This is a genomic window from Acinetobacter sp. WU_MDCI_Abxc222, assembly GCF_025514755.1.
Taxonomy (GTDB): Bacteria; Pseudomonadota; Gammaproteobacteria; order Pseudomonadales; family Moraxellaceae; genus Acinetobacter; species Acinetobacter geminorum.
On sequence record NZ_JAHPVG010000002.1, the window covers coordinates 1 to 115,343 of the forward strand.

Below are 115,343 nucleotides of genomic sequence, written 5' to 3' on the forward strand. Positions count from 1 at the left end.
TACCAATATAAAGCAATAGTAACCGACGTTGCAGGCAATACATCAGAAACCGCTATACAAAAAGTCGTTGTGGATACAACAGCGCCGCAAGCAGGTGAACTGACTATATCTGATTTAAGTGATACGGGTGTTTCGGTAACCGATCAGATTACGCAAGATAAAACTTTTGATTTAAAGATTAGCGGACAAGAAGTAAATAGCCAAATCACTTACTGGATATCGAAAGATGATGGAAAGACATGGCAGGAAACGACAGTAAATCAAAAAGATTCGGCTGATGGTGTTTACCAATATAAAGCAATAGTAACCGACGTTGCAGGCAATACATCAGAAACCGCTATACAAAAAGTCGTTGTGGATACTACCGCACCACAAGCAGGTGAACTGATTTTATCTGATTTGACTGATACAGGTGTTTCAGCAACAGATCAAATTACGCAAGATAATAATTTTACTTTGAAGCTAGCTCAACCGATTGTGATCGGAGAGGAAGCTGCTTTATTAGACCACTATGAACTCTCTACCGATGAAGGAAAAACTTGGCAGGAGACAGCAGTTGATCAAAAAGATTTAGCTGATGGAAGTTACCTTTATAAAGCTATAGTGACAGATCTTGCAGGCAACACATCAGAAACTGGTGTGGAAAAGGTAATTATAGATAACTCTTTAAATATTGAATCAACCACAGTAACTATAAAGTCGATTACTGAAGACAATACAATAAGCCTAGTTGAAAAAGATCAGGTTATTTCTATAAGACTGGACGTAGATAATCTACCAACAGATTTAAATAGCTCACTGACATCAGTAAATACGACATTAAACAATGTTGTTTATAACTTTCATTTTGATGAAGTCACCCAAGAATGGGTTAGTAAAATTCCAGCAGAGTTTCTGTGGTCAGATGAATCGCAAACTAATATATCAATTGATATTAGTCTTACTGATCAAGCTGGCAATACAGCCATTATTAAACAGACCCAAAATTATAATGTAGATCATATACCGAATTCGCCAACTCTAGATTCGCTAACTTTCAACAATATAGATGGAGCTATCATTTCAGGTAGTGCATATAAAGGAAGTAAAGTTGATATCTACAATAAAAATGGTGATTGGCTTGCAAGTACCATAACTAATGACGAAGGTAAATTTACTTTACAAGACCTTTCTATTAGTACTAATCAAGAAGTTTATGCTGTCGCTAATTATAATGGCTACAGCAGTGAAAATTCGTCAATTGGTCTAGTTACTGAAGTTCCTGCTATTCGTATTACAAGAATTAGTCCAGAAGGTGTGATCACTGGTTATGCGACCGAAGGCAGTCATTTTATTGTAAAAGATCAGAATGGAAATATTCTACAAGAGTTTAACTCCATTGCATTTGAGGGTTCAGGTATTACGCCTTTTAGTGTAATGGCATTAGGTGAAGTCAGACCATTTACTTTGTCTCTCGACCAACCTTTGGAGGAAGGCACTCAAATTATTATTTCTACAGATAAAGATAATATTTCAGGACATCCACAATATATTACCGCAGACTATACTTCTGCAGTATTTTTAGAAACTCCACAGTTTGATATCAGTGGTGAAACTTTATCAGTACATGTTAATGAACCTAAGAGCTTTATTCGTGCATTTTCTGGAGAAGGTAATTTAATTGCTACAGGTTTTACCGATGAGCAAGGCTTTGCAAGTTTACAAGTGTTCCAATTTTTAAAAGAAGGTGAGTCGGTTACCGTACAAGTAGTAGATAAAAATCAAAATACAAGTGAAACTCTAATTGAAGTTCCAAACTTTGCTTATATTCCACATGTTGAACGTATTACACAAGAAGGCTTAATTTCTGGGTTTGCTGAAGATAATAGTACAGTAATCGTGCGTGATGCTGACGGTAATGAATTAGGAAAGGTTACAATAGGTGATGACAATAGTTGGAATGAATTTAGTCATTTTAGCTTGAGTGTAAACCGCCCTTTAATTGATGGAGAGAAAATTTCCATTCAAATTATTGATAATAAAGGGTTAATGAGTCCTGAGCAAAATATCATTGTAGATCTGACTCCTCCACCTGTTCCAACAGATTTAAATTTCAATGACGCTGGTGATTTAGTTTATGGCCATGCAGAACCTTTCTCTGAAATTTTAGTTAAAGATGGGCAAGGAAACATTCTTAATAAATGGTTCTGGAATAACTGGACTGATGAGAGTGGAAGTTTTTCGATAGAACTTGGTATGTTTTTAACTAATGCTGAGACGGTTTATGTCACGGCTACCGATGTAAATGGAAATGTAAGTTTAGCAGCGCAGATACAGGCGCCTAACTATGCTTTTGCTCCCTATGTAGATAGCTTTACTTCGGACGGAGTGATAAGTGGGCAAGCTGAAAATAATAGTACTCTCATTGTTAAAGATGCCAAAGGTGAAGTCGTAGCTGAAATTAAAGTCGGTGAAGATAATGGCTGGAATGGATCAAGTTATTTTAAACTCCAGCTTGACTGTCCTCTTGTTGATGGTGAGCAGTTTTTCTTATCAATTAAGGATGCTCGTGGGCAAGTAAGCCCCGATACTGTAATTACTGCTGATACAGTTCCTCCTACACCAGCCAGCAATTTGGTTTTCTCAGAAGATGGTTCATATCTTACGGGTGTAGCAGAACTGAATACTACGATTCAGGTTTTTGATCATAATGGTCAGCTAGTGAATATATGGAATAACACCATTAACTCTGACGGTACATTTACTATTTACTTAGGTAGCAACAATTTACATGGAGAAGCATTCACGGTCACAGTTAAAGACCAAGCCGGAAATGTGAGTGAAGCTGTTTCAATAAATGCTCCACTTGATGATATTGCACCAGATCCAATTAAAAATATTTTACTTGATGCAAACGGTCAAAACTTTACAGCGCAAGCAGAAGCAAATAGTCAGATCGAAGTTTTTGATTCATTAGGTAATCAGACGGGTTGGGGCTCTACAGATAGTGCTGGTAATGCTTCTGGTTCTTTCAATCAAACTTATTTACACGGTGAGGAACTCACTTTTGTTGTTATAGATCGAGCAGGTAACCGCAGTATCGAATTTAAGCAAAATGCTTTAATTGATACCATTGCACCAAATCCGATTGAAAATATCATCTTCAACGAAGATGGCCAAAGTTTTACAGCTCAGGCAGAAGCTGGAAGCTCTATTGATGTATTCGATCAGGATGGAAATAAGATTGGTTTTGGTTACACCGATAGCTCAGGTAATGTATCTGGTTATTTTCAACAAGTTTACTTACACGGTGAGGAACTTACTTTTGTCGTAATCGATCGAGCAGGTAACCGTAGTGCAGAGGTCACGCAGAGTGCTTTGAATGATGATGTCGCACCAAATCCGATTGAAAATATTGTATTAGATCTCAATGGTCAGAACTTTACAGCTCAGGCAGAAGCAAATAGCCAAATTGAAATCAAAAATAATAACGGTGACGTCGTAGGTTATGGATCAGCAGATAGCGCAGGTAATGTTTCAGGATATTTGTATCAAGTGCATTTACATGGCGAAGAGCTTACTTTTGTTGTCGTTGACCGAGCGGGTAACCGCAGTACAGAGGTCAAGCAGAATGCCTTGATTGATGATACTGCGCCAAATCCGATTGAAAATATTATATTAGATATCAATGGTCGAAACTTTACAGCGCAAGCAGAAGCAAATACTCAAATTGAAGTTAAAAATGCTGTTGGTGAGATTGTTGGTTCAGGTTATGTGGATGGCGCTGGTAACGTGTCAGGTTATTTTAATCAAGTCTATTTACATGGAGAAGAACTCACTTTTGTTGTCGTTGACCGAGCGGGTAACCGTAGTGCAGAGATCAAGCAAAACGCTTTAACTGATGATATTGCACCAAATCCGATTGAAAATATTGTATTAGATATCAATGGACAGAACTTTACAGCTCAGGCAGAAGCAAACACTCAAATTGAAGTCAAAAATGCTACTGGTGAAGTCATAGGATCTGGTTCAACCGATAGCATGGGTAATGTTTCTGGTTACTTCTATCAGGTCTATTTACATGGTGAAGAACTCACTTTTGTTGTAGTTGATCGAGCTGGTAACCGCAGTACAGAGGTCAAGCAGAATGCGTTGATTGATGACATTGCTCCGAATGTGATTGAAAACATTATCTTTAATGAAAATGGTCAAAACTTTACAGCGCAAGCAGAAGCAAATAGCAAAGTTGAAGTTAAAAATGCTGCGGGTGAGGTTGTAGGTTTTGGTTATGTGGATAGTGCTGGTAATGTCTCGGGTTACTTGAATCAAGTTTATTTAAAAGGTGAGGAGCTCACTTTTGTTGTGATTGATCAAGCTGGTAATCGTAGCATTGAAGTAAAACAAACAACCTTTCTTGATAATACAGCACCGGAAAATGCGACTAATTTAGTATTTAGTGAAGATGGCTCATATCTAAGTGGTATCGCTGAGCCAAATGCGACGATTCAAATATTTGATCAGTATGGTCAATTATTAAATCAGTGGAATAATAATGTTAATTGGGACGGAACATTTAACATCTATTTAAACAGTAACTACATGCATGGAGAAGTATTTAAAGTAGTTGTAGTTGATCAGGCTGGTAATTTGAGTGGTGAGGTTACTGTAAAAGCACCGCTTGATGATATTGCTCCTGTAGCTGCAAGTGATCTGGTCTTTAGTGAAGATGGTTCATCCCTTTCTGGTGTAGCTGAGCCAAATACCTTCATCCAGATTTTTGATCAAAATGGTCAGCAGATGAATACGTGGAGTCAGAGTGTAAATGCTGATGGTACATTTACTATTTTTTTCGGTATTTACAATTTACATGGTGAAGAGTTTACAGTCATTGTTAAAGACCTTGCTGGAAATGTCAGTGAAGCTGTTTCAGTTAAGGCGCCGCTTGATGATATTGCGCCTAATCCGATTAAAAATATTGTACTTGATGCGAACGGTCAAAACTTTACAGCACAAGCGGAAGCAAACAGTCAGATCGAAGTTTTTGACTCATTTGGTAACCAGATAGGTTGGGGCTCTACCGATAGCACTGGTAATGTGACGGGTTACTTCTACCAAGTTTATTTACATGGAGAGGAATTAACTTTCGTTGTCATAGATCGAATGGGTAACCGCAGTGTCGAACTTAAGTTAAATGCTTTGGTGGATACCATTGCGCCAGATCCAATTGAAAACATCATCTTTGACGAAAATGGGCAAAATTTTACGGCACAAGCAGAAGCCAATAGTTTTATTGGTGTCAAAAATGCTGCGGGTGAGTTTGTCGGTTATGGTTATGTCGATAGCACTGGTAATGTGTCCGGTCACTTCAATCAGGTTTATTTAAAAGGTGAGGAACTCACTTTTATCGTTATAGATAAAGCAGGTAATCAAAGTATTGAATTTAAGCAAAATGCTTTGATTGATGATATTGCACCAAATCCGATTGAAAACATTGTCTTAAATGAAAATGGTCAAAACTTCACAGCGCAAGCGGAAGCAGATAGTCGAATCGAAGTTAAAAATGCTGTTGGTGAGGTGGTAGGATCTGGTTCAACCGATAACATGGGTAATGTTTCTGGTTACTTCTATCAAGTGTATTTACATGGAGAGGAGATTACTTTTGTTGTAGTTGATCGAGCTGGTAACCGCAGTACAGAGGTCAAACAGAATGCCTTAATTGATGATATCTCGCCAAATCCGATTGAAAATATTGTGCTCGACTCAAACGGTCAAAACTTTACTGCGCAAGCAGAAGTAAATACTCGGATTGAAGTCAAAAATGCTACGGGTGAGGTTGTAGGCTATGGTTATGTAGATAGTACTGGTAACGTGTCAGGTTATTTTAATCAAGTCTATTTACATGGAGAAGAGCTTATATTTGTTGTAATTGATCAAGCAAGTAACCGAAGTATTGAGGTTAAACATAATGCTTTAATTGATGATGTTGCACCATCAGCTGCTTCAAATATTACATTAACCTCAGACGGATTGCTTTTTGGTGAGGCTGAGCCAAATGCAACGATTGAAATTATTGATCAATATGGTGCAGTTATCGCAACAACTTATGTTTGGTACGATGGCACATTTAATCAATGGATTAATCTGAGTCAATACCAGACACAAAATTTGAGTATTGTTGTCAAAGATATTGCTGGCAACCGAAGCGAAGTTGCTCATGAATTAGTACCAGTATTTACCAACTCACCAATTACTGCAACAGAGCTAAAACTGGATGTAGATGGTCATATTCTAACAGGAAAGGCAACAGCAGGAATGTCGATTGTTGTTACATCTACTGATAGTCAGATCATTAATGGAGGGTGGAATAATGTTGTGAATGAAGATGGTAGTTTTGCTATTCAGTTAATTGATTACTATCTACAGGGACAGACATTACAAGTTCGAGTTTATGACCAGAATACGAATCAATACAGCCTAATCTCTGAAATTATTGCGCCTTTAGACAATATTGCTCCAGTAATTAATGATGTGGTGATTAGTAATGACGGTTATGGTATTACCGGACAAACTGATTCAAAAGCAATCATTCAGGTAATGGATGCGGATGGAGATTTACGAGCAGAATTTCAAACGGATGAGACTGGATATTTTAACGCTAGTATTTATCCACCTATATTACGTGGAGAGCAGTTATTCATCACTGCGATAGATTTAGCCAAAAATATAAGTAAGCCATTTAATATTACTTTTAATGCAGATACTAATGCACCGCCATCAGCAGAGCATATTGTGGTATCTGAAAATGGTTTTTTTATTGAGGGAACTGCTTCGCTCAATAGTGAGGTGCGTATTTATGATGTGTATAGTAATTATATTGGTGGTGGTTCTGTAGATGAAACAGGGCATTTTAATATCCAGTTATACTCACCTCAGGCGAATGGACAAACTTTACGTGTTGTTGTGGAACATAATGGGTATCAAAGCGCTTACACCGAAATTACCGCACCCATAGACATCGTCGCGCCAAATGCAGCAACTCAGCTTGTTTTAGCAGATGGAAATGTACTTTCAGGACAAGCGGAAGCATATTCAACAGTTAATATTTTTGATGCTAATAATAATTTAGTTGGTCAGACTACTGTCGGAAGTGAAGGTAGTTTCTTAACACAATTATGGTCACAATATTGGCATGGCGAAACATTGACGGTAAAAATAGTTGATGCCAATCAAAATGTGAGTATAGGTACAACGGTTGTTGCTATAAATGATACAACAGCACCGAAAGTGGTCACCCAGCTTGCCATAAATGAATGGGGTAATTGGCTGGTAGGGCATGCCGAAAGTAATGCTACTGTTGAAGTCACTTATTATTTTGCTGATCAAGAACCTTCTGTAACGAGTACTACGGTCATGGCAGATGGAACTTTCTCTACTTATGTGTATGGGACTGCAACGTCATTTGACCTTACCGTTATTGATCGTGCTGGAAATCGTAGTGAAACTATCAGTAAAGCAATTAATGATTTAACTACAATCACTGTTGATCAGTTTAAAGGTGATGCTACGGATAATACGTATGTAGTTGATCATATAAGTGATTTTGTTCAAGAGTATGGCGTTGCTACTGTTAATGTATTTCAAGATGTCTGGATAGATACAAGTCATTATGAGGAGCAATGGGTAGCTTCTGGTTATACTGATAACATATGGGTAGATACAAGCCATTTTGAGAATGTTTGGATTGACACAAGCTATTCCCAAGATATTTGGATTGATACAAGCTATTATCAAGATACATGGGTCGTTGATGGCGTAATAGATGTTTACATGGACTCAAATGGCATAAATTACTATTCAGATGATGGTTCGTATAATCAATATGTGAATACCTACTATGATTATAATTTAAATCAGTGGCAGGCAGGATATGAACTATCGGGTCCTAATACTGTAGAGGTTGGGCATCTTGAACAACAACTCGTTCAAGATGGGCACTATGAATCTCAATGGATTGAACAGGGTTATTATGAGCAACAATATGTGTTTGATGGTCATAATGAAGAGACTTGGGTAGATACGAGCCATTACGAAAACGTGTGGATTCAAAGTGGTTATTCAGAAACACAAATAGTTGGGTCTGAACTTAAAGATACGGATTTTGGTGGACACGATAAAATAGTTAGCTCTGTGAGTTATAGTCTGGTTGGATATTCTGATTGGTCGACAGGTCTAGAAAGCGGGCGTTATGTTGAAGATTTGGAGCTGGTTGGTTCTGCTCATTTAAATGCAACAGGCAATGCTTTAGATAATCTTTTAACAGGTAACTCTGGTAATAATGTTTTGAATGGGCGTGAAGGTAACGATACTTATATCACCAATGAAGGTACAGATACTATTCTGTTCCAATTGCTAAATAGCCAAGATGCGGCTGGCGGGAATGGACATGACACGGTGTTAGATTTTACTTTAGGTGATCTAAGAACTGATCTACAAGCTGACAAAATTGATTTAAGTGAATTATTAATTGACTATTCTAAAGACGTGAGCACATTAGCGAAATTTATTACTGTAGAGCAAGATGCTGGAAACACGACTATTAGTCTTGACCGAGATGGTGAAGGTACAATGTTTAGTAATGTTTCATTGATAACTTTAAATCAGGTAAATACAACATTAGATGAATTGTTGAATAATCAGCAACTCTTTGTTTAACATTAAAATTTATTTTTATAAAAGAGGCTATGAAAATAGCCTCTTTTATTTTGTGCTTTAAATTTAATAAAAACTTTTCACAACCTGTTAAAAAATGACCAAAAAAGATAAGTTTTTTTTCATTTTCCCCTTGAAGCCTTTTTTTTCATCCCCACAAAAGTGACATCTAAATATTTTGTTATTGCTCTGGATTAAAGCAATAACGATTAATCAAAAAGACTTAGTCTGATGGAGTTAATTATGAGCAACATTCGTCCATTACATGATCGCGTTGTAATTCGTCGCGTAGAAGAAGAAACCAAAACTGCTGGCGGTATTTTACTTCCAGGTTCTGCTGCTGAAAAACCATCTCAAGGTGAAGTAATTGCAGTAGGTAATGGTCAAATCACTGAGAATGGCGTACGTGCTTTGGATGTTAAAGTTGGTGACAAAGTATTGTTTGGTACTTATGCAGGTACAACAGTGAAAGTAAGTGGTGAAGAACTCTTAATCATGAAAGAGTCAGACATTTTAGCTGTGTTGGAAGGCTAATCAATCCATAACTCAATTCATTATCAGATTCAGTATTTAAAAAGATTCGGAGTTTAATATGTCAGCTAAAGACGTAAAATTTGGTGATTCAGCTCGTTCAAAAATGATTGCAGGCGTAAACGTACTTGCAGATGCGGTTAAAGTAACTTTAGGCCCTAAAGGTCGTAACGTAGTGATTGACCGTTCTTTCGGTGCTCCGCACATTACTAAAGACGGTGTAACTGTTGCTAAAGAAATTTCTTTAAAAGACAAGTTTGAAAATATGGGTGCTCAACTTGTTCGTGAAGTTTCTAGCAAAACTAACGATATCGCTGGTGACGGTACTACAACTGCAACTGTACTTGCTCAAGCAATTTTAAATGAAGGGATCAAATCTGTAACTGCAGGCATGAACCCAATGGATTTAAAACGTGGTATTGATATCGCAGTAAAAACTGTAGTTGAAAATATCCGTTCAAATGCAAAACCTGCTGATGATTTTAAAGCGATCGAGCAAGTAGGTTCTATCTCTGCTAACTCTGATACTACTGTTGGTAAACTTATCGCTCAAGCGATGGAAAAAGTAGGTAAAGAAGGTGTAATTACTGTAGAAGAAGGTTCTGGCTTCGAAGACGCGTTAGACGTTGTAGAAGGTATGCAGTTTGACCGTGGTTATATCTCTCCATACTTCGCAAACAAACAAGATACTTTAACTGCTGAACTTGAAAACCCGTTCATTCTTCTCGTTGACAAAAAAATCAGCAACATCCGTGAATTGATTTCTGTTTTAGAAGCAGTTGCAAAAACTGGTAAACCACTTCTTATCATCGCTGAAGATGTTGAAGGTGAAGCGCTTGCTACACTTGTTGTAAACAACATGCGCGGTATTATCAAAGTATGTGCGGTTAAAGCTCCTGGTTTTGGTGATCGCCGTAAAGCAATGCTTCAAGACATCGCAATCTTGACTGGTGCAACTGTTATTTCTGAAGAAGTTGGTATGTCTTTAGAGCAAGCAACTCTTCAAGATTTAGGTACTGCGCACAAGATCACTGTTTCTAAAGAAAACACTGTTATTGTTGATGGTGCTGGTGATGCTGCTGGTATTGCTGAGCGTGTTCAACAAATCCGTGCTCAAATTGAAGAATCTACTTCAGAATATGACCGTGAAAAATTACAAGAACGCGTTGCTAAATTAGCAGGCGGTGTTGCTGTAATTAAAATCGGTGCAGCAACTGAAGTTGAAATGAAAGAGAAAAAAGACCGTGTAGACGACGCGCTTCATGCAACTCGTGCAGCAGTTGAAGAAGGTGTTGTTGCTGGTGGTGGTGTTGCTCTAGTACGTGCGGTTAATGCATTAGATGGCTTAAAAGGCGCTAATGAAGATCAAACAGCAGGTATTAACATTTTACGCCGTGCGATCGAAGCTCCACTTCGTCAAATCGTTGCAAACGCTGGTGATGAGCCATCTGTAGTGATCAATGCAGTTAAAGGTGGTGAAGGTAACTTTGGTTACAACGCTGCAACTGGTGAATATGGCGATATGTTAGAAATGGGTATCCTTGACCCAGCTAAAGTAACTCGTTCTGCACTTGAGCATGCAGCTTCTGTTGCTGGCTTAATGTTAACTACAGAATGTATGATTACAGACATTCCTGAAGATAAACCAGCTGTTCCAGATATGGGCGGTATGGGTGGTATGGGCGGCATGATGTAATAACGCATCAACGCTTTAACCAAAAAAATCCCTGCTTATGCAGGGATTTTTTATTTTTCACGTAATTTTAAGAAATAATTAAGTTCCATTATTTATATTAAAAACAGGAACAGCAGCTAGAAGTTCCTCTTTTGTTACAACCATGCTTATTTACTTGTAGGCATGGTTTTTTTTAGCCTAATAAAATAATTAACCAGGTAATAGCAATGATAGAGAGTGCAACAAACTGGGCGGCACTTCCCATATCTTTTGCATTTTTAGAAAGCTGATGTTTTTCAAGAGAGACTCGATCAACCACTGCCTCAATAGCCGAGTTGAATAGCTCAACGATCATTGCAAAAAGACATACAATAATCAGTAATACATGCTCGCTACGGCTCACATCAAGAAAAAAACTAACCGGAATCAAAATAATATTAATCAAAACAATTTGGCGAAAAGCTGCCTCATTTTTATAAGCTGCTTTAAATCCTGAAATAGAGTAGCCCGTTGCATTTAATATGCGCTTAAGACCACTTTTACCCTTATAGGGAGAATAGCTATTCATATACTTATATTTCTGACACTTTTCATGCATTATATAATTTGGGTCTTAAAAAATTATTAAATCTTTTTTAAAGATTTCGACTTTATAACTCAATAGAGAAGAAAAGATGAAAAAATTATATGTAGCGTTGGGCATTGCAATTGGAAGCATCCATGCAAGTTATGCTGAGCCAACAGCAACCTCGCAAGTACCAGGATATTATCACCATCAATTTGGAAACTACCGCGTAACCTCTTTGCTTGATGGTACGATTTATTTAAATCCTGATTTATTCAAAAATTTAAATCAGGCCCAGAAAACTAAAATCTTAACAAAATATGCTGCTGTTAATGAGAAAGGGATTCAAACCTCGGTAAATGCATTTTTAGTTGATGATGGAAAAAGTTTAACGCTTGTAGACAGTGGTGCAGCAAGTTGTTTTGGCCCGCAACTTGGTTCCATTGCAAAAAATATTGAATTGGCAGGTTATAAGCTTGCTGATGTAAAAACTGTCTTACTTACTCATCTACACCCAGACCATGTGTGCGGTATTGCTCAAAATGGAAAAGCCGTATTTCCAAATGCAACTGTATATGCACATGAGCGTGAAGCTAATTACTGGTTAAATCCAGCGTCTGAAAAAACAGTGCCAGTAGACAAAAAAGAAAGTTATTTGGATACTGTTAAAAACGTAAAAACTGCTCTTGCTCCATATCAAGCGAAAAAAGCATTCAAGACATTTAAAGATGGCGATGTTATTCAAGGTTTTGAAGTGATCGATACGCGTGGTCATACACCAGGCCATCATAGCTTCCGCTTAAAAAGTAATGATCAGCAAATCATTTTTGTTGGAGACATTGTCCACTCACATTCATTGCAATTTGATGCTCCAAAAACTGGAGTAGATTTTGATGTGAATTCTGAGCAGGCAATTAATACTCGTCTAAAAATGTTTGCAGAAATTTCAAATAAGCAACAATGGGTTGCAGCACCACATTTACCATTCCCAGGCATTGGTCATGTTTATAAAGTAAATACTGAGCAATATCAGTGGATCCCGCTTTATTTTGATAATGTTGTAGAGAAATAAAAAAAAACAGGGCATTTATTGCCCTGTTTTTTATTAGTAAGTTTATTTATTTTGCAGCTTTTTCAAAATTAATAACGGCTTCACGGCCAAGTGCTGGGTCATCTGTAAAGACTCCATCAACACCCGCTTTGAAATAGGCTTCAAACTCTTTTAAAGCACCAGATGGGCAGCGCTCCGCTGGTTTATCTTGACTGCACTTTAAAGGAGTTGGTAAATAATTATTTTCTGGGCGGAAAGTATAAGGATGTACTTTTAACCCAGCTGTATGTGCATCAGTGATAAACGAAGTTGTTTGAACTGAACCCTTGTCATTAAAGTTTAGAATATAACCTTTACTTGGTCCTACACCGTTTGCATATTTAGCTACGTCTTTTAAGCCTTCTGCTGTGGCTAAATCAGCATAAGTTTTAGTTTCACCAGATTCAACGAAGTCGGCTGGTTGCGAAGTTTTAGCGTCATATAATTGAATAATTTGTGCATGTTTAAGTGTCTTATGAAGATCAAGCTCCCTTTTTAAATCTTTTAAGTTTTGAACTTCAAACGACTGTAAATAGACAGGTGCAATCTCACGTGTATATTTATACTTGGCTAAGGTTTTAAGAAGGGTATCTTCCATTGCCAGTTTCTGGTTTTTAAAGTAAGTCGGATGTTTGGTTTCAATATATAACCCAATAATTTTTCCTGTTTTTTTATAATTTGCTTCAGCCAGCTCAATCACTTGTTCTAGCGTCGGGACAGGGTAAAGATCGTTATAGGCTGTGTTTGCTGGGCGGAACTCTGGAATACGTTCACGTGCTTTAAGCTGCTGTAATTCACTTAAAGTGAAGTCTTCTGTAAACCAGCCAGTTAAGTCTTTACCATCAATATTTTTTGTTGTTTTACGATCTGCAAACTGGCTTAAAGTGCTTACATTGGTTGTTCCACCAATCTCATTTTCATGGCGAGTAACCAATACGCCATCTTTTGTAGAAACTAGATCAGGTTCAATGAAATCTGCACCATCATCAATCGCTTTCTGATATGAAGCTAATGTATGTTCTGGACGTAAAGCGCTTGCGCCACGGTGTCCTACTACTAAAATTTTAGGAAGTTGATATTCTGGTGTGGTTGGTGAGTTTTCAGTTTTATCATCGTCATTACATCCAGCCAAGCTAATTAAACTTAAGCATAAAAGTGCTTTTTTAAACATAATTCTACTCATATTGTTTTAGTCGAAACGCAATTAGTCTGATGCTTGAAATTGACGTGATCATGAAGAATTCATGAATTTTCAGTGACACTTGTTAAAACCTTGTTTATGGGTTTGTAGGAAATGCGAGTTCTTGCTTTGTTTTTGTTCTAATTGCATTTATTGTGTTAATTCTACTTGTCTTTTTTATATTGCTCGTCGATGATCAAGAGGGCAAATTTGGTATTGCCATCTGTTAATTGACGACCTAATTCTGAGCAGCCATGCTATCTAAATTTTTTATTCAGCGTCCCATTTTTGCCAGTGTACTAGCAATTATTGTTATGGCATTTGGTATTTTCTCGGTGCTGAATTTACCCGTAGAGCGCTATCCTGATATTGCCCCTCCTAAAATTACAGTATCGGCAAGTTATAGTGGTGCGGATGCACAAACGGTTGAGCAAAGTGTTACTCAGATTTTAGAACAACAAATACAAGGTATTGATAATTTACTTTATTTCAGCTCTACCAGTGATTCATCAGGACGTAGCCGAATTACTATTAGTTTTGATAATGGTACAAATCCAGATACAGCACAGGTCCAAGTACAAAATAGTATTAGTGGCGTCATAAGACGTTTACCCGATGAAGTACAACGCCAAGGGGTGACCGTGAGTAAGTCACTTGGCGATACTTTTATGGTGGTAGGCTTATATGACTCAACTGGTAAATCGGGCAATATTGAGCTATCGGACTATTTAACGACACATGTGGTAGATGACCTGAACCGTATTGAAGGGGTGGGTGAGTCTGATGTTTTCGGTTCGCAATATGCGATGCGAATCTGGCTAAATCCAGAGAAATTAAAACAATATAATTTAATGCCAAGTGATGTTGCGAATGCAATCACTGCTCAAAATACACAAGTTGCCGCAGGTGCAATCGGTGATTTACCTGTCATTGATGGACAATATTTAAATACTAAAGTCACCGCAGGGTCTCGATTAAAAACAGTCGAAGATTTTAAAAATATTGTAGTGAAAGCAAATCAAACAGCGAGCTATGTCTACTTAAAAGATATTGCTAGAGTCGAGTTAGGTGCAGAAAATTATCAGTCTTTTAATACTATTAATGGTTATCCGGCTGCTGGTTTAGGTATTTCGCTGTCTTCGGGGGCGAATGCGATTCAGACCTCAAAACTCATCCATCAAACTCTAGATCAGCTTACAACTAAGCTACCTGCTGGTTATAAAATTGTTTATCCACGAGATAATACGCCGTTTGTTCAAGAGTCTATTAAGGAAGTTGTAAAGACGCTTATTGAAGCCATTATTTTAGTTATTTTGGTGATGTTCCTGTTCTTGCAAAGCTGGCGCGCTACACTCATTCCAAGTATTACCGTTCCTGTGGTTATTTTGGGAACTTTTGCTGTTTTATATGTGCTCGGTTTTAGTATTAACACCTTGACGCTGTTTGCATTGGTGCTCGCCATTGGTTTGCTAGTAGATGATGCGATTGTGGTGGTTGAGAATGTTGAACGGCTCATGCATGAACAGCATTTAACGCCGAAAGAAGCAGCCATTGAGTCGATGGGAGAAATTAGTGGTGCCTTAGTCGGAATTACATTGGTTTTAACTGCTGTTTTTATTCCAATGTCGTTTTTAGGTGGCTCAATTGGCGTGATTTACCGTCAGTTTTCTATTACTTTAGTCGCCGCTATGGCGTTATCACTCGTCGTGGCATTAGTGTTAACACCTGCTTTATGTGCCTTAATTTTAAAGCCTAATCCAGAGCCTATGCGCTGGGCAGTTTGGTTTAACAAAAAAATTGATCAACTGAAAAATCAATATATCAAGATCGTCCAAACAAGCATCCGTTACAGTAAATCGGTTATCGTGATTTTTGTGGCTTTGATTGCTGTTTTTGCATTGTTCTATAGCGGTTTAAAAAGTGGATTTATTCCTAAAGAAGATCAAGGCATTTTAAGTGTTCAAATTAAACTTGTTGATAGTGCGCCAATCTCGCAAAGTCAGAAAATTGGAGAACAAGTCCGCCAATATTTCTTAACTCAAGAAGATAAGAATGTAGATCTGGTTTTAATCCGCTATGGCCGAAATTATTCTGGTACAGGGCAGAACTTGGCGCAAGGATTTATTGCCTTAAAACCTTGGGATGTACGTACAGGTAAGGAAAATTCGGCTGACGCTATACAAAAGCGTGCGATGAAATATTTTAGTCAATTTAGGAATGCACAAATTAATGTGACATTACCCGCTTCAGTCAATGGCTTGGGTCAAACCGATGGTCTGGATTTATGGATTCAAGATTTGAATGGGCAAGGGCAAGATTTTCTAGATAACACCTTCCGCCAGTTACAAACACAGAGCAAAAACTATTCAAGTTTTGAAAACTTTGATAAGCAATCTACTAATAGTAAAGCAAACCTCAATATCAAAATTGATCAGAAACAAGCATTAGCAAATGGATTAGAGCTACCCGCGATTAACAATACTTTGTCGAGTGCATGGGGGGGAACGTATGTAAATGACTTTATTGATCGTGGTCGTATCAAGCGTGTCATGATCCAAGGTGATGCCCAGTTCAGATCAAAACCAGAAGATTTATATAATTGGTCTGTACGTAATAACCAAAATGAAATGGTGCCTTTTAGTTCATTTGCTAACTTTAGCTGGGGCGGTGCTCCTGAAATTGTAAAACGCTATATGGGTTATAGTGCCTTACAGTTACAAGCCGATGTTGCAAGCGGAAGCAGTTCAGGTCAGGCAATGAAAGATGTTGAACAACTTGTAAATCAGCAAAAGGATGTTGGCTTGGCGTGGACAGGTCTATCTTTTGAAGAGCAGAAGTCGACAAATCAGGCCGTCTGGTTATATTTAATCTCGGCAGGCTTTATCTTCTTATGTTTAGCCGCACTCTATGAAAGCTTAAGCATTCCCGCTGCGGTAATGACTTCTATTCCGCTTGGTGTGGGAGGAAGTGTCATTTTCTCTTATATTTTTGGTCTACCAAATGATGTGTATTTCCAGATTGCACTGTTAACCACAATTGGATTGTCTTGTAAAAATGCAATTTTAATTGTTGAGTTTGCTGCCTTGGCGCAAGAAAAAGGTAAGAGTGCAATTGAAGCAGCTTTAGAAGGCGCGAGCTTACGTTTAAGACCGATTTTAATGACTTCTTTGGCTTTTGGTGCAGGTGTGATTCCTCTTGTGTTTGCACAAGGCGCTGGAGCTGTAAGCCGTCAAGAAATCGGTATTAGTATTTTAGGTGGCGTAATGTTCGGTACAGTACTGGTTCTGTTCTTTATTCCAGTCATGTACGTGTTATTGCGTTCATTGTTTAGATCGAAAGCTACTAGTTAAAAGTAAACAATTTAAAAACAGGTATTAAATCAAGTATATTAAGATTAACTTTCTCTTTATATATTTGATTTAAATGCCTCAAGAAAAAAAATTAACAGAGCAACAGGTCATCGCACTAGAACGAGATCTGGCCAAGTTTGCAACCATGATGGATAGTGCAGTTCGCATACCTTTTACAAAGCAGGGCATTGGTGCCGATGCTGCGCTGAGTACGATTCCAATTGCAGGTGATGTCGCTGGTTTCGCATTGACCTGTTATGCCATCTATAAAGCCAAACAAATTGGTGTGCCTCAACATAAGCTAACGCCAGTCATCAAACTCGCTGTTGTAGATGCTGTAGTAGGCTTTGTTCCAGTTGCAGGGACTATTTTCGATATTTTTATAAGACCAAGTCGAAAAGCACTAGATGTAGTTCACACGCATATACGCGAAGAATATGCGATTCAGAGCGATATCCATGTTGTTCATCCCTATTTGCATGAAAAGCTTGAGAAGAAGCAACAGCATTCAGCTTTCTGGCGCAATCATGTTGTCAGTTGGTTATGGTTGCATATTCCTGATTTAGTAGGCGCATTAGTACTGCTTTTAATTGGTTTAGCTGTTTGGTGGGGAGCAAGCTATCTTTGGAATCTCTATCAAACCATGTAATAAAAATAAAGCCTCCATTTGGAGGCTTTATTTTTACATTAAACGTTTTATGGGCAATCTAATTGATGTAAAGCTGCCACACGTTGTTCAATTGTTGGGTGGGTTTGGAACAAAGCAGCTAAGCTGAAACCTTGTTCTTTACCTTCTGCAATTGCGAAGGCTTTCATTTCTTTTGGCATTTGATCTGGCATTTCTGTCTCAGCTTGGAGACGTAATAATGCAGAAATCATTGCTTGTTTACCTGCTAAACGTGCACCTGCTTCATCAGCACGGTATTCACGATAACGAGAGAACCACATCACAATGGCAGAAGCGAGAATACCAAAGACGATATCCAATACCATGGTAATAATGAAGTAACCCATACCAGGGGCTTCATCGTCTTGGCGACCAAAGACATTACGGTCGATAAAGTCACCAACTACACGAGCAAAGAACATAACAAAGGCGTTCACAACACCTTGGATGAGCGCTAGGGTAACCATGTCACCATTCGCAACGTGACCAATCTCGTGCGCAAGCACAGCACGTAGCTCATCTTTGTTCATACGTTCAAGTAGACCAGATGAAACGGCAACTAAGGCATCATTTTTGTTCCAGCCTGTTGCAAAGGCATTGGATTGATATGATGGAAAAATACCAACTTCTGGCATGTTGATACCAGCACGTTGAGAAAGTTCAGCGACTGTTTGCAATAACCAGCTTTCAGCTTGGTTACGAGGAGCATTCGGGTCGATCAGTTCTGTACCGGTCGTTTTCTTAGCCATCCATTTTGACATGAATAACGAGATTAAAGATCCCACCATACCAAACACAAAACAGATCACTAAAAGGTTGCCTAGATTCAAGCCACCCGCGCCATGGTAACTACCGACACCGAAGAGTGACAAAATAATGCCAGCTACAACCAGTACCGCGAGGTTGGTAAGCAAAAACAAACCAATCCGCATCATTGAGAAAATCCTCTTATAAATAAAATGTTATCTGATTTATAAACTCTAAATCATGCAGCTAATATGCGGGGCTTGGGCAAAAAATTCAAGAAAAAAATAAGGAATTGATACATTCTTTCACGTAGCAGAATGTGCCTAAAATTAAAGAATTATTGGCTAAAATCGTCAAAATGGTAAAGATCAGGTAATAGATCATTACAATTTAAAACATAGAGAATCGTTGGAATAGAACTGTGAGTAACAGTTCTTCTTCATTATTTATTCAATTCGTATATGGGCAATTGCAGTGGCATTGTTTGTAACATAAGTGCCTGTCGGTGCATCTGTATAGGTGCCGTCAGGTAAAGTCACAATTTGACGAGAAGATGAATATTTAGGTGCTGGTGCTGAGATTTGTGCTGTTGTATTTTCTGCAAAATTAGAAGAATGGGAAACAGTTTGTGCTGAAGCATTCGTAAAAGATGAAAAGCCTGTTCCAGATGCATATAAGTTTTGATATCGGCTTGTCACACGGCGTACATAATCTTGTGTTTCACGGAAAGGGGGAATACCACCATATTTATCAACGTTACCTTCACCTGCATTGTAAGCCGCAAGTGCCATTTGTGTGTTTCCATTAAAACGCTTGAGCAACCAGCTTAAATATTTAGCACCAGCAAAAATATTTTGTTGCGGGTCATACGCGTTAGAGACATTAAAACGACGGGCAGTCGCAGGCATTAGCTGCATTAAGCCTTGAGCACCTACTGGCGAACGAGCTCTTACGTTAAATCCTGACTCGGTGTGCATAACGGCTTTAATTAGACCTTCCGAAACACCATGTTGTTGTGCAGCTTGTTTAATGATGTGGTCAAAAGCATTTTTATTCTTATTATAGCTTGGCAGAACAGAAGCTTCTGATGCTCCCCAGTTTGTATAACTGTGAATATTGCTATCCGGATAATAGGTTACTTTTACTTTTTTTAGAGATTGGTCATAGCTTTTTCGGTTGGTGAGCAATGTACTACCGTTTTTATCTTGGTAAATATACATTTGACCTGCTGAACTCGAAGTTATGCCGACCGTAAAAGTGGTCATCCCCAGCAAACAAGAAATAAGAAATTGAACCGAATTTTTCATTTTATGTTATTCACAATTTTAAGGTATTTAAAACTTGCCAAAGAGTTTATCAAAAAATATTACTTAAAGAAGTTTTGTGTAATTTTTTTTATTTCGACTCTTTCAAAAAATCAAGCTGATTTGTTCGAATGCTCATCAAAAAAAATTAAAAATTTTTTTTAAAATGATTCTATTGACATGATTAACTTATTGATAATTAATGGGAAAAAACATTGGTTAAAAAATGATCAATTTAAATAGAACCCTTAACAGAAGGTCAAAACAGTTTGTCAAGTACGAAGAAATCCACAATTTTATCCACAGGTTTTGTGGAAAACTGTGGAAAAGTCCAAAAAGTAAGCATTTTGCACAAAATTTGAACGCTATAGTCAAAATTAGAGCGTGTCTTTTGCATCATGCACGAGCAATGTGACGACTTCAAGAATTGAAACTATTCTTTTGATGCGATTCTCTTCTGAATCATATAAAATTGCGCGGTATTTTTATTTATGGGTATATCTCGTCTATGTACGCGCCAGTTGAGTCCAATCAGGGATTTAATTTTAAGCCTGAACTTCCAACAAGCTCGGCCTATTACCGTTTGCTCAAGAAGCTTCGCCGTCAAGTTGGGCATGCTATTCGTGACTTCAATATGATTGAAGATGGCGATAAGGTCATGGTGTGTGTGTCTGGTGGTAAAGACAGTTATACCTTGCTTGATATCTTGTTGCAGTTTAAGCGTATTGCGCCGATCAATTTTGATGTGGTTGCGGTTAACCTTGACCAAAAACAACCTGGCTTCCCTGAAGATGTTTTGCCTCGTTATATGGAAGAGAACAACATTCCATATTACATTTTAGAAAAAGACACCTATACCATTACTAAACGTCTAACACCGGAAGGTAAAACTTACTGTGCAGTGTGTTCACGTTTACGCCGTGGTTCTTTATATGGCTTTGCACAAGAGATTGGTGCGACTAAAGTTGCTTTAGGTCACCACCGTGATGACATCATTGCAACATTCTTCTTGAATTTGTTCCATGGCGGTAGCTTAAAGGCGATGCCTCCAAAGCTTTTATCGTCAGATAAAAAGAACATTTTGATTCGTCCTTTGGCATATGTTGAAGAAAAAGACATTATCAAATATGCCGAGATACGTCAGTTCCCAATCATTCCATGTAACCTTTGTGGTTCGCAGGAAAACCTACAGCGTGCCATGCTTAACGAAATGCTACGTGAATGGGATAAACAATATCCAAAACGCTTACACAGCATTTTCGGGGCGTTACAAAACGTATCTCCGTCTCAGTTAGCGGACCGTGAATTGTTTGATTTTGAAGCTCTAGATTCTCAGCGCGAGCTAGATATTAAAGATCCGGAAGAGCTGAAGAACCGTTTAGATGTCGTGAACTTAAGCTTTGCTGCTGAATAAAAGCTAGTGTAGACAATGTTAAAGGCACTTTATAAACAAGTGCCTTTAATGTATCAAAATACTAAAAAATGAATGTTCCGTACAAAAAGTCATAGCCCAAAATTTAAATTACATGCTATAACAACGCACAAGCAGAATTGCTTCACATGATGTTGTCTGGATAGACAACCAGAGAAATTGAACAAATAAATTTGAGGAAGAATCATGCCTGCATTTTTAACTGAAGATTGGTTTGCGACTGTCGAAAAATTAACTGCTGAAGCAGGTGATCTTAATTTGCCACCCGCTCTTGCGAATTTGGCAATTAATTTAGTAGTTACAGATGCTTCTGGAAATACCGAATTAGCGTTAGATGGGGGTAAAATCCAAAAAGGTTTGTCTTCAAATGCCAAAACAACTTTAAATATGGATGCTGAAACTTTACGTAAAGTATTCTTAGAGTTTGATATGGCTGCTGCTATGCAGGCATTCATGACTGGTAAAATTAAAGTTCAGGGCGATATGTCTCAATTAATGGCTTTACAAACAGCTAAGCCAAGCCAAGAACAAAAAGATTTGTTTAAGAAAGTATTAGAGCATACTGCTTAATCCTAAAAGAATTAATATAAAAAGCTTACCCGAAGAGGTAAGCTTTTTATTGATACAAACCATGAATTTATCAACTTTTGAAAATAAAAATTAGATATTGATTCGTGTTTGCGCCGTTTTGATATGTTCAAGATAAGCACGGATACGAGTGACATATTGAACTGCTTGCTTATATCGACCATTTCGCGCTTTATTGCTTTGCAAATAGTCATAGAGATTAACCCATTTGTTCGGATCTTTCCCTTGAGATTGCAAGCGCTTCTGAATCTGACTTACCGCACCCGGTCCCATGTTATAGGCCACAAGCGCATACCAGTTCCGATCAGGGAACGGAATATTATCAAATTCAGTTAGCATCAAATCGTAATACTTCGCGCCGCCCTGAATACTCTGAGCAGGATCGCTACGATTGCTTACACCCATTGCCCGAGCAGTGCTATTAGTTAACATCATTAAGCCGCGAACACCTGTGGGAGAAACAGATTCTGGCTTTAAATATGACTCTTGATAACCAATTGCGGCAAGTAAATGCCAATCTAGATCATACTTCGCGGCACTTTGCTTAAAGCTTGCTTTGTAGATCGGTAAACGTGTACTTAAGTCACGTTGAATGGTTGACCATGCTTCTGGTTTCACCACATTGCGGTTATAAAAAGAGGCAAGCTGTTGTGTCACACCATTTTGCTTACTTTGGCATACAAAGCCACTGGCGGTCTGGGTGAGTGGGTCATCAGCCTGTTTAAATACCCAACTTAACTCAGGATTTAAGCCATTTTTTTGCAAATTCGCTGTGTCACCACAAGTTGCAGAAAAAGACATCAAACCTTTGTTTTCGATTGTGCTTAAACCAGCTGTAGTCATCGCAAAGTTTGCTTTACCTTGCTGAACCCATTTAAGTGCAGTGGCATTGTCTGCCACGATTTTAAAGTCCAGCTTTACATTTAGGTTTTGCGCATAATTACGTGCTAAGTCGTAACCAAAACCATGTAGAAACTGATCTTCTTTGAAAACGGTTGTCGGGCTTTCTACCGCAACAACAGTTAAAGTGTTTGTATTAACTACAGTATTGTACTGTAGGGTTTTCCCTGCATTAAGACTATGAAATGGAAAAAGCATAGTACTGAGTGCAAGTGCTTTTAACGGGAGAGAAGAAAATAAAGAGTTAAGGCAAAGCCTCGACCCAGAACTTGAATTACTGTGCATGTTGTCTCCGCTACAGATAATTTATGCCCTAAAAGTCAGACAAAAAGCTGCCATAACTTCTAAAAGTTGATAAATTCAATAAGGGGTGGGCAGTCATGACGTCATTCAAAATGACATGAAATGAAAAAAACAAACTGTGTAGAAAATCTACATAGTTTTCGAATGGGTTAAAAAATGCTCAACATTTAAACTGCGCGCATCATAATATTGAAAAAAAGTAATGTCAAATTTTGTACAATTAAAACTTCGATATATCATCATAAACACATGAATTTCTTAAGGAAGAAAATTTATACACTTCTGATGTGAGAAAATAGGGTATAAAATGCTACATCTTGTAAGCGATATGTTGTTGAACAGTGGTTTTTTATCATGAAATCTAACTTAATCACTCGGTCAGGGCATGACAAATTAGTTGCTGAATTAAAACAACTTTGGCATGAAGAACGACCGGAAATTACCAAAAAAGTAAACTGGGCTGCAAGCTTAGGGGACCGCAGTGAAAATGCGGATTATCAATACAACAAGCAGCTCCTCAGAAAAATTGATCGACGCGTACGCTATTTAGGAAAACGCTTAGAAGAATTAAAAATCGTTGATTATTCACCTGAGCAAGACGGTAAGGTTTACTTTGGCGCTTGGGTTGAGATTGAAAATGAAGAAGGGGAGCAAAAAACTTTACGTATTGTGGGAATCGATGAAATTTATGATCATCATCCTCAACATATCTCGATTGAGTCACCTATGGCTCGTGCATTGCTCGGTAAAGAAGTTGATGATGAGATTGAAGTACACACGCCATCTGGAAAAAAGCTGTGGTATATCAATACAATTCGCTATGAAAAGACGGAAAGCTCAGAAATTTAAATGGATTTGTGTTTATTTTGAGCGGTTGAATTAAAAATTAAATAAAAGATTTGCCAACTTCAATTTTTATTTATATTATAGCGCTCGTTGGAAGCGTGGCAGAGCGGTTTAATGCACCGGTCTTGAAAACCGACGAGGGTGTGAGTCCTCCGTGAGTTCGAATCTCACCGCTTCCGCCAGATTCTTAAAAAGCCCTTGTTAATGACAAGGGCTTTTTTTTACCTGTAATTCTAAACTGCTCAAGTGAAGAAAAAATATAATATGGCGTGATTCAACATTACTATTAAATTGTAGGAATCGTTCCACCATCAATCACATATTCAGTACCTGTAATTGCAGACGCACGGGTTGACGCCAAAAATGCGATAAGATTTGCTATTTCATCTGGTTTAGCTGGTCGTCCAATAGGAATTCCTCCGATTGAATTCATGACTATCTGTTTACCACCTTCATAATCTGTGCCAGCTTGTAAAGCCAGCCGCTCTGCCAGAGCAATAGACGCCTCTGTTTCAATCCATCCTGGTGAGACCTGAACAACTCGAATACCTTTGGGGGATATTTCTTTTGACAGGCTTTTACTATAAGTCGCTAGTGCTGCTTTTGTAGCAGCATAAGCTGTCGTGGCTTCAGGTAGAGGAAGTGAGCGTTGTATAGACGTAATGTGGATTACCACACCTTGGCCTTGTTGAATCATATCGGGAATTAATTGACGATCAATACGTATTGCAGGCATCAGATTTAGGTGAAGTTCTTTGTACCACTCTTCATCGGTCAATGCTGTGAATCCACCTGCTGGTGCAGATGAGCCACCAAGCATGTGTACAATGATATCTACACCACCTAATAACTCTTGTACTGCTTGGACAACAGCCTCACAACCTTCTCGAGTTGTGAGATCAGTAGAAACAAAATGTACATTATTCGGTAAATAATCTGGTTGAGTTCTAGCAGTGGTTAGTACTGTCGCGCCAAGTTCATTGAATAATTTAACGGTGGCAGCACCAGTACCTTTTGTACCCGCCGTGATTAAGGCACGTTTTCCTTTTAAAGTAATAAAATCTTCCATTAATAAATCCTCAATTTAACAACTTTGTCATTTTCAAGTGTGAACTGAAAATTAAGTTTCACAGGACTATTTGGAAAGTTGCCACTCCCTTGTGTTAAAACCGTGCTGATATGATCCGTATTAGAAACATCAATAATTTCAAGTGAGTACTGGTATTTTTCTTTAATTGCCAGCAACCATGTACGAATTTCCACAATTCCTCTGTATAGACTGCCATCGTCTTCAACAATGGCAGAGTCAGAAAAAATATGGTTCAAAGCATCTACGTCGTTCGCTTGATCAGCATCAAAGTATGCACTAACCACTTCTGGTATATCTTTCATGAGTCGCTCTTTTTGAATGATCTAAATTGGTGTTTTAAATTTTATGATTTGACGATTGTTCTAACAATCCGTACAAAATGGGATGTTTAGTTGAATAAATCAGGATAATGGAACGAGCAAATTTAAATGATTTAAAAGCAGTAATAGCAATCGCTAAGAGAGGAACCTTTCGTGGCGCTGCGATTGAACTAGGGATGTCGACAACGGCTTTAAGTCATGCAATTGGTAAATTAGAGGAAAATTTGGGTGTACGTCTGTTTAATCGGACAACACGTAGTGTTTCCTTGACAGAGGCAGGCAGGCTTTTTGTAGAACAGGTCGGGCCTGCTCTTCAGGATATTCATAGCGCGTTGGATATTGTACGTTCGCAGAGAGAATCGCCGTCAGGTACATTAAGAATCAATGCGGCTGCATTTGCAGCGAGAGAAATTATTTCTCCTGTAATTATCGAATTTCTTCGACGTTACCCAGAAATGAATATTGATTTGGTCACTGAGGGCAAACTTGTTGACATTATTGCTGATGGTTTTGATTTAGGTATTCGTGTCGCTCATCTTGTTCCAAGTGATATGATTGCTGTGTCCCTTGGTAAACTTCAAAAATATGTGGTTGTTGGTTCACCTGAATATTTTGAGTGTTATGGGAAGCCACAAATACCAACAGATCTTTTTAGACATAAATGTATTCGAGTACGTCTACCTGATGGTGCACTATTCCGCTGGAAATTTGAAAAAAATAGAGAAATTATTCAAATTGATGTGCAAGGACCGATAACCCTTGATGAAGCAAGCTTATCAAGAGCTGCAGTATTAGAGAGCATTGGCCTAGGATACTTTATGGAACAGGATGTTCGCGCTGAAATTGAGTCAGGTCAACTTGTTTCCGTGTTAGAGGATTGGATGCCTTGTATGTCTGGACTTTGTTTATATTATTCAGGAAGACGTAATCAATCTGCAGGTTTGAAAGCCTTCCTTGCCCTAGTTCGTGAAGTAGCCCTGAATAATGAGTAATTTGTTGTATATGAATTTTGAGTATTAGAATTATAAAAAGCTAGATTGTGCAGGATGAAGTTGGATGATTTTTAATTTAATTTTTTGAAATATATGATTTTATTTTTAAGCCGTATCAGAGAAGAGTTATATAAAAAACTGCTTCCGCCAGATTCTTAAAAAGCCCTTGTTCATGACAAGGGCTTTTTTTATGCCTAGTCTCTACATTACTGTAAGATTTAGCTTAAATACTGCTAACAAATCCTAAAAATTTCATATAAATCAAGCGAGTATATATTTTAATCAAAATTGTTGTATTTATATAATATATTTTTTGTTTTCAGTATTTTACTTGTAACGCTTCTAGATATCAGAATCGAACAAGTTATTTGTAGATTATCCATTTATTGATATATGATGAGCCCATATTTAGAGACTGTTTCAAAACGTGATTCTATTGTTCAGCGAGCAAGATCAAGGAAGAAATAAGGCTGAATTCAGGTTTCTAAACCCTTATATATCTGGAAATTATTTCCAGCCAAATATTGCATTTTGACCCAATGGTTGGGAATGTTTCTCTTTTGTAGAGTAAGCATTTTCTATTTTAGGATGTATTTATGAAAAAATTATTTAGTGTCCTGTTCGGCGCATCTGTTCTCACACTGTCTGCATGTAGTAAACAACCTGCGCAAACTGAAAATACAGCTGAGAACAAAACTGAGTCAGTTCGAACAATTAAACTGGTTTCAACAGGTTCGGATACTGACGTGTGGAAATATGTTGCGACGCTTCCTGAAACTAAAGAAGCTGGTATTAAACTCGAAGTGACCAATTTGACTGACTATGTTGTGCTTAATACATCAGTCGCAAATGGTGAACAGGATGTAAATGCGTTCCAGTCCTTTAACTATTTGGCAGCTTATAATGCTTCAAATAAGGCAAAAGTTGCTGCTGTTGCGACAACTTACCTAGAGCCAATGGGTATTTATGCAAATAAAGTTAAATCTGTTGAAGAGTTCCCACAAGGTGCGACTATCGCGATTCCAAACGATACTGCTAATGAAGCACGTGCATTAACTTTATTGCAATCTGCAAATCTGATTAAACTTAAGCCGAACTTTGATCCTGTAAAAGGGACTACTAATGATATTGCTGAGAACCCTAAAAATTTGCAATTAAAACCAATTCAAATGACTACAGCAGTCCGTGTTAAAGACGATGTAGATGCAATTGTATTGGGTAATACATTGGCACTTGAGGGTGGCTTAAATGTAATGAAAGATTCTATCTTCCGTGAACCTATTGACCAGTCTACAAAGCTTTATGTGAATTTATTGGGTGTTGCTGAAGCGAAGAAGAATGATCCGATCTATACAAAACTTGGTGAACTTTATCACTTACCTAAAGTTCAAAAGTTTGTGAGCGAAAAATTTGCAGGTACGAAAGTTGAAGTGAACAAACCTGTTTCTGAATTTGCAGACATCAAATAAGTAATTTTTTTTAATTTAAAATTATTTTTAAAAGCTAAGCCTCGGTGATGGGGCTTGGCTTTTTTATTATTTATTTTTAAAGGAAACCCAAAGTTATCGGAACTAGATTTATATTAATTTTAGAAGACTAGCTATCAAATAATTCTTAGCATACTTAACCTATTATCTCTTTATCTGAAAAAATTCTAAACCTTAAATTTTTACCATAAAATCAAAAATCACAATAAAATTAAGGTGAAATAATGAAAAAAAATATATTGATTCTTAGCTTATTAATTATCAGTGTACAGAGTTGGGCCGAATGTAAAATTGGTGATTTAGAGATTGATCCAAGTGCTTCACAAACACTAGAAGGGACACCAAATCCAAGCAACTATATAACAATAACTGGACAGAAAGTGTTAACTAAGGCTTTGGCTAATATAAACATAGGAACACTGATAAAAACTAAATCTGATACCAATATTGCTCAGTCTAATGTTGTTGCTTTTGAATATATTTTCAAGAAACCAATAAATCTAAACTCAAGTGAACTAGCTTCAGGATTTATCACGGGAACAAGTAATTATGATGGTATTGTTTTTGCCGCGCCAAGTTTTGGAAGTGCGTATGGTTCACAGCAAAATTTGTTCATGAGTTCTATTTCTGGAAACATAACCCCAAATCAGACACAAAATGAAATTTTAGCAAATGAAACAGTGAGAGTTGGGATTTATTACAATCAAATCAGCAAGAAAATTGGTTATATTGTAAATGGCGTAGATAGGGGATACACATGGAGTTATACAACTCCGTTAAGCAAAATGAAGTTTGCTATTGCAATTGAAGAGGGATTTTATGCTTCCAACTCTAGTGCCCTTGGTAAAGAAATATCATATGAAATAGTATCTGATCATTCAAAACTACAATTTACTTATCCAACAGGTACCACAGATATTTGTGGAACACCTCTTTAAAATAGATCCTATATCCAAATGCTGCCTTCCTATCTAATGAGGCAGTATTTATTAGTCTATTGAGTATCTATTTTTAAATCTGGAATCAAATAAAATAATTTATACATTATTATTTGCTGCTAATTTGGTTTTTACTAAAAAATGTGTGTCAGAAAATATTAAGTATTCTTTTGGAAAACAAAAATGATAAAAATTATAAAATAGGTCGAGAAGTATCCTTTTATAAAAACATGTCTTAAGCTTTCTTCAAAATAAATAGGGTAACCTTTTCCTATGAGAATAGAGAAAAAGATTGAAAAAATCATAAACAAAAAAGTATAGAAGACTTTTGAAAACATTATATAATTTTCAGAAAATTCTTTTTTATTAAAAAATACATTTGTTATTTTTTCTGTAAGAAAAATTGAGACTATGGAAGTGAATACTCCCAATGTAATACTAAATAAAATTGTATTTAACATTTAAGAATCCCAATTTTAAAGAATAATCTGATTTTATCACTTTCTAAAAAAACATGAAGTATGGAAACTTTATTTAATTTTTTAGAGTAACTTTAATTCTGTCAGTATAAATATTAATCTTTTTTGTGTAAAGTAGTCTGCAATAGCTTGTCTCTCCTAATTTTATATTTTTTCTAATATTGAAAAGTTATACCTTTAAAATCATTTTTTAATTTGTTTATAAAATTAATACAAGCATTTATTATCTCTGGATACATTACATAAATATTATTTTTATCTTTATTAAACCAAACTGAGTTGATTCTCCATAAATTATCTTTTTCTTTTGCAAAAGTGAGAATATTTTTTTCCTCAAACTCCATAGAGGAATAAGAAAAATTTTGCTTCTCATCTCTATCAAGCCATTGTTTTAAGTAAATGGCAAATTCTAATAATAGTAGATCTTCTTCCTTGAAGATAATTTTATTTTTAACTTTAATTATCAAAGTACCTTCAATTTCTGATGAAACAATAGGATCTATGATAGAGCTTTGTGGACCATGCGTGATTACGTAGGAAATTTCCATATTGCCTTTCTTTAATTTTATATAGTAGATATCTTAATAAATACTTTATTCTAAAGTTATTTTGTTTAATTCAGTTTTGAGCCAATTAAAAAAATTAATAAAATCTGTTTTAGATTGAAAGTAAATATTTGCTTCATCTGTAAAGATCTTCCAATCTAATAAATCATCATTTATTAGCTTTGAAATTTCATCAATGCATATAGGAATTTCATCAGGATTTTTTTGAAAATAATTTAAAATATCTTGGTTGCTTTCAAAAATATCTAAATATCCCAGAAAAAATCCTATTAAATATGCATATCTATCAAAATATGAAGACATATATTTCCTTTTTATTAGACTTAGAAAAAATGAAAATTTCCTAAAATACATAATACAGCTTATGTTAAATTTACCAGTTTAATAAGTAAAAAACTCAGTATTTCTAATCGGCTGATTAACCAAGTTGTATCTAAACTGCTGCATCAATTCTTTTGAAAGTGGCTGAGGCTGCTGTAATTGCATCATCAAAAGCTGTAAAAACTGTCCGTGGCTAAACACAGCCAAATTCTTTTGGACATAATTTTCAGTTAGTGCTTTTAGTTTTTCATGAAAAGCTTGAACCCGAATATATAGATCTTCAAAAGACTCTGCATCATCGGCATCTCTATGCTGATAATCCATTTTCTCCCAGTACGTATTTACCCAAGCTTTACGGTCATCCATATTGGTATTGGCACACTTACGCTCAGACAAATAGCTAAACTCATGCACATGTTCATCTATTTCAAGAGTGAGATTATATTTTTCCAAAAGTGGGGTAGCTGTTTGATGTGTACGCAAATATCGAGACACAATTACATGATCAATTTTAGGTAGTTGTGAACAGAGTGCTTGAGCTTGTTTATGCCCATGTTCACTTAAAGTAATCAAAGCATGCGAAAGGGTTTTTCCATTAATATTGGCTTCACTCTCAGTATGTCGGATCAGAAAAATACTCATATTATTTTATTGTTCAATTGCACGTATAGCACCTAAAGCAGCTACTTTTCTTCCCGCTTTTACTTTTGATATGTCGCAATCTTGCCAAAGCTCAGGAAGGCAGTTTTCTTTAGCAGACTTTAAAGCCGCGTCTAAATAACCGGGTAATTCTATTGTTCCTCCTCCTACTACTAATTGCGATGGGTTTAAAAGATTAATAACAGTTGCTATTCCAAGACCTAAAGCTGTGCCTGCCTCTTTTATAACAGTTAAAGTTGGTTGATCTCCATTGTTAGCCATTAATGCTAGATTAGATGGGCTGAGTGCACATTGTTTGGTAATTGCTGAGCCACTTGCAACTTCATCTAGACGCTTAATTCCTTCATTACTTTTTACTGGTAAGTAACCTAGCTCACCAGCCCAACTACTAGCTCCCATTAAGGGTTTTCCATTTATTATGAATGCAGCCCCAATACCTGTACCAATCATAATAATGCCGCTTGAGAGATGAGACGAGGAATCATTTAGTTCCGCATGCATGGCAGCTTTTACATCATTTAAGATAATTGTTTTACTACATAATAATTTTAATGCTTCATTTCCTTGCCAACCTATAAATGCAGGGAGGACATCACAATTAACAATGTGCCCATATTCGTTAACTAGACCCGGCACTGCTAGGCTTATGCTTTCGGGTTTAATTCCATGTTTTAAAATAAAAGATTGTAGGTGTGATATTAATTCTTCTGGGGTGAATGAAACTCCTGTACTAAATATCTCCTCAATTTCATCACATAATATTAATAATTTAGTACCTCCAAGGTCTACACCAATTTTCTGTCTGTTCATCCGATGCCTTATGTAAAAATCATTTTTTTAAATTCTATCGCGTCTACAGAATAGTGTTTTTATAATTATCAGTGTTTGTGTAATAACTTTTAAATTTAATTCAAATGAAGATCTATCATTTTCCTTACCCTGAATATTCGTGTAAACATAACAAATAGTTGTTTACTAATTTTTCTGTTTTTATGCCTTTATAAACCCCACTTAAACAATAATCATCTCATTATTTATCCTTACTTTTTAATGATCTAAATTAAAAAAAATGTCATTTTGTGTGCTTGACTGTAAAAGGACAGGGCACTATTCTTTGCCTGCTGGCCACATTGCCAGCCGGTTTTAGCAGACCGTGCTCAAGAACATTGAAAAAATTCATTTTTTTGATGTAGACCCGTTCGTCTCCCTTTTTGTAGCGGTAGGACGGAAGGGGGACACCTTCGGGTGTGCTGGGTCTTGAGCCAGTCTGCTAACCCCCTTTCGTTCTGCCACCATAATTCTATAAATGTCTGGCAGAACTCCCAATAAAAAGGAGTTGGCTTTGCACATTCTTAATTTCTTGGCAGCCTTTGCCAAAGTCTATATCGACACGACTTAAATTTATAAGCAACTTGATAGCGATTAGCGCTTTCAGGCTTTAATTCGTCGCGACCAAAAACTTAATCAACAATAAAACTTGAGATGTGCAAAACACAGTCTTAACGGCTTTGCTATGCCTTTTTTTCTCCCAAAAAAGTATCTCGTTTACATACAACAAGAATTTTTATAACGGTAAAACTATGCCAAATTTAGTGATCTCCCCACGTGCCATCCAAGTTGTAAATAAATCAATTGATCTGTTTCACCATCACGGATTTCATACGGTTGGAATCGACAGAATCGTGAAAGAGTCTCAAATTCCAAAAGCGACTTTTTATCATTATTTTCACTCTAAAGAGCGATTTATTGAAATCTGCATGATCGTGCAAAAAGAACGTTTAAAAGAAAAAGTAGTTTCAATGGTTGAGTACACCAGTCAAACAAGTGTGGTGGATAAACTTAAGAAACTTTATGTCTTACACACCGATTTGGAGGGGCTTTACTATCTATTATTTAAAGCAATTTTTGAAACCAAACTGACCTATCCAAAAGCCTATATAACTGCAATAAGATATAGAACATGGTTGCTTAATGAAATCTATGGTCAGTTAATAAAACTAAAAAAAGATGTTTCCTTTCAGGACGCCAAATTATTTTTATATATGATTGAAGGAACCATTATTCAGCTTTTAAGCTCGGGTCAAGTAGGGGATAAAGAGATGATATTAGAATGTTTTTTGAAGCAGTTTAAATAGGATGAATGAAGCATGAAAATATCCATCCTAAATCTGCTTAAATGAGTTTGCTGGATGTTTCTTCAAGCCATTAATAATTGATACGACGTTTAAATGCATAATTTTAAAAGCCCTTTTTGTCATAAGGGCTTTTGTTGTGGGGCTATTCTTTATATTGCCATGCTTTTAAAAAGGTACGACACACTTCTTCATTTAACTGTTTTAGTTCTTCTGGAGTTGGAATATTTCCACTAATCAACGTAGCGGGATAGGTATAACCCATTACGGCACCGAGGAAAGCCTTTGTTGCTTCCTCTGGCTGATCAATTTTAACAATACCAGCATTGTGTGCAGTTACAAGAATATCGGTTAAAGATCTTTTAATATTCCCTTGAGTACGTTGCTGAATTTTAGGAAGAATTTCTTTCATTTCAACTAAGGCAATAATCAGCAATCTTTGCAGGCGAATGACGTCAATATGATAAAAATGATTTTGTACAGACTGTCCAATTTCTAGCAATAATTGATCTAGACGCTTATTTTTCAATTCATGCTGCTCAATGAAAGGTGCTTCCATTTCTGCTTTTAAATGATCAAAGACTTCAATGAGTAACGCTGTCTTGGTCGGGAAGTGGTTATATAAAGTTTGTCGATTTGTACCAGCTTTCGTGGCAACAGCCTCTAAGCGGACTTCTAATCCATGCTCAAGAAATAGTTCGCGTGCTGCAGCAATGATAGTAGGGCGAATTCGAGAGGGGCGACCTGGAGATTTTTTTAACATATCGGTTTTCTTGCACATCTTATTTATTTACTTTACAGTAAAGTAAATAAATTGTCTATAAGTCTGGGGTCCCAGATATGCTTGATCTAAGTTTTAATTACCGTAAGTTTATATATTTATTGCCTTTATTTGTTTTTTTAAATGGATGTGATTCTGATCAGCCTGCCCCTAAAAATATTCAGCAGGTGGGTACGATCACTATAAAACCAGAGACGATTGAATCTACCTATCAATTGGCTGGAAGAACGGTGGCGTCTGAAATTTCTCAGGTCCGTCCACAAGTCAATGGAGTAGTAATAGAGCAATTATTTAAGGAAGGCACGCAAGTAAGCAAAGGGCAGCCACTCTATAAAATTGATTCATCACTCTATCGGGATAGCGTGGATGAAGCCGCTGGTAATCTTGCATTAGCAAAAGCCACTGTAAATTCGACTCGCCTTCAAGCCGAGCGTTATAAAGAATTAATTAAAGTAAATGGGGTGAGTCAACAAGAGCTTGATAATGCTCAAAGTGCATATGAGCAAGCGAAAGCGACTGTTGCCGTAAATGAAGCTGTACTGAAAACAGCACGAACCAATTTACGTTACACACAAGTTAGTGCGCCAATTTCAGGACGAATAGGGCGTTCATCCATTACACGTGGGGCTTTAGTCACCTCTGCTCAAACAGATCCTTTAGCAACGATTCAAAAACTGGACCCCATGTATGTCGATTTGACTCAGTCGAGTGATGAATACATGGCACTGCGTAAACAACTTACTGAAAATGGAATAAAACCGACTGAACTTTCAGTACGTTTGAAGCTTGAGAATGGCACTGCCTATGCAGAACAGGGGACTTTTAAGTTTAGTGATGTTGCTGTAGATGAGGCGACAGGAAGTGTCACCTTACGTGCAGCATTTCCCAATCCCAATAATGCGTTATTGCCCGGCCTGTATGTGCGGGCAGAACTTGGAACGGGAACACGTCCTAACAGCGTCTTAATTCCTCAAGGTGCGCTGTTCCGAGACGCAGAAGGAAATCCACTTGTTTGGATTGTTGGAAAAGAGAATAAAGCCGAGCAACGAAAAATTACTCTAGGCGATGCAATTGATAATCGTTGGTTAGTGACCTCTGGCTTGAAAGCAGGAGATCAAGTCATTGTTGAGGGTCTGCAAGGCTTAAGTGCCGGCATGACGATTGAACCTACCCCAATGAGTTGAGGATTGCGTATGTTGTCGAGTTTTTTTATTGCACGACCTATTTTTGCTTGGGTCCTCTCTATTTGTATTATGGCATTGGGGACGATTTCGATTTTAACGTTACCCATTGAGCAATATCCTGACATTGCACCACCGGGTGTAAATGTTACTGCAAACTATCCGGGAGCATCTGCCAAAACTGTTGAAGACAGTGTTACCCAGATTTTGGAGCAACAAATTAAAGGGATTGATGGTCTACTTTATTTTTCATCGAGTAGTAGTTCGGCGGGGCAAGCAAGGATAAGTCTTAGTTTTGATCAGAATACCAATCCTGACACTGCTCAGGTGCAGGTGCAAAATGCTGTGAATCAGGCGCTGAGTCGATTGCCTCAAGAGGTTCAGCAGCAAGGGATCACTGTGACAAAGTCACAAGGCGATAGTTTACTGGTCTTTGCGCTTTACGATGAAAGTGGGACTAGATCTTCTGTCGACATATCTGACTATATGGTGAGTACACTGCAAGACCCATTAAGTCGGGTCGATGGAGTGGGTGAAATCACCGTATTTGGTGCTCAATATGCAATGCGCATCTGGCTTGATCCTCATAAATTAAACAGTTATGGATTAATGCCATCAGATGTTAGAACTGCAATTGAAGCACAAAACACTCAAATTACAGCGGGAGAGTTGGGCGCATTACCCACGCGTGATGGGCAGGCTCTAAATGCAACAGTAACAGCATTATCTCGGTTACAAACCGTGAGCCAATTTGAAAATATTATTTTGCGGACACAAACAAATGGTGCGGTTGTATTACTTAAAGATGTTGCCCGAGTCGAGCGTGGTGCAGAGAGTTATCAGACTTCTACACGTTTGAATGGAAAACCAGCTTCGGGTATGTCTATTCAACTTGCTTCTGGTGCCAATGCATTAGAAACGGCTGAACGAGTTAAAGCTGAAGTCACACGGTTAACTGCCTCTATGCCAGCGGGGTTAAAAGTTGCATACCCACGCGACAGTACGCCATTTGTAGAAGCCTCGGTAAATGGGGTGATTAAAACTTTAGCTGAAGCGATTGTTCTCGTCATTATTGTCATGTTCTTATTTTTGCAGAGCTGGCGTGCGACTTTAATTCCGGCAATTGCAGTTCCTGTTGTATTGTTAGGTACATTTGGTGTGTTGAGTGTACTTGGCTATAGCATTAATACACTGACTTTGTTTGCGATGGTACTCGCAATTGGTTTACTGGTAGATGACGCGATTGTCGTTGTAGAAAATGTCGAGCGGGTTATGCATGAGCAAAATCTTGATGCTCGGCAAGCCACCCTAATTTCAATGCAGGAGATATCGGGTGCGCTCGTGGGTATTGCCATGGTACTCGCAGCGGTATTTTTACCTATGGCATTTTTTGGTGGTTCCGTCGGGATTATCTATCGCCAGTTCTCGGTAACGCTCGTATCGGCTATGGTACTTTCTGCAATTGTTGCTTTAACACTTTCACCTGCGTTATGTGCAACATTACTCAAACCTGCAAATGAAAAACATAAGCAGAGAAAATTCTTTACTTGGTTCAATCGTAAAGTCGAACAAGGGCAGTCAGGCTACCGCACAAAGCTAGTTGCTGTTTTAGGTAAACCCAAAGTCTTTATGATCATATTCGTAGGTATTACAGCTTTGTTAGGTTGGCAATATACGCGTATGAATACGGGGTTTTTACCACAAGAAGACCAAGGCTCGGTTATGGTTCAATTTAGTACGCCTGTAGGCACGACACTAGCTGAAACAGAGCGGGTTGGTAATCAGATTGCAGATTACTTTTTGACGAAAGAAAAGAATAATCTCAATGTGATTTTCATGGTGATGGGTAGAAATAACGCAGGCAGTGGGCAAAATGTGGGAATGGCATTTGCCGGACTCAAACATTGGGATGACCGAGAAGGTAGTGAAAATACAGCCGAAGCTGTGATTGCTCGTGCAAATGCACATTTTAAGTCACTACGTAACGCACGTGTTCAGGTACTTTCACCCGCTGCTGTAAGAGGCCTTGGGCAATCTAGTGGCTTTGAATTTTGGTTGCAAGATGCTGAGAATAAAGGACGAGATGCTTTACTCGCAGCACAAAATAATGTGTTAAAAGCAGCAAATGCTGATTCTGGCCTAGCTGCAGTACGTTTAAATAGCTTAGAAGATAAAGCCCAGTTACAAGTCGATATCGATCAAAGAAAAGCCAGTGCTCTTGGATTAGCCCAAGCAGATATTAGTAATACGCTGTCATCGGCGTGGGGCGGATCTTATATTAACGATTTCATAGATCAGGGACGTGTTAAGCGAGTTTATTTGCAAGGAGAGGCAATCTATCGTTCCTTACCCCAAGATATTGGGCAATGGTATGTTCGCGGTGCTACTGGTGAGATGACGCCATTTTCTAGCTTCTCTTCTGTGAAATGGCAGATGGGCCCTCAAATGCTGCAACGCTTTAACGGTCTTTCAGCCGTTCAAATACAAGGCTCTGCGGCAGCTGGTGAGAGTTCTGGTGGGGCTATGGATAAGATGCAGCAGTTAGTAGACCAACAACAAGGTTTTAATCTTCAGTGGAGTGGGTTGTCTTATCAAGAGAAACTAGCGGGTGGCCAAACGATCTGGTTATATTTAGCCTCAATCATCTTTATCTTTTTATGTTTGGCAGCACTTTATGAAAGTTGGTCTATTCCTGTCTCTGTCATGTTGGTTATTCCTTTAGGTCTTATTGGGGCTGTAGTGGCTGCAAGTCTGGCAGGTTTTGTTAACGATATTTACTTTCAGGTCGCTATGCTCACCACCATTGGGCTTTCTGCCAAAAATGCCATTTTGATTGTTGAATTTGCGGCAGCCAAGTTAGAGGCTGGTCAGGCATTAATGGACGCCATTATTGAAGGTGCTGGTCAGCGATTACGGCCAATTATTATGACATCTCTGGCTTTTGTTGCAGGTGTTCTTCCATTAGCTGTATCTACAGGAGCAGGGGCTGTTAGCCGAAAAGAAATTGGTATCGCCGTAACTGGTGGGATGATTTCGGGAACTCTACTTTCTATTTTCTTTGTGCCTTTATTTTTTCTTTTAGTTCGTCGTTTAACCAATAAGTTAAACACCAAAAAGGCAAAATGATTTTACAAAACAGAATGTCATTAACAATTAGGCCCTCATGCTATAAATAGCATGAGGGCCTAAAATCTGACTAAAAACTTAGAATGTATTTTGAATAATGACATCGTCGTAAGGAAGTTTGCCCACGCGTGGGTAAGGCTCGGAAGCCGACTTACCAACAGCAATCATTAAACACACCACATGGTCTTCAGGTAAGTTAATGAGCTTTGCCATTGCGTCAAAGTCAAAACCATCCATTGGGCAACTGTCTAAACCATGCTCTTGAGCAAGAAGCATCAAGGTTTGAGCAAAAATACCTGCACTACGCATAACTTCGTCACGTTGGGTTTGTGGACGGTCACGGTAATATTGGTCAATTGCGCCAGCCATAATATTTTGTACTTCTGGAGTCGCGCCATCCCACACACGCTTAGCATCAACTTCCCATGTATTTACTTTTGCACACAACACAATTAGTAATGATGATTCTGTAACTTGTGGTTGATCCCAAGCAATGGTGCGAATTTTTTGTCTTAACTCAGTATCTTCAATGATGACTGGACGCCAATGTTGTAAGTTAAAAGCGCTTGGCGCATTTGCTAAAACTTCTTGCAACAACTGCTTTTTGTTATCTTCAGAAAGTTGAAAAGCAGGGTCGAAGCGTTTAACTGCGCGGCGATTACGGATGGCATCAATAACATTCATAAGATTTTCCTACTTAAGAGTTGGGTAGCGGTACTCGTTAGTTTTTATAACGTTGGGCTACATCAGCCGAAGAAAAGTTTGGTAGTAATGTGATACGTGATTTTTCAAAATTATTCCATTGATTTTCGTCTTTCAGCACAGGAATTGTAATCGTTTCTTTGCGGTCAAAACCAATCAGAGCCGCATCGACCAAATCATTGACATCCATTAATGGTGGGACTTGGCTTAAGTCGATGCCTGAACGTTCCCAAATTTCGGTTTTAGTTGCCGAAGGCAATACGGCTTGAACATGTACGCCATGATTTTTTAATTCTAAATATAAGCCTTGGCTAAAAAATTGGATGAAAGATTTACTTGCGCCATAAATGGTAGAACCTAATTCAGGCGCTAAGCCAAGCACAGAGCCTAAATTAATAATAGCACCGCTACCTTTGCGTACGAGTTTTTGAGAAATTGCATGAGACAAACGAACAACCGCAGTCATATTTAAAGTCAGAAGTTTTTCAATATCTTTAATATCTTGAGTTAAAAAGTTTCCGTTTAATGCAATCCCAGCGTTATTTACCAAAATTTCAATATCAGCATCGTTTTTGAGTACATCTTCAATTTTACTGATGTCTTGATCGTTTGATAGATCGGCTTGAATGAACTCGACTTGTACGCCGTATTTTTCTTGAAGATCTTTTGAGATTTTATCTAGGCGGTTGGTGTCTCGTGCCACCAGAATTAAGTTATGGCCACGTTGAGCAAATCGGTCTGCATAGACAGAACCAATTCCTGACGAAGCTCCTGTAATAAGTACTTTTGATTGAGCTGACATGTGATGTCTCCACGCTTTAATTTTTAGATTATGACTATAATCTAAAATATATATTTTTTGATGTCAACCATAATCAATGTATAATTGTGACGAATAGGGTGAGTAAAAGTGGGTAGGCCAACATGAAAGTCAGTAAAACTCAGGTAAAGGAAAACCGAGAAAAAATTGTCGAGAAGGCGACTCAACTGTTTCGTAGCAAAGGCTACGACGGAGTCGGCATTGCTGAATTAATGTCTAGCGCAGGCTTTACCCACGGTGGGTTTTATAAACATTTCAGCTCGAAAACAGACCTTGTCTCAATTACTGTTAAACATGGGCTTGAGCAAGTCTTAAAAAGAATAGAAGGCTTAAACTTAACTCAATTTATCCAGCTTTATGTGTCTCGCACTCATCGCGATAATCGAGATTTGGGATGTACCCTAACAGCATTATCTTGTGATGCTGCAAGACAACCAGACGAAGTAAAAGTCGAATTTGAAGAGGGCATTGAGCAACTTATTCAGTTCATTATGAATGAACGTGCAAAACAAGCTTCTTTGGAACCGCTAGAGTTGAGAAAGCAAGCTATTAATATTCTTGCTCAATCTGTGGGGGCAATTGCCTTGTCTCGTGCATGCCTAGACCAATCTAACCTTAGCGATGAAATATTGGAAAGTTGTAAAGAGAGTCTTTTAAAATTAGCTGATTAAACTTTTTTATCTTTCAAGCTAGTTTGGCTAAACTGAATTAACCTCGCAATATCGACTGTTCTTTCATAAATGAGTTCTGCCGCATGTTCGCAGGCTTGTTCTAATGTGATCGGGCCATTTGTTAGTGAAAAAGCAGCCGTAACGCCGTGCTCATAAAGTGCTTGGTAGCCTTCGCCTAATGTCCCTGCAATAACAATGACAGGAACATTATGGGCTTTGGCAATTTGACTTACCCCAAAAACGGTTTTACCGCTTAAAGTTTGCTGGTCAAATTTACCTTCGCCGGTAATGACCCAATCTGCGTTAGAAATTTTATGCTCAAGCTGATTCAGTTCAGCCACGACTTTAACGCCAGCTTTAAACTCCGCATTTAAATAACTTTTGGCGGCAAAACCCAAACCGCCAGCAGCGCCGGAACCTGCTTCATCTCGTTTGTTGAAACCTAAAAGCTCCGCCGAGACATCGGCAAAATGGGCAAGCGCTTGGTCAAGTAACTCTACTTGAGCAGGTGAAGCACCTTTTTGTGGACCAAAAATATGAGATGCGCCGTTTGGGCCACAAAGCGGATTGGTCACATCGGCTGCCAGTAAAAACCTCGTCTGCTGAATACGTGGGTCGAAATATGTTAAATCAATGTGTGATAGATTGCTTAGAGCGAGACCACCTGCGGGTAAAACCTTTTGGTTGGCATCGTGCAAAACAGCACCTAAAGCACTCAGTAATCCTGTGCCGCCATCGTTGGTCGCACTACCGCCCACAGTTAAAATAATGTCTTTTGCACCTGCGTCTAAAGCATCCAAAATGAGTTGGCCTGTTCCAAACGTTGTGCTGTGGCAGGCATCACGTTCTGACGGTGGGACTAACTGTATGCCGCTCGCTTGAGCCATTTCAATGATGGCGATTTTTTGTTTTTCTAACCATCCCCATTTGGCTTGAACAGACTCACCTAATGGCCCAACCACAGTTTTTTCACGCCATTGTCCTTTGCAGACTTCTAAAATAGCTTCAATAGTTCCTTCACCGCCATCTGCCATCGGGCATAAAATCGTTTCTGCATGAGGAAAAACTTCTTGCCATCCTTTGGCAATGGCCTGAGCTACGTTTAAAGCAGATAAACTGTCTTTAAATGAATCAGGGGCGATCACAACCTTCATAAGTGCTCTAATGTGGATAGATTTTTAATTGTTTTATACTGTTTAATGCGAAAAAAACATAGATAAAGACATGTAAACATCAATTTTAAAGAGTTTCTCTTCTGTTAAAAATAAAAGCCAATAATGTTTTGATCTGTAAAAGGCGGAGTTTATATCTTTTTAACTCATTGTTTTATAACTTTTTCTATAAATAGCGTAGTTGGCTTGAATGATTGTAATTGTAAAAAATATGGCACATATTATAAGAACAGTTGAGCCAGCTTTTTAAAATATGGTGAATAACATACCAAGCGGACTCTACCTACAAGCTAGACAGCAGCGATTCTTGATATAAGCATAATTAAATTGTGGTTCTATTAGATCTGTTGAATGCCTAAGAATAAATAAGAGGATGACAAAGTGGATAATTCAGAAGAACAAAAGCACATACAGGAAAATAACGGTTTTGCGCGAATTGAGCCATATACTCATCCTGCTGGCGGGTGGGGCGCACTGCTAAGTGTTGCTCGAAACTTAAAGCGACAAGATATTTTAGGTAAAGGTTCAATTACCTTACTCAACATTAACCAGCCTACAGGTTTTGACTGTCCCGGCTGTGCATGGCCAGAAAAGAAAGATGCTCATGCCTTTAACTTCTGTGAAAATGGTGCAAAAGCTGTTGCCTTTGAAGCAACCAGTAAAACAGTGACTCCCGAATATTTTGCAGGGCATACCGTTAGTTGGCTATCAGAACAAAGTGACTTTTTTTTAGAAGACCTAGGCCGCTTAACAGACCCAGTTCGCTATGATGCTGCAACCGATAAATATGTGCCTATTTCATGGGACGATGCATTTAAACTCATTGCTCAACATTTACATGCGCTAGACAACCCAGACCAAGCGGCATTTTATACCTCTGGCCGTGCCAGTAACGAAGCAGCATTTTTATATCAATTGTTTGTGAGAAGCTTTGGTACCAATAACTTTCCAGACTGCTCGAACATGTGCCATGAAACCACAAGTGTTGGTTTGCTTGACTCGATTGGTTTAGGAAAGGGCACAGTCACTCTAGAAGACTTTGACTTAGCCGATGCTATTTTTAGTTTTGGGCACAACCCTGGCACCAACCATCCACGTATGTTAGGTACTTTACGTGAAGTATCTAAACGCGGTGGCAACATTATTGCGATTAACCCAATTAAAGAGCGAGGCCTTGAGCGTTTCCAAGACCCGCAAGCACCGCTTGAAATGATGACTAACGGTAGTACGCCAATTAGTCGTTATTATTTCCAGCCGAAAATTGGCGGTGACTATGCACTCATGTTGGGGATGTTAAAGCACTTAAATGAGTGGGATAAAAAAGCACTTGCCTCAGGTAAACTAAGCGTTTTTGACCGAAACTTTATTGCGGTGAATACCGTTGGTTTCGATGAAATGATTGCTGAGGTTGAAAGAACTGAATGGGCAGATATTTATAAACACTCAGGCCTATCGCCTGAACATTTAGAAAAACTCGCCAAACTATTTTTAGAATCCGAGCGTTCAATTTTCTGTTGGGGAATGGGCATCACTCAACACCGCCACGGAACAGCTAATGTACACATGCTGGCAAATTTATTGTTGGCGCGTGGTCAAATTGGTAGGCCAGGTGCAGGGCTATGTCCGGTCCGTGGGCATAGTAATGTACAGGGCGACCGAACCATGGGTATTAATGAACTGCCTAGCCCTAAATTACTCGACAACATTGACCGTGTGTTTGGTATTAAATCACCGAGAAAAAATGGGCATGGTGTTGTTGAGACCATTAAAGCTATGGCTGAAGGTGAGGTCAAAGTCTTCATTGGTTTGGGTGGGAACTTTGCCGTTGCAACGCCTGATACGCTGTATACCCAAGAAGCACTTAGAAAGTGTAATTTAACTGTTCATGTTGCAACCAAGTTAAACCGTAGCCATTTGGTGTGTGGTAAAGATGCACTTATTTTGCCATGTTTAGGGCGTACCGAAATTGATGAGCAGCTTCATGGCCCACAGGCAATTTCAGTCGAAGATTCGATGAGTAATATTCATTTGTCAGCAGGACGTAACGCTCCAATTTCTGACAATATTTTGTCTGAACCAGATATTGTCGCCCGAATGGCCGAAGCAGTGCTTCCAGACAGTCAGATTAAATGGAAATGGTATATCGAAAGCTATGACCGTATTCGTGACTCTATTGCCGATGTCTTTGATGAGTTCCATGACTTTAATTTACGTGTCTATAAACCGGGTGGCTTCCATCTAGAGCATCCGGCCAATCAGCACATCTGGAATACAAAAAGTGGTAAAGCGCAGTTTATGATTACACCGCTGAGTGAAGTCTATGCCGATAAAGAAAATCAGTATGCTGCAGCATATACCGACAGTAAGGTTTATACCTTAATGACCACGCGTTCTCATGACCAATACAACACGACGCTATATGGTCTAGATGACCGCTATCGTGGGGTGTTTGGGCAACGCCGTGTGTTATTTATGAACCAAGCTGATATTGATGAAGCTGGTTTTGAAGCAAATCAGTGGGTGGATATTGAAAGTGTTTTCTCGGACGGTGTGAAACGTATTGTGCATAGTTTCCGTATTGTGCCGTACAACATTCCGCGAGGCAGCTTAGCCGCTTACTATCCGGAAACCAATCCTTTAGTGGCATTAAGCAGTCATGATAAATATGCCAAGATTCCTGCTTCAAAAAGCGTTCCTGTGATTTTGCATCCCGGAAATGCGCCAGAGCATTTTAACTTGGCAACGGCAGTAGCCCCTGAAGATGCCGATAAGAAAGTAAGCAACCTTTAATCAAAGGCAATATTAAAAAATGTCATCCAAACAAATGGCGCTCTAAACAAGCGCCATTTTAAAATAAAGGAAATAATTTTGACACCACATTCTTATGGGGTTGAAACATTACAAGTACAGCGGTTTAACAAAACCGAATCTGAAAATGTTTTAGATCATATTGTGCAAGAGTACCCAATCGCCTTGGTGTATAACGGTATTTCACATGCGGTGATGATGGCGACACCGACAGATGTCGAATTATTTGCCAAAGGTTTTAGTCTCTCGGAAGGAATTTTAACCAGCTTAAAAGAGCTATATGCGCTTGATGTACATCAAAATGAATTGGGCATTACGGTGGAAATGACTATTTCATCGAGAGCATTTGCTGCCTTAAAGGAACATCGCCGTATGATGGTAGGCCGTACAGGCTGTGGTTTATGTGGAATTGAAAGCTTAGAGCAGTTTCAGTTAGACGTGCCCAAAATTACAACGCATGCATCAAAAATATGGCTTGAGCAAATTCCGAGTGCCATTTCCCACTTAAAAGTCCAACAGGAAATTACCGCTTTAACGGGTGGCGCACATGCCGCAGCTTGGGTGGTTGATGGGCACATTGTCGCTTTATTTGAAGATGTTGGCCGCCATAATGCTTTAGATAAATTAATCGGTTATTTAGCACAAGAAAACTACGACACCAGTTTAGGTTTTGTGGTGATGACCAGTCGGGCAAGTTATGAACTGATACGAAAATGTGCCCAACTGAATATAAGTCTACTGGCGTCAATTTCAGCGCCTACCAGCATGGCTATTCAATTAGCCAAACAATCTGGCCTGACTTTGGCGAGTTTTTGTAGGGGAGACAGATTTGTTTTATATACAGAAATTTAAAATATATTGTTCAAGGTGATGGACTAAAATGAAGCTCATCTGACATTTCTTTGGCTTTTAAGCTAAGGATAGGTTTTATGGATTATTATAAAACTCTAAAGGTTCAGAGTCTGTCCAAATGTCTTGGTTACAATCACTAAAAGAATGGGCAAAACGTCTAAAAAAACAAATTATTATGCTTTGGTTTGCGTCAAAGCATCCTCAAATGCCATGGTTCCCAAAAGTTATTGCTGTGGTGGCTGTGGCTTATGCCTTTAGTCCAATCGATTTAATTCCAGATTTTATTCCTATTTTAGGCCTTTTAGATGAGGCCATCATTCTACCGATGCTGATTTGGTTAGCTGTTCGTTTTACACCTCAACAAGTCATTTTCGATGCAGAACAGCAAGCTAATGAATGGCTAGAAGAACATGAAAAAGGGCCACGAAATTATTTGGTTGCTGTACTTATTATTTTAATGTGGCTCACTCTTGCGGTGATGACTTATTTTTATTTCGGTGGTGGTTTGTAGGTGAACTACGCTTAGAAACCTTATTGTAATTTAACGCCCTGAACATTGTGCTTTGCTACAACTCAAAGGATAATAACGTTTTTATAAGCTTTGAGTTGCAGATAATGAAAATCGTCGCAGATGAAAACTTGGCATTTACCGATTACTTTTTTTCTGAGTTTGGCGATATTCAACACCATGCAGGACGCACCTTAACCCATGCAGATGTAAAAGATGCTGAAGCTTTATTGGTTCGCTCAGTCACCGCAGTAAACGAAAGTTTAATTCAAAACACCGCTTTAAAATATGTGGGTAGTGCCACAATCGGCACCGATCATTTAGATATTTCTGCTTTAGAAAAACAAGGAATTACATGGGCGAATGCAGCAGGTTGTAATGCGCAAGCGGTTGCTGAATATGTCATTACTGCTTTACTGCATTTAGATGCGGACCTTTTAGAACAACAAGAAAAATTTACCCTAGGCATTGTTGGCCTTGGCAACGTCGGTAAGCGTTTGGTCTATATGGCTCAGTTACTTGGCTGGAATGTAATTGGCTTTGACCCATATGTGAAACTAGACACAATTGAAAATGTAAGCTTAGAAATTCTGTTGCAACAAGCCAATGCCATTTCAATTCATGTCCCGCTTACAAAAAACGGTGAACATCCGACATATCATTTGTTTGATGAAAAAGCTTTTGCAGCGCTTCAACCTGACACGATTTTAATTAATAGTGCACGTGGTCCAGTCGTGAAAGAAACCGCTTTAATGGAAGATATTCAGCGTACCCAGCGTAAAGTGGTGCTTGATGTATTTGAGCATGAACCGGTCATATCAGAAGAACTTATAGACATGTTGGCTTTAGCAACACCGCATATTGCTGGTTATAGCCTTGAAGGAAAAGCCCGCGGTACCCAAATGATTTATGAAGCGTTTTGCCAAAAATTTGGATACGACATTAATAAGCGTTTTGAAACTCAACTACCTGCATGCGAAGACTATTTTTCAGGACATGATTTAAAAGCGGTGTTAAAGCAAAAACTATCTCAAATTTATGATATTGCTCAAGATGATGCCAACATCCGTGCCTGTATTAAAGATGGCAAAGTAGAGCAAAAAGCATTTGATTTATTACGTAAGAATTATCCGCTGCGCCGTGAATGGGCAGCACATGGGGGACCACAGGCATGAGTTTAAGCTATCAACCTACTTGTTCAATTGATGCCTTAAAAGCACGTGCCAAGCTCTATACCCAAATTCGTCAGTTTTTTGCTGAACGTGATGTCATGGAAGTCGAAACACCGATTGTTTCGCAGGCAGGTGTCACCGATGTACATTTAGCTTCGGTTCAGGCTTTGCGTCATATTAACGGCAAATTGCAAACTCAATATTTACAGACTTCACCAGAGTTTGCCATGAAGCGTTTATTGGCGAGCGGTAGTGGACCGATTTACCAGATTTGTAAGGTGTTCCGAGATGATGAACACGGGCGTAAACACAATAGTGAATTTACTATGCTTGAATGGTATCGCCCCGGTTTAGACTTAAAAGCGTTAATGCATGAAACAGCCGATTTATTGCAAACCTGTTTGCAGCATCGTTTTGGTGAAGTTCGTCCATTTATTTTAAGTTATAAACATGCTTTTCAGGACCGTTTAGATATTAACCCTTTGCAGGCAACTTTGAAACAACTCAAAGATACGGCAAATCGTGTGGGGTTAAATCTCGACTTGGGCGATGATCGCCTAGCTTATATGGATTTGTTGTTTTCTCATTTTGTTGAACCAAGTTTAGGATTTGATGCTCCAGTTTTTTTAACTGACTTTCCACCAGAAATGGCCTCTTTGGCAAAAGTGAAAGTAGATGAAGATGGGGAAGAGGTCGCGGCGCGTTTTGAGGTTTATATTGAAGGCTTAGAGCTAGCCAATGCCTACGATGAATTGCTTGATGCAGACGTGTTACGTTCACGCTTTGAAGCAGATAATGCAGAGCGGGCTAAGCAAGGGCTTCATGTTATGCCTTTAGATGAGCATCTGTTAGCAGCGTTGCCTCATATGCCGGAATGCTCAGGTATCGCTTTAGGTGTAGACCGTTTACTCATGGTTGCAATGGATCAGGTCAAAATTGAAAAAGTAGTGACCTTTCCAGCAGAAATTGCTTAAACGCTGATAAATAAAAAAGCCACAATATTGTGGCTTTTTTATTTAGGATTTATTTAGCTTAAGCTTGTTGAATACCTGCAACAACCCAGTCTTGCTGAGAGCCAGCAGGTTTAACAAAGTGCCAGATTTCAGTAAACGGTTGTGGCAAGCTATTTAGATCTTCACTTACTGTACCAGTGAAACGTACGCTTACAACGTATTGACCATTTTCAGTCGCACTGTCTACAACCATCGCATTCAAGTTACTAAATTCAGCAACGTCTTGATCTTGGTTTTCCATGATGTCGTTATACATAGAACTATAAAGTTCTGGTGTTAAGTAACGGCGAATTTCTTCAATGTTACTTGCAGTATTCATCGATTGGATGTGATTAAAACGTTGACGTGCAATACGTAAGAACGCAGCTGGTTCACTACCATCTGGAAGTTGATTGCCATTGCTCGTTGTTACACCGCCAAAAGGTGCTTGCGTTGCTGCACCGCCACCCACAGATTGACCAAAGATATTTGTATTATCGCCAGCATTACGTGGAGCTGCTTGTGGTGCAGCAGAACGGCCAAATGGGTTTTGACCGTTGCTATTTGGTGCGTAAGGGTTGTTACCCGCTAATTTTTTTTTTGATCCCAATTTACGGAATACAAAGAAAGCAAGAGCTGCGGCAAGCAATACCCAAATCCAACCTGGGATTCCACCTTTTTTCTCTTCTTGAGCTTGAGCCTGAGTGGCTTGCTGTTCAGTTGATGTCGGTTTGTCATCAGCTAAAGCATTTGCTGCAACAGCACCTACGGCAGCACCAGCCACACCAGCTGCAACCATTGAACCAACGCCTGGACCAGATTTCTGAGGCGCTGTAGTGGTTTGTTGAACTGGAGTCACTTGACGAGGTTGTTGATAAGACTGGCTTGAAGTAGTAGAACGTGCCATACCGTGGCTTTTACCACCACCTGCACGTTTAGCTTCAGCAAGAGGAGAAATTGCTAAAGCAGCCATTAAAATACCGGTAATCAAGCCACGCTGGTGTACTTCCATAGGAAATTCCTGTTTAAAGTTAATTTGTAATAGTATTTATGCAGGCTTTTACTCTAAATTTCAACTATAAAAGTATATTTTTTTATGTCAATTCATCACTGAGTTGCATAGCTTCTGTCAATGCTTCATGCAAGCGCGCAACAGCAATAACTTGTACGCCTGGAATTGCCTTTTGAGGGGCGTTCCCTCTTGGTAAAATGACATATTTAAAACCGTGTTTTGCTGCTTCTTTTAAGCGCTCCTGACCGTTAGGGACAGGGCGAATTTCACCAGAAAGACCAACTTCACCAAAAACTGCAAGTTGTTGGGGCAAGGCTTTAGTACGTAAACTTGATGCACATGCGAGTAAAACAGCTAGATCAGAACCTGTTTCGGTAATTTTTAAGCCACCTACAATATTGACGTATACATCTTGTCCAGTGGTTTGCACGCCACCATGACGATGCATGACAGCAAGCAGCATATTTAAACGGTTTTGTTCAAGACCAAGTGCAACACGTCGTGGTTGTCCTTGAGCATCATCAACTAAAGCTTGCACTTCGACCAAAAGAGGGCGAGTTCCTTCACGGCTAATCATGACAATTGAACCGGGAATCGCTTCATCGTAACGACTTAAGAAAATAGCAGAAGGGTTAGCAACTTCACGTAAGCCTTTATCAGTCATGCCAAATACGCCAAGTTCATTGACGGCGCCAAAACGGTTTTTAACAGCACGAATCATGCGATAGCGAGAGTCTGATTGACCTTCAAAGTAAAGTACGCAGTCCACCATATGCTCTAAAACACGCGGACCTGCCAGTGCACCTTCTTTGGTCACATGGCCAACAATGAATAGCGCTGTGCCACTATTTTTTGCATAACGGGTTAATAAAGCAGCAGATTCACGAATTTGTGAAACACCACCCGGAGCTGACTGGAGGGTTTCTGTATAAAGTGTTTGAATCGAATCTAGAATAGCGACTACAGGTTTTTCTTGTTCTAAAACCTCACAAATGCGTTCTACACAGGTTTCAGCCATGACTTTTAATTGGTCAGTTGGCAGGTCAAGACGTTGCGCACGAAGCGCTACCTGAGATAAAGATTCTTCACCCGTAATATAAAGTGCAGAGCTTTTTGCGCTTGCCATATGGGTCGCAGTTTGCAAAAGAATGGTTGATTTACCAATACCGGGGTCACCACCAATCAGCACCACAGAACCGGTCACCAAACCGCCGCCAAGCACTCGGTCAAATTCGCTAATACCTGTAGGTAAACGGGTTTCATGCGAAACTGAAACTTTATTTAGCGTTGTAATGTTAGCAACTTGACCCGCATAGCCCCCAATTTTAGGGCGTGCACGGTGAGCAGTAGTTGGCTCAAGTTTAACTTCAGTCAGAGAATTCCATTCACCACACTCTGAGCACTGACCAGCCCATTTAAGATGATCGGCACCACATTGCTCGCAACGGTAAACAGTTTTGACTTTGCTCATAAAAAATTGAAATTTTGCTCGATATTATATAAATATAGTTCTTAGGAAGTTCTTCATTCTTATTTCCAAAAATTTTCATAAAAGATAATGAGGAAATTTGAAGGAATCTTCTAAGGAACTAATAAGGGAAAGACACCAAAAATAACACGATATAGGATTTTTACAAGTCAGATAGAGTTTGTTTTCCGTGGATATAAAAAATCTAAGCTATCCCCAAGGAAGGTGTTTTTACTGAGGTATGTATCTAACTGTTTATTATTGATATGGCATAGATATTGCTGAAGTGAAAAACGAACAAAATAATATGAGTATTGTATTTTAAAATACAAAAGGTTGATATCTATGAGTGCAGCAGAAATTGTTGATTGGATAAATAGCATAATCTGGAGTAAAGGACTTATTTACCTGTGCTTAGGCGCGGGTTTATTTTTTTCTATTTTGACAAGGTTTGTTCAAGTACGTCAAATGAAGGAAATGGCCAGACTATTAATAAAAGGTACTTCTTCTGAACAAGGGATTTCATCTTTTCAGGCTTTAGCCGTTTCATTATCAGGTCGAGTTGGGGTCGGTAATATTGCAGGGGTGGCGGCAGCAATTGGTTTTGGTGGACCAGGTGCTGTCTTTTGGATGTGGTTGGTTGCATTTTTAGGAGCAAGCACGGCATATGTAGAATCAACTTTAGGTCAAATCTATAAAGTTGAGTATCAAGGACAATATCGCGGTGGCCCAGCATTTTATTTTGATAGAGGTTTAGGTCAGCGTTGGTTAGGGGTTTTATTTGCAATTTCAGCAATTGTAGCCTGTGGTTTGTTTTTACCAGGCATTCAAGCAAATGCGGTAGGTAAGGCATTTACCCAGATTACAGGCGAAGGGGCAATTATTTTTGGTGATATTGGTTTATTTAAACTTGTAGCACTTGTAGTGATTGTGGGTTTACTCGCCATCATTATTTTTGGTGGAATTAAACGGATTGCACGCTTTGCTGAATTCGTTGTTCCTTTTATGGCAGCTGGTTATATCCTAATGGCTGTTGTGATTGTTATTGCGAATATTCATGAATTACCTGGAGTAATCAAATTAATTTTTGAAGATGCTTTTTCTCCTATGGCGGGTCTTGGTGCAGCGATCGGTTGGGGGGTAAAACGTGGTGTTTATTCAAATGAGGCGGGGCAAGGAACAGGGCCACACGCAGCTGCCGCAGCGGAAGTTCAACATCCGGCTCAACAAGGTTTTGTGCAGGCATTCTCGATTTATGTCGATACATTATTCGTCTGCTCTGCAACAGCATTCATGATTTTAATTACAGGTATGTATAACGTACAAGGTACATTAGAAGCAGGCCAATTTATTGTACAGAATGTTGGGGCTACTGTTGAAATTGGCTCTCCTGCATTTACTCAAATGGCAGTAAGTACAATGTTTGGTAATTTTGGCCAAATTTTTGTTGCCTTAGCTGTGTTCTTCTTTGCCTTCACAACGATTGTTGCGTATTACTATATTGCTGAAACTAACATTACTTATCTAAGTTATATTACAAAATCTCCATCATTATTGTTTGTGACGAAGTGCTTTATTATTCTATCTGTGTCTTATGGAGTATTAAGTGCAACTGGCTATATATGGGGAATTGGTGATATCGGTGTGGGCTTAATGGCGTGGATTAATATCGTTGGTATTATCGTGACATATTTTGTATGGAAGCCAACGATTAAAGCGCTGAAAGATTATGAAGCACAGCAAAAAGCTGGAGTAAAAGAGTACACATTTGACCCTGTGAAATTAGGAATTAAAAATGCGACATTCTGGGAAGAAAAACTGAAGAATAAGCAAAAGTAAATTTTCAAAATATAAATTTATTTCCTGATCCTTAATCGAAAAGACTACCTTACTGGTGGTCTTTTTATATATGCGGAAGTTAAACAAGTACGGCAAAAATTGACTTGAGAGTCCGTTGTATTGCAAAAGGCTTGTGCGTATTATCGGATTTAATTGTATGTAGCTTGGAATCATCAGCAATACAGACAAATTGGTTAGCTGAAAAGTTGTCAAAAAATATACATTTAAAAGATACCTGCAAATGGTGCGATATCGTCTTTTTGATTTGAATTTAGCTAACGGACTAAAAAAATTACTGGAGTGTATTTATAAAATGTCGAATCAAAATCTGAGCGAGCCTCATGAACAAGGTGAGCTCCATCGAAGCCTCTCCAATCGGCATTTACAGTTGATTGCGATTGGCGGTGCAATTGGTACCGGATTATTTATGGGATCGGGTAAAACAATTAGCCTTGCTGGTCCATCAATCTTATTCATTTACCTGATTATTGGTGTGATGGTGTTTTTTGTCATGCGTGCGCTTGGTGAATTACTTCTTTCAAATCTTGCCTATAAATCATTTATTGACTTCACCACAGATTTAATCGGTCCATGGGCGGGTTACTTTGTGGGATGGACATACTGGTTATGTTGGATCACCATTGGTATCGCTGACCTTTCTGCAATTATCTACTACTTACAATTCTTCAATAATGGTCTGCCTTTCTCGCCAGTCGAAGGGGCGATGATCAGTGTTGCCGCGATTGTATTTATTATGGGTTTAAACCTGTTAACAGTTCGCTTGTTTGGTGAGTTAGAGTTCTGGTTTGCGCTCATTAAGATTCTTGCGATTATTATTTTAATCGCTGTGGGCCTATGGATGATCTTTACAGGCTTTACCTCAAGTACAGGTGAAGTTGCTTCATTTACTCATCTTTGGGCGAATGGTGGTTTCTTCCCAACAGGAGTGCATGGCTTCTTGGCAGGCTTCCAAATCGCAATCTTTGCCTTCGTTGGTGTGGAACTTGTGGGAACAACGGCTGCGGAAACGAAAGATCCAGCACGTAACTTACCAAAAGCAATTAACTCAATTCCAATCCGTATCATTATTTTCTACGTATTGGCATTATTGATTGTGATGTCTGTAACGCCATGGAATAAAATTGATCCAGCAATCAGCCCATTTGTAAACTTGTTTAGTCAAGCAGGCGTGGCAGCAGCTGCGATCTTGATGAACTTGGTTGTATTATCATCAGTGATGTCGTCAATGAACAGTGGGGTCTTCTCAACAAGCCGTATGTTATTTGGTTTATCTCGTGAAGATCAGGGACCAAAAGCTTTTGGTAAATTAAACAAACGTGCAGTACCAGCAAATGCTTTGTATTTCTCTGCTGCGTGTTTATTGTTAGGTGCAGCATTACAGTATTTTGTACCAAATACAGTTGAAGCATTTACGCTTGCAACGACACTTTCAACGATTCTGTTCATTTGCGTGTGGTTACTTATTATCTGGAGTTATATCCGTTATTACACTACGCGTCCTGAACTGCATGCCAAATCAACATTTAAATTGCCAGGCGGTCTATTTACATGTTGGATCACGATTATTTTCTTTATTGGTATGATTTACGTGTTGTCTTTAGAACCAGATACGTTCAAAGCGCTTAAAGTCAGCCCAATTTGGTTTGTTATCTTGATCATTGGTTATTTCTTCTTCTATAAACCACGTCATAAAAAGTAATTAAATTTATTTGCTTATGATCAAACGCCGGCTGAAAAGCTGGCGTTTTTTATGCATATTGTTTTTCTCTTTAAGTTTACTCTTTAGCCGCCTGCATGATCACGGTATACTGCATCGAATTGTTTAAATCAGGTGCTCAGATGCGTCGTGTCATTTGCCTCATCAGTTTATTGAGCAGCAGTATTTTGCTTAGCGCTTGTGGTCAGTCAGGAGCATTACAGCTACCTTCTGATCCGAATTATGACAAACGTGCGAAATACTTGCTCTATCGTAATAAAGAACAGAAACAAGTTGTTCAACAGGATGAGCAGGCTGAACAGCCAGTTGAATCATCAGCCCCAACCCAAACAACTTCACCTTAAGCTTTGAAATAAGGACACATTCATGAGTTTCACTCGCATTAATGGAGTATTGCATGCAGAGCAATGTTCTATGGAGCAGCTTGCGCAGCAATTTGGCACCCCTTTGTATGTTTATTCAAAAGCAGCTTTTGAAAAACATTACTTAGATATGGACCGTGCTTTTGATTTTATTAATCATCAAATCTGTTTTGCGGTGAAATCTAACTCAAATATAGCTGTTCTTAATGTGTTGGCAAAACTTGGTGCTGGTTTTGATATTGTATCAGGTGGTGAACTTGCACGCGTTTTAAAAGCAGGTGGAGATGCATCTAAAGTTGTTTTTTCTGGCTTGGGTAAAACTGAAGCCGATATCGAAACATCGTTAAATGTAGGCATTGCTTGTTTTAACGTAGAGTCTTATGCAGAACTAGACCGCCTTCAAAAAGTTGCAGCTCGTCTAGGCAAAAAAGCGCCAATTTCTTTACGTGTAAATCCAGACGTAGATGCAAAAACTCATCCTTATATTTCAACTGGTTTAAAAGAAAATAAATTTGGTATCCCAAGTGATACCGTTTATGAAACTTATCAATATGCTGCATCTTTGCCAAACCTTGAAATTATTGGGATTGACTGCCACATCGGTTCGCAATTAACAGAGACTAAACCGTTTGTTGACGCTTTAGATCGTGTCATGTTGATGATCGAAGAATTGAAAAAACTTGGTATCAATCTTAAACATATTGATATCGGTGGTGGTTTAGGTGTTTGTTATAAAGATGAAACACCGCCAAGTGTTGAAGAATATGCCAACTCAATGAAACCTGCTTTAGAAAAGTTAGGTCTCAAGGTTTATATGGAGCCGGGTCGTAGCATTAGTGCAAATGCAGGTGTGCTTTTAACAAAAGTTGATTTACTCAAGCCAACGAGCCACCGTAACTTTGCCATTATTGATGCTGCAATGAATGATTTAATTCGTCCTGCTTTATATGAAGCGTGGATGGATATCCAACCTGTAGTGCCAAGTTCTGATACTGAAGAAAAAACTTGGGATCTTGTGGGTGCAATCTGTGAAACAGGTGACTTCATTGGTAAAGATCGTTCATTGGCTTTAAAAGAAAATGACTTGTTAGCTGTTCTTGGCGCTGGCGCTTATGGTTTTGTAATGAGTTCAAATTACAATACACGTGGACGTGCCGCAGAAGTGATGGTATCAGTCGATAAAGCCCATTTGATTCGTGAGCGTGAAACGGTTGAATCCCTTTGGGAAAAAGAACGCTTATTGCCTGAGCCTGAGGAGTAAATGAAATGTTGTTAGAATTTACTAAAATGCATGGCCTAGGCAACGACTTCATGGTGGTTGATCTAATCAGCCAACGTGCTTATTTAGATACAGAAACAATTCAACGCTTAGCCGATCGTCATTTCGGTATTGGTTTTGATCAGCTTTTAATTGTTGAACCACCAGATTTACCAGAAGCAGATTTTAAATATCGTATTTTTAATGCAGATGGGTCTGAAGTTGAACAATGTGGTAATGGTGTGCGCTGTTTTGCTCGCTTTGTACATGAGCGTCATTTAACAACCAAAACAAGTATTACTGTTCAAACCAAAGCAGGGATTGTCAAACCTGAACTGGGGCAAAATGGTTGGGTTCGCGTCAATATGGGCTACCCGAAGTTCTTGCCGAATGAAATTCCATTCATTGCAGAACAACCAGAAGCTTTATATACACTTGAGTTAGCTAACGACCAGAACATTAATATTGATGTGGTTAATATGGGCAACCCCCATGCTGTCACTATTGTTCCAGATGTATTAACTGCAGATGTTGCTGGCATTGGCCCACAAGTTGAGTCACATAAACGTTTTCCTGAACGTGTTAATGCTGGCTTTATGCAAGTAATTGATGAAAAACATGTTCGCTTACGTGTATTTGAGCGTGGTGTTGGTGAAACACTTGCATGTGGTACAGGTGCTTGTGCCGCTGCGGTAAGTGGTATGCGCCGTGGCTTACTTGCGAACTCAGTTGAAGTTGAACTTGCTGGTGGTAAGCTACAAATTGAATGGCAAGAGGGTGATGTGGTTTGGATGACGGGTCCAACAACTCATGTATATGATGGGCGTTTGGATTTACGTTATTTCCAAGGTTAATCGCATTACCTAAATAGAAGCCTCTTTTCATCAGCTAAATTGATAAAGAGGCTTTCTTTTATATGTACAATAATTTTTTAATTTTATTACTTTATAACAATATGAATAATTTAATTTTCTTACCCGGCGCATCAGGTAGTATGACATTTTAGCATCCCTTAATTGAAAAATTACCTCAGCAGTATTGTACAAAAATTATTGGTTATCCCGGTTTTGGAGATACACCAGAATCCCTTGAAGTCAAAAGTTTTGAAGACCTAACAAATTATGTGGTCGATCAAATTAATGAAGAATCTGTAATTATTGCTCAATCAATGGGTGGGATTTTTGCCGTTGCCGCAGCGCTAAAAAAAACTCATTTGGTGAAAGGGCTGGTCTTAATTGCTACTTCTGGTGGAATCGACCTTAAGCGATTTAATGTACAAGACTGGCGTGAAGCATACCGCCAAACATTTTTAAAATATCCTGATTGGTTTATTACTACCAATGTTAACTACGAAGAGTTTTTATCAGATATAAACATTGAAACTTTATTAATCTGGGGCGATAACGATCCAGTGAGCCCCGTTCAGGTGGGTCAATATTTAAATCAAAAATTTGAAAATTCGATGTTATATGTTGTGAAAAATGGCGACCATCAATTGGCAGAAGAACATGCTGATGAAGTGGCCGCACAAATTAATGATTATTTAAAAAAGATGAAGTAAGTTTTTTAAAAACGGAAGCGTGCTGTGTTAGCACGCTTTTTAAAATTTATCTTTTACTCAAAGCTAATTTCAAAGCAAACAACACAAAAATACTGCCTGTAATTCGGTCCATATATTTCACAAATTTGGGTTGCTTAAGATAACGTGACAGTGGCTGCATAGCTAAAATTAATAAAGTTGACCATAACATTCCAATCACCACATGAATCATTACCAGTCCCATCACCCAAGTAACTGCCGATGCTTGTGGTGGAATAAACTGCGGAAGAAATGAAATATAAAAAATACCAACTTTGGGATTAAGTAAATTACCCAAAAAACCTTTAATAAACCAATTCTGTGAAGGAGATATGTCTGAACTATTCTCTTGCATGTCTGCGATTTGGTTACGTGGTTTTAAAATCATATTCAAACCCAGCCACGCTAAATAAGCAGCACCCATCCATTTCAGAATATTAAAAGCTAAATCAGAAGCCATGAGTAAAGCACCCAGACCACAAGCAACCACAATTCCCCATACAATACAGCCAAGACAAATACCTACAGCTGCTTGAAATGCTTTCGATTTACCTTCAAGTGTTGCTGTACGAATAATTAAAGTCGTATCTAAACCCGGGGTAAGTGTAAGTAAGGTAATCGCAATTAAATAAGGAATGAGTACGGTGGTCATGGCCGCAAAGTCCAATGAATACTTGGTGTAAATTGTAATATATAAATTAGATCAGCATTAGATTGTGCGGTATCAAATTTTCATGATCACATAGTTTTTGGTACACTCAAAAAAATGAGCAAATAAATGGAGAGCAATTTGGATTTTGCATTACAACTGCTCTCAATGTGGTTAAAAGAAAGAAAAATACAGAATCAATCTGAGCATACAATTACGGCTTATGAAAGAGATGTTAAAAGCTTTCTTGAGTTCTGCGAGCACAAACAACTAGATTTGAGAAATATTGAAGCTTCAGATTTAAGAGAGTACTTAGCGCAGCGTGTCGAACAGGACCAGTTAAGTTCAAGTAGTATGCAACGCCATCTCACCTCAATTCGCCAGTTTATGAAGTGGGCTGAACAAGGCAAATATCTAGAAATTAATCCTACTGACGATTTTAAGTTAAAACGCCAACCTAGACCTTTACCAGGCATGATCGACATAGAAACAGTTAATCAAATTTTAGATCAACCTATGCCTGAAAAACCAATTGATCAGCAGCTTTGGTTAAGAGACAAAGCGATGCTCGAGTTACTTTACTCAAGTGGTTTACGTCTGGCTGAATTGCAGGGATTAACTGTTAAAGATGTAGATTTTAATCGCCAACTTGTTCGTATTACAGGTAAAGGAAATAAAACACGTATAGTACCATTTGGGAAAAAAGCAAAAGAAAGTCTATTGAACTGGTTGAAAGTTTATACAATTTGGAAAGGACATTTTGATCAAAATGATTCTGTCTTTATTTCCTTACGAGGAGGGGCGCTTACTCCAAGGCAAATTGAAAAACGAGTGAAGCTTCAGGCACAAAGAGCAGGTGTAAATGTTGATTTACACCCACATTTACTCAGACATTGTTTTGCTAGCCATATGCTATCGAGTAGCGGTGACTTGCGTTCAGTACAAGAAATGCTAGGCCATAGTAATTTATCTACAACACAAATTTATACCCATATTGATTTCGATCATTTGGCTCAAGTGTATGATCAAGCTCATCCAAGGGCACATAAAAGCTAAAAGTTAAAAAATAGACTCAATCAAAGATAATTAAATTGAGATGTTTTAGGTGAATGTAGAGATCATTTGTATTTTTTTACAAATTTGTTTAAGAGAAATAAGGGAAACTACCCAATTGACAATTTTGATCTTTGAGTATTTTGTGGACGACTGGGTCTAAAAAACCTTGAATTGAAGGCTTTAAAAAGTAATCTTATGTTTCTAGCTAATATGCTAAATAAGATAAAAAGATAATAAAAATCAATATATAAAATAGAGTGTAAAAAGAATAAAATAGATCCTCATAGCAGTTTAAAAATTTTTTATGAACTGAGCATTTCATCTTTTTTATAGCAGTAGCGGAAATTGTGACTTGACCGAAATGCCAAACACATTGCAAGATAGGGTACCTAAAAAATTTTAATTGAAGAGTTAATATACTTTTCTCAACATTTACTTTTGCTAGAACAGCCGAGGATTACATGAAGGCTCTTGTTGCTGTAAAACGCGTGGTTGATGCCAACGTTAAAGTTCGTGTTAAGCCGGACAATAGTGGGGTTGACCTTACCAACGTAAAAATGTCAATTAACCCATTTTGTGAAATCGCAGTGGAAGAAGCGGTTCGCTTAAAAGAAAAAGGAACAGTATCAGAAATCGTTGTTGTTTCTGTAGGTCCTAAAGAAGCTCAAGAACAAATCCGTTCTGCAATGGCTCTAGGCGCAGACCGTGGTATTTTGGTTGAAACTACTGATGAAATTGGCGCTTTAGAAGTTGCTAAAATTTTAAAAGGTGTTGTTGAAGCTGAAAAACCAGAACTTATCCTTCTTGGTAAACAAGCAATTGATGATGACTCTAACCAAGTAGGTCAAATGCTTGGTGCATTATTAGGTGCTGGTCAAGGTACATTCGCTTCTGAAGTGAAAGTTGATGGCGGTAAAGTACAAGTGACTCGTGAAGTTGACGGTGGTTTACAAACTGTTGAGCTTACACTTCCTGCAATCATCACGACTGACTTGCGTTTGAACGAGCCACGTTATGCTGCATTGCCTAACATCATGAAAGCTCGTAAGAAGCCACTTGATACTAAATCTCCTGCTGATTATGGCGTTACAGCTGGTACTAAGCTTAAAACTGTTAAAGTTGAAGCTCCAGCAGAACGTAAAGCTGGCGTACAAGTGAAATCTGTAGATGAGCTTGTTGAAAAATTGAAAAATGAAGCGAAAGTGATCTAATACGGAAGGATAAAATCATGAGTATTTTAGTTATCGCTGACCACAACAACCAAGTACTTAACGGTGCTACTTTAAACGTTGTTGCTGCAGCACAAAAAATCGGTGGTGATATTACTGTATTAGTTGCTGGTTCTGGTGCTCAAGCAGTTGCTGATGCTGCTGCTAAAGTTGCTGGTGTAAGCAAAGTTTTACTTGCTGACAACGCTGCTTATGCAAACCAATTAGCTGAAAACGTAGCTGGCTTAGTTGCTGACTTGGCTAAAGGTTACAAATACGTTTTAGCTGCTTCTACAACGACTGGTAAGAACATTCTTCCACGTGTTGCTGCTCTTCTTGATGTAAGCATGATCACAGATATCATTTCTGTTGAATCTGCGAACACATTCAAGCGTCCTATCTACGCTGGTAACGCGATTGCAACTGTTCAATCTGACGAAGCAATCATTGTTGGTACCGTTCGTGGTACAGCATTTGATCCAGTTGCTGCGGAAGGCGGTTCAGCTGCTGTTGAAACAGTTGGCGAAGTAAAAGATGCGGGTATTTCTCACTTCGTATCTGAAGAAATCGTTAAGCTTGATCGTCCAGAATTAACTGCGGCTCGCATCGTAGTTTCTGGTGGTCGTGGTGTAGGTTCTGGTGAGAACTACCATAAAGTACTTGATCCATTAGCTGACAAGCTTGGTGCAGCACAAGGTGCTTCACGTGCAGCAGTTGATGCGGGCTTTGTACCTAACGATTTCCAAGTTGGTCAAACTGGTAAAATCGTTGCGCCTGAGCTTTATGTTGCTGTAGGTATTTCTGGTGCGATCCAGCATTTAGCTGGTATGAAAGATTCTAAAGTTATTGTTGCAATCAACAAAGACGAAGAAGCGCCAATCAACAGTGTTGCTGACTACTGGTTAGTTGGTGATTTGAACACTGTAGTACCAGAATTGGTATCTAAACTTTAATCTTTACTGATTAAAGCTAAAAAACCCTTAGTTTTTACTAGGGGTTTTTTATTATGGATAGTGACCTGAAATGTATAACTGAGACTTTTATCTCATTTGAGGTTTGATTTTTATAGAATAAAAATCACATAGTTTTACGAAGATGAGAAGATGCTCGTTATAGCGATATGATAAGAATAATATGCAATTAAATTATACAAATATCACCAGATTGGCGGTGTAGATTCCGCACATTACATAGTGCTTTTATGCTATAGTATACAGCTATATTTTTTTCGATTTTAGTTCAGTTTCCGGAACTAAATTTTTTGCAAGATCAAGACATATAAGCAGATGGAAATTTCTATCTGTAAGAAGGAGTATGCATGAGCGTATCGGAAATCCGACCGATTGCCATTGAGGACGAACTCAAGCATTCATATTTAGATTACGCGATGAGTGTAATCGTATCTCGTGCATTGCCGGATGTGAGAGACGGTCTTAAACCTGTTCACCGTCGTGTGCTTTATGCCATGCACGAATTGGGCAATGACTATAACAAAGCCTACAAGAAATCTGCGCGTGTTGTTGGGGACGTAATCGGTAAATATCACCCTCACGGTGACTCAGCTGTTTATGAAACCATTGTACGTATGGCTCAGGACTTTAGCTTACGTTATTTATTGGTAGATGGTCAGGGTAACTTCGGTTCGATTGATGGTGATAGCGCAGCTGCAATGCGTTATACCGAAGTCCGTATGACCAAGCTTGCACACGAGCTTCTTGCAGATCTAGAAAAAGACACGGTTGACTGGGAAGATAACTACGACGGATCTGAGCGTATTCCTGAAGTACTTCCGACACGTGTTCCTAACTTGTTAATTAATGGTGCTGCTGGTATTGCCGTAGGTATGGCAACCAACATGGCACCGCATAACATGACAGAAGTTGTGAATGCGTGCTTAGCCTATGCTGACAATCCGAATATCTCGATTGAAGGATTGATGGAATATATTACTGGTCCTGACTTTCCTACAGGCGGTATTATTTACGGTAAATCAGGTATTGTTGATGCCTACCGTACAGGTAAAGGCCGCTTACATATTCGTGGTAAGTACCATTTCGAAGAAGATGAAAAGACAGGCCGTACAACGATTGTCTTTACTGAAATTCCATATCAAGTAAACAAAGCAAGAGTTATTGAACGTATTGCCGAGTTAGTGAAAGAGAAAAAACTTGAAGGTATTTCAGAACTTCGTGATGAGTCTGACAAAGAAGGTATGCGTATTGCAATTGACTTAAAGCGTGGTGAAAACGCTGAAGTCGTTGTAAATAACTTATTCTTAAATACTCAACTTGAAAACTCATTCAGCATCAACATGGTTTGTCTTGATAACGGACAACCAAAATTGATGAATCTGAAAGATATTATTGCGGCATTTATCCGTCACCGCCAAGAAGTTGTGACACGCCGTACCATGTTCGAACTGCGTAAAGCACGTGAACGTGGTCATATCTTAGAAGGCTTAACCGTTGCTTTAGCCAATATCGATGAAATTATCGAGACGATTAAAACTTCTGCTAACCCTGCTGAAGCGCGTGAGCGTTTACTTGCAGGTGAGTGGGCAGGTGGTGGTGTCGTTTCATTGCTTGAAAAAGCTGGTGCAATTTCTGTTCGTCCAGATGAAATCGAAGGTGAAGATCCAAATCGTCCATTTGGTTTAACTGAATCGATTTATCGTTTATCACCAACACAAGTAGGCGCAATTTTAGAATTACGCTTACATCGTTTAACAGGTCTTGAACAAGACAAATTACATGCAGAATATACTGAAATTTTAGGTCAAATCGCTGAACTTACTGCGATTTTGAATGATTTCAACTTATTGATGGCTGTAATTCGCGAAGAGTTGGCACTGGTACTACAACAGTATGGTGATGGGCGTCGCACTGAAATTATTGAATCACGTATTGATTTTAGTCGTGAGGATTTAATTCCTGAAGAGCAAGTTGTATTAACGGTTTCACAAACAGGTTATGCAAAAACTCAACCACTTTCAGACTATCAGGCTCAGCGCCGTGGTGGTCGTGGTAAGTCGGCAACTTCAATGAAAGATGATGATTTTATTCAACATCTCATTGTAGCTTCAAACCATGCGACTGTGCTGTGTTTTACCAACGTAGGTAAAGTATATCGTCTTCGTGTGTTTGAAGTGCCTCAAGCATCACGTGGTGCCAAAGGCCGTCCGATTGTGAACTTGTTACCTTTAGATGCGAATGAAACAGTAACAGCTATCTTGCCTTTGACTGAGTTTCCAGAAAACCATTACGTATTTATGGCGACAGCATCAGGTACGGTTAAACGTGTTGATTTAGAGCAATTCGCTAACATCCGTTCAAATGGTTTACGCGCAATCGAACTCAATGAAGAAGATACCTTAATTGGTGTTGCGATTACTGATGGTAATCAGCAAATCATGTTGTTCTCGAACGAAGGTAAGGCAATCCGTTTTGCTGAGACTGATGTACGCGCAATGGGTCGTACTGCGAAAGGTGTTCGTGGTATGCGCGTGAGCTTTGCAAGCAGTACTTTAAGTGAAGAAGATGCAGATGTTGAAAATGATGAATCAGATGACAATGACGATTCAGCAGATTCAAATTTAGTAAGCCGTATCGTATCGCTTGTAGTTGTACCTGAAACAGGTGAAGTACTGTGTGCAAGTGCCAACGGTTATGGTAAGCGTACTCCAGTAAATGACTTCCCGACCAAGAAACGTGGTGGTAAGGGTGTAATTGCGATTAAGACAAGCGAACGTAACGGTGAGCTTGTTGGTGCAGTGTCTATTGACGAAACCAAAGAATTGTTACTTATTTCTGATGGCGGTACATTAGTTCGTACCCGTGCAGCAGAAGTTGCAATGACTGGTCGTAATGCACAAGGTGTACGTCTAATTCGCTTAAGCGAAGAAGAAACTCTAGTAGGCGTTGTTTCTATTGAGGCTGTCGAAGATGAAGAAGAGTTTCTCGAAGGCGAAGTAGATACTACTGAAACTGATAGCGAAGAAGCTGTATCAAATAATGAAGATGCTTCTGAAGACTAAGTAAAACTTAAATAAAAAAGGAAGCATAAGCTTCCTTTTTTATTTTATGAAGAAGATTTTTTAACAAGCCGATAATAAGATAAAACCACCAATATTAATCCAAGGGTTCCAAGAAAAATCAGTTTTGGTACAACCGTGGCTAATGGAACACCCATCTGATTAAGTTGCACAAACATTTGTACCGCATGTGTTGAGGGTAAACACCACGCAAACCATTGTAGCCATTCAGGCATTGCTTGATGAGGCCAAGCAGCTCCAGTTAGTAAGAATAAAGGTACAGAGCTAAACACAATAATATGTCCGGCACGTTCTGGCATATCCAAAAGTGATCCGATCAACATACCTAATCCAATCACACAACTAATAAAAATAGGAACAGCAACTAGTAAACCAGTGAAGTTTCCACCGTGTGGGTAGTCATTGAACCACAAGGTAAAACCGAAAAGATAAAAACATCCTAAACAGCCAATGGTAAATATACTTGCGAAGATTCCAGCAAAACGAACAGCTGTAATTTTTTCATGTTGCTCCCGATAGCTAGCTATTAACATTGCCAAACCTAGCACAATCGTTTGATGAATAATTAAAGATGCAACAGCCGGAAAAATATAACTTCCATATCCTGAAAGGGGATTAAATAACGGCACTTGATGAATAGAAAGCGTTGGCTGGAAGTGTGTGCGTTGTCCAAATTTTTCAATATATTCTTTTAATGTAGCTTCTATCGAGGTTGCCAGACCTAAACCAATTTCTTTAGTTTTTAAAAAGTTGGTTGTGCTTAAGTATAAGCCGATTCCACCTGTTTCTCCGCGGCGTAGGCTTTGGGTTAAGTTATTTGGTAAAAGTAAAATACCATCAGCTTTTTGCTCACGTACCATTTGTTCAGCTTGTAAAAAATTGCTGGTAACGGTAACGATATGAACATGGGGGCTATTTGCACTTTGGCCAATCAATTGAGAAGTTAAGAGGCTTTGCTCTTCATCGACAATCACGATTGGAATAGATTCTGCACGCTCAGCTTTATAGGCGGTAGGATAAAAAAAGCTATAAAGAATGACCGATAAAATTAGCGTTGTGAAAACTGAGCTATTACTTACAATGTCTTTAAATGTTTGCCCATAAGCCTTAAAGAATTCTTTCATTGCGTTGCCCCTCGAACTAATTTTTTAAGCAATAGACAACTTAAAAAGAAGTAAATCAGGCAATAACCGATGAGTATTAAAAAAGGAATCATTGAAATGAAAACTGGACTGCCGATCACCCATTGTTCGGTTTGAAGCTTTGCATAAGGAGTATAAGGAATAATGAGTGACCAAAACTTGGTGAAAATAGGGGCATTATTTAAAGGTAACGTAACGCCTGCGAAACTTAAAGAAGAGCCGCCATATACTGCGATAAAGCCAAAAGTCTTACTTAAATTTTTGGTTGCAAGAATGACGGTGCTACTAATCAAAGCATAGGCAAAATAAAGTAAAAACTGTGCACATAACAATAAACTAAGAGAACCTGCTACGAACCAGCCACGGATTTCGACTAGCCAAAACATCCATACCCATGTCCATGCACAAAATATAAGGCTATAAAGCAGATTTTTGGCCAATAAGCCTTGAATAAAACTTTCTCGGTTTACCCATGCTGTTAATGTGCCACGTTTAAGTTCTTGTCCAATAGCAAAGGCAACACAGCAACATAACAATAAGTGCAATACAGCAGGAACCATGAAAGGTTCTAAGTAAAATTCATAGCTCATACTTGGATTATAAAGCGTTGAGATTTTTACATGAGCCGTAGGAACATCTAGATAGGGAATACTATTTACAAGATAACTTTGACCAGCATAGTCTGCTAAAGCATTGAGGGTACTGACTAGCATTGCTGAAGAAATGGTGTTTCCGACACTAAAAAAAGACTGATTAAATGCAATGCTGATTTGAGCATCTTGTGCTTTAACGAAGCGCTTTTCAGCACCGTCTGGAATAAAAACATACCCCCATATTTTGGTTTCATTGAGTAGTTGTTCAGCCTCAGCAGAACTTGCCGTAATTGTTTTAATGTCTACTGTATGATTCAACGAAAGATACTTTTCAATATTACGGCTGAGTTCACTTTGGTCCTGATCAATAATTGCAATTGGTAAGTGTTCAGCTTTACCTGCGTAAAACATGCTGCTAAACATGAAAATGATAAAAGCAGGGATAAGTGTCACCATACACAAATCCCATTTATTGCTTTTTAGATAGTTTAGTTCCCGTAATATACTGGCAAACATGCTTTATTTTTCTTCTTTAATTTTAAATAGAACACTCATACCAACCTTTAAGTCTTTGACAGGATTTTCAGGTACCAGATGTAATTTGAAGCTACGAATATCATAGCCTCCAGTTTGGCGAGTCGTTTTAATGGTGGCAAATTCACCTTCAGCATCAATATTCTTGATTTTAAAATTCACATTCTGATTAAGAGCTGGAATGAATCCTTCAAGAGTTTTATTTTTATAAACAGAGGCGTATTGATTTTCACCTACGTTTAAACTTACCCATAAATCATCATCTTCTAAAATGCTGACAACAGGCACGCCCATAGCGACTAATTCAGAAGGTTTACCATAAGTTTTTGAAACTGTGCCTGAAATAGGTGAGAGTAAACGTGTCTCTTCCTCTAAAGCTTTTGCTTCAGCTACTGCAGCTTTTGCAATTTCAACCTGTGCATCTGCTGTAGATTTTTGTTGGCTGGTACTGCCACGTTTTGCACGGGCATATTGCTGATAAGAGGCTTCACTTAATTCTTGAGCAGAAGTTTGTGCAGCAAGCATTTCATCTCTTCTTTGACGTGAAATGACGCCTTGTCTATATAAATTCTCACCACGTTGGTAAGTAGTTTTGGCAAGGTTTGCTTGTGCTTTCGTACTTTGCCAGTTGGCATAAAGAGTATCGATATTTTCTTGTTGAGAACCTCGATCTATCGTAGATTGAAATGCTAAAGCCGATTGTAAGGTAGCCAAAGCTTGTTGCTTTTTAGCTTCTATTTCAGGGCTAACCAAACGAACAAGGGGCTGGCCTTTGGAAATTTTCTGGCCTTCTTGTACATAAATTTCTTCAATACGACTTGGAACTTTTGTACTTACGTGAATAGTTTCAGCTTCAACTCGGCCTTGAAGTTCAATAGGTTTCGGCTGATAGCTTTTCCACAAACCAAAAATAATTAAACCTAATAGGGCAATAATAATTACACCAATAATCAGTTTAATTTTAGAGTTTTTAGGTGGTTTTGAATCATCTTTATTTGTGTTTGATTCTTGATGGTCACTAACTTGATCATCTTTTTGAACTTGGGTGGTTTCTGCCGTATCCGCAACAGGAGAATCTTGTTCTGAATGAGCTGAGTCTTGATTCATTTTATACTCCCATTAACGAATATAGTCGGTATGTGGTTGATTGACATAAGCTTTAAACTGGTCAATTGAGCCGTGACTTTGCAATAAAGTCGCGAGTGACATGACATATTTATAAGCATTTAAAGCCATTTCAGTTTTTAACGCACTTAATGCATTTTGCGCATCAATCACTTGGGTTGCTGTACCCATTCCTTCCCGGAAAGAAAGTTCTTGAATACGTAGGTTTTCTTGAGCGGCATTTACGTTTCTTTGTAAAAGCTGATGACTTTGTTGAGCAGAGTTGAGCTCGTTATATGATTTATTCAAAAGTGCTTCAATCTCTTGTTTAGTTCGTTCAGTCATGAGTTCAGAAGCGTAGCGCTTTAATTCAGCGGCATGAATATTCTTATTTTTATCTACCCCAGAAAATAGGTTGTATTTTGCCATTACACCGACAATCCAGTTTTCATTTTCATCAAGAGCATATTCACCAAATGCAAATAGACTTGGTTTTTTTGCTGCTTGTTGAGCTTGAATATTGACGTTAGCCAGTTGAGTATCCATCTGCATTTTTTGTACAAGGCTAGACTTTTGTGAATAACTGGTTAAAAGTGATTCTAGAGACTGGCTGGGAGTGTTGTTTACAAATAATGGTGTACTTAAATCGACATTATTTTGTTGATGTAAAAGATTATTAAGGCTAAAGCGGCTGGCGTTTAAGTTAGCTTGAGCATTTTGTAAAGTACGTTCTGCATTATTACGAGCGACTTCAAACTGCATGCGTTGCCCTTTACTAATAAATCCTTGTTGTTCGAGCTTTAGGGCATTGCTGTAATGTTTTTGCATTGCATTAAAGTTAAATAAGCTACTTGCAACCAGCTGCTGCTGTAACTGCACATTAAAGTAACTTTGTACTACTTCAAATCGCTGTATATCTTGTTGTTGTTGGCTTGAAAGTTCAGAGCGCTGTGCTTGTATATTTGCTATTTTTTTAGCACTGCTGGTTAAGCCGCCTGTATAGAGTGGCATTACGACTGAAATAGAAGGGCGTACCACCTGATCTTCGATAGTCAGGTTTGCGTAATCAGGAAAGCGATTTATACCATCATGTATGGTTTGGTTTGCACCTTCTTGAACTTGACCCAGCACATCTGATGGAATGACATTGTTCCACTGAGAAAGTTTATCATTTAGCCCTTGGCTTAAATCATTCTCAAGTTTTTGTTTAAAAGAACCAAGGGGAACATCTGTTTCACTATGAAAAGCGTAGGCTCTGACATTTAAATCAACTCTAGGTAATCCGAGGCCTTTTACTGCTTCAGCTTCTAATTGAGATGCTTGCTGTAATGCCTGGTTGGCCTGAGTGCTATATGAACTTTTCAAAGCTTGTTGTTCTGCTTCAGCATAACTTAAGCTTTCGGCGTATAAGTGATTAGTGAAAAAAAAGCCTAAAGCCAAAGCAAGATGTTTGGGTTTAAATGAAAAGGGAAAAATAGACTGTCTATATCGATGTGTTGGCATTTTAAATAACAATTTTTGGCATCCCTTATAGTTTAAATTTCTTGTTATTAAATTCAATTATCATCTTGTTTATTATACATTTGTATAAAAACATGGTGGTTTTTAGCTCCTTTAATTATTGAATTTACTAAGCCAATATTTTTGTAATAGCTATCAAGGTATGTGAAATGATAATCACAAGTCAAGTTGATCTTTTTGCTTAAAAAATTTTTTAAATGAGGAAGCTGGTCATTAAAACTAAAGAAATAACGACAACAATAATTGAAAAAATAAAGCTAAATACAGTCCAGCATTGAAATATTTACTTGAGAAGCTGCTGCAAGCTTAAGCAATCTGTGGTTAAATGCCATTTTTATTGTGTTTGACTTTATACAAGGGAAAAATCATGCGCGCGTACAATTTCTGTGCTGGTCCTGCTGCATTACCTACTGCCGTTTTAGAAAAAGCTCAACAAGAATTGTTGGATTGGCAAGGTAAAGGTCTATCCATCATGGAAATGAGTCACCGTAGTGCTGACTATGTTGCTGTGGCTGAAAAAGCTGAAGCAGATTTACGCAAGTTAATGAATATTCCAGAAAATTATAAAGTACTATTTTTACAAGGCGGTGCGTCATTACAATTTTCTGCGATTCCTTTAAACCTTTTAGGTAAGAACAGTAAAGCCGATTATATTCACACCGGCATCTGGTCTGAAAAAGCGTTAAAAGAAGCAAAACGTTATGGCGATATTAATGTTGTACAAGCTGGCATTAAAGTAGATGGCAAGTTCGCAATTTCTGAACAAAGTGAATGGAATTTATCTGACGATGCAGCATATGTACATTATGCGGATAATGAAACGATTGGTGGCTTACAGTTCGCAGGAATTCCTGATGTAAAGGCTCCACTTGTTTGTGACTATTCATCAAGTATTTTATCTGCTCCATTAGATGTGACCAAGTTTGGTTTAATCTATGCTGGCGCACAAAAAAATATTGGTCCTGCTGGTTTAACAATTGTCATTATTCGTGATGACTTACTTGATCAAGCTAAACCAGAAATTCCAAGTATTTTAAAATATGGTGACCAAGCCAAAAATGGTTCTATGGTAAATACGCCATCGACTTACGCTTGGTACTTGTCTGGTTTGGTATTTGAGTGGTTGCTAGAGCAGGGTGGGGTAGAGGCGATCCATAAAGTGAACCTTGAAAAAGCTCAGTTGTTATATGGTTATATCGACTCAAGCGATTTCTACAATAACCCGATCGCAATTCCAAACCGTTCAATTATGAATGTACCGTTTACCTTGGCAGATGAAGCTTTGGAAAAGCAATTCTTAAAAGAAGCGGAAGCTAATCACTTGTTGAATTTAGCTGGACACCGTTCTGTAGGTGGTATGCGTGCAAGTATTTATAATGCCGTACCATTAGAAGGCGTACAGGCTTTAATCAAATTTATGGATGATTTTGCAAAGCGCAATGGTTAAGCAAATCAAATAAATAAAGCCCTCAAATGAGGGCTTTATTTATTGAATAAGTTATAAATTAAAAAGGCACTAAACCAAACTGGTGCATGAATATGGCAGCTAAGAACATACCCAAGACAAAAAAGCAAAACGCACCAGTATCGACCTTTACGCGCAGGCTACTGGATTGAATGAGGCTGGTAGTTTGTTCGGGTATAATCTTCATTCAATAACCTAATTATTAAAATATTAGTGAAATTCAATTAGTTTCACCCTTTTTAGCACAAATAGTCGCCTGAATCCAGATATTACCGCGAATATATTCGCCAATATTAAAGTTTTTATACAAATCGTTTTTGGTTGCAATGCGCACTAATATGGCAGGAAGATCATCTTCTAAAACCAAAGTAACATCATAAAGGGTATATTCTGCCCCCATAAATGTCATAGAGGTTTTGCCAACAATATTACCTTGGAACCAGGCTTCATCTTCTTGACCAAGATTTTCGCCATATAAATAAGCGACCATTTTAGAAAAATCAACGGTTACAGGTTCTTGATCTTCTGGACTTTTTGGCTGCCATTCATTAATGAGTTCCTGTAAGTTTTCAGGAGCAACACCATTATGTTCAGTTAAAATTGCATTTAATGCACGGTGATGTTTAATAGAAGCTGGGTCATCAACAATGATTTTTTCACCTGCTGGAACAGGTTCTAATTCATAAGCCCATGCATTAAATTGGACTTGATAGTTTTGATTTTTGTCATATTGACAGTAGTTAACACTAAATAAATTATCAAATGCATAAACAGTTGTATTTTTATTTAGTCTTAAACTTAACACGGCTTGTGTAGCAGAGTCACAAGTAATGATGCGTTCAATTTTCGCATTATATTGGTATGGACTTTCAAAACTTGGGAAGGCTGTTTTAAGCGCACGAGGTTTTTGGTTTTCAACAGCAATAATTTGATTGATGGTAACTTTTTGGTCTTGTGGACCTTGAATGAGCCAAAAAGATTGGTCCATGTCTTCTTCATGTTCACACAAACCCATTGGCATTACAGGTGCATCAAGTGCTAGTCCTAACCATTTTGGTACATCTGTTTCGGGATGGGACGTCAATAGATTCCAATGTTCTCCATGACTACCAAAATTTTGGTCATTTACTTTAATAACTTCTGGACTGTTTTGATTTTTCATAAGCACGATGCTGTTGGGTTCACATTACTTGTTATATTAAATCGAGGGTGTTTGCTATTTTTCAAGTCACCATATGTAAATTCTCTTGTAAAAGCGCGTATTTAGTCATTTAAAGAGAAGCGGCGTTTCTATTTATAAGTTAAAAGTAAGTTTAATTTATAAAAAATTTAAATGTTGAAATTAAAAATCAGTTTAATCGTTATTTTTACTCACCTTCGAAAAGCATCTGTTAGACTTAGATTTTTAGTGGAAATAGAGAATAACGTGCTGCCATTTAAGCTATGGGTAGATGCAGACGCCTTACCGAAAATTTTACGTGAAGTGATTTTACGTGCATCAGATCGTTATCAATTAGAAGTCATTTTTGTTGCTAATCAGAATGTTGGTATCACCCCTTCAGTACGAATTAAATCAATACAGGTTTTAAGTGGTGCCGATCAGGCAGATAAAGAAATAGTTGATCGTATGGTTGAAAATGACATTGTCATTACGCAGGATATTCCTCTGGCAGCTCAAGTGATTGAGAAAGGAGGCGTTGCTATCCATCCGCGTGGTGAAGTCTATACAACTGCGAATGTTAAAGCACGTTTACATCTGCGTGATTTTATGGATACGCTTCGTGGTGCAGGTGTGCAAACTGGTGGACCGCCTCCTATTTCCGAGCGAGATAAACGTGAATTTTCAAGTTCATTAGATCAAACGATTTTAAAGCAAAAACGTAAAACAGCTAAGTGAGCATCGCATGCCATCGCAAACCAATTTGGCTCTAACCTATGCCTTGTTAGTGTTTATCTGGGCAACCACTCCTTTGGCAATTGTCTGGAGTGTGTCTGATCTGCATCTGATGTGGGCATTGTTATTACGCTTTTTTATTGCATTGCCTTTGGCTGTCATCATATTGCTAATTTTAAGAACACCTTTCCCGACGCATCGACAAGCAGTTCATAGCTACATTGCCGGATCTTTTAGCTTAATTGGTTCTCAAATTTTCACCTATGCCGCGACCCAATATTTAAGTTCAGGCATGATCGCACTTATGTTTGGTTTAGCGCCGATTATGGCGGGGCTTATTGGTCGGTTTGCTTTTGGCCAACAACTTTATAAGCTGCAATGGTTGGGTATGGCAATTGCGGTCTGTGGGTTAGCTATTATTTGTCTGAGCGGTGCGAATCAGCATGTACATCCGTTTGGTATTGTACTTATGCTAATCAGTGTGTTTGTTTATTCTTTTTCAATTTTCTGGGTCAAGAAAGTTAATGCACAGATCCAGCCGATGGCTCAGGCAACAGGCTCTATTTTAGTGTCTTCTATTTTTGCTAGTTGTTTTATTCCATTTATTTGGCAATATGCACCAACACATTTGCCAGAAGCTAAATCTTTATTTGCCCTAATTTATACGGTACTGATGGCTTCATTAGTCGCCATGTTTTGTTATTTCAAACTTATACAAAATATTCAGGCAACGACTTTATCTTTAACGACAGTTATTACCCCTATGTTAGCGATGATCATTGGAGCTGCTTTAAACCATGAACAACTTTCAATTATGGTTTTTGTAGGTGCTTTCATTATCTTGTCTGGACTCTTTTTATATTTCTATAAAGACATTCAGGCAAATCGGAACTTTGCTCAACATATGAAGTCTAAATAGGAGAAGATTTGGGTAATTTGTTGAGCTTATTCATTAAATTGTTCTAATTCGTAGCGAAATGCATGATCAAATTGATCTCCTAACTTAAGTAGTAGAAAATAGCGCAGCAATATAATATTAGGATTGTTAAGGGAAGATCAGAACTTACTGATTTTTAAACCTTAATACAGCATCTAACGGTATGGTCAAATTATAGATGTGGGTGCAAGTTGCTATCAACATCTTATATTTTCCATCAATGACCTTGGATTTAGAAGGTATGTTTAAACCAATCTCACTGTATATAGGGTTGAGATATACTCGCGCAAGACGCAGTAATCATTTTATTTCTTTTATTGCATTGGTTTCGATGGTCGGTTTGACACTAGGTGTCGCTGTGCTGATTACAGTACTTTCTGTCATGAACGGTTTCGATCGCGAATTGAAAAACCGTGTGTTAGGAATGGTGCCGCAAGCAACAGTTTCATCTACACAAATCCTCACGGATTGGCCTGAACTGGTAAAACGAGTTGAACATCATCCACATGTAACAGGGGTTGCACCTTTTACGCAATTGCAAGGTATGTTAACTGCGCAGGGGCAAGTCGCTGGTATTATGGTGACGGGTATTGACCCAAAATATGAAAAGAATGTTTCTATTATTCAAAATCATATTGTTGCCGGGAGTTTAGATTCACTTAAAAAAGGTGAATTTGGTATTGTGCTTGGTAAAGATATGGCTGATTCATTGGGCTTACGTCTAAATGATAGTGTGACATTGGTTTTACCAGAAGCAACACCGTCTCCAGCAGGTGTTGTACCTCGTTTCAAGCGTTTTAAGGTGGTTGGTATTTTTAGTGTAGGCGCTGAAGTCGACTCTATGGTGGGTTATATCGCCCTATACGATGCTTCAACCTTATTACGCTTACCAGATGGTGCCCAAGGTGTCCGTTTAAAACTAGATGATATTTTTGCAGCGCCACAAGTTGCTGATGACTTAGTCAAAAGTTTACCAAGCAATTTCTACGCGACGAACTGGACCTATACGCATGGTAATTTATTTAATGCCATCCAAATGGAAAAAACTCTAGTCGGTTTATTGCTTGTCCTTATTATTGTGGTTGCAGCATTTAATATTGTTTCATCATTGGTCATGGTGGTGACTGATAAAAAATCTGATATCGCAATTTTGCGTACATTAGGCGCTTCGCCATCCATGATTACTAAAATATTTATGGTGCAAGGCACCGTGATTGGGGTGATTGGTACAGTTGCAGGTACGGTTTTAGGTGTAATTTTAGCTTTAACCATTAGCGATATCATTTCATGGTTTAACAATGTGTTGGGCTTAAATCTATTTGATGCTTACTTTGTACATTACCTTCCTTCTTATTTAAGATGGCAAGATGTGACGATTATTGTGATTGTTTCTTTACTTTTAAGCTTCTTGGCGACTATTTATCCGGCACTTCGTGCTGCCAAAGTTCAACCTGCTGAGGCACTGCGCTATGAGTAAAATTGTTCTAGAAGCGAAAGAAATATATAAACATTTTGATGACGGTAAATCTAAAGTTGAAGTCATTAAAGGTCTTTCTTTACAAGTTGAAGCAGGGCAGTTTGTTTCTATTGTCGGTGCGAGTGGTTCAGGTAAAAGCACTTTGCTCCATGTGCTAGGTGGTTTAGAGCAGCCAACTCAAGGGCAAGTATTTTTAAATGGTCAGCGTTTTGATAATTTAGGCGAAGCTGAACGTGGTTTTCAGCGTAACCAATACCTCGGTTTTGTTTATCAATTTCACCATTTATTACCTGAGTTTTCTGCTCTTGAAAATGTCGCGATGCCTTTAATGCTTCGTGCAGATAGCCAATTTAAATCGGTAAAAGCGCAAGCTGAATATTTACTTGATCGAGTTGGGTTATCTCATCGTATGGATCATAAGCCAGGTGAGCTTTCAGGTGGTGAGCGCCAACGTGTGGCGTTAGCGCGTGCTTTAGTCACTAAACCTGCGGTTGTTCTGGCTGATGAACCTACAGGTAATTTAGACCGTAAAACAGCTCTAGGTATTTTTGAATTACTGACCGATCTTAAGAAAGAACTTAACATGGCAATGTTAATTGTGACCCATGATGAGCATTTAGCTCAGGCTGCTGATTCTATTTTGCACATGCAAGATGGACTCTGGGTGAGTAGTTCTTAAAAAATTGTCATTAAATCACATTGTTAAAGCCCACTGAGTTGGGCTTTAATTTTGCCCCTAAAAAGATAATGATATGACTTTAAATGTTAAAACTTATTTTAATGGGGTGGATTGGGGGTATTGCATTTATGGGGAGAGATATCCCTTTAATAATGCAATATGGGTGGGTAGGTAAAGTCTTGCTTGTTATGGGCTTTATTTTTTATATTTTTAAGAGAAATATTTTCTTAAATCGCCCCATATTAAAAGCCATTTACTGTCTAGTCTGTGCTATTAGTTTTTTTACTATAGGACATCAATATGCTCAGCATACCTTAAATGAAAGATTACAACTGCGACAAATGCAGCCTAAATCTTTAGATATTGTTGTGTATGTAGATCGTATAAGTGAAGAAAAAGAAGATAAGACGCAGCAACCCGTTCAGGTACTAGGGCAGTCCTTACATCCCGTCAATTGGCTTTTATATTTAAAAAATCAAAAAGTAAACTCAGCGTTAGATGAATCAAAATTACAATTAGGCCATTATTATCGAATTTCTGGCAAAACCAAACCTGCTCATAGTTACGCAGTGGCCGGTGTTTTCGACCAAGAACAATGGTTCATTCAACGAAATATAATGTCTGGTTTTAGTGTTCAGCATATTGAGCCTTTAAGCTCTGATGAAGTTTATCAGTTGGGTTATCAACAGCATTTAAAAGAGCAACAAAAATTCTTTAACAGACAAAAATTAAATATAGAAAAATTGCGTCTGACATTTAGATTAATGTTAAAACAATCTCCTTTACAAAATAAAGGACTGTTATTAGCTTTATTAACAGGGGATGAAAGTCTTTTAAATGATGAGATTAAAAATCAATTTAAGGAATTAGGAATCTCTCATTTGTTGGCCATTTCAGGGCCTCATGTACTCATTTTTGCCATCATGTTCTCTTGGGGATTACATCAATTAGTACGACGATATTATCCGCAGCTTTATTTGCATCAACCTAAACAAATTTGGGCGATGATTCCATTATGTTTCGGTGTTTTGATTTATACGGCATTTGTTGGTTTTGAAATTCCCGCCTTACGAACTTTACTTTCAGTATTTTTATTTGCTTCTTTGTTATTAATTAAACTGTCTGTTAAGCCATTTTCACTCTTGGTTTACAGTGCAAGTCTGCTTTTATTTTGCGATCCTTTTAGTGTTTTATCGGCAGGATTTTGGCTCTCTTATGGTTCTTGCTTTATTTTATTACGGATTTATCAAACTATAGAGCAGGCTCCAAATCTTGTTTTAACTAATCTGTTATCTAGAATCATTCTTTTCAGTAAAATTTTAATTGAATCTCAAGGCAAAATATTTATTGCTTTATGTCCTTTAATGCTGATTTTCTTCCAACAGATTTCATGGGTTGCCCCTTTTACAAATATTATTGCAGTTCCTTTACTCGGAGGTGTGATTGTTCCTTTAAACATTTTTGCTGCTTGTGTATGGCTTATTTTTAACCCATTCGGAAATTTACTTTTTCAAATTAATGATGTCCTGATTAGTATAGTACTGACGTGTTTTAATCTTTTAGAGAAATTATCTCTACCATTACAAGGCTTTAGTCTGACATCACTTGATTTAGTTTGCCTTAGCTTCGTTATTATTATCTTATTTTTACCGCGTGGAGTTTTACCAAAATCTTGGGGACTAATATGCTGTTTACCCTTGATCATTCCAGATAAGTCATCCCAGCAAATTCAATTAAATATTATAGATGTGGGACAGGGACAAGCTATTTTCTTGCAACACCCGCAGCAGACATGGCTCATCGATACGGGTGGGTCTTATGATGAGAAAGCCTTTAGTATTGGTCAAAATGTCGTGATTCCATATTTACGTCAAAAGGGAATTAAACAACTGGATCACGTCGTACTGTCTCATCTCGATCAAGATCATAGCGGAGCATTTCCTTCTATCGCTCAGGCTTTTCCTATTAAACAAGTCATATCAAATGAACGATGGACAGAGCAAATTAAAGAGCCATTTACTTATTGCCATCAAGGGCAAAAATGGCAATATCCACAGTTAGATATTGAAATCCTTTGGCCTAAAGAAAATGATTTAAACTTAGTTCCTTCTAATCAAAATCAATATTCTTGTGTGGTTTATATTCATTTAAAACAGATAAATGGCTATCAAAATTATTTAATCATGGGTGACGCAGGGTGGGAAGCAGAATATCAACTCATGAAAGAATATCCTGATTTAAAGGTAGATGTTCTGGTATTAGGTCATCATGGGAGTAAACATAGTTCGGCTTATGACTTTTTAGCGACTCTAAAACCAAAGCTTGTTGTTGCCTCTACTGGCTTTAATAATCGATACGGTCATCCAAGTAAAGAAGTGTTAGCGAGAGTACAAGCACTTAATATTCCGTTTAAAAGTACAGTTGAACAAGGAACATTAAGCTTTGTATCTCGCAATCATGAGATAGTTTTATATACTCGACGTTTCGAACGTACCTGGCTTCACAGGAATTTGTGAAGCTTCTGCTTTAAGCTTATCTACAATTTGAAGTGCTTCAGTCGGATCAATATTGTAAATATTATCTAAAGCAGGATTTGCTTTAAAACGTTTATAACTCCAGTGGTAGTGCTCTGGATATTGATGAATTAGTTGTTCAATTGCTTGATGGATGACATACGTTCCGTCATCTGCTGTACCTTCATAAATCCTCTCATCCATAGGCTCGATATGCATCGTAAAACCATCATTTTCATTACGAATTGCATAAAGGAATAAAGCTTTAGCTTTTGTTTTCTGGATAAGCTTGGCACTTAAATTACTGGAGGCAAGTGGAACACCAAAATAATTAATCATGTCACCACCAACATTTGGTGTATGGTCAGGTAAAATTACAGTGGTTTCACCTTGTTTTAATGCTTTAAAAATTTGTCGAACACCAGTTTCATCGGTAGGAACCAAGTTAGCTTGTTCACGACTACGTGCTTCTCGAACAAAACGGTCTGCATCTACATTTTTTACAGGTTTATATAAAATTGTCATTGAGGTGAACTGTGCACACCATGCATTCATGATTTCCCATGTGCCAAAATGTGGAACAATTAAAACCACACCTTTTTTTGCCGCTAGTGCTTCATGAAAGTAATGTTCACCTTCAATATGATGAATTCTTGAAATATTCTTACTATTTGATGAGCCCCAGATACTTAAAAATTCAAAATATGAGGTTAACTCGTTACGAATAGCTTGTTGTGTAATGTCTATGCGTTGTTGTGGCGTTAAATGAGGAAGTGCGATTTGTAAGTTAAGTTCAATACTCTTTGAGGTTCTAGTAATTTTTAAAGTATTGACTAATCCTGCCAACGTGCGGGCAATAAAACGTCCAAATTGAATTGGTTGGCGGCTAAAAGTTTTGAGTAAATAATAGTTCATGCTTTTTACATCTAGTTTGGTCATCTATCGCGGTAAAAAGGAGGCAACAAGTAAAAAAAGATAAAAATATTATAAATGAAATCATATTATTTAGACAGTTTTTATCAAATCAACGTATATAATGACATCATTTTAGATTGATTTGGATTGGAATTTTATGTCCGATTGGCCACCAAAACCACAAAATGAACCTATAATCCCTAAACAAAATGGACCAGAATGGCAAATTCTCGAGAAGGCTGTACTTGCTTCAGTAGAAGAGCAACGCCGTAGTCGCCGTTGGGGTATCTTCTTTAAAACATTAACTTTTATTTATTTACTGTTCATTATCGTATTAATGGGCAAAGGCTGTTCAACCAGCAAAGATGGATCAGCAGTAAGTAGCAGTAGTGCCCATTTAGCAGTGGTGGATATTGTTGGAACGATTGATGCTTCAAGCAATCAAGCTGTGAATAGTGAAGATACGAATAAAGCACTCAAACGCGCTTTTGAGGCCTCAAATAGTAAAGCTGTTGCACTAAATATTAACTCACCTGGCGGTTCTCCAGTTCAGTCTGATGAAATCTGGCAGGAAATTCGATATTTGAAAAAACAACATCCTGATAAGAAAGTCTATGCCGTTATTGGTGATATGGGTGCATCGGGTGCGTACTATATTGCTTCTGCTGCAGATGAGATTATTGTCAATCCATCAAGTTTAGTGGGTTCAATTGGTGTCATCATGCCTAACTATGGGATTACTGGTTTAGCTCAAAAGCTCGGTATTGAAGATCGCACTTTAACAGCAGGAACGAATAAAGACATTTTAAGTATGACAAAACCGATTGATCCAGCTCAGAAGCAGCATATTCAATCTGTTCTTGATAATGTTCATACTCACTTTATCACTGCAGTTAAAGAAGGGCGTGGCAAGCGCTTGAAATCGAATGATCCAGCTATTTTTTCTGGTTTATTCTGGACTGGCGATCAAGCAATTCAATTAGGTGTTGCTGACCGTTCAGGTAATATTACGAGCTTGATGCGCGAACTAAACCTTGATAATAAAGTTGACTACACAATTGAGCGTAACCCACTAGAATCTATTTTGGGTCGTATGGGTGCACAAATCGGGCAAGGGGTAAGTGAATCTATTGCTCAAGAAGTGCAGACTCGTCAAAGCGCAAAATTACAATAAATCTGTTTAGGATAGCGGTATGTCAACAAAACCAGTTATACACTTTGCTCATGCCAATGGCGTACCATCAAAAGTGTATCAAAAATTGTTTGACCAATTGAAAGGGGAATATGACGTCATTTATGTTCCCTTGATTGGTCCTGATAAGCGCTATCCTGTGACGAATCATTGGCCTGCTTTGGTTGATCAGGTTATTGATAGTATTGTGCGTCAAGCGAAAGGACGTAAAGTTATTGGGCTAGGTCATTCTCTTGGTTCCGTTCTAACATTGATGGCATCTTTTCGACGTCCTGAACTTTTCTCTCAAGTGATTATGTTAGATCCGCCTCTGATTTTAGGGCGATATTCGTTTGCTTTTCATATGGCAAAATTATTTCGCCCTAAATTGGTTGATGCGATGACACCAGCAGGTTTATCTGCACGTCGTCGTGAACATTGGGAATCGAGAGAGCAAGCGGCTGAATTACTGCGTCCTAAGGGATTCTATAAAAATTTTGATGAAGATTGTTTCCAAGCTTATATTGATTATGCTTTGAAAGAAGATCCAGTTCGTGGTGGAGTAACTTTAACGATTTCTCGTGAAGATGAAGTTGCAATTTTCCGTAAGAATCCTTCTTGGTGGTGGCTACCTATGCCAAAACCTAAGATGCCTGTGCATTTAGTTGTAGGGAAAGAGAGTGATTTCTTAAAAAGAGGCTTTCCTCAAATGGCAAAGCGAAAAATGGGAATTCCATTTACTGTAGTTGAGGGGGGACATATGTTTCCTCTAGAACATCCTACTGATACAGTAAATTCTATAAAGAAATTGATCAGCCACTAACTAAATTGATTTTTAAGTGAATAAAAAAGGACATGCTAGCATGTCCTTTTTTATTTTTTGTTTGTTAGTAAAATATTTTACCAGCTTGCAAAACGAATAGGGTCTTTTAGAACTTGATTACGGAAGTAGGCTTGTCCATCTTTCCATGTAAGTTGACCGTTACACAGCCACTCTGCAACTTGTGGGTAGATAAAGTGCTCAAGTGTGTGTACTCGATCTGCCAATGAGTCGACAGTATCATGTTCTTTAACTGAAATAGCTGACTGGGCAATAGATTGACCAGAATCCAGTTCAGCAGTTACAAAGTGCACGGTACAACCATGTAAACGGTCACCTGTGTTTAAAACACGTTGATGAGTATTCACACCTTTGTAAGCAGGCAGAAGCGAGGGATGTATGTTTAGCATTTTCCCTTGCCATTTGTTGACAAAGGAGGGAGTTAAAATGCGCATGAAGCCAGCTAAAATAACCACATCTACTTCCCAAGCTAAGAGTTGCTGATGCATTGCTTCATCAAACACTTCACGAGTTGGAAAGTCTTTATGGGAGATAACAGCGGTAGCAATATTAGCTTTTTCAGCACGCTCTAAGGCATAAGCATCTGCTTTATTAGACAGTACACCTACAATTTGCCCTGATAGATTTGCATCTATCAAGGCTTGTAAATTACTGCCGTTCCCAGAGACTAGAACAGCAATTTTTATCATGCAAAGATCACACGGATTTTTTCGTCTGCACCTTCCACTGACTCGGCATTTTCTTGGATTTGTCCAATTTTCCAAGCTTTTTCGCCTTGAGCATTAAGCACTTCAATTGCTTTTTCAGCATCATTTGCATCAACAGCAATAACCATACCTACGCCACAGTTAAAAGTACGGTACATTTCAAAGCGTTCTACATTGCCTTCGCGTTGTAGAAGTTGGAACAATTCAGGCCATTCCCAAGAAGATTCATCAATAACCGCTTGAGCACCATTTGGTAACACACGAGGTAAGTTACCTGGTAAACCACCACCAGTGATGTGGGCCATAGCATGAACATCAACTTGTTTGCAGAGTTCAAGAACTGGTTTTACATAAATACGAGTTGGTTCCATTGCGACATCAGCAAGAGGACGACCATCAATTGTTTGAGTTAAATCAACGTTTTTAACGTCTAAAATTTTACGTAGTAATGAGTAACCATTAGAGTGAGCACCACTTGATGCAACACCAATAAGTACGTCACCAGACTTTACTTTAGAGCCATCAATAATTTTGCTTTGCTCAACAACACCAACAGCAAAACCAGCAAGATCGTAATCTTCACCTTCGTACATGCCTGGCATTTCTGCGGTTTCACCACCTACAAGTGCGCAACCTGCAAGCTCACAACCTTTACCAATACCAGTAACAACATTTGCAGCAACGTCAACATTTAAGTGACCAGTCGCATAGTAATCTAGGAAGAATAATGGTTCTGCACCACAAACTAAAAGGTCATTTACACACATAGCCACAAGGTCTTGGCCGATTGTGTCATGACGATTGAGATTAAGTGCCAAACGTAATTTAGTTCCTACACCATCGGTTCCAGAAACTAAAACAGGTTCTTCATAACCTTTAGGAATTTTGCATAGTGCACCAAAGCCACCAAGACCGCCCATTACTTCAGGACGACTTGTACGTTTAGCGACTGACTTGATACGATCGACCAGTGCGTCGCCCGCTTCAATGTCGACACCCGCATCTTTGTAGCTTAAACCGGTATTTGGGGTAGAAGTTGAGTTGCTCATAAATGAAGTCTCCGCATTGGCGGCAGATTATAACCTGAATATACGAAACTCTTATGTTATTTATGCTCGAAAATGCTATCTTTAATAAAAATATTTTTTCATTTATAACGATTAAATCAAAAAAGGCTAGATTTTATGCAAGATCGTATACTGCGCCGTATTTTTTTACTCGCAGGTATTGTATTGCTGGTATGGGTGTTGTACTTGCTCAAGCCTGTAGTCATTCCTTTTATCGGTGCTTTTTTCCTGGCTTATTTATTCAGTCCACTTGTTGATGTTCTGGTAAAAATGAAATTGCCTCGCTGGTTAGCAATTAGCTTGGTATTCGTTGGAATAGGCATAACTTTAACTATTGCACTTTGGTATTTGGTTCCACTTATCTGGAAACAATTAGTTTATGCCCGAGATAGCATTCCAGCCGGTATTCATTGGATTAATGCTACCTTTCTACCTTGGGTATCTTCGACATTTAATGTCCAGCAAATGGAAATTGATACAGAGCAGTTGTCTAAAGCTGTTATGGAATATGTTCAGACAAACTATAGTGCAGACAGCATTCAGGCAGTATTATTAAAACTAGCTCAATCTGGACTGAATTTTATTCAGATTGGTGGAACAGTTGTTTTAATTCCAATTATTGCTTTCTATTTCTTGCTCGATTGGGAGCGTATGTTACAAAACTTACGTCGTCTTATCCCACGTCCATATGAAGCTACTACCTTACAAATCGTTGGCGAATGTCATAGTGTTTTAGGGGCATTTGTTAAAGGTCAGTTTCTGGTCATGCTATTACTCGGCATAGTATATGCGGTTGGTTTGCAGCTCATTGGTTTAGAGGTTGGCCTGATTATTGGTATGGTGGCTGGGCTTGCCAGTATTATTCCTTATTTAGGATTTGGAGTAGGTATTATTGCCGCTGTTATCGCCAGCTTGTTTCAGTTCGGCTTAGATTGGGTGCATTTATTACTCGTTGGCGTAGTTTTTATGGTTGGCCAAGCTGTAGAAGGCTATATCCTACAGCCATTCCTACTGGGAGATAAAATTGGTTTATCTCCTGTAGCAGTTGTTTTTGCAGTATTGGCAGGTGCACAGCTTGCAGGTTTCTTGGGAATGTTAATTGCATTGCCTGTTGCTGCTGTTATTGTAGTGTTGTTAAAGCATTTAAGAGAGAACTATGAAAGAAGCTCACTTTATGCGCCACCTTCTACATTAGTGATCCAACATGGCGATATTGAGCAAATTCATGTGGAAACTGAAAGTACTAAGCTTGATCTTGAAGTTAAAACACAGCAAGATACAGATGAACTAAAATCCCCTAACCAGAAATAATTTCAAGGTTAATTCAATATATGCGTCAACTCCAACTGGATATAGAACCTCAACTTGATGCCCGAATCAGTGATTTTTCGGGACCGGGTTGGGGGCATGTAGTCGATGCCGTGCGGCAACTACATGCTGGTCTGGTGAGTAGATTCTATATCTATGGTGGAGCAGGAACGGGCAAGAGCCATTTGCTTTCCGCAATTTGTGATTCTTATTTAGAAATAGGTAAGTCTGCTATTAAAGTATCTTTGCTTGAACTGCTTGATGCACCTATTGAGGCAATTACCTCTTTAGAACATTATGATCTTGTTGCTTTGGATGATATTGAATCGATTAGTGGTGTGCCTCACTGGCAAAAAGCTGTTTTTCATTTAATGAATAATCATGAAGGACAACTGATATTTTCTTCGCGTGTAGCGCCGATCGAATTAAAGCTGGAGTTACCAGATCTACAGTCACGACTTACACAAGCCGTTAGTGTAAAAGTGCCGAGTGGAAGTTTATATGCAGACCGCTATGCCTTGGTGACATCTGTAATGGCTAGACGTGGTATCCACTTTGATCAACAAATTGTTGACTACTTATTATTGCATGGTCCTCATCAAGCTTCTCTCTTATTACAAACAGTTGCTCAATTAGAAAAATTGCTTAAAGGTGAAAAAACAAAACTTTCTAATGCAACTTTAAGGCAAATTTACGCTTTGATTGATGAGTATCAACAGTAGAGCTTCTAGCTTAAGTTTACTGTTTTGCTTAAATTAAACTCATACAATTAAAAAGTGGCTTTCCCTACATACGTTTTTTCATTTCAGAATAGTTATATTTATATCTTCTAAATTTTCTTGTAATTTTTTTATACGCCACTTTTTTGTATTTAAAAAACTTTTTTAGAACTACGAAGCTTTTTGTAATCTAGTTCAAAAATGACTCGACAGACCGACCAAAATGTCTTGAGAAATTCTACTTGCTGTGACAAAGTACGCACAAAGGATGCGATTGCAAAAGCGGATATTTTGCAATATTGACAAAGAAAAATGAAAAAAGATGTAAGGAGATGGGTATGCTCAAACGGAGCATTGCTTTTGCTTTATTGGCTGCTGCTGGACACGCTTATTCTGCCGATATTCAAGTCACAACTACAACTGATGAAGACGTCGACAACACGGTCTGTTCATTACGTGAGGCCGTTGAACTTTTAAATAGACTTAATTCAAGTGATTCTAAGGTTGTTGCGTCTGTAAAAGATGGTTATCGTGGCTGTACTAGTGGTGACTCAAACAATATTATTTTGCAAAGAGATAAAGAGTATACACTTAAAGAACAAATAAAGATTACGGCCCCTCTGACAATTACTACTGCGAAAAATGATTCTACATTAGTTGATACTGATCAACCAGGTTCGCATAACGCTACAATAAAAATGATTGGTACAGATCGGTTATTTAAAATTGATGATGAGAGTATTGAAAAAGCATCAATTTCTGTTTCGCTAACTGATCTTAATTTACAAGGTGCGGGTTTAAAATTTAAAGCTGTCACTGGTGGGTTGATTGATAATCATGAAATATTGAAAATCCAAAACTCTCGTTTAATTGATGGATACGCAGCTCAAGGGGGAGCAATTTATAATAGAGGATTGGTCACGAAAAGTGGCCAGACTTACGGTTTCGTCACTATTACTAATACTCTTATTCAAAATAATAAATCAACAGAAGGTGGGGTAATTTATAGTGAGCAGCCTTTGTATTTGATCACGCAGTCTGTGATTCGAGATAATGAAGTTAGTTCTGCAGCTGGATCACTTTTCTTTAGTGCAAATAAATTTGATGATGAAAGTACTGGGGGATATTTAAGCCAGCGTTCTACCGGTCTGAGTAACAGTACTTTTTTTCATAATAAAGTGGGTTTTATTGCAAATATTCAAGATGGGATGTTTGTTAATAACATTACGATGATTAAAAATGACAAAGGATTATTTCTAGATGCTCCACAAGGTAATGCATCTATTTCAAATAGTGTTTTAGTTGGAAATACGATCAACTGTCAGGCTAGTACTACTGATAAAGCAATTATACAAAGTAATTTGGTTACCGCAGAATGTAACCGGAACGCGACTTCAAAGCTTCCTAATATTCTTTATCCCGCTAATGAAAAATTAATAGCAGGTAGCACAGATGAGGGGATATGTGATGTAACAGCGAAAGAGGGCTTATTTTGTCCTTTTAATACCCCTAAAGATAGCTTTCTTGGCTTTTTCAAGCCTCGATTGTTAGAGAGTTATAATACTTTAGCGGATTCTCTAATTATTAATAAAGGTCGTTTATATAGTGATGGAACTTCAGTTGGTTTAGCAAGTTGTGAAATTATTGATCAGCGTGGAAAAAAACGTAGTGGTTATGATGAGCTATGTGATCTTGGAGCGATTGAATATATTTTAGATACTGAGATATCCTCAGTAGGTCAAGATATTAGATATGGCCAAGTTGCAAAATTTAATATTCTTGGTTCTCTAAGTGAAGCAGATCTAGTGACTCCGGCTACATGCAAACGGTTATTCGGAGAGCGGGCTGATGGAAAAGAATGGCAACCAGGATGCCTTAGAATTAAACAAAGTACAGACACCCCAGTTTCTAAAGGTAGTATAACTTTAGATCAAAATGGAAATGTAATTTATACACCAAATGGGAACTGGCACGGTGCGGATATTTTTAGCATTCAGGTTGTTACGAGTGTGTCTCGATTTAATGAAGGCGTAGAGTTTCAATATATCACTATCCCGACAAGAATTGTTCAGGATCCTTTATCTGGAATTGAAGACAAATCTGTCAGTACAGGTGGTGGAGGTAGTGTTGGTGGAGCCTTTATTTTAAGTTTATTAGGTTTAATTGCTTTACGCCGTTTCAAGTCATAATCAGGGATGAGACTATGAAAAATTATAAAAAGGCATTATTAGCATTAGCTGTGCTTGCAAATATGCCACTTTTTGCTGATACCACAAATAAAAGAATTGAGGTTACAACTTTTGCTGATGAAGATGGTGAAAATACAAACGCATGTTCATTAAGAGAAGCCATTAAAGTCGCAGAAACTCGTAAATCCGCTTATGGATGTACTGTATTTAGCCTTGATACTGATCAGGTAATTCAGTTAAAAGCTGGAACTTATACTTTAAATAAAGAATTGGTGCCCAATGCTAATATTTCTATTTATGGCTATGGTGAACGTGAAGAGGATAAAATCTGGTCAGAAAAGAATGTTTTAACAAATGACTATCCTGCTTTACCAGAACTTAAAACACGTATTAATGCTGCGGGTAAGTCGCGTATATTTAACACAGCAGAAAATCAAAAAGCATTATTTTTGCAAAATATTATTTTAGAAAATGGTATAGCTTTAAATCAAGGTGGAGCTATTTATGCGGGTGGTAATGTTACATTATTAAATTCTCAAATTTTAAACTCTCAAGCTCCAAAAGGTGGAGCTGTTTTTCTTGGTGGTAGTGGAGTAAATTTATCAATAACTCATTCCCTCTTGCAAGGCAATCAAGCAAGTACTGGTAGCGTGTTAGCTATGAGTTGTAAAAATGGTACTGAGTATGCTAAACGAGAGGTTACTCTTACATCCTCAAGTATTATCAAGAATGGTTCAAGCAATTCTGCGAGTACATTTGAATTTTGTGGCGAGCCGAAAGCTACTTTTACAATTAATACAATTGCTCAAAATATTGCCAGCACTGTAAATGGGGTTATTTTAAAATTTACAGGAGATGCGATTCCTGGTAATACAACAAATCCATCAACTATTTTAAGTGGTGGAAGTAGTTTAAAACTACAAAATAATACTATTGTTGAAAATAACGCAAATACAACTTTCCTATATGATAGTTTAGGTGGGAAAGAATTGAATTTTAATATAATTGGATACAATCCAGTTGGTTATGCTTGTCGATATTTAGCAGGCTCAGCAGCAGATTTAAAAAACACTGGTCTTAGATTATCTTTTAATGCACTCAATTTAAGTAATAATACTGATAAATGTGATTTACCAACAGAGGTACTTTCGTCAGCTAATAAGACAATTGATATTTCAGGTGTTCCATTTAACTCTTTACTTGAGCGCCATGAAAAAGCTGCAGCAGTAACTGGTTTTTTACCACTTTATTTTCCATTGGTAGCTACTGGAAAAGAAGATTTAATAGATGTAGATCCTGAGGGTAAAGCTATATGCGCTGATATAGATCAACGTGGTTTAGCTCGACTCCCAACTAATAAACTATATTATCAGCCCGATAACATTGCTCGTAATAGCTGTGATATAGGTTCAGTAGAGTTAATGAAGTTAACTGCAGGTGATTTAAGAGGTTTAGGTAATACATCTCTTACCGCTTTACTTGAGGGATATCAAACCCAATATGATACTGTAGAAAAAAATCTCACTAATCCACTTTATTCATATTTGTGGAATGTCTTAAAAATAGATTTGGCAAATTATAAAAATCTTCTTGATCAAACTAAGGCCAATGCAAAATATCGAGCGATCTATATTGATTTGAAGGCAAATGGTTTGCCTTTGCCAAATGAAGATAGTAGTCATCTTCTAAAGTTTTTTAATAGTACGGACTATAATATTAATCTTGAATCTGTTGGAACAGGATTGATAGACGACAAAGTTACAAGCACGAAAAAAGACGATAAACTTTTTTGTGAATGGAATAATGCTTTACAACAAATTATATTCTATCGGTCGGATGATATTACTACCCAAGCTGGTGATTACAATTATTGTAAATATACGGTTAGTAGTAAAGATGGTTCTATTCAATCATCTGGTCTTTTAGAAGCACGATTTGATAATGTTGCACCTGTAGCAAGTGATGGTAAAGTTGTATTTCAGTATTTAGCAAATGAAATAATTCCATTAAATTTACTTAAATATGCAAATGATGATGGAGATGGTCCAGCTAATACACTTATTACAAAGCCTAATAAACCCCAGTTTGCAGACTTGCCTATATATTTGCCAAGTAAAAGCTCAAAAGATGGAATTTTTACGGTCGTGAAGGCAGATAGAGAAGGCCCTTGCCCAGGTGAAGATAAGGATAATACTTGTTATGGTGGTAATATTTATATTCAAGCTAAAAATAGTTTTAATAACTTCAATGATACATTAACTTATTACGTATATGATGCTGATAATAAAATTTCAAATGCTGGTACTATCAGTTTAGTGAGTAGTAATACTACTGCTGGAGGTGGTAATAGTGGAGGCGGTGGCGGTAGCTTCGGGATTTTATCTTTAGCCTCTTTACTGGGTTTAGTAGCTTATAGACGTTATCGTAAATAAACTTAAAGAATATAAAAAAGCCTCCAATCGGAGGCTTTTTTATAAGAAATGAAATCAAAATAATTGAGCGATTAGTATCTTACCTTTGATAGCTAAATAATAAGAAGTTAGTGTTCCAAATACTTATTCATGTATTCTTCACGAATTGCTGTTCTTTCTTCACCATTCGCTTTAAGCATCCGCTCACGTAAGTCTTTTCGCTCTTGCGTACTCATTTTTTGCCATGCTTCACGCATTTTTTGTTTTTCAGCTTCAGGTAGTTGAGTAAACCAGTCCATACGTTGCTGTAAGTTCGTGCTTTGATTCGCTGGTAGTTCTTTTAAACTCTGATAACGCTTAATGACTGCACGTTGCTCTTCTTCGGAAAGGGCATCCCATGTGTCATCGACTTGTGCATTGGCATCTTTAGAAAAAATCCAAAAGCGTTCAAAACCTGCAAAACTTGTTTGCAAGAAACTTAATGAACACAGGATAAGCGCTAATTTTTTAGCTGCCATGTTGTACTTTATCCTCACCCAACACCATTAACATCTCTAAATCTTCCACCATTTGTGGAGATAATTTAGGATTTACGATCACTTGATTTTGTGGCTTATCCACAATCTCGACTGAGTTAGGCAGAATTACAAAACCTGTAATTGCTGCGGCAAGTGCGAAACCAGTCATTTTCCAGACACTATAATAAGAGGCTGGTTTTTGTTGAATATGGTCAAGCACATGATTCATGACCACTGTTTTATTTTTATGGTGATCTGCCAAACTATCAAGTTTGGATGTCACCTTTTTAGTGAAATCATCATGATTCATCAGAACCTCCCAAGGGATTTAAATGTGCCAAGTATTCTCTAAGTCCCTGAATTGCTCGGTGATAATGGGTTTTCACACTACCTTCGGTACAGTTCATGATCTGAGCTGTTGTATGGGTGTCAAACCCTTCCCACGCACGTAACATAAAAGCCTGTTGTTGACGAACAGGTAGTTTTTCAATCGCTTCCCGAATTTCCTCGATGGTTACCGCTTGATCGAGAAAATCTGCAGGATTAATGGCTTTTTCATCAACTACATCGATAACTTCGTCGTCATCATTATCCAGACTAACTTTTTTGAAGAATGAAAATGGATTTGCTCTACGAGATTCTTTGCGGCGCCAATCCTGAAGTTTGTTATTCAAAATAGTGTAAAACAGGGGATACCATTCTTCAGTACTTTTATCGGCATAAGATTTGTGTAAAGCAATAAATGCTTCTTGAACCAAATCCATCGCAATACCTTGTTGACCTTGGGTAGCACTCTCCATCATTACCAAAGCACGACCAGTGACATCTTGCATGAAAATTTTCAGGCGTTGCTCAGCCGTGCTTACATGAGCACTAGATGTTTCCGATCGAGACTTTTTCGGTGCTAAATCCATGGAGATGGAAAATCCTGTCATTGGACATACCCACCTTATCTTCAATATATCTCTTATATAACGTTGAAAAGAGGTGGGAGGTTGACAACAATCGGTTATTTTTTACTAGTGTAATTGATTTTTTTCACAAATATGTGCGATGTAAAATAAATTAACGTTTTATTGGCGCTGGCGGACCATCTCAAAAAAACAAATAGACCCTGCAATTGCCACATTTAATGACTCTTGTCCACCTGGTTGGGGAATAGTCACTGATTGTGCGTGATCTAATGCATAATCACTAGCACCTTGTCCTTCATTTCCTAAAATCCACACACACGGTTTAGAAAGGTCTTTTGAATAAAGACTGGTTGAGCGATGAGAGCTAGTAACAAAAACCGGGATTTGAAATTTTGGGAGGATATCTGTCAGCTGGAAATTTTCAAAACAATGCAAGCTAAAATGAGCGCCCATACCTGCTCTTAAAACTCGTGGTGACCAAAGTGATGCAGAGCCTTGTGTGCAAATGATTTGTTTAATATTTGCTGCTGCTGCTGAACGTAGCAGTGTACCTACGTTACCTGGATCCTGAATATTTTCAAGAATTAAGGTATCTGCTTTATAGTCGATGGTTGATGCAGTTTTAGGTAGATCAATAATCGCTAAACAAGGTAAGCTTGTACCTAATGTGCTCAAATCTCTATATAAAACTTCGCTAATAACAAAGATATGGCCTTGATGTAGTTCTGTTATTTTCTTTAAATCTTCGTGTTCTAATGCTTGTTCTGTAGTAAATAAAGAAAAAATCTTTTTTTGCTGTTGTAACCAAGCCAAACAAAGATGCGTACCTTCAAGAACTGTTTGTTGGTGCTTTTTTCGGGCGTTACTAAGTTCGATTAATCCACGCAAATGTTTGATTTTTGCATTGTCTTTTGATTCTAAAAAAATAACCGCCATAAGAAAATATCCAACAAAAGGGCACCATCATACTATGATGCCCTAAGTAATTAAAATTATTAGTGGTAGCTTGTTACGCGTTCAACTTCATTTTTAGAACCAATGATTACAGGAACACGTTGGTGAAGCTCGGTTGGTTCAATGTCTAAAATACGAACACGACCTGTAGTTGAAGCACCACCAGCTTGTTCAATGAGCATACTCATTGGGTTTGCTTCATACATTAAACGTAAACGACCTGCTTTTTTCGGATCTTTTAAGTCATATGGGTAAAGGAAAATACCACTACGACATAAAATACGGTGAATATCACCCACCATACATGCTACCCAGCGCATATTAAAATCTTTTTCACGAACAGATGTCTTGCCTGCGAGTAATTCATCAATATATTGTTTTACGGGTTGTTCCCAATGACGCTGGTTGGATGCGTTAATAGCGAATTCTTGAGTGTCTGCTGGAACTTGTACATTCTCATTAGTAAGCAAGAAGGTTTGAGTTTCTGGATCTAAAGTAAAGAATGCTACGCCATTTCCTACAGTTAACGCCATCATAGTTGATGGGCCATAAAGTATATAACCAGCAGCAACTTGCTGTGTACCAGCTTGCAAGAAATCGTTTGCTTGTGTTACTGCATTTTTTGCAGGCAAAATAGAGAAAATCGTGCCTACACACATATTGATATCAATATTGCTTGAGCCGTCTAATGGGTCAAATAAAACGAGGTATTTACCATTTTCTTGTGCAGGTGTGAACTCATCAAGTTCTTCCGAAGCAAGACCACCTACGTGTGGATGTACTTTTAAAGCGTCAATTAAGTAGTCATTAGAAATCACATCAAGTTTTTTCTGTGTTTCGCCTTGAACATTTTCATTGCCAGCACTACCTAAAATACCAGCGAGTGCACCTTTTTGTAAGGCTTGGTCGATTGTTTTACAGGTCGTGGCAATAGTATCGATGACTTGAGCCAACTCAGGTGTTAGATTCCCTTTTTGTTGTTGTAAAAATTGGGACAAAGTGAGGTTGGACATAAAAAAACGCTCCTGTGCTTCAAGCATCAAAATGAGTCAGATAAATACGTGGCATATTCTAGATGAGAATGTCACAAAATAAAAATTATCTTACTTTATTTGTGTTGGATTTATGCTTACAAGACCCAATTAAAATGGTATGTTGATTGCATTACAAAGGATTGTATATTTTTAGGAGAATCGAAATGACAACAAAGAAGTTTGATGCGACCCCCACGGCAGGTGAACCAATCAATCTAGATGAAATTTCGAAAGAAAATGTTCAGGAAGCTTGGAAAGATTATGAAGCAAAACCTGAATATAAAGATTTTAATAAGCATGATTTGATTGAGTCCATGCAACATCCTGAAGAAGAAAAGAAATCTTCTTAAGTAATAAAAAAACGCTCATATTATTATGAGCGTTTTTTTATGCATATCCCTTATTTTAATAAAGGAGGGACTGCTTCGTAATTAATCTCAACGCGGCGATTTTCTTTCCACGCTGATTCATCATGTCCCGCATTAACAGGAGCTTCTTTACCATAACTTACAGCTTCAAGTTGCTGTGGGTTTACACCATTGGTAATTAAATAGCTTTGTACAGCTTTAGCACGACGTTCACCTAAAGCCATGTTGTATTCACGTGTTCCACGTTCATCTGTATGGCCCGTTAATGCAACTTTTGAATTTGCATTTGCGATAAGGAACTGAGCATGAGCTTGAAGTGTTTGGTAGTCTTCAGTAGATAAATCGCTGCTGTCATAATCAAAGTGAACAACGCGTTTAGCCAAAGCCGCTTTATTTGCTTCAGTTACACCTTTAGATGAAGCACCTGCCAAATTTTGAGCATTTAATGCAGCATCTTCACTTAAACCAGAAGTGTTTACCGTACTTGGATTTGTACCAGTCGTAGTAGTCGCTGCAGGTTTACGGCTAGCACAGCCTGTCATTACGAGTGCTACGCTAAGAAAGGGTAGAGCTAAATATTTGATTGATTTCATGGTCATCTCCGTCAATGGAATTAAAAGTTATTTTGGTGCCCAGGCTGGTTCACGTACTTCACCTTGTTCGCTTGGTAAATTCATACGGAAACGTCCATCAGTAGACATAATAGACAACAAGCCACGGTTGCCTTCACGAGTTGCGTAGACCACCATTTGCCCATTTGGTGAGAAACTTGGTGATTCATCTAAACTAGTTGGAGTAAGAATATTGGTGATGCCAGTATTAATGTCTTGAATTGCAACTTTATAACTGCTGCCACTTGGGCGATGAACAAGTGCAATCTTTTTGCCATCTGCACTCAGAGTTCCACGTGCATTAAATGACCCTTTAAATGTTAAACGCTTTACTGAGCCATCAGCAAAGGTGTAACGATAAATTTGGGCAGAGCCACCACGGTCAGAAGTGAAAATAAAAGATTTTCCATCTGGTGTATAACGTGCTTCGGTATCAATTGCCGAATCATTTGTCATACGTTTGACTTGGCGAGTTGATAAATCCATTTGATAGATTTCAGGGTTGCCATTCATAGATGCTGTAAAAAGCATTGATTGGCCATCTGGTGAGAAACTTGGTGCGCCGTTTAGTCCTCTGAAACTGGTAAGAACTTCACGTGTTCCAGTTGATAAATCTTGTAAATAAATTGCTGGACGTTTAGTTTCAAAAGAAACATAAGCAATTTTTTTAGCATCCGGTGTCCATGCTGGAGACAAAATCGGGTCACGAGACGATAAAACGGTCTTTGGTTGTTCACCATCCGTATCTGCAATTTGTAGTGTATAACGCTCGGCAGGTGTTGCAGGATTTCTTAATACATATGCAATACGGCCGCTAAAGTCACCTGGAATACCAGTAAGCGCTTGATAAATAGCATCACTTACCATATGGCCAGCCTGACGTATACGAGCAGCTGGTACATTTAAAAGTTCATTTAAAATGTATTGTTGCTTTTGTACATCATAAAGTTGGTAGTGAACTTCAAAACCTGTCGCTGTTTGTTTAATTTGACCCGTAACTACATATGGAATACCTGCGGCTTGCCAGTCAGAGGCTTGAATCTGGTTAATTGCAGCATTGGCAGGTAAGTTTTTAGATGAGCTTGTAAAGCGTCCAGAACGGTTTAAGTCTGTTTCAACAATAGGATAGAGCCCATTGTCGTTAGTAAATGGGACAATAGCAATTTTGGGTGCCTGATCTGGTGCTTTGGCAATTTCCAGATATAACTGGGCAAAAGCAGTGTTAGAAGCAATAGGGCTTAAGGCAGTGATCAATGCTAAAGATAGCAGGTGTTTGCGGCTCGTATTCATAAGTTTAAAGTCATAGCAGGTATTTTTGTGACTGTTGATTTTGTAGCATAGTTACATGCCTTAAACTATTTAAAGCATGTAACTCTTTCAAAATTATTGCGCTCTAAATGTAGAGCTAACACTTCTTGCTTCACGTCTTGCATCTGGATCTGATGGCATAGGATAGGGCGCTGCGGCTTGAATTGCAGCTTTAATACTTGCGTCTAAGGCATCATCACCACTTGAACGCGTGATTACAATAGAATTAACACTTCCCGAATCGGAGAGGGTAAAACGAACACCAACTGTTTTACCACTACTGCCAGTTGGGACATCCCAAGAGCGTCGAATTTTTTGCTCAAAATCGCGTCTAGCTGAAGAAGCAACCTTTTTAGCTTCAGCTTTCTTCTGAGCTGCCTCTTCTTGTGCTTTTTGAGCAGATGCAGCTTTTGCTTCAGCCTCCGCTTCAGCTTTACGTTTAGCATCATCAGCAGCTTTTTGCTGCTTGGCCTTAGCATCTGCTTCAGCTTTGCGTTTAGCCTCGTCAGCTTTTTGTTGCTTAGCTTTAGCATCGGCATCAGCTTTGCGTTTAGCGTCTTCAGCTTTTTGTTGCTTAGCTTTAGCATCGGCATCAGCTTTACGTTTAGCGTCTTCAGCTTTTTGTTGCTTAGCTTTAGCATCGGCCTCAGCTTTACGTTTAGCATCGTCATTGGCTTTTTGCTGTTTGGCTTTTGCATCGGCTTCAGCTTTGCGTTTAGCATCACCATTAGCTTTTTGTTGCTTGGCTTTAGCATCTGCTTCAGCTTTGCGTTTAGCCTCGTCAGCAGCTTTTTGTTGCTTAGCTTTAGCATCAGCTTCGGCTTTTCGCTTAGCTTCTTGTTGTGCTTGAAGTTTAGCGTTTTCAGCCTTTTGAGCTTCACGTTTTAATTTTGCATCAGCCTCAGCTTTACGTTTAGCATCTTCAGCAGCTTTTGTACTTTGTTCAGCCTTACGTTTTTGTTCGGCTTCTGATTTTGCTTTAGCCTCAGCTTGGCGTTTGGCTTCAGCCTGCTGTTTTTGAGTTTCCTCTATGCGTTGCTGCTCTGCTGCTTGTTTCGCTTTCGCAGCTTCTTCAGCTTTACGCTTTTGCTCAGCTAACTTGACTTGCTGGGCTTGTTCGGCCTTTTGCTTTTGAGCAGCAAGTTGTTGAGCTGTTGGAGGAGGAGGTGCAACTGGAAGATTTTGAGGTAGCGTTTCATCCACAATAGGGGCTAATACCTCTTTTGCTTCATTTGTAGCTGTAGTCTCTTGTTCAATTTCTTTGGCTAAAGGAGGAGGTAAATCTTCTGGCTTAACTAAAATAGTCGTTAGCTTTTTTGGCTGTTCAGGTGGTTTACTCAAGCCTAAAAAAAGCAAGCCAACAATGGCAATTGCATGAACTCCGAGTGTAAAGCTCAATGCAATCGCATTTTGTTTAAAGTGCGGCTTTTGATTTTTGTTCATAGCTTATTTTAAAGGCTCTGTCAGAAGGCCAACTTGAGTTAAGCCTGCTTCTTGTAAACTTGCCATTAATGATACGACTTCACCATAAGGACGAGACTTATCACCATTGACTAAAACTGTGAGTTGTTTGTTTTCTTGTTCAGCTTGTTTTTGAGCATCGCTTAAAACTGCTTCGAGTTTTTCACGAGATAATGGTTCATTATCTTTGTAATCTTCATACTGAAGATAAATATTGCCATCTTTGCCAATTGTTACCATGGCTGGCATATCTTTTGATTCGATAGGATGGTTATTTGCTTGAGGTAAATCAACCTTGATACCACTGGTAATCATAGGAGCAGTTACCATAAAAATAACCAAAAGTACGAGCATAACGTCAATATAAGGTACGACGTTCATATCACTTTTTAATGGTTTTTTTATGCGCTCAAAGCGCCCTGAACGCTGAATTGCCATTATGCATCTTCCTGTGATGAACCCACAGATTGACGTTGCAATAAAGCAATCATCTCTTCAGCAAATAAAGCGCGATCAGAATAAACACTTTCACTTTTAGCAGTGAAGTGGTTAAAAGCCAATACAGCAGGAATTGCGGCAAACAAACCAATTGCAGTTGCAATAAGTGCTTCGGCAATACCCGGTGCAACAGTTGCCAGAGTTACTTGATCAACCGCAGCTAAACCGATAAAGGCATTCATAATACCCCAAACAGTACCGAATAAACCGATGTATGGGGCCACAGAACCAATACTTGCTAAAGTTCCTAAACCATATTCTAAATGGCTTTGATCACGGCTCAAACCTACGCGTAAAATACGCTCCGTGCCTTCAATTGTTTGAGAGACAGGAGCTTGACGTTTTTTGAGTTTAAAAAACTCGCTCAACCCTTGATAAAAAATATCTTCAAGCCCTGAACGCTTTGAGTTGAGTTGAGCATTGTTGTAAAGCGTATTGAGTTCAGCACCAGACCAGAACATTTTTTGGAAATGTTCATCGTCTTGATGTGCTTTTTTATAACTCATATGTAACTTGGCAATCAGATACCAACTAAAGATCGATGCTAACAATAAAATTAGCATGACCAACTGAACGACTGGACTTGCTTGTAAAATAAGGTCAGAAATATGCAGGGTTGATTCAATGTTTGTTGCCATAGGTTACATATGCCGGTTGTTTTTTTAGTCTTGTTCCAATTCTTTACGAATAAGATCACGTATTTCTTCTGGAAGACGACGAGGCATTAAGTCTTTGCTTAAACATGCCAACTCAACCTCACCAGAAGCAAGCAAGATTTCACCACGATAAATATTTTGTTGCAACACAAATGACGCAGCTTTACATGAAACTACACGTGCTGTAACAGTAATTAAATCATCCATTAAAATAGGACGCATATATTTTACGTCAATTTTATATACGACAAAGTTGTAGTCTTTTTGGTGCCAGTAATGGTCAACGCCAGCAGCGCGGAGCCATTCGGTACGGGTACGTTCCATATAGCGAATATGGTTGGCATGGTAAACAATACCACCTGCGTCCGTATCTTCAATATAAACACGAATGTTGAATTCAAAATGATTCGCCATGAGAGTATTCCGTTTTAGTTCACTATAGAGCTTTATATTTAAAATATGGCTTTGAATAAAACATTAGCTCTACTCAAAAGCCATACATCTGCTTTTAAATACGGGGCAGTTTAGCAGATTGCATACTAAGTCCTATGGCACAACCTTTCAATTGCGGTTGCTGTATTTCTAAACTAAAAACGCTACATCTTATGACTAGCAAGCTTTTTAAGTTAAGAGGGCTTCCATGCGGTTTGAACTTGTTTTGATATATTCGGATAATCTAATACGAATCTTACATGTAGCTCAGTCCCTGTTTTTAAGGCCTTGTTATCTACAATAAAATAAGGACTATGATTTGGTGCAGCCTGAGTTAAGTCCTGATTTTCTGGAGTTGCGCCCAAAAAAACAAAAAATGAGGGCATTAACCTACCATAATAGGCAAAATCTTCACTTGCGCTTGCATTATGATCTAGAATATGAAGTTTTGAATCGCCAACAACTTTGGCTAATGTAGGTTGAATAAATTGAGTAAGTGCCTTGTCGTTCATGGTTACTGGAGCATAAGGAGCAATTTCAACTTTGGCAGTCACGTCGTTGGCTTGAGCGTTATGCTCTATCATGGTGGGTAAACTTTTTAAGATATTTGCTCGTATCTGTTCGTTGTTAGAGCGAATGGTTCCGATCATATTGACTTGTTCCGGAATTACATTTCCTGCCGTACCACCTTGAATATTACCGATAGTGACTACGCCCATGCCTTGGGTGAGGTCGGTTCTTCGGCTAATAAGACTCTGTAAATTATTAATCATTTGTGCAGATGCATAAATTGGATCTCTGCCTAACCATGGGGTCGAGCCGTGAACCTGCTTACCGTTAACCTGAATACGCAAGTGATCTGCGCTATTTAAAATGGCACCATCTTTATAATAAAGGTGCCCACCTTGCATACCAGATATGACATGTATTCCAAAAATAGCTTCGGGTTTATAATCTTTAAATGCACCGTCTGTGATCATTTTTCTTGAGCCGATTTGATCACCCTGCTTAAAGTTGTCTATATCTGCTCCACCTTCTTCAGCGGGTTGAAAAACAAAGACAACGGTACCCGATATTTTATCTTTATTCGCAGCTAGAATTTTTGCTGCACCTAATAGCATTGCTGTGTGTGCATCATGTCCACAGGCATGCATCACATAAGTTTCTTTACCTTGATAAATTGCTTTTTGTTTACTAGAAAAGGGAACTCCGCTTTTTTCTTCCATAGGTAGCGCATCCATATCTGCTCTAAGCGCGATAATAGGACCGGGTTTATTGCCTTTTAAAATGCCAATAACCCCTGTTTTTGCATAACCTGTTTTGACTTGAATGCCATAAGACTTCAATTCTTTTTGAACCAGTGCTGATGTTTTAAATTCCATGTTGCCGAGTTCAGGATGCTCGTGAATATGTTGTCTTAATTGAATCACCTGATTTTCATTTTGTTGTGCAGCATCTTTTACCCAATCTGCTAGGCTCAGCTGACTCATTAGAGCAAGTGGAAAAATTAAAGCGGCTTTTTTGTACATGTCCTTATCCTAAAAATATTATTGTTCATAAGATTTGATATCTACATTTCTTATAATGCAGTTTTTAAAAATATTAAAAAATCAATAAGGTATAAAAATAGACTTAAAAGGTATGGAGTGTCTAATTTATTGATAAGTCAATTATTATTTCATTGGATAGAGAGATTAAATTAAAAAAGGAAGAGAAAATTCTCTTCCTTTGATTAGTTTTTAGGCTCAGGTGGTGTCATTCCAAACTGTAAATAAGATTGGTTGGTTGCAATCCGACCTCGTGCAGTACGCATGACATAACCTTGTTGAATTAAATAAGGTTCAATCACATCTTCAAGCGTACCGCTGTCTTCAGCCATCGCTGCTGCAAGCGCTTCAACTCCAGCAGGACCGCCATCAAAACGCTCGAGTAGCATGCTCAAATAACGTCTGTCTAGGGTATCTAAGCCAGCTTTATCAACATTGAGCATATCAAGCGCACGCTGTGCCATTTCATGGGTCACTTCGCCTGTGCCTTTCACTTGAGCATAGTCACGAACACGTCGTAATAAACGGTTAGCGATACGAGGTGTTCCGCGTGATCGGCGTGCTACTTCTTCTGCGCCTTCAACTGTAATGGGTACATCCATTAAGTTTGCAGAGCGCGACACAATGTGAGTCAAGTCTTCTACAGAGTAAAACTCAAGACGTTGCACAATACCGAAGCGGTCACGTAGTGGTGAGGTCAGTAAGCCTGCACGCGTGGTCGCAGCAACAAGTGTAAAAGGGGGTAAATCGAGTTTAATTGAACGAGCAGCAGGGCCTTCACCAATCATGATATCTAATTGGTAATCTTCCATTGCTGGATAGAGAATTTCTTCAATCACTGGAGAAAGACGATGAATCTCATCAATAAACAAAACATCGCCTTCTTCAAGGTTAGTTAGCATTGCTGCTAAATCACCCGCACGTTCTAATACCGGCCCTGAAGTAGATTTGAGGTTACCACCCATTTCTCGGGCAATAATATTAGCTAGTGTGGTTTTACCTAAGCCGGGCGGACCAAAAATCAGTGTGTGGTCGAGAGCTTCACCACGGCCACGAGCAGCGCCAATGAAAATTTCCATTTGCTCGCGTACGACTGGTTGCCCAATATAGTCGGCAAGAGAAGTTGGTCGAATAGCCCGGTCAAAATGATCTTCAGGTTTTTCTGTTCCACTGATTAAACGGTCTTGCATAAGTGTTTTACTTCATCATGGATTTAAGAGCAGCACGAATAATATCGGCTGATTCTGTGTAATCGGCTTTAACCGCAGCTACAGCTTTTTGTGCTTCAAGTGGCTTATAACCTAAAGATTGCAATGCAGCTTCTGCTTCTGCAACAGGAGAGTTTGCAGCAAATTGAATTTGAGGCATGGTCGCCACAGTTGAAGTGCCTTGAGCCAATGTTTTGAAACGGTCACGGAGTTCAATCATTAAACGTTCAGCTGTTTTTTTGCCAACCCCTGGAACTTTGACCAGCGTATTTATATCATCATGTTCAATGGTGTGAACCAATAATTCAACGCTTAGTGTCGATAAAATACCCAATGCCATTTTCGGACCAACACCGTTTACTTTTAATAAGGTACGGAAAATTGTTTTTTCTTGAGCATCGCTAAAACCGTAGAGTTGTTGAGCATCTTCACGAACAACTAAATGCGTCCATAACGTAACTTTCTGGCCCTTTTGTAATTGGCAAAATGTTGAAAGTGGCGTATCAATTTCATAGCCCACACCATTTACATTCAGTAAGACAGTAGGGGCTTCTAAGGCAAACACTTCGCCAATTAAACATCCGATCATAGCGTAATTTCACTTATTCATAACTGTAAATCTGGTCGTTCTAAAATGAATTGAAAACGACACTGGTTTTATTTCTTTCTATATCAAGCCAGCTTAAAACAAGCCAATTTTATTACCTTGCAACTCTTGCGCCAAGCTATAAGCCTGATGATCTGAGAACTTACTGATAATATCGAGGACTTGCATGATATTGCTGTAGTGATTATTGCTAAAGCTAGCACCATATAGATTAAGGATAGACATTAAACGTTGTTCTTTAAAGCTTAAAGACTTATGTGGTGTTGTGAGTGGTACAAATGCATCCAGAATCGTTTGTAAGCTTTGATGTGCAATAATTTCTAAACCAGATTTTTGTGGGTGCTCAAAAATTTTATCACGTGCCAGATTCTTGGCAGTTTCGATACCAATTGCAATATCTGGCGAACAATATTGCAAAAGATTGCCTTTAAGCTGACCTGTAATGATTTCATAGTGATTTTTGGCAAAAGCCGTAGTGACTTCATCAACAAGACGTTTCATGACTCGGCCACGTAATGCTGAGATCTTTTGTTGCCATGTACTATTTGGATGAGATAACTCTTCAGGCTGACCATAGTCGGCAATAAGATTTAAGAATATCGGTTCAACTTCTTGGTAACTCAGCATATTTAAGACAATGCCATCTTCTAAATCAATGAGGGCATAACAAATGTCATCAGCGGCTTCTAACAAATAGGTGAGTGGATGACGGCAATAATGATATTCCCCGAGTTGAATCAGCCCGAGCTGTTCCGCAATCTGTTTTAAAATTTCTTTTTCAGATTGATAACAACCAAACTTTGCTCTTTGATGCGAAGGGCGGTCACCCTGCGAAGCAATTGTTTTTGAAAGCCATGGATATTTTAGATAAGCACCTAAAGTTGCATAAGTTAAGCGCATACCGCCATCATTTGGATGATAGTCAATGCGACTTAATAGACGTAATCCTTGAGCATTACCTTCAAACTGACGAACGTCAGCTTCTTCTTCAGGACTGAGTTTTTTCAAAAAATCATCATGTGAGGCATCATCGAACCATTCGCGAATTGCATATTCACCCGCATGCCCGAAAGGGGGATTACCAATATCGTGGGCCAGACAAGCTGCTTGAATAATTGCCCCGACATCGGCAGGAGAAATCCAGACGGGTAATTCGTTTTTAATTTTTTCTGCGGCAAGCATACCCATTGAGCGGCCAATGCAGGAAACTTCAAGGGAGTGAGTTAAGCGAGTGTGAATACCATCATGTTGTGCTAGAGGGTGAACTTGCGTCTTACGGTTTAACTGACGAAAACTTTGAGAAAATATAATGCGGTCATAATCTTTATGGAATGGGCTACGAGCCAGTTCTGTACTACTTTTTTTGCTACCTAAACGAACTGCAGAAAGCAGTTCTAACCAACGCATTTGTTCCATTTATCATTATTCAAAACTATAAAACCTGATCATGCCAAAAAAAACTTAAAAGCACTAGCTTGGTGCGACATAGTTTGTCTTAGTTCGGGTTTTATTATGTTATTGAATAAACATGCAACAATTTATTTTTAGCAAGAATGACTAAAAAAATGATTTTGAACAAAAAACAAATCACTTCTTGCAGAATTAGGTTACAGAATACTGATTCTACATCTAGCTGATTTTACCAAGAAGCAGTAGAATATGCGCTCTCTCTAAAGTCACATTGCGGTAAGGTTCACAAGACCTGCCCGTGGAGCCAAAATCAACATGTTTATCGTGGCCGGTGCAGCAGCACATTCTTCTTTTAAGAAAGCTCAACTATTAACACGTTTATCGTCAATTAGTTCTGTTCAATCTTTTGACAGCCAATGGGTCTATTTGTTTGATCAAGCGCTCAACGAGCAGCAACATCAATCTGCTTTGCAATTATTAAATGACGGTGAGTCTTTTGAACTTCGTCAATCTGCAAGTGATGAGATTCAGATTTTAGTTACACCACGTGTGGGTACTATTTCACCTTGGTCTTCTAAAGCAACTGATATTTTCAAAAACTGTAATACACCAGTACACCGTCTAGAACGTGGTCTTTTATTCACGTTAAAAGGTGTTACTGAAATTACGAATGAAGTTAAACAAGTACTTCATGACCGTATGACAGAAACAGTTTTTGCTCAAATTGAAGATGCAAAAGCATTATTTTCAGAAACTGCTCCAAAACCATTAAATTCAATTGATATCTTGGGTCAAGGCAAAGAAGCTTTGGTTAAAGCGAACAATGAGTTCGGTTTTGCGTTATCTGAACAAGAAATTGATTATTTAACAGAAGCATTCGGTAAGCTTGGTCGTAATCCAAATGACATCGAGTTAATGATGTTTGCGCAGGCGAACTCTGAACACTGTCGTCATAAAATCTTTGGTTCTGAGTGGACAATTGATGGTGAAAAACAACCATTATCATTGTTCCAAATGATTAAAAACACTTATAAAGAATCACCAACTGACGTTTTATCGGCATATAAAGATAACGCTTCTGTAATTGTTGGTTATGACACGATGCGTTTTTATCCAAAAGCGGATGAAAATGGTCACTTTGTTTATAAATATAAGAGCCAAGCAGCTCATATTTTAATGAAGGTTGAAACTCATAACCACCCAACAGCAATTTCTCCATTTGCTGGTGCTGCAACTGGTTCAGGCGGTGAAATCCGTGATGAAGGTGCAACTGGTCGTGGTGGTAAACCAAAAGCTGGTTTAACAGGCTTTACAGTTTCTAACTTAAATATTCCTGGTTTTGAACAACCTTGGGAAGAAAACTACGGTAAACCTTCACGTATGGCATCGCCATTACAAATCATGATTGAAGGTCCATTAGGTGGCGCGGCATTTAACAACGAATTCGGTCGTCCTGCATTAAATGGTTATTTCCGTACTTTCGAACAAAATGTAAATGGTGAAGTGAAGGGCTTCCATAAGCCAATCATGATCGCTGGTGGTTACGGTAACATTCGTCCTGACCATGTAGAAAAAGATGCGATTCAACCTGGTGACTTGCTCATTGTATTGGGTGGCCCTGCAATGTTAATCGGTCTTGGTGGTGGTGCAGCATCTTCTGTAGATAGCGGTACAATGGGTGAAAGTCTTGATTTCGCATCTGTACAACGTGAAAACCCAGAAATGGAACGCCGTTGTCAAGAAGTAATTGATACTTGCTGGCGCTTAGAAGACTTCAATCCAATCGTTTCTGTACATGACGTTGGTGCAGGTGGTCTATCAAATGCTATGCCTGAACTTGTGAATGACCATGAGTTAGGTGCAGTTCTTAATCTTCGTAAAATTCCTTCATTAGAGCCGGGCATGAGCCCAATGGAAATCTGGTCAAATGAAGCACAAGAGCGTTATGTTCTTGCAATTCGTCCAGAATCATTAGAACAGTTCGAAGCAATCTGTGCACGTGAACGTTGTCCATTTGCTGTGTTAGGTGAAGCGACAGAAGCTCGTCACTTAACTGTTGAAGATCCATTGTTCCAAAACAATGCAGTTGATATCCCAATGCAAGTAATGCTTGGTGGTACACCGCGTATGCAACGTTCTTATGAAACAATTGAGCGTAAAGGTAACGAGTTTGACGCTTCAAAAGTTGATTTGAAAGATGCGATTTTCCGTGTATTGAAAAATCCTACAGTTGCTTCTAAATCATTCTTGATCACCATTGGTGACCGCTCAATTACAGGTATGGTTGCGCGTGATCAAATGGTTGGTCGTTGGCAGATTCCTGTTGCAGATGCAGCAGTAACGACGACAAGCTTACAAGGCTTCACTGGTGAAGCAATGGCGATGGGTGAACGTCCACCAGTTGCATTGTTAAATCCAGCAGCGTCTGCTCGTTTGGCAGTTGCTGAAGCAATTACTAATATTGCATGTGCAAATATTGAACAAATTAGTGATATCAAACTTTCTGCAAACTGGATGGCTGCTGCTGGTCAAAAAGGTGAAGACCAGGCGTTGTTTGAAGGTGTGAAAGCGATTGGTATGGAAATGTGTCCTGCTTTAGGAATTGCGATTCCTGTAGGTAAAGACTCGCTTTCAATGCGTACCACTTGGAATGACAACGGCGAAGATAAAGCTGTGACATCTCCAATGACAGGTGTAATTACTGCATTCGCTCCAGTAACAGATGTTCGTAAAACTTTAACACCTGAACTTAAGAATTTAGAAGATTCAGTACTTGTACGTATTGATTTATCTAAAGGTCAGTTCCGTTTAGGTGGTTCGATTCTTGCGCAAGTATATAAAGCAATTGGTTCAATCACTCCTGACGTTGATAGTTTTGATGATTTCAAAGCGTTTTTTGCTTTAATCCAAGACTGGAATAACCGTGGCTTGATTCAAGCTTACCATGACATTGGTGATGGTGGTTTACTCGCAACTGTTGCTGAAATGATGTTCGCTGCACGTTTAGGTGTTGCATTAGAAGACCAAACTCCAGCAAGTTTATTTGCTGAAGAAATTGGTGCAGTTCTTCAAATCAAAGCAGCTGATTGGGAAGCTTTACAAGCAGAACTTGCTGCTTCTAGCTTAAAAAATGCAATTGCTGTAGTTGGTCGTGTTAACAATACAGATCAATTATCTGTAAACGGTTTGACTTTAGAGCGTGCAGAATTGCAACAAGCTTGGTCTGAGGTATCTCATCAGATCCAACGTTTACGTGATAACGTAGAAACTGCTGACCAAGAATTTGCTTTAATTGCAGATAAATCACATCAAGGCTTAATTGCTAAACCAACATTTGACTTGAATGAACCTATTGAAGCACCGTTTATTAACACACGTCGTCCTAATATGGCGATCTTGCGTGAGCAAGGTGTAAATGGTCATATTGAGATGGCAGCAGCCTTTGATAAGGTTGGTTTCAATACCGTTGACGTGCACATGAGTGATTTACTTGCTGGTCGCGTTAGCCTAAGTGATTTTGAAGGTTTAGTGACTTGTGGTGGTTTCTCTTACGGTGACGTAATGGGTGCTGGCGGTGGCTGGGCAAAATCAGTTTTATTCAATGCGAAATTGCGTGATCAGTTTGAGCAATTCTTCCACCGTGAAGGTACGTTCAGCTTAGGTATCTGTAATGGTTGCCAAATGTTGTCACAATTGGCGCCGCTTATTCCAGGTGCTGAACACTGGCCACGCTTCCACCGCAATATGTCAGAAGTTTTTGAAGCTCGTAGCGTAAACGTTCGTGTTGAAAAATCAGTTTCTGTATTACTTGATGGTATGGAAGGTTCAATCTTACCGATTGCTGTGGCACATGGTGAGGGTCGTGCAGTTGCAAGTGAAGCTAACATTGCAAGCTTGAACGCATCTAACCAAGTTGCATTGCGTTATGTTGATAGCTACGGTAATCCGACTCAACATTACCCATTGAACCCGAATGGTTCGCCGGAAGCGATTACTGGTGTAACGTCTAAAGATGGTCGTGCAACGATCATGATGCCACACCCAGAGCGTACTTTCCGTGCAATTCAACACTCTTGGAGTCCAGAAGAGTGGACTGAAGATGGTGCATGGTTACGTATGTTCCGTAACGCACGTAAGTTTATTGGTTAATAGAAAAATTGAAATAAGCCACCGTAAGGTGGCTTATTTGTATGTAGTACAATATTAATAAATAGTAGAGAAGAAAAATGAAATCAAAAATCCATTTCCGCGAATTCGCATTGCTGATGGCATTGCTCATGTCTATTGTTTCTTTTTCGATAGATGCAGTCTTACCTGCTTTGGGCGAAATTGGACGAGTTTTTGACTTAAAAAATAATAATCAGACACAGTGGGTCATTATTGGTATCTTCTCTGGTATGACAATTGGGCAACTCATTGCAGGCCCTCTATCCGATGCGATTGGCCGTAAACGTATTTTATTTACCGGTATTATCATCTACTTTTTAGGAAGTTTACTGTGCTTTACCACCCAAAGTTTTGAATGGTTTCTAGTTGGACGTTTCACTCAAGGGGTTGGTGTATCAGGTCCTTACGTGGCTTCTATTTCAATTGTTAGAGATAAATACAGTGGGGCTCAAATGGCCCGCATCATGTCTTTAATTATGATGGTGTTTATGGTTGCCCCAGCAATTGCACCAAGTTTGGGACAGCTCATTATCCATTTCTTTGGTTGGCGTGAGATCTTTGTTTTATATATGGTCTATGCCACAGTTGTCGGGGCATGGGTCGCTTTACGTTTGGAAGAGACGTTACTTCCCGAAAATCGTTTACCTATGCGCTTACAGGCATTTCAGGAAGGTTTTAAAGAAGTAGTGAGTAACAAAACCACCATGAGCTATTTGCTATGTGCAGGTTTTTGCTTTGGTGGATTCATTGGTTACTTAGGTACTTCTCAGCAAATTTTTATGCAGCAGTTTGGTAAAACAGGGCAAGAATTTAGCGCTTATTTTGCTGTGCTTGCAGGTGTGATGGGCATCGCTTCATTTACAAACTCTAAAATTGTTATGAAGTTTGGTATGCGTCCAATCTGTATTTACGGCTTTCTAGGTTTGTGCTTAATTTCTTTAGTTTTCTTAGGAGTTCAACTTTTAGGTGTGGCTGTTTCATTCTGGATGTTTATGCTTTATGCCTGCATTTTATTTTTATTATTTGGAACTTTATTTGGTAATTTAAACGCGATTGCAATGGAACCAATGGGGCATGTTGCTGGTATGGCTTCGGCCATTATTGGTGCAGCATCCTCTGTTTTGTCACTTATTCTCGCTTCCATTATTGGGCAGCTATATAACGGTACATTAATACCAATGACTGGCGGTTTCGTCATTTTATGTGGTTTAGCATTCATGATGACAATATATGAGAACAGATATTTAAAGAAATCGAATGCTTAAAATTATAAAGACGCAGCTCTAGCACACTGAAATTTAAAACTTTGTTCAGAGTAAGAGCTACATATAAATGAGTGTAGCTCTAGTAAGCATTTTAGGAAAATTATAAGCCTATAGACATTCGGCTATTTAACACTTTATAGTTTGTTCAAGATTGGATCAATTTTTGCTTTCTCTGTAACAACGATAAAAATCGGAGATCAAAATGATGAAAAATAAGTATCACATAAGAACAATGTATACCAAAGATAAGGGCTGGCGCTTGTTTGGCTTGGCGCTTGCCATTCAAATCCTCTTTATTGGAGTAAATTATTTGGTAATGATGAGCTGACTTTGATTTAGAAGCTTTTTTAAAGGTATGATTTAAAGCTAGTTCACTAGTTTCGAGCCATTCTACTTATGTTAAAGCTGATTTATTACGTACCTGAGTCACATCTTGAGTCGACAAAACAAGCTATTTTTTCTGCTGGTGCGGGTGGTATCGGTAATTATGAACACTGTGCATGGCAGGTGAAAGGAACAGGACAATTTAAACCAGTCAAAGGTGCAGATCCTTATATCGGAGAGCTGGGTGAACTCGAACAAGTTGATGAGTGGCGTGTAGAAACAATTGTAATTGAAGAAAATGCAAAGGCTGTAGCAAAAGCATTAAAGGCAAGCCATCTTTATGAAGAGCCTGCCTTTGAGTTTATTCAAATCATAGAAATTGATTTTAATTAAACTGTGAGAAATCTGGTTTACGTTTTTGCATAAATGCTTGTACAGCTTCTAGCATTTCTGGAGATTGAACGCGCTGCATAAAGATTTCAGCTTCATAATCAATACATCCAATAATTTGATCTAAATCATGTTTCATCAATGCTTTTGTTTGTTTTAAGGATGCAAGTGGTAAAGCTGCTAAATGTTGAGCAGTTGCCTGAGCAGATGCATAAGCATCTTCAACGACTTCATTCACTAAACCTGCTTGGACGGCAGTTTCTGCATTAAATTTTTTCGCTGTAAATAGAAGTTCAGCTGCTTTGTGATAACCCGCTTGTTTAACCAATAGTTGGCTTGCACCACCTTCTGGTGAAAGACCAAGACTAACAAATGGAATTTGGAAAAGAGCAGTGTTGTCAGCAAAAACTAAATCTGCGTGTAATAAAATCGTAACACCAATACCAATTGCCACACCTTTTACTGCAATAATAAGCGGCTTCGATAATCTAGCAGCAGATTTAAGGAGTACAAATGGAGGAACTTGACCTGCCGGACCAGCATTAGGATGTTGTACAAAACCCATAAAATCTTTCATGTCATTCCCAGCGGTAAAATCTTGCTCTACGCCACGAAGAACGATTACTCGTACATCTTTGTCTTGGTTAGCTTCATCAAGTGCTTTAGCAATCCATAAATAAAGTTCGCCATACAGCGCATTTTTTGCTTCTGGACGATTTATGGCTAAGGTGAGTACGCCACCTTCTAAATTTGCATGTAAATGTTGATGAGGTTGTTGAATACAGCTAAGTGTCATCGTACTATCCTTGCTTTAAACCACGTTGTTAATTTTTAGGTTCTCATTATGGCGCATATTCTTTCTAATGCGGGTAACTGGTGAGTTCATAAAAAGTGAAAATCTAATTATGTATAAATTTGACTATCTCGTTTTTATAGGGCGTTTTCAACCATTTCATTTGGCTCATATGCAGACAATTGAAATTGCCTTACAACAAAGCCACTATGTCGTTTTGGCATTAGGCTCTGCTCAAATGGAACGTAATATTAAAAATCCGTTCTTAGCAGTAGAGCGTGAGCAAATGATCTTGTCAAATTTCTCATTAGAAGAACAAAAACGCATTCGTTTTGTACATGTAGTAGATGTTTATAATGACGAAAAATGGGTAAAACAAGTCAAATCTTTAGTGAATGGCATAATTGAACCGAACTCAAAAGTAGGTTTGATTGGACACTTTAAGGATGAGTCTTCATATTATTTACGACTATTTCCTGAGTGGATTATGGTTGAACTTGATAGTTTAAAGGACTCTATTTCGGCAACGCCAATGCGTGAAGCTTATTATCGTGGTGAAATCCAAACAGAGTTTTTTCCTGTAGGAACTATTCAATTTTTGGATGAATTTAAAAAAACACGCACTTATCAACAGTTGCAACAACGCTTTGAAGAAGATGATCGCTCTAATTTAGATGATTTTGAGTAAGTGTATATAAATTAAGCATCTGCCCAAAAGATAATTCGGTTGGAAAAAGGATCGGTGATGCTGAGTTCAAGTGTTTCCCAATCTGTTTTTTCAACTTGAGGCTTAGAAAATTTATAATCTTTTTTGCTTAGTTCACTGTGCAACTCATAGATATGTTCCCAATAGATACGGATCGCACTATGTGGACTTGCATCACCAAAATGCTCGGATAAATGAATAACACAATCATCTTTAGAAATTTGTAAATATAACGGGAAGTTATCTTCAAATTGATGTTGCCAATCAAGCTGAAAACCTAAGAACTCAAGATAAAATGATTGAGCTAACTCGACATCAAAAATTCTTAAAATAGGGGTGATCGAACCTGATTGCATCTTTTTTCCTTTTAACGTGTACCAAATTGTTGAGTCCAATAGCTCTTTTGTTTTACAGATTGATCAGAAGCACAAGCAATTGCATAGGTTGTAAATTTAGGGTTCATTAGGTTACTACAATGTAAGGGACTCGATAGCCATCTAGACATCACTTCATCTAATGTTTTCTGTCCACTCGCGACATTTTCACCATTGGCTTTACCGAGTGTATTATAAATTTTTAAACGTGATTTTAAATCTAGCCCCGTGGAGCCAACATGTCCGAGAAAATTGTGTGTCGCCATATCTTCACTATGAGAAAGTGCACTTTTATATAAACTATTACTCCAACTCAGTGGTCTGGTTGCAGAGAAATGTTGTTGTCCACATTGGCGTGATTGCTGGCGAATCTGATTAATTATTTTAAGTACAGTTTGTTGATAGGCGGGGTTTTGTAAATCTTGGCAACTTATTCTTATAGATGGAGTTTCAACTTGTGGTGTAGATGATGTAAGTGAGGGCGGCATACTGGATGAACTAACGGAGCATGCAGAAATAACAAGACCACTAGACAGTAAATTACAAACTTTGAGCAGACTCATGTAAATACCTTAGCGTGAATTATTCTAATATGTTTATCATACGCCAAAGTAAAGTAGTAAGTAATTTGTTCATATACAAAAAACGAGCATTATGCCCGCTTTTTGTTTTTAAGTTTATTAAGCTGTTTGTAGTGCTTTTAAGTCTTCTAGAACTTGCTCTGCGTGCCCAGCTGCTTTAACTTTGCGATAGCTTTTAACTAAAGTTTTGTTATGGAAAATAAAAGTAGAACGTTCAATACCCATTACTTTTTTACCATACATATTCTTTTCTTTAATCACATCAAAGTGATGACAAAGAGTTTCTTCTTTATCACTGATCAGATCAATAGTAAGTGCTTGCTTCTCTGTAAAATTTTGATGGGCTTTTACCGAGTCACGTGAAATACCGAAAATACGGGCACCTAAAGCTTCAAATTGATCTTTCAAACAAGAAAAACCAACTGCTTGTGTTGTACAGCCTGGTGTTGAGTCTTTAGGATAGAAGTAAATGATTAACCATTCATTTTCGACTTCGGCCAAGTTCACTTCGCCGTGTGTAGTAGGGAACACCTGATTTGGGAGTTGAATATTCTCAGACATTTCTTATCCTTTAAAAGTTAAATTTGATCTAATTCAAGTGGTAAAAAAGCGTATTCCTCATGATAAACAATATTGAGTTTTCTTACAGGGATTGCTTTGTTAAAAATTGGCCCATCAATCACGGTCGTATGAAATTCACCGCCCTCACCACATGGATCAATACCACGGTTCTCAAACTCTTTAACAAAACTATAAAAAAGCCTGCATAAATGCAGGCTTAATTTGGAGTAACAAAAGTTTATTTTTTAGGAGCTTGTTGTTGAGCTGCCTTCATTGCATCTTCAGTTAACTTTTCAAGCTTAGTTGTTAACTGAGGGCCGAAACATGCTTTAAGATCACGGTTTTGTTGTTGTACAAATCCTAGAGAACTTGGGCTTTTCTTCGCATTGATTGCGCTTTGGATTTCCCATTTTTGTGCTTCAGTCACTTTACCTTGTGCTTCAACTTGGCAGCTACAGAATTTGCTAACTTCAGATGAACTTAACTTGCCGCCTTTAGCAGTTTGTTCTTTACAAACGTTAACTAATGCACCTTTAACGTTAGTACTTTTATATGCCGCTTGAACTGGGTTTTCAGCTGCTTGAGCTGAACCAGCCATAAGTGCAGCTGCTGAGAATAAAGATGAAAGAATAAGATTTGATTTTAACAACTTCATAAATTTTACCTACTTATTACGGTATATAGCGTGTTGGATCGGTAACACCAGCATCGATAAAGCCTTCTTTACGCAAACGGCAACTGTCACATTTACCACACGCACGTCCTTGAGCATCTGCTTGGTAGCAAGATACCGTTTGACTATAGTCTACGCCATGTTCAATCCCTAAACGTATGATATTCGCTTTGGATAAATGTAACAGGGGTGTTTCAAACTTAAGTGGTTTTCCTTCTACGCCAGCTTTAGTTGCTAAACGGGCCATATTCGCAAAAGCATCAATAAATTCAGGGCGACAATCAGGATATCCTGAATAATCAACGGCATTGATACCAATAACAATAGCTTCAGCATTAAATACTTCGGCTGCTGCTAGAGCATATGAGAGGAAAATAGTGTTACGCGCTGGTACATAAGTTACAGGAATACCTTCTTGTAACTGTTCTGGTACTGCAATGTTGTGATCTGTAAGTGCTGATCCGCCTAAATTTGCTAGATCAATATTAATTACACGATGTTCAACACCTGAACGCTGAGCTAATGCTTTTGCAGCATCAAGTTCAGTGGTTGAGCGTTGGCCATACATAAAACTAATAGCAATACATTCATAGCGCGCTTGTGCCCAAGCTAGGCAAGTGGTTGAGTCTAAGCCGCCTGAAAGTAAAACAATGGCACGAGAGCGCATATTTTTCTCCATATTCGGAATGATTTATTTTATTGAGTGATTAACGACCTGATTCATCGTTCCAAAGCAGTTTATGTAACTGAAGCTGGAAACGAACAGGTAATTTATCATCAAGTATCCACTGTGCCAGATCACGTGCTAGACGTGGCAGGCCTACAGCACCTTTTTCAACCGCAAAGGCAGGGGAGAACCAAACGGTACTGACTTTGGTTTGCAGTTGATATTTTTCAACTTGTTGCTTTGACCATTCATAGTCTTCACGATTACAAATCACAAATTTGATTTGGTCACGTGGTGTTAAATGGTCAAGATTACTGATGAGATTGCGATGTTCTTCACCAGAAGTTGGAGTCTTTAAATCGAGGACTTTTGAAACACGGGGATCCACTCTTGATACATCAAGAGCTCCACTGGTTTCTAGAGAAACGTCAAAACCTGCCTCACATAAACGTTGTAATAAAATCAAACAGTTTGGCTGAGCAAGAGGTTCACCACCTGTTACACAAATATAAGGTGTTTGAAATTGTGTCGCTGTTTCAATGATATGTTCAAGTGAAAAACGTTCGCCACCTTCGAAGGAATAGGTGGTATCGCAATAGCTACAACGTAATGGACAGCCTGTTAGACGAATAAATACAGTCGGTAGGCCAGAGGCATTTGCTTCACCCTGCAACGAGTAAAAAATCTCGGTAATGCGTAAACCGGACGCAGGGTCTGAGACAGGAATTGCAGAGGAACGTAAGGAAGCCATTCTAGAAATACCACACTATATAAAAAATAAAATCTCTACGATCAGTTTGATCGTAGAGATGAGGAGCGATTAAAGCTCCGCCAGAGAGTTATAACAAATTAGTCAGCGCGTAACAAATCGTTCAAGCTTGTTTTTGAACGTGTTTGCGCATCAACTTTTTTCACGATAATTGCAGCATATAAGCTGTAAGTACCACATTTAGATGGCAAGCTACCTGCAACTACAACTGAACCTGCTGGTACACGACCATAATGGATTTCGCCAGTTTCACGGTCATAAATTTTAGTTGATTGACCAATGAAAACACCCATTGAAATGACTGAGCCTTCTTCAACGATAACGCCTTCAACGATTTCTGAACGTGCACCGATAAAGCAGTTGTCTTCAATAATGGTTGGGTTAGCTTGTAATGGTTCTAAAACACCACCAATACCTACACCACCAGACAAGTGAACATTTTTACCGATTTGAGCACATGAACCTACAGTTGCCCATGTATCAACCATTGTGCCCTCATCTACATAAGCGCCAATGTTGACATAAGATGGCATTAACACCACGTTTTTAGCTTGGAAGCTACCACGACGTGCCACAGCAGGAGGAACAACACGAACACCTGCAGCTTTAAATTGCTCTTCAGTCCAACCAGAGAATTTAGTTTCAACTTTGTCATAGAAACGAAGATCACATGACTCGATTGGTTTATTGTCATTAAGTTTAAATGATAATAAAACAGCTTTTTTTAACCATTGATGAACAACCCATTCACCATTGATTTTTTCAGCAACTCGAAGTGTACCGTTATCTAAACCAGCAATTGCTTCTTCAACAGCTTGGCGAATTTCGCTTGAACAATCTGCTGCAGTAAAATTTGCGCGGTCTTCAAATGCTTGCTCAATGATTGTAGAAAGCTGAGACATGATCTTCCTTCCATAAAAAATTTTAAAGATTTTACACTAATTTGTGACAAGAATCTTTCAAAAAACGTGTTACGTTTAATTGATGATATAAATGAGATAAATCGAAATAAGCTTATTAGATAATCAAGTGTTTTTTACACAAAAATGATTTGAAAATAAAAATTTAACTCAATTTGTATCAAAAAATAACAGAAATCTAGCATTTTTTGTATAAAAAAGAATCTAAGCTGTCTTTATTATGATTTCAGTCACAAGATGAATAAATTAAAAACAGAGCCTTTTTGAGGAGAAAACTATGAAAGCATTACGTGTATTAGTCACCACAACAGCTTTATTCGCTGCTGGCGCTGCTATGGCAGATGAAGCTGTTGTTCATGACAGCTACGCATTTGACAAAAACCAATTAATTCCTGTGGGGGCGCGTGCTGAAGTAGGTACAACTGGTTACGGTGGTGCTTTATTATGGCAAGCAAACCCATATGTAGGTTTAGCTTTAGGTTATAATGGTGGTGACATTTCTTGGTCTGATGATGTAAAAGTCAATGGTTCAACTTATGACCTAGATATGGAAAACAACAATATTTACTTAAACGCTGAAATTC

At 38.4% G+C, this 115,343-nt stretch carries 100 protein-coding genes, 1 tRNA gene and 2 pseudogenes (1 of these 103 running past the window's edge); 51 read left to right on the forward strand and 52 right to left on the reverse strand.

Going from position 1 to position 115,343, the window contains the following annotated elements; translation table 11 throughout:
* The 3 genes from KTJ10_RS04040 to groL all read left to right on the forward strand — a co-directional run.
* The coding region (locus KTJ10_RS04040; protein ID WP_262441425.1) for an Ig-like domain-containing protein at positions 1-8,691 on the forward strand (8,691 nt) is incomplete at its 5' end.
* 240 nt (positions 8,692-8,931) lie between these two features.
* Positions 8,932-9,222 (forward strand): co-chaperone GroES, encoded by a 291-nt coding sequence (gene groES / locus KTJ10_RS04045; protein WP_002120604.1) that lies wholly within the window; start codon positions 8,932-8,934, stop codon positions 9,220-9,222.
* Between the two features lie 58 nt (positions 9,223-9,280).
* Positions 9,281-10,915 (forward strand): chaperonin GroEL, encoded by a 1,635-nt coding sequence (groL, locus tag KTJ10_RS04050; protein ID WP_002120607.1) that lies wholly within the window; start codon positions 9,281-9,283, stop codon positions 10,913-10,915.
* A 172-nt stretch (positions 10,916-11,087) separates the two neighbouring features.
* On the opposite strand, the gene KTJ10_RS04055 is transcribed toward groL, so the two are convergent.
* Positions 11,088-11,462: a diacylglycerol kinase gene (locus KTJ10_RS04055; protein ID WP_002118962.1), complete on the reverse strand. Its 375-nt coding sequence runs from the start codon at positions 11,460-11,462 to the stop codon at positions 11,088-11,090.
* Positions 11,463-11,568: 106 nt separating this feature from the next.
* Between KTJ10_RS04055 and KTJ10_RS04060 the strand changes: the two genes are divergently transcribed.
* Complete coding sequence (locus KTJ10_RS04060) at positions 11,569-12,531, forward strand: MBL fold metallo-hydrolase (RefSeq protein ID WP_262441426.1); 963 nt, start codon at positions 11,569-11,571, stop codon at positions 12,529-12,531.
* Positions 12,532-12,577: 46 nt separating this feature from the next.
* Here the strand turns inward: KTJ10_RS04060 and KTJ10_RS04065 are convergent, their stop codons facing one another.
* A complete protein-coding gene (locus KTJ10_RS04065) occupies positions 12,578-13,720 on the reverse strand; it encodes a glycerophosphodiester phosphodiesterase (RefSeq protein WP_262441427.1) in 1,143 nt (380 codons plus the stop codon).
* Positions 13,721-13,983: 263 nt separating this feature from the next.
* Here KTJ10_RS04065 and KTJ10_RS04070 point away from each other — a divergent pair, with 263 nt between their 5' ends.
* Entirely contained in the window at positions 13,984-17,079 is a 3,096-nt protein-coding gene (locus KTJ10_RS04070; protein WP_262441428.1) for a multidrug efflux RND transporter permease subunit, read from the forward strand.
* Between the two features lie 73 nt (positions 17,080-17,152).
* On the forward strand, positions 17,153-17,728 hold the full coding sequence (locus tag KTJ10_RS04075) for a DUF4112 domain-containing protein (RefSeq protein WP_174724718.1): 576 nt from the start codon (positions 17,153-17,155) through the stop codon (positions 17,726-17,728).
* 47 nt (positions 17,729-17,775) lie between these two features.
* Here the strand turns inward: KTJ10_RS04075 and htpX are convergent, their stop codons facing one another.
* Together htpX and KTJ10_RS04085 are read right to left on the reverse strand one after the other, a co-directional pair.
* Entirely contained in the window at positions 17,776-18,681 is a 906-nt protein-coding gene (htpX, locus tag KTJ10_RS04080) for a protease HtpX (RefSeq protein WP_002118851.1), read from the reverse strand.
* A gap of 258 nt (positions 18,682-18,939) precedes the next feature.
* Positions 18,940-19,800 (reverse strand): lytic transglycosylase domain-containing protein, encoded by an 861-nt coding sequence (locus KTJ10_RS04085; protein ID WP_199975726.1) that lies wholly within the window; start codon positions 19,798-19,800, stop codon positions 18,940-18,942.
* 505 nt (positions 19,801-20,305) lie between these two features.
* Between KTJ10_RS04085 and ttcA the strand changes: the two genes are divergently transcribed.
* Both ttcA and KTJ10_RS04095 read left to right on the forward strand, forming a co-directional pair.
* The gene (ttcA, locus tag KTJ10_RS04090; protein ID WP_086264491.1) at positions 20,306-21,211 is read left to right on the forward strand and encodes a tRNA 2-thiocytidine(32) synthetase TtcA; all 906 of its coding nucleotides are present in this window, start codon (positions 20,306-20,308) and stop codon (positions 21,209-21,211) included.
* Positions 21,212-21,415: 204 nt separating this feature from the next.
* A complete protein-coding gene (locus KTJ10_RS04095; RefSeq protein WP_002118641.1) occupies positions 21,416-21,799 on the forward strand; it encodes an SCP2 sterol-binding domain-containing protein in 384 nt (127 codons plus the stop codon).
* A gap of 90 nt (positions 21,800-21,889) precedes the next feature.
* Here the strand turns inward: KTJ10_RS04095 and KTJ10_RS04100 are convergent, their stop codons facing one another.
* Complete coding sequence (locus tag KTJ10_RS04100) at positions 21,890-23,002, reverse strand: transglycosylase SLT domain-containing protein (RefSeq protein ID WP_199975727.1); 1,113 nt, start codon at positions 23,000-23,002, stop codon at positions 21,890-21,892.
* 372 nt (positions 23,003-23,374) lie between these two features.
* On the opposite strand from KTJ10_RS04100, the gene greB reads away from it, so the two are divergent.
* A complete protein-coding gene (gene greB / locus KTJ10_RS04105; RefSeq protein ID WP_199975728.1) occupies positions 23,375-23,869 on the forward strand; it encodes a transcription elongation factor GreB in 495 nt (164 codons plus the stop codon).
* An 89-nt stretch (positions 23,870-23,958) separates the two neighbouring features.
* A tRNA-Ser gene (locus KTJ10_RS04110) sits at positions 23,959-24,048 on the forward strand.
* 104 nt (positions 24,049-24,152) lie between these two features.
* Here KTJ10_RS04110 and KTJ10_RS04115 read toward each other — a convergent pair.
* Both KTJ10_RS04115 and KTJ10_RS04120 read right to left on the reverse strand, forming a co-directional pair.
* On the reverse strand, positions 24,153-24,935 hold the full coding sequence (locus KTJ10_RS04115; protein ID WP_199975729.1) for an SDR family oxidoreductase: 783 nt from the start codon (positions 24,933-24,935) through the stop codon (positions 24,153-24,155).
* A complete protein-coding gene (locus tag KTJ10_RS04120; protein WP_199975730.1) occupies positions 24,935-25,258 on the reverse strand; it encodes a nuclear transport factor 2 family protein in 324 nt (107 codons plus the stop codon). The genes KTJ10_RS04115 and KTJ10_RS04120 overlap by 1 nt, the downstream gene beginning before the upstream one ends.
* 107 nt (positions 25,259-25,365) lie before the next feature.
* On the opposite strand from KTJ10_RS04120, the gene KTJ10_RS04125 reads away from it, so the two are divergent.
* From KTJ10_RS04125 to KTJ10_RS04135, 3 genes are all read left to right on the forward strand, one after another.
* A complete protein-coding gene (locus KTJ10_RS04125; RefSeq protein WP_199975731.1) occupies positions 25,366-26,268 on the forward strand; it encodes a LysR family transcriptional regulator in 903 nt (300 codons plus the stop codon).
* Between the two features lie 596 nt (positions 26,269-26,864).
* A complete protein-coding gene (locus KTJ10_RS04130) occupies positions 26,865-27,737 on the forward strand; it encodes a MetQ/NlpA family ABC transporter substrate-binding protein (RefSeq protein WP_262441429.1) in 873 nt (290 codons plus the stop codon).
* A 242-nt stretch (positions 27,738-27,979) separates the two neighbouring features.
* Positions 27,980-28,693 (forward strand): DUF4882 domain-containing protein, encoded by a 714-nt coding sequence (locus KTJ10_RS04135; protein WP_262441430.1) that lies wholly within the window; start codon positions 27,980-27,982, stop codon positions 28,691-28,693.
* A gap of 158 nt (positions 28,694-28,851) precedes the next feature.
* Here KTJ10_RS04135 and KTJ10_RS17965 read toward each other — a convergent pair whose 3' ends face one another.
* The 5 genes from KTJ10_RS17965 to KTJ10_RS04155 all read right to left on the reverse strand — a co-directional run bounded on the left by KTJ10_RS17965 (position 28,852) and on the right by KTJ10_RS04155 (position 31,529).
* Positions 28,852-29,154, reverse strand: a complete 303-nt coding sequence (locus tag KTJ10_RS17965) for a hypothetical protein (RefSeq protein WP_032007040.1) — start codon at positions 29,152-29,154, stop codon at positions 28,852-28,854.
* 173 nt (positions 29,155-29,327) lie between these two features.
* Positions 29,328-29,720 (reverse strand): hypothetical protein, encoded by a 393-nt coding sequence (locus KTJ10_RS04140; protein ID WP_032064105.1) that lies wholly within the window; start codon positions 29,718-29,720, stop codon positions 29,328-29,330.
* Between the two features lie 45 nt (positions 29,721-29,765).
* Positions 29,766-30,041, reverse strand: a complete 276-nt coding sequence (locus KTJ10_RS04145; protein ID WP_199975735.1) for a hypothetical protein — start codon at positions 30,039-30,041, stop codon at positions 29,766-29,768.
* Between the two features lie 78 nt (positions 30,042-30,119).
* Positions 30,120-30,701, reverse strand: coding sequence for a histidine phosphatase family protein (locus KTJ10_RS04150; RefSeq protein WP_199975736.1), 582 nt, complete (start codon positions 30,699-30,701; stop codon positions 30,120-30,122).
* Between the two features lie 6 nt (positions 30,702-30,707).
* Positions 30,708-31,529: an ROK family protein gene (locus tag KTJ10_RS04155; RefSeq protein ID WP_262441431.1), complete on the reverse strand. Its 822-nt coding sequence runs from the start codon at positions 31,527-31,529 to the stop codon at positions 30,708-30,710.
* A gap of 770 nt (positions 31,530-32,299) precedes the next feature.
* On the opposite strand from KTJ10_RS04155, the gene KTJ10_RS04160 reads away from it, so the two are divergent.
* Entirely contained in the window at positions 32,300-32,854 is a 555-nt protein-coding gene (locus KTJ10_RS04160; protein WP_262441432.1) for a TetR/AcrR family transcriptional regulator, read from the forward strand.
* Positions 32,855-32,996: 142 nt separating this feature from the next.
* Here the strand turns inward: KTJ10_RS04160 and KTJ10_RS04165 are convergent, their stop codons facing one another.
* Positions 32,997-33,614, reverse strand: coding sequence for a TetR/AcrR family transcriptional regulator (locus KTJ10_RS04165; protein WP_032041956.1), 618 nt, complete (start codon positions 33,612-33,614; stop codon positions 32,997-32,999).
* A 77-nt stretch (positions 33,615-33,691) separates the two neighbouring features.
* Here KTJ10_RS04165 and adeD point away from each other — a divergent pair, with 77 nt between their 5' ends.
* Positions 33,692-34,816, forward strand: coding sequence for a multidrug efflux RND transporter periplasmic adaptor subunit AdeD (gene adeD, locus KTJ10_RS04170; RefSeq protein WP_199992115.1), 1,125 nt, complete (start codon positions 33,692-33,694; stop codon positions 34,814-34,816).
* Between the two features lie 9 nt (positions 34,817-34,825).
* Positions 34,826-37,939, forward strand: a complete 3,114-nt coding sequence (gene adeE, locus KTJ10_RS04175) for a multidrug efflux RND transporter permease subunit AdeE (RefSeq protein ID WP_262441433.1) — start codon at positions 34,826-34,828, stop codon at positions 37,937-37,939.
* A 78-nt stretch (positions 37,940-38,017) separates the two neighbouring features.
* Here the strand turns inward: adeE and KTJ10_RS04180 are convergent, their stop codons facing one another.
* Both KTJ10_RS04180 and KTJ10_RS04185 read right to left on the reverse strand, forming a co-directional pair.
* A complete protein-coding gene (locus KTJ10_RS04180) occupies positions 38,018-38,623 on the reverse strand; it encodes a nitroreductase family protein (RefSeq protein WP_002118380.1) in 606 nt (201 codons plus the stop codon).
* A gap of 37 nt (positions 38,624-38,660) precedes the next feature.
* A complete protein-coding gene (locus KTJ10_RS04185) occupies positions 38,661-39,443 on the reverse strand; it encodes an SDR family NAD(P)-dependent oxidoreductase (RefSeq protein WP_262441434.1) in 783 nt (260 codons plus the stop codon).
* A gap of 122 nt (positions 39,444-39,565) precedes the next feature.
* Here KTJ10_RS04185 and KTJ10_RS04190 point away from each other — a divergent pair, with 122 nt between their 5' ends.
* Positions 39,566-40,132, forward strand: a complete 567-nt coding sequence (locus KTJ10_RS04190) for a TetR/AcrR family transcriptional regulator (RefSeq protein WP_262441435.1) — start codon at positions 39,566-39,568, stop codon at positions 40,130-40,132.
* Here KTJ10_RS04190 and KTJ10_RS04195 read toward each other — a convergent pair.
* Positions 40,129-41,286 carry a glycerate kinase gene (locus tag KTJ10_RS04195; RefSeq protein WP_262441436.1) on the reverse strand — a complete coding sequence of 386 codons (1,158 nt, stop codon included), beginning with the start codon at positions 41,284-41,286 and terminating at the stop codon, positions 40,129-40,131. The two genes, KTJ10_RS04190 and KTJ10_RS04195, sit on opposite strands and share 4 nt — an antisense overlap.
* A gap of 399 nt (positions 41,287-41,685) precedes the next feature.
* Between KTJ10_RS04195 and KTJ10_RS04200 the strand changes: the two genes are divergently transcribed.
* From KTJ10_RS04200 to epmA, 5 genes are all read left to right on the forward strand, one after another.
* The gene (locus KTJ10_RS04200) at positions 41,686-44,094 is read left to right on the forward strand and encodes an FdhF/YdeP family oxidoreductase (protein WP_262441437.1); all 2,409 of its coding nucleotides are present in this window, start codon (positions 41,686-41,688) and stop codon (positions 44,092-44,094) included.
* A 78-nt stretch (positions 44,095-44,172) separates the two neighbouring features.
* Positions 44,173-44,964 (forward strand): formate dehydrogenase accessory sulfurtransferase FdhD, encoded by a 792-nt coding sequence (gene fdhD / locus KTJ10_RS04205; RefSeq protein ID WP_262441438.1) that lies wholly within the window; start codon positions 44,173-44,175, stop codon positions 44,962-44,964.
* 118 nt (positions 44,965-45,082) lie between these two features.
* Positions 45,083-45,475, forward strand: coding sequence for a YkvA family protein (locus KTJ10_RS04210; protein ID WP_005067697.1), 393 nt, complete (start codon positions 45,083-45,085; stop codon positions 45,473-45,475).
* A gap of 104 nt (positions 45,476-45,579) precedes the next feature.
* Entirely contained in the window at positions 45,580-46,647 is a 1,068-nt protein-coding gene (locus KTJ10_RS04215; RefSeq protein WP_262441440.1) for a 4-phosphoerythronate dehydrogenase, read from the forward strand.
* Positions 46,644-47,618, forward strand: coding sequence for an EF-P lysine aminoacylase EpmA (epmA, locus tag KTJ10_RS04220; RefSeq protein WP_060464879.1), 975 nt, complete (start codon positions 46,644-46,646; stop codon positions 47,616-47,618). The genes KTJ10_RS04215 and epmA overlap by 4 nt, the downstream gene beginning before the upstream one ends.
* Before the next feature lie 58 nt (positions 47,619-47,676).
* Here epmA and KTJ10_RS04225 read toward each other — a convergent pair whose 3' ends face one another.
* Together KTJ10_RS04225 and radA are read right to left on the reverse strand one after the other, a co-directional pair.
* Positions 47,677-48,648 carry a Tim44 domain-containing protein gene (locus KTJ10_RS04225; RefSeq protein ID WP_002118912.1) on the reverse strand — a complete coding sequence of 324 codons (972 nt, stop codon included), beginning with the start codon at positions 48,646-48,648 and terminating at the stop codon, positions 47,677-47,679.
* Positions 48,649-48,730: 82 nt separating this feature from the next.
* Entirely contained in the window at positions 48,731-50,119 is a 1,389-nt protein-coding gene (radA, locus tag KTJ10_RS04230) for a DNA repair protein RadA (protein WP_005073053.1), read from the reverse strand.
* A gap of 342 nt (positions 50,120-50,461) precedes the next feature.
* Here radA and KTJ10_RS04235 point away from each other — a divergent pair, with 342 nt between their 5' ends.
* From KTJ10_RS04235 to KTJ10_RS04260, 6 genes are all read left to right on the forward strand, one after another.
* Entirely contained in the window at positions 50,462-51,955 is a 1,494-nt protein-coding gene (locus KTJ10_RS04235; protein ID WP_049069154.1) for an alanine/glycine:cation symporter family protein, read from the forward strand.
* A 313-nt stretch (positions 51,956-52,268) separates the two neighbouring features.
* Positions 52,269-53,675 (forward strand): amino acid permease, encoded by a 1,407-nt coding sequence (locus tag KTJ10_RS04240; protein WP_086376989.1) that lies wholly within the window; start codon positions 52,269-52,271, stop codon positions 53,673-53,675.
* Positions 53,676-53,815: 140 nt separating this feature from the next.
* Entirely contained in the window at positions 53,816-54,037 is a 222-nt protein-coding gene (lptM, locus tag KTJ10_RS04245; protein ID WP_002118887.1) for an LPS translocon maturation chaperone LptM, read from the forward strand.
* 22 nt (positions 54,038-54,059) lie between these two features.
* A complete protein-coding gene (gene lysA / locus KTJ10_RS04250; protein WP_262441441.1) occupies positions 54,060-55,316 on the forward strand; it encodes a diaminopimelate decarboxylase in 1,257 nt (418 codons plus the stop codon).
* A gap of 5 nt (positions 55,317-55,321) precedes the next feature.
* Complete coding sequence (gene dapF, locus KTJ10_RS04255; protein ID WP_002118553.1) at positions 55,322-56,167, forward strand: diaminopimelate epimerase; 846 nt, start codon at positions 55,322-55,324, stop codon at positions 56,165-56,167.
* A 161-nt stretch (positions 56,168-56,328) separates the two neighbouring features.
* Positions 56,329-56,874 (forward strand): alpha/beta fold hydrolase, encoded by a 546-nt coding sequence (locus tag KTJ10_RS04260; RefSeq protein ID WP_262441566.1) that lies wholly within the window; start codon positions 56,329-56,331, stop codon positions 56,872-56,874.
* Positions 56,875-56,920: 46 nt separating this feature from the next.
* Here the strand turns inward: KTJ10_RS04260 and KTJ10_RS04265 are convergent, their stop codons facing one another.
* Positions 56,921-57,544, reverse strand: a complete 624-nt coding sequence (locus tag KTJ10_RS04265) for a LysE family translocator (protein ID WP_262441442.1) — start codon at positions 57,542-57,544, stop codon at positions 56,921-56,923.
* 165 nt (positions 57,545-57,709) lie between these two features.
* Here KTJ10_RS04265 and xerA point away from each other — a divergent pair, with 165 nt between their 5' ends.
* The 4 genes from xerA (at position 57,710) to gyrA (ending at position 63,838) form a co-directional block, all read left to right on the forward strand.
* Complete coding sequence (xerA, locus tag KTJ10_RS04270) at positions 57,710-58,597, forward strand: site-specific tyrosine recombinase/integron integrase (RefSeq protein WP_199113258.1); 888 nt, start codon at positions 57,710-57,712, stop codon at positions 58,595-58,597.
* A gap of 461 nt (positions 58,598-59,058) precedes the next feature.
* Positions 59,059-59,808 carry an electron transfer flavoprotein subunit beta/FixA family protein gene (locus tag KTJ10_RS04275; RefSeq protein ID WP_002118903.1) on the forward strand — a complete coding sequence of 250 codons (750 nt, stop codon included), beginning with the start codon at positions 59,059-59,061 and terminating at the stop codon, positions 59,806-59,808.
* A 17-nt stretch (positions 59,809-59,825) separates the two neighbouring features.
* Positions 59,826-60,758: an electron transfer flavoprotein subunit alpha/FixB family protein gene (locus KTJ10_RS04280; RefSeq protein ID WP_002118921.1), complete on the forward strand. Its 933-nt coding sequence runs from the start codon at positions 59,826-59,828 to the stop codon at positions 60,756-60,758.
* Positions 60,759-61,123: 365 nt separating this feature from the next.
* Complete coding sequence (gyrA, locus tag KTJ10_RS04285; protein ID WP_032007057.1) at positions 61,124-63,838, forward strand: DNA gyrase subunit A; 2,715 nt, start codon at positions 61,124-61,126, stop codon at positions 63,836-63,838.
* Between the two features lie 44 nt (positions 63,839-63,882).
* Here the strand turns inward: gyrA and KTJ10_RS04290 are convergent, their stop codons facing one another.
* From KTJ10_RS04290 to KTJ10_RS04305, 4 genes are read right to left on the reverse strand one after another with little or no spacing between them, the layout of a single operon-like run.
* Positions 63,883-64,980 (reverse strand): ABC transporter permease, encoded by a 1,098-nt coding sequence (locus KTJ10_RS04290; RefSeq protein ID WP_262441443.1) that lies wholly within the window; start codon positions 64,978-64,980, stop codon positions 63,883-63,885.
* Positions 64,977-66,107 (reverse strand): ABC transporter permease, encoded by a 1,131-nt coding sequence (locus KTJ10_RS04295; RefSeq protein ID WP_180752373.1) that lies wholly within the window; start codon positions 66,105-66,107, stop codon positions 64,977-64,979. Before KTJ10_RS04295 ends, KTJ10_RS04290 begins: the two co-directional genes overlap by 4 nt.
* Positions 66,108-66,110: 3 nt before the next feature.
* Entirely contained in the window at positions 66,111-67,232 is a 1,122-nt protein-coding gene (locus KTJ10_RS04300) for an HlyD family secretion protein (RefSeq protein WP_032007062.1), read from the reverse strand.
* Between the two features lie 12 nt (positions 67,233-67,244).
* On the reverse strand, positions 67,245-68,732 hold the full coding sequence (locus tag KTJ10_RS04305; protein WP_087400047.1) for a TolC family protein: 1,488 nt from the start codon (positions 68,730-68,732) through the stop codon (positions 67,245-67,247).
* Positions 68,733-69,117: 385 nt separating this feature from the next.
* Here KTJ10_RS04305 and serC point away from each other — a divergent pair, with 385 nt between their 5' ends.
* Positions 69,118-70,197, forward strand: coding sequence for a 3-phosphoserine/phosphohydroxythreonine transaminase (serC, locus tag KTJ10_RS04310; RefSeq protein WP_262441444.1), 1,080 nt, complete (start codon positions 69,118-69,120; stop codon positions 70,195-70,197).
* Positions 70,198-70,435: 238 nt separating this feature from the next.
* Here the strand turns inward: serC and KTJ10_RS04315 are convergent, their stop codons facing one another.
* On the reverse strand, positions 70,436-71,377 hold the full coding sequence (locus tag KTJ10_RS04315) for a hypothetical protein (RefSeq protein WP_068556679.1): 942 nt from the start codon (positions 71,375-71,377) through the stop codon (positions 70,436-70,438).
* Positions 71,378-71,623: 246 nt separating this feature from the next.
* Here KTJ10_RS04315 and KTJ10_RS04320 point away from each other — a divergent pair, with 246 nt between their 5' ends.
* On the forward strand, positions 71,624-72,112 hold the full coding sequence (locus KTJ10_RS04320; protein ID WP_078210287.1) for a YaiI/YqxD family protein: 489 nt from the start codon (positions 71,624-71,626) through the stop codon (positions 72,110-72,112).
* Positions 72,113-72,119: 7 nt separating this feature from the next.
* On the forward strand, positions 72,120-73,028 hold the full coding sequence (locus KTJ10_RS04325; RefSeq protein ID WP_005067734.1) for a DMT family transporter: 909 nt from the start codon (positions 72,120-72,122) through the stop codon (positions 73,026-73,028).
* Positions 73,029-73,057: 29 nt separating this feature from the next.
* Here KTJ10_RS04325 and KTJ10_RS04330 read toward each other — a convergent pair.
* Positions 73,058-73,138 (reverse strand): annotated as a pseudogene (locus KTJ10_RS04330) (PilZ domain-containing protein); the annotation flags it as partial.
* A gap of 149 nt (positions 73,139-73,287) precedes the next feature.
* Here KTJ10_RS04330 and KTJ10_RS04335 point away from each other — a divergent pair.
* From KTJ10_RS04335 to KTJ10_RS04345, 3 genes are all read left to right on the forward strand, one after another.
* Positions 73,288-74,523, forward strand: a complete 1,236-nt coding sequence (locus tag KTJ10_RS04335) for a lipoprotein-releasing ABC transporter permease subunit (protein ID WP_004790618.1) — start codon at positions 73,288-73,290, stop codon at positions 74,521-74,523.
* Entirely contained in the window at positions 74,516-75,202 is a 687-nt protein-coding gene (gene lolD, locus KTJ10_RS04340; protein WP_086265479.1) for a lipoprotein-releasing ABC transporter ATP-binding protein LolD, read from the forward strand. Before KTJ10_RS04335 ends, lolD begins: the two co-directional genes overlap by 8 nt.
* 83 nt (positions 75,203-75,285) lie before the next feature.
* Entirely contained in the window at positions 75,286-77,718 is a 2,433-nt protein-coding gene (locus KTJ10_RS04345) for a DNA internalization-related competence protein ComEC/Rec2 (RefSeq protein WP_262441445.1), read from the forward strand.
* Here KTJ10_RS04345 and KTJ10_RS04350 read toward each other — a convergent pair.
* Complete coding sequence (locus KTJ10_RS04350; RefSeq protein ID WP_262441446.1) at positions 77,671-78,654, reverse strand: lysophospholipid acyltransferase family protein; 984 nt, start codon at positions 78,652-78,654, stop codon at positions 77,671-77,673. The genes KTJ10_RS04345 and KTJ10_RS04350 overlap by 48 nt on opposite strands.
* 133 nt (positions 78,655-78,787) lie before the next feature.
* On the opposite strand from KTJ10_RS04350, the gene sppA reads away from it, so the two are divergent.
* Positions 78,788-79,804 carry a signal peptide peptidase SppA gene (gene sppA, locus KTJ10_RS04355; RefSeq protein WP_086265476.1) on the forward strand — a complete coding sequence of 339 codons (1,017 nt, stop codon included), beginning with the start codon at positions 78,788-78,790 and terminating at the stop codon, positions 79,802-79,804.
* A gap of 19 nt (positions 79,805-79,823) precedes the next feature.
* Entirely contained in the window at positions 79,824-80,624 is an 801-nt protein-coding gene (locus tag KTJ10_RS04360) for an alpha/beta fold hydrolase (RefSeq protein WP_086265475.1), read from the forward strand.
* 77 nt (positions 80,625-80,701) lie between these two features.
* On the opposite strand, the gene purN is transcribed toward KTJ10_RS04360, so the two are convergent.
* Positions 80,702-81,331, reverse strand: coding sequence for a phosphoribosylglycinamide formyltransferase (gene purN, locus KTJ10_RS04365; protein ID WP_086265474.1), 630 nt, complete (start codon positions 81,329-81,331; stop codon positions 80,702-80,704).
* A complete protein-coding gene (gene purM, locus KTJ10_RS04370) occupies positions 81,328-82,398 on the reverse strand; it encodes a phosphoribosylformylglycinamidine cyclo-ligase (RefSeq protein WP_170249546.1) in 1,071 nt (356 codons plus the stop codon). The genes purN and purM overlap by 4 nt, the downstream gene beginning before the upstream one ends.
* 135 nt (positions 82,399-82,533) lie before the next feature.
* Here purM and cxpE point away from each other — a divergent pair, with 135 nt between their 5' ends.
* The 4 genes from cxpE (at position 82,534) to KTJ10_RS04390 (ending at position 89,064) form a co-directional block, all read left to right on the forward strand.
* Entirely contained in the window at positions 82,534-83,727 is a 1,194-nt protein-coding gene (gene cxpE / locus KTJ10_RS04375; RefSeq protein WP_086265472.1) for a chloramphenicol efflux transporter CxpE, read from the forward strand.
* Between the two features lie 20 nt (positions 83,728-83,747).
* A complete protein-coding gene (gene hda / locus KTJ10_RS04380) occupies positions 83,748-84,446 on the forward strand; it encodes a DnaA regulatory inactivator Hda (protein ID WP_086265471.1) in 699 nt (232 codons plus the stop codon).
* A gap of 335 nt (positions 84,447-84,781) precedes the next feature.
* On the forward strand, positions 84,782-86,632 hold the full coding sequence (gene rbtA / locus KTJ10_RS04385; RefSeq protein ID WP_199975753.1) for a rhombotarget A: 1,851 nt from the start codon (positions 84,782-84,784) through the stop codon (positions 86,630-86,632).
* A gap of 14 nt (positions 86,633-86,646) precedes the next feature.
* Complete coding sequence (locus KTJ10_RS04390) at positions 86,647-89,064, forward strand: CSLREA domain-containing protein (protein WP_199975754.1); 2,418 nt, start codon at positions 86,647-86,649, stop codon at positions 89,062-89,064.
* A 107-nt stretch (positions 89,065-89,171) separates the two neighbouring features.
* On the opposite strand, the gene KTJ10_RS04395 is transcribed toward KTJ10_RS04390, so the two are convergent.
* The 5 genes from KTJ10_RS04395 to KTJ10_RS04415 form a co-directional block, all read right to left on the reverse strand.
* Positions 89,172-89,561: a DUF3106 domain-containing protein gene (locus KTJ10_RS04395; protein ID WP_002118619.1), complete on the reverse strand. Its 390-nt coding sequence runs from the start codon at positions 89,559-89,561 to the stop codon at positions 89,172-89,174.
* On the reverse strand, positions 89,551-89,871 hold the full coding sequence (locus tag KTJ10_RS04400) for a hypothetical protein (protein WP_002118556.1): 321 nt from the start codon (positions 89,869-89,871) through the stop codon (positions 89,551-89,553). Before KTJ10_RS04400 ends, KTJ10_RS04395 begins: the two co-directional genes overlap by 11 nt.
* Positions 89,861-90,475 (reverse strand): RNA polymerase sigma factor, encoded by a 615-nt coding sequence (locus KTJ10_RS04405; RefSeq protein WP_262441567.1) that lies wholly within the window; start codon positions 90,473-90,475, stop codon positions 89,861-89,863. The genes KTJ10_RS04400 and KTJ10_RS04405 overlap by 11 nt, the downstream gene beginning before the upstream one ends.
* 159 nt (positions 90,476-90,634) lie before the next feature.
* Complete coding sequence (locus tag KTJ10_RS04410; RefSeq protein WP_086265466.1) at positions 90,635-91,411, reverse strand: TrmH family RNA methyltransferase; 777 nt, start codon at positions 91,409-91,411, stop codon at positions 90,635-90,637.
* Between the two features lie 59 nt (positions 91,412-91,470).
* Positions 91,471-92,442 (reverse strand): class 1 fructose-bisphosphatase, encoded by a 972-nt coding sequence (locus tag KTJ10_RS04415; RefSeq protein WP_262441447.1) that lies wholly within the window; start codon positions 92,440-92,442, stop codon positions 91,471-91,473.
* Positions 92,443-92,627: 185 nt separating this feature from the next.
* Between KTJ10_RS04415 and KTJ10_RS04420 the strand changes: the two genes are divergently transcribed.
* Positions 92,628-92,813, forward strand: coding sequence for an NF038105 family protein (locus KTJ10_RS04420; RefSeq protein ID WP_002118730.1), 186 nt, complete (start codon positions 92,628-92,630; stop codon positions 92,811-92,813).
* Between the two features lie 50 nt (positions 92,814-92,863).
* Here KTJ10_RS04420 and pal read toward each other — a convergent pair whose 3' ends face one another.
* The 10 genes from pal to KTJ10_RS04470 all read right to left on the reverse strand — a co-directional run bounded on the left by pal (position 92,864) and on the right by KTJ10_RS04470 (position 102,575).
* Positions 92,864-93,424: a peptidoglycan-associated lipoprotein Pal gene (pal, locus tag KTJ10_RS04425; RefSeq protein WP_002118513.1), complete on the reverse strand. Its 561-nt coding sequence runs from the start codon at positions 93,422-93,424 to the stop codon at positions 92,864-92,866.
* A 27-nt stretch (positions 93,425-93,451) separates the two neighbouring features.
* The gene (gene tolB, locus KTJ10_RS04430) at positions 93,452-94,732 is read right to left on the reverse strand and encodes a Tol-Pal system beta propeller repeat protein TolB (RefSeq protein ID WP_130119029.1); all 1,281 of its coding nucleotides are present in this window, start codon (positions 94,730-94,732) and stop codon (positions 93,452-93,454) included.
* 93 nt (positions 94,733-94,825) lie between these two features.
* On the reverse strand, positions 94,826-96,193 hold the full coding sequence (gene tolA / locus KTJ10_RS04435; protein WP_262441448.1) for a cell envelope integrity protein TolA: 1,368 nt from the start codon (positions 96,191-96,193) through the stop codon (positions 94,826-94,828).
* Between the two features lie 3 nt (positions 96,194-96,196).
* A complete protein-coding gene (tolR, locus tag KTJ10_RS04440) occupies positions 96,197-96,649 on the reverse strand; it encodes a protein TolR (RefSeq protein ID WP_016146149.1) in 453 nt (150 codons plus the stop codon).
* A complete protein-coding gene (tolQ, locus tag KTJ10_RS04445) occupies positions 96,649-97,347 on the reverse strand; it encodes a protein TolQ (RefSeq protein WP_016140259.1) in 699 nt (232 codons plus the stop codon). The genes tolR and tolQ overlap by 1 nt, the downstream gene beginning before the upstream one ends.
* 24 nt (positions 97,348-97,371) lie before the next feature.
* A complete protein-coding gene (gene ybgC / locus KTJ10_RS04450) occupies positions 97,372-97,779 on the reverse strand; it encodes a tol-pal system-associated acyl-CoA thioesterase (RefSeq protein ID WP_001273591.1) in 408 nt (135 codons plus the stop codon).
* 212 nt (positions 97,780-97,991) lie between these two features.
* Positions 97,992-99,326 (reverse strand): M20 family metallopeptidase, encoded by a 1,335-nt coding sequence (locus KTJ10_RS04455; protein WP_262441449.1) that lies wholly within the window; start codon positions 99,324-99,326, stop codon positions 97,992-97,994.
* A gap of 203 nt (positions 99,327-99,529) precedes the next feature.
* Positions 99,530-100,534: a Holliday junction branch migration DNA helicase RuvB gene (ruvB, locus tag KTJ10_RS04460; protein WP_002052424.1), complete on the reverse strand. Its 1,005-nt coding sequence runs from the start codon at positions 100,532-100,534 to the stop codon at positions 99,530-99,532.
* Between the two features lie 7 nt (positions 100,535-100,541).
* Positions 100,542-101,141, reverse strand: a complete 600-nt coding sequence (gene ruvA, locus KTJ10_RS04465) for a Holliday junction branch migration protein RuvA (RefSeq protein WP_002118762.1) — start codon at positions 101,139-101,141, stop codon at positions 100,542-100,544.
* A gap of 93 nt (positions 101,142-101,234) precedes the next feature.
* On the reverse strand, positions 101,235-102,575 hold the full coding sequence (locus KTJ10_RS04470) for a deoxyguanosinetriphosphate triphosphohydrolase (RefSeq protein ID WP_060464857.1): 1,341 nt from the start codon (positions 102,573-102,575) through the stop codon (positions 101,235-101,237).
* Between the two features lie 309 nt (positions 102,576-102,884).
* Between KTJ10_RS04470 and purL the strand changes: the two genes are divergently transcribed.
* The 4 genes from purL (at position 102,885) to KTJ10_RS04490 (ending at position 108,718) form a co-directional block, all read left to right on the forward strand.
* Positions 102,885-106,718, forward strand: a complete 3,834-nt coding sequence (purL, locus tag KTJ10_RS04475) for a phosphoribosylformylglycinamidine synthase (RefSeq protein ID WP_262441450.1) — start codon at positions 102,885-102,887, stop codon at positions 106,716-106,718.
* A 77-nt stretch (positions 106,719-106,795) separates the two neighbouring features.
* On the forward strand, positions 106,796-108,001 hold the full coding sequence (locus KTJ10_RS04480) for a multidrug effflux MFS transporter (protein ID WP_262441451.1): 1,206 nt from the start codon (positions 106,796-106,798) through the stop codon (positions 107,999-108,001).
* A gap of 202 nt (positions 108,002-108,203) precedes the next feature.
* A complete protein-coding gene (locus KTJ10_RS04485) occupies positions 108,204-108,329 on the forward strand; it encodes a KGW motif small protein (RefSeq protein ID WP_031944991.1) in 126 nt (41 codons plus the stop codon).
* A gap of 68 nt (positions 108,330-108,397) precedes the next feature.
* The gene (locus tag KTJ10_RS04490; protein WP_262441452.1) at positions 108,398-108,718 is read left to right on the forward strand and encodes an NGG1p interacting factor NIF3; all 321 of its coding nucleotides are present in this window, start codon (positions 108,398-108,400) and stop codon (positions 108,716-108,718) included.
* Here KTJ10_RS04490 and KTJ10_RS04495 read toward each other — a convergent pair.
* Entirely contained in the window at positions 108,711-109,511 is an 801-nt protein-coding gene (locus tag KTJ10_RS04495; protein ID WP_262441453.1) for an enoyl-CoA hydratase-related protein, read from the reverse strand. The two genes, KTJ10_RS04490 and KTJ10_RS04495, sit on opposite strands and share 8 nt — an antisense overlap.
* Positions 109,512-109,620: 109 nt before the next feature.
* Here KTJ10_RS04495 and KTJ10_RS04500 point away from each other — a divergent pair, with 109 nt between their 5' ends.
* Positions 109,621-110,196, forward strand: a complete 576-nt coding sequence (locus KTJ10_RS04500) for a nicotinate-nicotinamide nucleotide adenylyltransferase (protein WP_081410517.1) — start codon at positions 109,621-109,623, stop codon at positions 110,194-110,196.
* A gap of 11 nt (positions 110,197-110,207) precedes the next feature.
* Here the strand turns inward: KTJ10_RS04500 and KTJ10_RS04505 are convergent, their stop codons facing one another.
* From KTJ10_RS04505 to dapD, 8 genes and pseudogenes are all read right to left on the reverse strand, one after another.
* Positions 110,208-110,570, reverse strand: coding sequence for a glyoxalase superfamily protein (locus KTJ10_RS04505; protein WP_002118499.1), 363 nt, complete (start codon positions 110,568-110,570; stop codon positions 110,208-110,210).
* A gap of 11 nt (positions 110,571-110,581) precedes the next feature.
* The gene (locus tag KTJ10_RS04510) at positions 110,582-111,151 is read right to left on the reverse strand and encodes a CAP domain-containing protein (RefSeq protein ID WP_262441454.1); all 570 of its coding nucleotides are present in this window, start codon (positions 111,149-111,151) and stop codon (positions 110,582-110,584) included.
* A gap of 117 nt (positions 111,152-111,268) precedes the next feature.
* Positions 111,269-111,730, reverse strand: a complete 462-nt coding sequence (locus tag KTJ10_RS04515) for a peroxiredoxin (protein ID WP_017480568.1) — start codon at positions 111,728-111,730, stop codon at positions 111,269-111,271.
* Positions 111,731-111,747: 17 nt separating this feature from the next.
* Positions 111,748-111,909: pseudogene (locus KTJ10_RS04520) on the reverse strand (ATPase); the annotation flags it as partial.
* 59 nt (positions 111,910-111,968) lie between these two features.
* Positions 111,969-112,385 carry a hypothetical protein gene (locus KTJ10_RS04525; protein WP_005073124.1) on the reverse strand — a complete coding sequence of 139 codons (417 nt, stop codon included), beginning with the start codon at positions 112,383-112,385 and terminating at the stop codon, positions 111,969-111,971.
* Positions 112,386-112,401: 16 nt separating this feature from the next.
* On the reverse strand, positions 112,402-113,070 hold the full coding sequence (gene queC, locus KTJ10_RS04530) for a 7-cyano-7-deazaguanine synthase QueC (RefSeq protein WP_002118843.1): 669 nt from the start codon (positions 113,068-113,070) through the stop codon (positions 112,402-112,404).
* 40 nt (positions 113,071-113,110) lie between these two features.
* Entirely contained in the window at positions 113,111-113,821 is a 711-nt protein-coding gene (queE, locus tag KTJ10_RS04535; RefSeq protein WP_002118723.1) for a 7-carboxy-7-deazaguanine synthase QueE, read from the reverse strand.
* Between the two features lie 98 nt (positions 113,822-113,919).
* Positions 113,920-114,741 (reverse strand): 2,3,4,5-tetrahydropyridine-2,6-dicarboxylate N-succinyltransferase, encoded by an 822-nt coding sequence (dapD, locus tag KTJ10_RS04540; RefSeq protein WP_057086220.1) that lies wholly within the window; start codon positions 114,739-114,741, stop codon positions 113,920-113,922.
* Between the two features lie 295 nt (positions 114,742-115,036).
* Between dapD and carO the strand changes: the two genes are divergently transcribed.
* Positions 115,037-115,343, forward strand: partial view of an ornithine uptake porin CarO type 3 gene (carO, locus tag KTJ10_RS04545; RefSeq protein WP_057070314.1) — the 5' portion only. The gene runs 434 nt beyond the window's last position; 307 of the gene's 741 nt are visible here — the first part of the coding sequence; it begins with the start codon at positions 115,037-115,039; its stop codon lies beyond the right edge, outside the window.

Excerpts from the sequence above, each read along its gene's own strand:
- KTJ10_RS04295 (WP_180752373.1), bottom strand. The coding sequence starts at position 66,107 with ATGTTTGCCAGTATATTACGGGAACTAAACTATCTAAAAAGCAATAAA.
- pal (WP_002118513.1), bottom strand. The coding sequence starts at position 93,424 with ATGAAATCAATCAAATATTTAGCTCTACCCTTTCTTAGCGTAGCACTC.
- sppA (WP_086265476.1), top strand. The coding sequence starts at position 78,788 with ATGTCCGATTGGCCACCAAAACCACAAAATGAACCTATAATCCCTAAA.
- KTJ10_RS04195 (WP_262441436.1), bottom strand. The coding sequence starts at position 41,286 with ATGAAGGTTGTGATCGCCCCTGATTCATTTAAAGACAGTTTATCTGCT.
- KTJ10_RS04235 (WP_049069154.1), top strand. The coding sequence starts at position 50,462 with ATGAGTGCAGCAGAAATTGTTGATTGGATAAATAGCATAATCTGGAGT.
- KTJ10_RS04190 (WP_262441435.1), top strand. The coding sequence starts at position 39,566 with ATGAAAGTCAGTAAAACTCAGGTAAAGGAAAACCGAGAAAAAATTGTC.
- KTJ10_RS04155 (WP_262441431.1), bottom strand. The coding sequence starts at position 31,529 with ATGAACAGACAGAAAATTGGTGTAGACCTTGGAGGTACTAAATTATTA.
- KTJ10_RS04185 (WP_262441434.1), bottom strand. The coding sequence starts at position 39,443 with ATGTCAGCTCAATCAAAAGTACTTATTACAGGAGCTTCGTCAGGAATT.
- adeD (WP_199992115.1), top strand. The coding sequence starts at position 33,692 with ATGCTTGATCTAAGTTTTAATTACCGTAAGTTTATATATTTATTGCCT.
- greB (WP_199975728.1), top strand. The coding sequence starts at position 23,375 with ATGAAATCTAACTTAATCACTCGGTCAGGGCATGACAAATTAGTTGCT.
- tolA (WP_262441448.1), bottom strand. The coding sequence starts at position 96,193 with ATGAACAAAAATCAAAAGCCGCACTTTAAACAAAATGCGATTGCATTG.
- KTJ10_RS04060 (WP_262441426.1), top strand. The coding sequence starts at position 11,569 with ATGAAAAAATTATATGTAGCGTTGGGCATTGCAATTGGAAGCATCCAT.
- queC (WP_002118843.1), bottom strand. The coding sequence starts at position 113,070 with ATGCGCTCTCGTGCCATTGTTTTACTTTCAGGCGGCTTAGACTCAACC.
- KTJ10_RS04305 (WP_087400047.1), bottom strand. The coding sequence starts at position 68,732 with ATGCCAACACATCGATATAGACAGTCTATTTTTCCCTTTTCATTTAAA.
- KTJ10_RS04215 (WP_262441440.1), top strand. The coding sequence starts at position 45,580 with ATGAAAATCGTCGCAGATGAAAACTTGGCATTTACCGATTACTTTTTT.
- lysA (WP_262441441.1), top strand. The coding sequence starts at position 54,060 with ATGAGTTTCACTCGCATTAATGGAGTATTGCATGCAGAGCAATGTTCT.
- KTJ10_RS04225 (WP_002118912.1), bottom strand. The coding sequence starts at position 48,648 with ATGGAAGTACACCAGCGTGGCTTGATTACCGGTATTTTAATGGCTGCT.
- tolB (WP_130119029.1), bottom strand. The coding sequence starts at position 94,732 with ATGAATACGAGCCGCAAACACCTGCTATCTTTAGCATTGATCACTGCC.
- KTJ10_RS04405 (WP_262441567.1), bottom strand. The coding sequence starts at position 90,475 with ATGGATTTAGCACCGAAAAAGTCTCGATCGGAAACATCTAGTGCTCAT.
- KTJ10_RS04180 (WP_002118380.1), bottom strand. The coding sequence starts at position 38,623 with ATGAATGTTATTGATGCCATCCGTAATCGCCGCGCAGTTAAACGCTTC.
- ruvA (WP_002118762.1), bottom strand. The coding sequence starts at position 101,141 with ATGATCGGATGTTTAATTGGCGAAGTGTTTGCCTTAGAAGCCCCTACT.
- dapF (WP_002118553.1), top strand. The coding sequence starts at position 55,322 with ATGTTGTTAGAATTTACTAAAATGCATGGCCTAGGCAACGACTTCATG.
- htpX (WP_002118851.1), bottom strand. The coding sequence starts at position 18,681 with ATGATGCGGATTGGTTTGTTTTTGCTTACCAACCTCGCGGTACTGGTT.
- queE (WP_002118723.1), bottom strand. The coding sequence starts at position 113,821 with ATGGCTTCCTTACGTTCCTCTGCAATTCCTGTCTCAGACCCTGCGTCC.
- KTJ10_RS04140 (WP_032064105.1), bottom strand. The coding sequence starts at position 29,720 with ATGGAAATTTCCTACGTAATCACGCATGGTCCACAAAGCTCTATCATA.
- KTJ10_RS04400 (WP_002118556.1), bottom strand. The coding sequence starts at position 89,871 with ATGAATCATGATGATTTCACTAAAAAGGTGACATCCAAACTTGATAGT.
- KTJ10_RS04120 (WP_199975730.1), bottom strand. The coding sequence starts at position 25,258 with ATGAAAGATATACCAGAAGTGGTTAGTGCATACTTTGATGCTGATCAA.
- ttcA (WP_086264491.1), top strand. The coding sequence starts at position 20,306 with ATGTACGCGCCAGTTGAGTCCAATCAGGGATTTAATTTTAAGCCTGAA.
- purN (WP_086265474.1), bottom strand. The coding sequence starts at position 81,331 with ATGATAAAAATTGCTGTTCTAGTCTCTGGGAACGGCAGTAATTTACAA.
- KTJ10_RS04505 (WP_002118499.1), bottom strand. The coding sequence starts at position 110,570 with ATGCAATCAGGTTCGATCACCCCTATTTTAAGAATTTTTGATGTCGAG.
- gyrA (WP_032007057.1), top strand. The coding sequence starts at position 61,124 with ATGAGCGTATCGGAAATCCGACCGATTGCCATTGAGGACGAACTCAAG.
- KTJ10_RS04525 (WP_005073124.1), bottom strand. The coding sequence starts at position 112,385 with ATGAAGTTGTTAAAATCAAATCTTATTCTTTCATCTTTATTCTCAGCA.
- KTJ10_RS04075 (WP_174724718.1), top strand. The coding sequence starts at position 17,153 with ATGCCTCAAGAAAAAAAATTAACAGAGCAACAGGTCATCGCACTAGAA.
- KTJ10_RS04515 (WP_017480568.1), bottom strand. The coding sequence starts at position 111,730 with ATGTCTGAGAATATTCAACTCCCAAATCAGGTGTTCCCTACTACACAC.
- KTJ10_RS04165 (WP_032041956.1), bottom strand. The coding sequence starts at position 33,614 with ATGTTAAAAAAATCTCCAGGTCGCCCCTCTCGAATTCGCCCTACTATC.
- xerA (WP_199113258.1), top strand. The coding sequence starts at position 57,710 with ATGTGGTTAAAAGAAAGAAAAATACAGAATCAATCTGAGCATACAATT.
- radA (WP_005073053.1), bottom strand. The coding sequence starts at position 50,119 with ATGAGCAAAGTCAAAACTGTTTACCGTTGCGAGCAATGTGGTGCCGAT.
- KTJ10_RS04130 (WP_262441429.1), top strand. The coding sequence starts at position 26,865 with ATGAAAAAATTATTTAGTGTCCTGTTCGGCGCATCTGTTCTCACACTG.
- KTJ10_RS04480 (WP_262441451.1), top strand. The coding sequence starts at position 106,796 with ATGAAATCAAAAATCCATTTCCGCGAATTCGCATTGCTGATGGCATTG.
- KTJ10_RS04315 (WP_068556679.1), bottom strand. The coding sequence starts at position 71,377 with ATGAAAAATCAAAACAGTCCAGAAGTTATTAAAGTAAATGACCAAAAT.
- KTJ10_RS04325 (WP_005067734.1), top strand. The coding sequence starts at position 72,120 with ATGCCATCGCAAACCAATTTGGCTCTAACCTATGCCTTGTTAGTGTTT.
- KTJ10_RS04265 (WP_262441442.1), bottom strand. The coding sequence starts at position 57,544 with ATGACCACCGTACTCATTCCTTATTTAATTGCGATTACCTTACTTACA.
- KTJ10_RS04275 (WP_002118903.1), top strand. The coding sequence starts at position 59,059 with ATGAAGGCTCTTGTTGCTGTAAAACGCGTGGTTGATGCCAACGTTAAA.
- KTJ10_RS04360 (WP_086265475.1), top strand. The coding sequence starts at position 79,824 with ATGTCAACAAAACCAGTTATACACTTTGCTCATGCCAATGGCGTACCA.
- KTJ10_RS04345 (WP_262441445.1), top strand. The coding sequence starts at position 75,286 with ATGTTAAAACTTATTTTAATGGGGTGGATTGGGGGTATTGCATTTATG.
- KTJ10_RS04055 (WP_002118962.1), bottom strand. The coding sequence starts at position 11,462 with ATGAATAGCTATTCTCCCTATAAGGGTAAAAGTGGTCTTAAGCGCATA.
- groL (WP_002120607.1), top strand. The coding sequence starts at position 9,281 with ATGTCAGCTAAAGACGTAAAATTTGGTGATTCAGCTCGTTCAAAAATG.
- rbtA (WP_199975753.1), top strand. The coding sequence starts at position 84,782 with ATGCTCAAACGGAGCATTGCTTTTGCTTTATTGGCTGCTGCTGGACAC.
- KTJ10_RS04065 (WP_262441427.1), bottom strand. The coding sequence starts at position 13,720 with ATGTTTAAAAAAGCACTTTTATGCTTAAGTTTAATTAGCTTGGCTGGA.
- serC (WP_262441444.1), top strand. The coding sequence starts at position 69,118 with ATGCGCGCGTACAATTTCTGTGCTGGTCCTGCTGCATTACCTACTGCC.
- tolR (WP_016146149.1), bottom strand. The coding sequence starts at position 96,649 with ATGGCAATTCAGCGTTCAGGGCGCTTTGAGCGCATAAAAAAACCATTA.
- KTJ10_RS04085 (WP_199975726.1), bottom strand. The coding sequence starts at position 19,800 with ATGAAAAATTCGGTTCAATTTCTTATTTCTTGTTTGCTGGGGATGACC.
- KTJ10_RS04300 (WP_032007062.1), bottom strand. The coding sequence starts at position 67,232 with ATGAATCAAGACTCAGCTCATTCAGAACAAGATTCTCCTGTTGCGGAT.
- dapD (WP_057086220.1), bottom strand. The coding sequence starts at position 114,741 with ATGTCTCAGCTTTCTACAATCATTGAGCAAGCATTTGAAGACCGCGCA.
- KTJ10_RS04350 (WP_262441446.1), bottom strand. The coding sequence starts at position 78,654 with ATGACCAAACTAGATGTAAAAAGCATGAACTATTATTTACTCAAAACT.
- KTJ10_RS04470 (WP_060464857.1), bottom strand. The coding sequence starts at position 102,575 with ATGGAACAAATGCGTTGGTTAGAACTGCTTTCTGCAGTTCGTTTAGGT.
- KTJ10_RS04490 (WP_262441452.1), top strand. The coding sequence starts at position 108,398 with ATGTTAAAGCTGATTTATTACGTACCTGAGTCACATCTTGAGTCGACA.
- KTJ10_RS04455 (WP_262441449.1), bottom strand. The coding sequence starts at position 99,326 with ATGTACAAAAAAGCCGCTTTAATTTTTCCACTTGCTCTAATGAGTCAG.
- KTJ10_RS04510 (WP_262441454.1), bottom strand. The coding sequence starts at position 111,151 with ATGAGTCTGCTCAAAGTTTGTAATTTACTGTCTAGTGGTCTTGTTATT.
- KTJ10_RS04495 (WP_262441453.1), bottom strand. The coding sequence starts at position 109,511 with ATGACACTTAGCTGTATTCAACAACCTCATCAACATTTACATGCAAAT.
- KTJ10_RS04240 (WP_086376989.1), top strand. The coding sequence starts at position 52,269 with ATGTCGAATCAAAATCTGAGCGAGCCTCATGAACAAGGTGAGCTCCAT.
- KTJ10_RS04500 (WP_081410517.1), top strand. The coding sequence starts at position 109,621 with ATGTATAAATTTGACTATCTCGTTTTTATAGGGCGTTTTCAACCATTT.
- KTJ10_RS04125 (WP_199975731.1), top strand. The coding sequence starts at position 25,366 with ATGGAACGAGCAAATTTAAATGATTTAAAAGCAGTAATAGCAATCGCT.
- KTJ10_RS04420 (WP_002118730.1), top strand. The coding sequence starts at position 92,628 with ATGACAACAAAGAAGTTTGATGCGACCCCCACGGCAGGTGAACCAATC.
- KTJ10_RS04390 (WP_199975754.1), top strand. The coding sequence starts at position 86,647 with ATGAAAAATTATAAAAAGGCATTATTAGCATTAGCTGTGCTTGCAAAT.
- KTJ10_RS04150 (WP_199975736.1), bottom strand. The coding sequence starts at position 30,701 with ATGAGTATTTTTCTGATCCGACATACTGAGAGTGAAGCCAATATTAAT.
- lptM (WP_002118887.1), top strand. The coding sequence starts at position 53,816 with ATGCGTCGTGTCATTTGCCTCATCAGTTTATTGAGCAGCAGTATTTTG.
- lolD (WP_086265479.1), top strand. The coding sequence starts at position 74,516 with ATGAGTAAAATTGTTCTAGAAGCGAAAGAAATATATAAACATTTTGAT.
- adeE (WP_262441433.1), top strand. The coding sequence starts at position 34,826 with ATGTTGTCGAGTTTTTTTATTGCACGACCTATTTTTGCTTGGGTCCTC.
- epmA (WP_060464879.1), top strand. The coding sequence starts at position 46,644 with ATGAGTTTAAGCTATCAACCTACTTGTTCAATTGATGCCTTAAAAGCA.
- KTJ10_RS04335 (WP_004790618.1), top strand. The coding sequence starts at position 73,288 with ATGTTTAAACCAATCTCACTGTATATAGGGTTGAGATATACTCGCGCA.
- tolQ (WP_016140259.1), bottom strand. The coding sequence starts at position 97,347 with ATGGCAACAAACATTGAATCAACCCTGCATATTTCTGACCTTATTTTA.
- KTJ10_RS04070 (WP_262441428.1), top strand. The coding sequence starts at position 13,984 with ATGCTATCTAAATTTTTTATTCAGCGTCCCATTTTTGCCAGTGTACTA.
- ruvB (WP_002052424.1), bottom strand. The coding sequence starts at position 100,534 with ATGCAAGACCGTTTAATCAGTGGAACAGAAAAACCTGAAGATCATTTT.
- hda (WP_086265471.1), top strand. The coding sequence starts at position 83,748 with ATGCGTCAACTCCAACTGGATATAGAACCTCAACTTGATGCCCGAATC.
- KTJ10_RS04415 (WP_262441447.1), bottom strand. The coding sequence starts at position 92,442 with ATGTCCAACCTCACTTTGTCCCAATTTTTACAACAACAAAAAGGGAAT.
- ybgC (WP_001273591.1), bottom strand. The coding sequence starts at position 97,779 with ATGGCGAATCATTTTGAATTCAACATTCGTGTTTATATTGAAGATACG.
- KTJ10_RS04280 (WP_002118921.1), top strand. The coding sequence starts at position 59,826 with ATGAGTATTTTAGTTATCGCTGACCACAACAACCAAGTACTTAACGGT.
- KTJ10_RS04100 (WP_199975727.1), bottom strand. The coding sequence starts at position 23,002 with ATGCACAGTAATTCAAGTTCTGGGTCGAGGCTTTGCCTTAACTCTTTA.
- KTJ10_RS04290 (WP_262441443.1), bottom strand. The coding sequence starts at position 64,980 with ATGAAAGAATTCTTTAAGGCTTATGGGCAAACATTTAAAGACATTGTA.
- KTJ10_RS04210 (WP_005067697.1), top strand. The coding sequence starts at position 45,083 with ATGTCTTGGTTACAATCACTAAAAGAATGGGCAAAACGTCTAAAAAAA.
- groES (WP_002120604.1), top strand. The coding sequence starts at position 8,932 with ATGAGCAACATTCGTCCATTACATGATCGCGTTGTAATTCGTCGCGTA.
- KTJ10_RS04115 (WP_199975729.1), bottom strand. The coding sequence starts at position 24,935 with ATGGAAGATTTTATTACTTTAAAAGGAAAACGTGCCTTAATCACGGCG.
- KTJ10_RS04095 (WP_002118641.1), top strand. The coding sequence starts at position 21,416 with ATGCCTGCATTTTTAACTGAAGATTGGTTTGCGACTGTCGAAAAATTA.
- KTJ10_RS04135 (WP_262441430.1), top strand. The coding sequence starts at position 27,980 with ATGAAAAAAAATATATTGATTCTTAGCTTATTAATTATCAGTGTACAG.
- purM (WP_170249546.1), bottom strand. The coding sequence starts at position 82,398 with ATGAGCAACTCAACTTCTACCCCAAATACCGGTTTAAGCTACAAAGAT.
- KTJ10_RS04410 (WP_086265466.1), bottom strand. The coding sequence starts at position 91,411 with ATGGCGGTTATTTTTTTAGAATCAAAAGACAATGCAAAAATCAAACAT.
- KTJ10_RS04395 (WP_002118619.1), bottom strand. The coding sequence starts at position 89,561 with ATGGCAGCTAAAAAATTAGCGCTTATCCTGTGTTCATTAAGTTTCTTG.
- KTJ10_RS04485 (WP_031944991.1), top strand. The coding sequence starts at position 108,204 with ATGATGAAAAATAAGTATCACATAAGAACAATGTATACCAAAGATAAG.
- KTJ10_RS04145 (WP_199975735.1), bottom strand. The coding sequence starts at position 30,041 with ATGTCTTCATATTTTGATAGATATGCATATTTAATAGGATTTTTTCTG.
- KTJ10_RS04160 (WP_262441432.1), top strand. The coding sequence starts at position 32,300 with ATGCCAAATTTAGTGATCTCCCCACGTGCCATCCAAGTTGTAAATAAA.
- cxpE (WP_086265472.1), top strand. The coding sequence starts at position 82,534 with ATGCAAGATCGTATACTGCGCCGTATTTTTTTACTCGCAGGTATTGTA.
- KTJ10_RS17965 (WP_032007040.1), bottom strand. The coding sequence starts at position 29,154 with ATGTTAAATACAATTTTATTTAGTATTACATTGGGAGTATTCACTTCC.
- purL (WP_262441450.1), top strand. The coding sequence starts at position 102,885 with ATGTTTATCGTGGCCGGTGCAGCAGCACATTCTTCTTTTAAGAAAGCT.